At 71.1% G+C, this 115343-nt stretch carries 99 protein-coding genes and 1 pseudogene (2 of these 100 only partly in view); 86 read left to right on the forward strand and 14 right to left on the reverse strand.

Going from position 1 to position 115343, the window contains the following annotated elements; genetic code table 11:
- From J2X60_RS06000 to J2X60_RS06015, 4 genes are all read left to right on the forward strand, one after another.
- Positions 1 to 471: the end of an iron chelate uptake ABC transporter family permease subunit gene (locus J2X60_RS06000; RefSeq protein WP_309886810.1), read on the forward strand. The gene continues 510 nt to the left of window position 1, outside the view; 471 of the gene's 981 nt are visible here — the last part of the coding sequence; its start codon lies beyond the left edge, outside the window; it ends in the stop codon at positions 469 to 471.
- Between the two features lie 123 nt (positions 472 to 594).
- Positions 595 to 1074 carry an FHA domain-containing protein gene (locus tag J2X60_RS06005; protein WP_071294956.1) on the forward strand — a complete coding sequence of 160 codons (480 nt, stop codon included), beginning with the start codon at positions 595 to 597 and terminating at the stop codon, positions 1072 to 1074.
- Entirely contained in the window at positions 1074 to 1778 is a 705-nt protein-coding gene (locus J2X60_RS06010; protein ID WP_071301860.1) for a MerR family transcriptional regulator, read from the forward strand. The genes J2X60_RS06005 and J2X60_RS06010 overlap by 1 nt, the downstream gene beginning before the upstream one ends.
- 193 nt (positions 1779 to 1971) lie before the next feature.
- A complete protein-coding gene (locus J2X60_RS06015) occupies positions 1972 to 2532 on the forward strand; it encodes a MerR family transcriptional regulator (RefSeq protein WP_070418635.1) in 561 nt (186 codons plus the stop codon).
- Positions 2533 to 3058: 526 nt separating this feature from the next.
- Here the strand turns inward: J2X60_RS06015 and J2X60_RS06020 are convergent.
- A complete protein-coding gene (locus J2X60_RS06020; protein WP_070418636.1) occupies positions 3059 to 3871 on the reverse strand; it encodes a ParA family protein in 813 nt (270 codons plus the stop codon).
- Positions 3872 to 3931: 60 nt separating this feature from the next.
- Here J2X60_RS06020 and J2X60_RS06025 point away from each other — a divergent pair, with 60 nt between their 5' ends.
- The 4 genes from J2X60_RS06025 (at position 3932) to J2X60_RS06040 (ending at position 10064) form a co-directional block, all read left to right on the forward strand.
- Positions 3932 to 7342: a pyruvate carboxylase gene (locus J2X60_RS06025; RefSeq protein WP_309886811.1), complete on the forward strand. Its 3411-nt coding sequence runs from the start codon at positions 3932 to 3934 to the stop codon at positions 7340 to 7342.
- A gap of 1 nt (position 7343) precedes the next feature.
- Positions 7344 to 7847: a peptide deformylase gene (locus J2X60_RS06030; protein WP_070418638.1), complete on the forward strand. Its 504-nt coding sequence runs from the start codon at positions 7344 to 7346 to the stop codon at positions 7845 to 7847.
- A gap of 100 nt (positions 7848 to 7947) precedes the next feature.
- Entirely contained in the window at positions 7948 to 9822 is a 1875-nt protein-coding gene (locus J2X60_RS06035; RefSeq protein ID WP_309886812.1) for a hypothetical protein, read from the forward strand.
- 110 nt (positions 9823 to 9932) lie between these two features.
- On the forward strand, positions 9933 to 10064 hold the full coding sequence (locus J2X60_RS06040) for a hypothetical protein (RefSeq protein ID WP_309886813.1): 132 nt from the start codon (positions 9933 to 9935) through the stop codon (positions 10062 to 10064).
- 228 nt (positions 10065 to 10292) lie between these two features.
- On the opposite strand, the gene J2X60_RS06045 is transcribed toward J2X60_RS06040, so the two are convergent.
- Positions 10293 to 12179, reverse strand: coding sequence for an AMP-dependent synthetase/ligase (locus J2X60_RS06045; protein ID WP_396127779.1), 1887 nt, complete (start codon positions 12177 to 12179; stop codon positions 10293 to 10295).
- Between the two features lie 79 nt (positions 12180 to 12258).
- Between J2X60_RS06045 and J2X60_RS06050 the strand changes: the two genes are divergently transcribed.
- From J2X60_RS06050 to J2X60_RS06060, 3 genes are all read left to right on the forward strand, one after another.
- Complete coding sequence (locus J2X60_RS06050; RefSeq protein ID WP_070418641.1) at positions 12259 to 13212, forward strand: ROK family glucokinase; 954 nt, start codon at positions 12259 to 12261, stop codon at positions 13210 to 13212.
- Between the two features lie 32 nt (positions 13213 to 13244).
- Complete coding sequence (locus tag J2X60_RS06055) at positions 13245 to 13985, forward strand: 1-acyl-sn-glycerol-3-phosphate acyltransferase (protein WP_070418642.1); 741 nt, start codon at positions 13245 to 13247, stop codon at positions 13983 to 13985.
- A gap of 97 nt (positions 13986 to 14082) precedes the next feature.
- On the forward strand, positions 14083 to 15426 hold the full coding sequence (locus J2X60_RS06060; protein WP_092387865.1) for a class II 3-deoxy-7-phosphoheptulonate synthase: 1344 nt from the start codon (positions 14083 to 14085) through the stop codon (positions 15424 to 15426).
- Between the two features lie 289 nt (positions 15427 to 15715).
- Here the strand turns inward: J2X60_RS06060 and pknB are convergent, their stop codons facing one another.
- Both pknB and J2X60_RS06070 read right to left on the reverse strand, forming a co-directional pair.
- On the reverse strand, positions 15716 to 17740 hold the full coding sequence (gene pknB, locus J2X60_RS06065) for a Stk1 family PASTA domain-containing Ser/Thr kinase (protein ID WP_309886815.1): 2025 nt from the start codon (positions 17738 to 17740) through the stop codon (positions 15716 to 15718).
- A gap of 169 nt (positions 17741 to 17909) precedes the next feature.
- Positions 17910 to 19142, reverse strand: a complete 1233-nt coding sequence (locus J2X60_RS06070; RefSeq protein WP_309886816.1) for a LysM peptidoglycan-binding domain-containing protein — start codon at positions 19140 to 19142, stop codon at positions 17910 to 17912.
- Positions 19143 to 19305: 163 nt separating this feature from the next.
- On the opposite strand from J2X60_RS06070, the gene J2X60_RS06075 reads away from it, so the two are divergent.
- Positions 19306 to 19671 carry an Rv2175c family DNA-binding protein gene (locus J2X60_RS06075; RefSeq protein WP_229087087.1) on the forward strand — a complete coding sequence of 122 codons (366 nt, stop codon included), beginning with the start codon at positions 19306 to 19308 and terminating at the stop codon, positions 19669 to 19671.
- Positions 19672 to 19743: 72 nt separating this feature from the next.
- Here J2X60_RS06075 and J2X60_RS06080 read toward each other — a convergent pair whose 3' ends face one another.
- Positions 19744 to 20862 carry a polyprenyl synthetase family protein gene (locus tag J2X60_RS06080; protein WP_309886817.1) on the reverse strand — a complete coding sequence of 373 codons (1119 nt, stop codon included), beginning with the start codon at positions 20860 to 20862 and terminating at the stop codon, positions 19744 to 19746.
- A gap of 83 nt (positions 20863 to 20945) precedes the next feature.
- Between J2X60_RS06080 and J2X60_RS06085 the strand changes: the two genes are divergently transcribed.
- The 26 genes from J2X60_RS06085 (at position 20946) to J2X60_RS06210 (ending at position 51027) form a co-directional block, all read left to right on the forward strand.
- Complete coding sequence (locus J2X60_RS06085; RefSeq protein ID WP_070418646.1) at positions 20946 to 21341, forward strand: DUF3040 domain-containing protein; 396 nt, start codon at positions 20946 to 20948, stop codon at positions 21339 to 21341.
- A gap of 843 nt (positions 21342 to 22184) precedes the next feature.
- Positions 22185 to 22616: a division/cell wall cluster transcriptional repressor MraZ gene (gene mraZ, locus J2X60_RS06090; protein WP_022906684.1), complete on the forward strand. Its 432-nt coding sequence runs from the start codon at positions 22185 to 22187 to the stop codon at positions 22614 to 22616.
- Positions 22617 to 22722: 106 nt separating this feature from the next.
- A complete protein-coding gene (gene rsmH, locus J2X60_RS06095; protein WP_175473627.1) occupies positions 22723 to 23688 on the forward strand; it encodes a 16S rRNA (cytosine(1402)-N(4))-methyltransferase RsmH in 966 nt (321 codons plus the stop codon).
- Between the two features lies 1 nt (position 23689).
- Complete coding sequence (locus J2X60_RS06100; protein ID WP_309886818.1) at positions 23690 to 24343, forward strand: hypothetical protein; 654 nt, start codon at positions 23690 to 23692, stop codon at positions 24341 to 24343.
- 58 nt (positions 24344 to 24401) lie between these two features.
- The gene (locus J2X60_RS06105) at positions 24402 to 26171 is read left to right on the forward strand and encodes a penicillin-binding protein 2 (protein WP_309886819.1); all 1770 of its coding nucleotides are present in this window, start codon (positions 24402 to 24404) and stop codon (positions 26169 to 26171) included.
- Positions 26172 to 26185: 14 nt separating this feature from the next.
- Positions 26186 to 27823, forward strand: coding sequence for a Mur ligase family protein (locus J2X60_RS06110; RefSeq protein WP_071294968.1), 1638 nt, complete (start codon positions 26186 to 26188; stop codon positions 27821 to 27823).
- Positions 27820 to 29325 carry a UDP-N-acetylmuramoyl-tripeptide--D-alanyl-D-alanine ligase gene (gene murF, locus J2X60_RS06115; RefSeq protein WP_309886820.1) on the forward strand — a complete coding sequence of 502 codons (1506 nt, stop codon included), beginning with the start codon at positions 27820 to 27822 and terminating at the stop codon, positions 29323 to 29325. Before J2X60_RS06110 ends, murF begins: the two co-directional genes overlap by 4 nt.
- Positions 29322 to 30425 (forward strand): phospho-N-acetylmuramoyl-pentapeptide-transferase, encoded by a 1104-nt coding sequence (gene mraY, locus J2X60_RS06120; protein WP_070418650.1) that lies wholly within the window; start codon positions 29322 to 29324, stop codon positions 30423 to 30425. The genes murF and mraY overlap by 4 nt, the downstream gene beginning before the upstream one ends.
- 4 nt (positions 30426 to 30429) lie before the next feature.
- The gene (murD, locus tag J2X60_RS06125; protein ID WP_309886821.1) at positions 30430 to 31956 is read left to right on the forward strand and encodes a UDP-N-acetylmuramoyl-L-alanine--D-glutamate ligase; all 1527 of its coding nucleotides are present in this window, start codon (positions 30430 to 30432) and stop codon (positions 31954 to 31956) included.
- Positions 31925 to 33199, forward strand: a complete 1275-nt coding sequence (ftsW, locus tag J2X60_RS06130) for a putative lipid II flippase FtsW (RefSeq protein WP_309886822.1) — start codon at positions 31925 to 31927, stop codon at positions 33197 to 33199. The genes murD and ftsW overlap by 32 nt, the downstream gene beginning before the upstream one ends.
- Positions 33196 to 34350: an undecaprenyldiphospho-muramoylpentapeptide beta-N-acetylglucosaminyltransferase gene (gene murG, locus J2X60_RS06135; protein ID WP_309886823.1), complete on the forward strand. Its 1155-nt coding sequence runs from the start codon at positions 33196 to 33198 to the stop codon at positions 34348 to 34350. The genes ftsW and murG overlap by 4 nt, the downstream gene beginning before the upstream one ends.
- On the forward strand, positions 34347 to 35768 hold the full coding sequence (gene murC, locus J2X60_RS06140) for a UDP-N-acetylmuramate--L-alanine ligase (RefSeq protein ID WP_309886824.1): 1422 nt from the start codon (positions 34347 to 34349) through the stop codon (positions 35766 to 35768). The genes murG and murC overlap by 4 nt, the downstream gene beginning before the upstream one ends.
- A complete protein-coding gene (locus tag J2X60_RS06145) occupies positions 35765 to 37012 on the forward strand; it encodes an FtsQ-type POTRA domain-containing protein (RefSeq protein WP_309886825.1) in 1248 nt (415 codons plus the stop codon). The genes murC and J2X60_RS06145 overlap by 4 nt, the downstream gene beginning before the upstream one ends.
- Before the next feature lie 150 nt (positions 37013 to 37162).
- On the forward strand, positions 37163 to 38332 hold the full coding sequence (gene ftsZ / locus J2X60_RS06150) for a cell division protein FtsZ (protein ID WP_309779278.1): 1170 nt from the start codon (positions 37163 to 37165) through the stop codon (positions 38330 to 38332).
- 7 nt (positions 38333 to 38339) lie between these two features.
- Positions 38340 to 39065 carry a YggS family pyridoxal phosphate-dependent enzyme gene (locus J2X60_RS06155; protein ID WP_309779279.1) on the forward strand — a complete coding sequence of 242 codons (726 nt, stop codon included), beginning with the start codon at positions 38340 to 38342 and terminating at the stop codon, positions 39063 to 39065.
- Between the two features lie 44 nt (positions 39066 to 39109).
- Positions 39110 to 39673: a cell division protein SepF gene (locus J2X60_RS06160; RefSeq protein WP_309779280.1), complete on the forward strand. Its 564-nt coding sequence runs from the start codon at positions 39110 to 39112 to the stop codon at positions 39671 to 39673.
- Positions 39674 to 39744: 71 nt separating this feature from the next.
- Positions 39745 to 40047, forward strand: coding sequence for a YggT family protein (locus tag J2X60_RS06165; protein WP_083295315.1), 303 nt, complete (start codon positions 39745 to 39747; stop codon positions 40045 to 40047).
- Between the two features lie 178 nt (positions 40048 to 40225).
- On the forward strand, positions 40226 to 40909 hold the full coding sequence (locus J2X60_RS06170) for a DivIVA domain-containing protein (protein ID WP_309779281.1): 684 nt from the start codon (positions 40226 to 40228) through the stop codon (positions 40907 to 40909).
- Positions 40910 to 40911: 2 nt separating this feature from the next.
- Positions 40912 to 41574 carry a signal peptidase II gene (gene lspA, locus J2X60_RS06175; RefSeq protein ID WP_309886826.1) on the forward strand — a complete coding sequence of 221 codons (663 nt, stop codon included), beginning with the start codon at positions 40912 to 40914 and terminating at the stop codon, positions 41572 to 41574.
- Entirely contained in the window at positions 41571 to 42494 is a 924-nt protein-coding gene (locus J2X60_RS06180) for an RluA family pseudouridine synthase (RefSeq protein WP_070418659.1), read from the forward strand. Before lspA ends, J2X60_RS06180 begins: the two co-directional genes overlap by 4 nt.
- Before the next feature lie 875 nt (positions 42495 to 43369).
- Positions 43370 to 46852: a DNA polymerase III subunit alpha gene (dnaE, locus tag J2X60_RS06185; protein WP_396127763.1), complete on the forward strand. Its 3483-nt coding sequence runs from the start codon at positions 43370 to 43372 to the stop codon at positions 46850 to 46852.
- A 2-nt stretch (positions 46853 to 46854) separates the two neighbouring features.
- A complete protein-coding gene (locus tag J2X60_RS06190; RefSeq protein WP_309886827.1) occupies positions 46855 to 47205 on the forward strand; it encodes a DUF2200 domain-containing protein in 351 nt (116 codons plus the stop codon).
- On the forward strand, positions 47202 to 48041 hold the full coding sequence (locus J2X60_RS06195; RefSeq protein ID WP_309886828.1) for a phosphotransferase: 840 nt from the start codon (positions 47202 to 47204) through the stop codon (positions 48039 to 48041). The genes J2X60_RS06190 and J2X60_RS06195 overlap by 4 nt, the downstream gene beginning before the upstream one ends.
- A gap of 95 nt (positions 48042 to 48136) precedes the next feature.
- A complete protein-coding gene (gene hisD / locus J2X60_RS06200) occupies positions 48137 to 49444 on the forward strand; it encodes a histidinol dehydrogenase (RefSeq protein WP_309886829.1) in 1308 nt (435 codons plus the stop codon).
- Positions 49445 to 49456: 12 nt separating this feature from the next.
- Complete coding sequence (gene nrdR, locus J2X60_RS06205) at positions 49457 to 49954, forward strand: transcriptional regulator NrdR (RefSeq protein WP_070418661.1); 498 nt, start codon at positions 49457 to 49459, stop codon at positions 49952 to 49954.
- Positions 49951 to 51027, forward strand: a complete 1077-nt coding sequence (locus J2X60_RS06210) for a quinone-dependent dihydroorotate dehydrogenase (protein WP_309886830.1) — start codon at positions 49951 to 49953, stop codon at positions 51025 to 51027. Before nrdR ends, J2X60_RS06210 begins: the two co-directional genes overlap by 4 nt.
- A 579-nt stretch (positions 51028 to 51606) precedes the next feature.
- On the opposite strand, the gene J2X60_RS06215 is transcribed toward J2X60_RS06210, so the two are convergent.
- Complete coding sequence (locus J2X60_RS06215; protein WP_071294805.1) at positions 51607 to 52182, reverse strand: DUF3043 domain-containing protein; 576 nt, start codon at positions 52180 to 52182, stop codon at positions 51607 to 51609.
- A gap of 53 nt (positions 52183 to 52235) precedes the next feature.
- Between J2X60_RS06215 and J2X60_RS06220 the strand changes: the two genes are divergently transcribed.
- The 6 genes from J2X60_RS06220 (at position 52236) to J2X60_RS06245 (ending at position 59026) form a co-directional block, all read left to right on the forward strand.
- Positions 52236 to 53681: a dipeptidase gene (locus J2X60_RS06220; protein WP_309779286.1), complete on the forward strand. Its 1446-nt coding sequence runs from the start codon at positions 52236 to 52238 to the stop codon at positions 53679 to 53681.
- Between the two features lie 58 nt (positions 53682 to 53739).
- Entirely contained in the window at positions 53740 to 54114 is a 375-nt protein-coding gene (locus tag J2X60_RS06225; RefSeq protein WP_092387612.1) for an iron-sulfur cluster assembly accessory protein, read from the forward strand.
- A 257-nt stretch (positions 54115 to 54371) separates the two neighbouring features.
- Positions 54372 to 55274, forward strand: coding sequence for a cytochrome c oxidase subunit II (coxB, locus tag J2X60_RS06230; protein WP_071294807.1), 903 nt, complete (start codon positions 54372 to 54374; stop codon positions 55272 to 55274).
- A 12-nt stretch (positions 55275 to 55286) separates the two neighbouring features.
- On the forward strand, positions 55287 to 57026 hold the full coding sequence (gene ctaD / locus J2X60_RS06235; RefSeq protein WP_309886831.1) for a cytochrome c oxidase subunit I: 1740 nt from the start codon (positions 55287 to 55289) through the stop codon (positions 57024 to 57026).
- Positions 57027 to 57030: 4 nt separating this feature from the next.
- Positions 57031 to 57447 (forward strand): cytochrome c oxidase subunit 4, encoded by a 417-nt coding sequence (locus J2X60_RS06240; protein WP_070418666.1) that lies wholly within the window; start codon positions 57031 to 57033, stop codon positions 57445 to 57447.
- A 199-nt stretch (positions 57448 to 57646) separates the two neighbouring features.
- The gene (locus J2X60_RS06245; protein WP_070418667.1) at positions 57647 to 59026 is read left to right on the forward strand and encodes a glucose-6-phosphate dehydrogenase; all 1380 of its coding nucleotides are present in this window, start codon (positions 57647 to 57649) and stop codon (positions 59024 to 59026) included.
- A gap of 102 nt (positions 59027 to 59128) precedes the next feature.
- Here J2X60_RS06245 and J2X60_RS06250 read toward each other — a convergent pair whose 3' ends face one another.
- Together J2X60_RS06250 and J2X60_RS06255 are read right to left on the reverse strand one after the other, a co-directional pair.
- Positions 59129 to 61018, reverse strand: a complete 1890-nt coding sequence (locus J2X60_RS06250) for a glycoside hydrolase family 15 protein (protein WP_309779288.1) — start codon at positions 61016 to 61018, stop codon at positions 59129 to 59131.
- 55 nt (positions 61019 to 61073) lie between these two features.
- A complete protein-coding gene (locus tag J2X60_RS06255; RefSeq protein WP_309886832.1) occupies positions 61074 to 62138 on the reverse strand; it encodes a phosphatase domain-containing protein in 1065 nt (354 codons plus the stop codon).
- 145 nt (positions 62139 to 62283) lie between these two features.
- Here J2X60_RS06255 and J2X60_RS06260 point away from each other — a divergent pair, with 145 nt between their 5' ends.
- The 13 genes and pseudogenes from J2X60_RS06260 to holA all read left to right on the forward strand — a co-directional run bounded on the left by J2X60_RS06260 (position 62284) and on the right by holA (position 79440).
- Complete coding sequence (locus J2X60_RS06260) at positions 62284 to 62931, forward strand: TetR/AcrR family transcriptional regulator (protein ID WP_175496097.1); 648 nt, start codon at positions 62284 to 62286, stop codon at positions 62929 to 62931.
- A gap of 179 nt (positions 62932 to 63110) precedes the next feature.
- Complete coding sequence (locus J2X60_RS06265; RefSeq protein WP_070418671.1) at positions 63111 to 63980, forward strand: ABC transporter ATP-binding protein; 870 nt, start codon at positions 63111 to 63113, stop codon at positions 63978 to 63980.
- On the forward strand, positions 63977 to 64699 hold the full coding sequence (locus J2X60_RS06270; RefSeq protein ID WP_309779290.1) for an ABC transporter permease subunit: 723 nt from the start codon (positions 63977 to 63979) through the stop codon (positions 64697 to 64699). Before J2X60_RS06265 ends, J2X60_RS06270 begins: the two co-directional genes overlap by 4 nt.
- Positions 64696 to 65436 carry an ABC transporter permease gene (locus J2X60_RS06275; protein ID WP_071301875.1) on the forward strand — a complete coding sequence of 247 codons (741 nt, stop codon included), beginning with the start codon at positions 64696 to 64698 and terminating at the stop codon, positions 65434 to 65436. The genes J2X60_RS06270 and J2X60_RS06275 overlap by 4 nt, the downstream gene beginning before the upstream one ends.
- Positions 65433 to 66368, forward strand: coding sequence for an ABC transporter substrate-binding protein (locus J2X60_RS06280; RefSeq protein ID WP_309886833.1), 936 nt, complete (start codon positions 65433 to 65435; stop codon positions 66366 to 66368). Before J2X60_RS06275 ends, J2X60_RS06280 begins: the two co-directional genes overlap by 4 nt.
- Before the next feature lie 268 nt (positions 66369 to 66636).
- Positions 66637 to 68049, forward strand: a complete 1413-nt coding sequence (locus J2X60_RS06285) for a cytochrome ubiquinol oxidase subunit I (protein WP_070418675.1) — start codon at positions 66637 to 66639, stop codon at positions 68047 to 68049.
- Positions 68049 to 69053, forward strand: a complete 1005-nt coding sequence (gene cydB / locus J2X60_RS06290) for a cytochrome d ubiquinol oxidase subunit II (protein ID WP_309886834.1) — start codon at positions 68049 to 68051, stop codon at positions 69051 to 69053. Before J2X60_RS06285 ends, cydB begins: the two co-directional genes overlap by 1 nt.
- Positions 69054 to 69062: 9 nt before the next feature.
- Positions 69063 to 70751, forward strand: a complete 1689-nt coding sequence (cydD, locus tag J2X60_RS06295; protein ID WP_309886835.1) for a thiol reductant ABC exporter subunit CydD — start codon at positions 69063 to 69065, stop codon at positions 70749 to 70751.
- On the forward strand, positions 70748 to 72496 hold the full coding sequence (cydC, locus tag J2X60_RS06300) for a thiol reductant ABC exporter subunit CydC (protein WP_309886836.1): 1749 nt from the start codon (positions 70748 to 70750) through the stop codon (positions 72494 to 72496). Before cydD ends, cydC begins: the two co-directional genes overlap by 4 nt.
- Positions 72497 to 72563: 67 nt before the next feature.
- Positions 72564 to 75176, forward strand: coding sequence for a leucine--tRNA ligase (leuS, locus tag J2X60_RS06305; protein ID WP_267484097.1), 2613 nt, complete (start codon positions 72564 to 72566; stop codon positions 75174 to 75176).
- Between the two features lie 401 nt (positions 75177 to 75577).
- Positions 75578 to 76051, forward strand: coding sequence for a ComEA family DNA-binding protein (locus J2X60_RS06310; protein WP_309886837.1), 474 nt, complete (start codon positions 75578 to 75580; stop codon positions 76049 to 76051).
- 603 nt (positions 76052 to 76654) lie between these two features.
- Positions 76655 to 78043: pseudogene (locus J2X60_RS19030) on the forward strand (ComEC/Rec2 family competence protein); the annotation flags it as partial.
- A 377-nt stretch (positions 78044 to 78420) separates the two neighbouring features.
- Complete coding sequence (holA, locus tag J2X60_RS06315; RefSeq protein WP_071294815.1) at positions 78421 to 79440, forward strand: DNA polymerase III subunit delta; 1020 nt, start codon at positions 78421 to 78423, stop codon at positions 79438 to 79440.
- A 279-nt stretch (positions 79441 to 79719) separates the two neighbouring features.
- On the opposite strand, the gene rpsT is transcribed toward holA, so the two are convergent.
- Positions 79720 to 79980 (reverse strand): 30S ribosomal protein S20, encoded by a 261-nt coding sequence (gene rpsT, locus J2X60_RS06320; RefSeq protein ID WP_070418682.1) that lies wholly within the window; start codon positions 79978 to 79980, stop codon positions 79720 to 79722.
- A 191-nt stretch (positions 79981 to 80171) separates the two neighbouring features.
- Between rpsT and J2X60_RS06325 the strand changes: the two genes are divergently transcribed.
- Together J2X60_RS06325 and lepA are read left to right on the forward strand one after the other, a co-directional pair.
- Positions 80172 to 81356, forward strand: a complete 1185-nt coding sequence (locus tag J2X60_RS06325) for a pyridoxal phosphate-dependent aminotransferase (RefSeq protein WP_071294874.1) — start codon at positions 80172 to 80174, stop codon at positions 81354 to 81356.
- Positions 81357 to 81426: 70 nt separating this feature from the next.
- Entirely contained in the window at positions 81427 to 83274 is a 1848-nt protein-coding gene (gene lepA / locus J2X60_RS06330; protein ID WP_071294816.1) for a translation elongation factor 4, read from the forward strand.
- Between the two features lie 9 nt (positions 83275 to 83283).
- Here lepA and J2X60_RS06335 read toward each other — a convergent pair whose 3' ends face one another.
- Positions 83284 to 83772, reverse strand: a complete 489-nt coding sequence (locus J2X60_RS06335; protein ID WP_309886838.1) for a hypothetical protein — start codon at positions 83770 to 83772, stop codon at positions 83284 to 83286.
- 133 nt (positions 83773 to 83905) lie between these two features.
- Here J2X60_RS06335 and J2X60_RS06340 point away from each other — a divergent pair, with 133 nt between their 5' ends.
- A complete protein-coding gene (locus J2X60_RS06340) occupies positions 83906 to 84553 on the forward strand; it encodes a DUF1990 domain-containing protein (protein WP_309886839.1) in 648 nt (215 codons plus the stop codon).
- A gap of 10 nt (positions 84554 to 84563) precedes the next feature.
- Here the strand turns inward: J2X60_RS06340 and J2X60_RS06345 are convergent, their stop codons facing one another.
- Positions 84564 to 85274 (reverse strand): HAD family hydrolase, encoded by a 711-nt coding sequence (locus J2X60_RS06345; RefSeq protein WP_309886840.1) that lies wholly within the window; start codon positions 85272 to 85274, stop codon positions 84564 to 84566.
- A 28-nt stretch (positions 85275 to 85302) separates the two neighbouring features.
- On the opposite strand from J2X60_RS06345, the gene hemW reads away from it, so the two are divergent.
- A complete protein-coding gene (hemW, locus tag J2X60_RS06350) occupies positions 85303 to 86520 on the forward strand; it encodes a radical SAM family heme chaperone HemW (protein WP_309886841.1) in 1218 nt (405 codons plus the stop codon).
- Between the two features lies 1 nt (position 86521).
- Here hemW and J2X60_RS06355 read toward each other — a convergent pair whose 3' ends face one another.
- Positions 86522 to 86911 (reverse strand): DUF4870 domain-containing protein, encoded by a 390-nt coding sequence (locus J2X60_RS06355; protein ID WP_070418687.1) that lies wholly within the window; start codon positions 86909 to 86911, stop codon positions 86522 to 86524.
- A gap of 108 nt (positions 86912 to 87019) precedes the next feature.
- Here J2X60_RS06355 and hrcA point away from each other — a divergent pair, with 108 nt between their 5' ends.
- From hrcA to J2X60_RS06440, 17 genes are all read left to right on the forward strand, one after another.
- Positions 87020 to 88036 carry a heat-inducible transcriptional repressor HrcA gene (gene hrcA, locus J2X60_RS06360; protein ID WP_070418688.1) on the forward strand — a complete coding sequence of 339 codons (1017 nt, stop codon included), beginning with the start codon at positions 87020 to 87022 and terminating at the stop codon, positions 88034 to 88036.
- A 128-nt stretch (positions 88037 to 88164) separates the two neighbouring features.
- Positions 88165 to 89277 carry a molecular chaperone DnaJ gene (dnaJ, locus tag J2X60_RS06365; protein ID WP_071294821.1) on the forward strand — a complete coding sequence of 371 codons (1113 nt, stop codon included), beginning with the start codon at positions 88165 to 88167 and terminating at the stop codon, positions 89275 to 89277.
- Positions 89277 to 90026 (forward strand): 16S rRNA (uracil(1498)-N(3))-methyltransferase, encoded by a 750-nt coding sequence (locus J2X60_RS06370; protein WP_309886842.1) that lies wholly within the window; start codon positions 89277 to 89279, stop codon positions 90024 to 90026. Before dnaJ ends, J2X60_RS06370 begins: the two co-directional genes overlap by 1 nt.
- Before the next feature lie 50 nt (positions 90027 to 90076).
- Positions 90077 to 90430 (forward strand): histidine triad nucleotide-binding protein, encoded by a 354-nt coding sequence (locus J2X60_RS06375; RefSeq protein ID WP_070418691.1) that lies wholly within the window; start codon positions 90077 to 90079, stop codon positions 90428 to 90430.
- Positions 90420 to 91559, forward strand: a complete 1140-nt coding sequence (locus J2X60_RS06380) for a PhoH family protein (protein ID WP_396127780.1) — start codon at positions 90420 to 90422, stop codon at positions 91557 to 91559. The genes J2X60_RS06375 and J2X60_RS06380 overlap by 11 nt, the downstream gene beginning before the upstream one ends.
- Positions 91556 to 92017: an rRNA maturation RNase YbeY gene (gene ybeY / locus J2X60_RS06385; protein WP_070418693.1), complete on the forward strand. Its 462-nt coding sequence runs from the start codon at positions 91556 to 91558 to the stop codon at positions 92015 to 92017. Before J2X60_RS06380 ends, ybeY begins: the two co-directional genes overlap by 4 nt.
- Before the next feature lie 4 nt (positions 92018 to 92021).
- On the forward strand, positions 92022 to 93344 hold the full coding sequence (locus tag J2X60_RS06390; protein WP_070418694.1) for a hemolysin family protein: 1323 nt from the start codon (positions 92022 to 92024) through the stop codon (positions 93342 to 93344).
- Positions 93341 to 94279, forward strand: coding sequence for a GTPase Era (gene era / locus J2X60_RS06395; protein ID WP_309886843.1), 939 nt, complete (start codon positions 93341 to 93343; stop codon positions 94277 to 94279). The genes J2X60_RS06390 and era overlap by 4 nt, the downstream gene beginning before the upstream one ends.
- Before the next feature lie 68 nt (positions 94280 to 94347).
- Positions 94348 to 95595: a histidine kinase gene (locus tag J2X60_RS06400; RefSeq protein ID WP_309886844.1), complete on the forward strand. Its 1248-nt coding sequence runs from the start codon at positions 94348 to 94350 to the stop codon at positions 95593 to 95595.
- The gene (locus J2X60_RS06405) at positions 95592 to 96266 is read left to right on the forward strand and encodes a response regulator transcription factor (RefSeq protein WP_309886845.1); all 675 of its coding nucleotides are present in this window, start codon (positions 95592 to 95594) and stop codon (positions 96264 to 96266) included. Before J2X60_RS06400 ends, J2X60_RS06405 begins: the two co-directional genes overlap by 4 nt.
- Positions 96267 to 96418: 152 nt before the next feature.
- Complete coding sequence (locus tag J2X60_RS06410) at positions 96419 to 97171, forward strand: ABC transporter ATP-binding protein (RefSeq protein WP_309886846.1); 753 nt, start codon at positions 96419 to 96421, stop codon at positions 97169 to 97171.
- Complete coding sequence (locus J2X60_RS06415; RefSeq protein ID WP_309886847.1) at positions 97168 to 98568, forward strand: ABC transporter permease; 1401 nt, start codon at positions 97168 to 97170, stop codon at positions 98566 to 98568. Before J2X60_RS06410 ends, J2X60_RS06415 begins: the two co-directional genes overlap by 4 nt.
- Before the next feature lie 74 nt (positions 98569 to 98642).
- A complete protein-coding gene (locus J2X60_RS06420) occupies positions 98643 to 99383 on the forward strand; it encodes an ABC transporter ATP-binding protein (protein ID WP_309780427.1) in 741 nt (246 codons plus the stop codon).
- On the forward strand, positions 99380 to 100810 hold the full coding sequence (locus tag J2X60_RS06425; protein ID WP_309779313.1) for an ABC transporter permease: 1431 nt from the start codon (positions 99380 to 99382) through the stop codon (positions 100808 to 100810). The genes J2X60_RS06420 and J2X60_RS06425 overlap by 4 nt, the downstream gene beginning before the upstream one ends.
- Before the next feature lie 435 nt (positions 100811 to 101245).
- Positions 101246 to 103015 carry a 2-isopropylmalate synthase gene (gene leuA / locus J2X60_RS06430; protein ID WP_309886848.1) on the forward strand — a complete coding sequence of 590 codons (1770 nt, stop codon included), beginning with the start codon at positions 101246 to 101248 and terminating at the stop codon, positions 103013 to 103015.
- A gap of 302 nt (positions 103016 to 103317) precedes the next feature.
- Positions 103318 to 104220 (forward strand): DNA repair protein RecO, encoded by a 903-nt coding sequence (gene recO / locus J2X60_RS06435; RefSeq protein WP_396127781.1) that lies wholly within the window; start codon positions 103318 to 103320, stop codon positions 104218 to 104220.
- Positions 104217 to 105014, forward strand: a complete 798-nt coding sequence (locus tag J2X60_RS06440; RefSeq protein ID WP_309886849.1) for an isoprenyl transferase — start codon at positions 104217 to 104219, stop codon at positions 105012 to 105014. Before recO ends, J2X60_RS06440 begins: the two co-directional genes overlap by 4 nt.
- A 75-nt stretch (positions 105015 to 105089) precedes the next feature.
- Here J2X60_RS06440 and J2X60_RS06445 read toward each other — a convergent pair whose 3' ends face one another.
- Positions 105090 to 106016, reverse strand: a complete 927-nt coding sequence (locus J2X60_RS06445) for a LysR family transcriptional regulator (RefSeq protein ID WP_309886850.1) — start codon at positions 106014 to 106016, stop codon at positions 105090 to 105092.
- A gap of 70 nt (positions 106017 to 106086) precedes the next feature.
- Between J2X60_RS06445 and J2X60_RS06450 the strand changes: the two genes are divergently transcribed.
- The 4 genes from J2X60_RS06450 (at position 106087) to J2X60_RS06465 (ending at position 109677) form a co-directional block, all read left to right on the forward strand.
- A complete protein-coding gene (locus J2X60_RS06450; protein WP_309779315.1) occupies positions 106087 to 107136 on the forward strand; it encodes an aminotransferase class V-fold PLP-dependent enzyme in 1050 nt (349 codons plus the stop codon).
- Positions 107137 to 107250: 114 nt separating this feature from the next.
- Entirely contained in the window at positions 107251 to 108636 is a 1386-nt protein-coding gene (locus J2X60_RS06455) for a glycine--tRNA ligase (protein WP_071294830.1), read from the forward strand.
- A 139-nt stretch (positions 108637 to 108775) separates the two neighbouring features.
- On the forward strand, positions 108776 to 109510 hold the full coding sequence (locus J2X60_RS06460; protein WP_070418705.1) for a DsbA family protein: 735 nt from the start codon (positions 108776 to 108778) through the stop codon (positions 109508 to 109510).
- Complete coding sequence (locus J2X60_RS06465; protein WP_309779317.1) at positions 109507 to 109677, forward strand: hypothetical protein; 171 nt, start codon at positions 109507 to 109509, stop codon at positions 109675 to 109677. Before J2X60_RS06460 ends, J2X60_RS06465 begins: the two co-directional genes overlap by 4 nt.
- Before the next feature lie 7 nt (positions 109678 to 109684).
- Here the strand turns inward: J2X60_RS06465 and J2X60_RS06470 are convergent, their stop codons facing one another.
- A complete protein-coding gene (locus J2X60_RS06470) occupies positions 109685 to 110167 on the reverse strand; it encodes a YbaK/EbsC family protein (RefSeq protein ID WP_309779318.1) in 483 nt (160 codons plus the stop codon).
- 47 nt (positions 110168 to 110214) lie between these two features.
- Between J2X60_RS06470 and dusB the strand changes: the two genes are divergently transcribed.
- The 4 genes from dusB to J2X60_RS06490 all read left to right on the forward strand — a co-directional run.
- On the forward strand, positions 110215 to 111387 hold the full coding sequence (gene dusB / locus J2X60_RS06475) for a tRNA dihydrouridine synthase DusB (protein ID WP_309779319.1): 1173 nt from the start codon (positions 110215 to 110217) through the stop codon (positions 111385 to 111387).
- Entirely contained in the window at positions 111384 to 112673 is a 1290-nt protein-coding gene (locus J2X60_RS06480; protein ID WP_309779320.1) for a deoxyguanosinetriphosphate triphosphohydrolase, read from the forward strand. Before dusB ends, J2X60_RS06480 begins: the two co-directional genes overlap by 4 nt.
- Before the next feature lie 151 nt (positions 112674 to 112824).
- Positions 112825 to 114753 (forward strand): DNA primase, encoded by a 1929-nt coding sequence (gene dnaG / locus J2X60_RS06485; RefSeq protein ID WP_309886851.1) that lies wholly within the window; start codon positions 112825 to 112827, stop codon positions 114751 to 114753.
- A gap of 458 nt (positions 114754 to 115211) precedes the next feature.
- On the forward strand, positions 115212 to 115343 hold the start of the coding sequence (locus J2X60_RS06490) for an ABC transporter substrate-binding protein (protein ID WP_309886852.1). The gene runs 1485 nt beyond the window's last position; the window shows 132 of its 1617 coding nt (coding positions 1–132); it begins with the start codon at positions 115212 to 115214; the stop codon falls past the right edge of the window.

The following is a 115343-nucleotide window of genomic DNA, read 5'->3' on the forward strand; positions in this document are numbered from 1 at the left end:
ACCCAGGCCGGCACCGCGCTGCTCTGGCTCTCCGGCAGCCTGAACGCCGTCGACCGGAACCTCGTCGGGGTCCTCGCCGTCGTCTTCGTGGTGTTCACGGCGCTCGCCCTCCTGCAGTCCTCGCGGCTCACCGTGCTGACCCTCGGCGACGAGGTGGCCTCGGCGCTCGGGCTCCGGCCGAACCGCGCGAAGGTGCTGCTCCTGCTGACCGCCGTGTGCCTGACCGCCGCCGCCGTGGCCACCGCGGGACCGGTGTCGTTCGTCGCGCTGATGGCGGCCCCCATCGCCCGGAGGCTCGTCGGGGGTGGACGGGTCGCCCTCGGGTCGACCGCCGCCGTCGGTGCCGCGATCACGCTGGCGAGCGACCTCATCGCGCAGTTCGCGATCCCGGGGAACGCGCTGCCGGTCGGTGTGGTGACGGGGGTCATCGGGGCGCCCTACCTGCTGTGGCTGCTCGCGCGCGGGCGGTGACGCATCCGTGTTCCCGGTACGTTCGCTGTACGCGTTCTGCCGAGTTGTCCCGAGCCCCGTTCGGGGCTCCCGTTCGGCCGCTCGTTTCCGATACGCTGGTGCGCCAAGAGGAGGAGGTCCACGATGCCAGAACCAGTGGTCCCGCAGCCGGACGGTCAAAAGACCCCTGAGCAGCGGCTGGTCGACACCACACTGACCTTCAGCATGGACATGGGGGCGGCGCTCACTGCCGAGTCCGGTGTGTCCGCCGAAGAACGTGAAGCGATCAACGCGCTGCCCTCCGGGTCGGCGCTGCTCGTGGTCCGTCGCGGGCCGAACGTCGGTGCTCGGTTCCTCCTCGACTCGGACGTCACCACGGCGGGGCGCCACCCCGACGCCGACATCTTCCTCGACGACGTCACCGTGTCGCGCAAGCACGCCCAGTTCCTCCGCCACGGCACGAGCTTCAGCGTGAAGGACAACGGGTCGCTCAACGGCACGTACTTCGACGGCGTCCGCATCGACGAAGCACTCCTCACCGACGGGTCCGAAGTGCAGGTCGGCAAGTTCCGCCTGACCTTCTACGCCTCCCGGGTCGACCTGGCGCGCCTGGCGACCGCGTAGTGGCCGCACGGTCCGCCGCGGCCCGGGCGGGGTCCGCGGTCCCGGACCTGCTCACGATCGGGCAGGTCCTCGCACGCCTCAAGCCGGAGTTCCCGGACCTGTCGAGCTCGAAGCTCCGGTTCCTCGAAGAGCGCGAGCTGGTCACCCCGATCCGTACCGCGAGCGGCTACCGGAAGTTCTCTGCGGCCGACGTCGAGCGGCTCCGGGTCGTCCTCGGGCTGCAGCGCGACCACTACCTCCCGCTCAAGGTCATCAAGGACTACCTGGCCGACCTCGACGCCGGGCGTGAACCGGTCCTCCCCGGGGGCGGCGACGCGCCGAAGCCGTCCATCCTCGGGCGTGAGCGGCGCTACACCCGCGACGAGACGGTCCGGGCTGCCGGTGCCTCGCCGATGCTCCTCGCCGACGCGGTCTCGGCGTCGCTGCTGCCCGCCGCCGACACGTACGGCGACGACGGGGTCTCGGTGCTCAAGGCCCTCGTCGAACTCCAGCGCACCGGGATCGAACCGCGGCACCTCCGCACGATGCGCAGCGTCGCCGAGCGCGAGGTCGGGCTCATCGAGTCCGCGCTCATGCCGGTGTCCCGCCGCGGTGACGCCACGTCCCGGGCGAAGGCGACCGAGCTCGCGCGCGAGATCGCCGGCCACCTCGAGGTGATCCGGTCGAACCTCATCCGCACGGCGATCGGGCGTCTCGACGCATGACGCGCGTCGTGGCTCGTCCCTCGTCGACCGCTGGTGCGCGTCGGTGGGTGGGGCGTATCCTCGACACGCCGGACGCGCCGAGTCGGATGTCCCGCGCCGGAGCGGTCCGAGTCGCTACCGTGGACCTCGGAACAACTCTCAACCCGTCATTGAACGTTCAGTTGGGAGCTCGATCGTCGTGGAAGGCAGCCTGATGAGTGGGAACGACACCCCCGGCACCGAGTCGGAGATGACCCGGTACGACCTCGGGCTGCTCTTCACCGACGGCCTGCCCGAGCACGACGAGCAGAACGGGTACCGCGGTACCGTCGCTGCCCGTGCTGCCGGCATCTCCTACCGCCAGCTCGACTACTGGGCCCGCACCGAGCTCGTCGAGCCGACGATCCGCGGGGCCGCGGGCTCCGGGTCGCAGCGGCTGTACGGCTTCCGCGACATCCTCGTGCTCAAGCTCGTGAAGCGCCTGCTCGACACGGGCATCTCCCTCCAGCAGATCCGCACCGCCGTGAACCAGCTGCGCGAGTCCGGCGTCTCGGACCTGGCGCAGACGACGCTCATGTCGGACGGTGCCTCGGTGTACCTGTGCACCTCCGACGACGAGGTCATCGACCTGGTCTCGCGGGGTCAGGGCGTGTTCGGCATCGCAGTGGGCAAGGTCCTGCGCGAGGTCGAGTCCTCGCTGGTCGAGCTCGACGCGACGCCGGCGGCCGACCCCGACGACGAGCTCGCCGCCCGCCGGGCTTCCCGCGCGTCCTAGTCCCGCGCGGCCGGGGCCTGCCCGGGTCCGGGCCCGTGTCCGTGTGCGCTTGAGTCGCGAGGTCGCACGTTCTGCCGCTCGCGCCCATTCCGTGCGACACGTTGTGCGACCTCGGCACGGACGCCGTGGCGTGTCGTGCGACCTCGGCGCGCGGCGCGCGTCGGGCGTCGTGCGACCGCGAGCGAGCCTCCCCGGGTGCCACACCGCCCCGACCACGAGGTCGCACGATCTGCCGTGCGAGCCCGTTCCAGGCGGCCGTTCGTGCGACCTCGGCGAACGCGAGCCGCATGTCGAGCGACCTCGCGGGGTGAACCCGAGCGTGTTGCCCGGCGGCGGTGCGACGGAGGCGAGGCGCGCCTCCCGGTCGATGTCGTGCGCGCCATGCCGGAGGCGAGGTCGCACGTTCTGCCGTTCGGGCCAGCTCCCGGCGGCGTTTCGCGCGACCTCGGCGAACGCGAGCGGCGTGTTGCGCGACCTCGGCGAAGCCTAGCGGGCCCACGCCCCACGCCAGCGGGCGCGACGCGCCCTAGGCCGCGCCGCCCTCGGCGTATGGGCCGATCTTGCCCGTGCGCATGATGCGCTCGAGCAGCTGGTCGAAGTTCTTCGCCATCTCCTGCGCCGACTCACCCGGCCACACGTGCAGGGGCTTCGCCGCACCCTGCGCCTGCTGCAGCGAGGTCCGCTCGGGCAGCTGCGGCGAGAGCACGAGCGGGCCGAACATGTCGCGGAGCTCCTTGATGCGGAACTGGTGCTCGAGCGACTGCACGCGGGCACGGTTCACGATGATGCCGAGCGGCTGCAGGCGGGGGGAGAGCCCGCGACGGATCTCCTCGATCGCGCGGAGGGCCCGGTCGGCAGCGGCCACCGAGAAGAGTCCGGGCTCGGTGACGACGGTCACGCGGTCGGACGCTGCCCAGGCGGTGCGGGTGAGGGCGTTCAGCGACGGCGCGCAGTCGATGAGGACGAGGTCGTAGTCCTGCTCGACGTTGGCGAGGGCCTCTTCGAGCTTCCAGATGTCGCGGATGGACGGGTGCGGCCCGTCGAAGTTGATGGCCGAGGGCGATCCGACCATGACGTCGATCTTGCCCTGGGAGCCCTTCGTCCACCCCGAGGGGGCGATCGCCTGACGGACGATCTTCTCCTTCGGGTTCTCGAGCACGTCCGCCACGTTGAGGTGGCCGGAGATGTTGATGTCGAGGCCGGTCGAGACGTCCGACTGCGGGTCGAGATCCACCACCAGCGTGCGCAGTCCCTTGGCGAACGCGGCCGAAGTCAGGCCGAGCGTCACCGTCGTCTTGCCGACACCACCCTTGAGGGAGCTCACGCTGAGTACATGCACGGTGAGCAACGTTACCGCCAGTAGGGTTGTCTCACCTCAACCCGGGCTGAAAGGGACCTCGTGTTCAGCAAGATCCTGGTCGCCAATCGTGGCGAGATCGCCATCCGTGCCTTCCGGGCCGCGTACGAGCTGGGGGCGAAGACCGTCGCCGTCTACCCGTACGAGGACCGCAACTCCCTGCACCGCCTCAAGGCGGACGAGGCCTACCTGATCGGGGAGCGCGGACATCCCGTCCGTGCCTACCTGGACGTCTCCGAGATCGTGCGTGTCGCACGCGAGTCGGGTGCCGACGCGATCTACCCGGGCTACGGCTTCCTGTCCGAGAACCCGGAGCTCGCCGCCGCTGCCGCCGCCGCGGGCATCACGTTCATCGGCCCGGGCGAGCACGTGCTCGAGATGGCGGGCAACAAGGTCACCGCGAAGGAGCACGCGGTCGCGGCCGGTGTCCCGGTCCTCGCGAGCACCCCGGCGAGCCGCGACATCGAGGAACTCCTCGCCGGCGCGGACGCCATCGGGTTCCCGGTGTTCGCGAAGGCCGTCGCCGGTGGCGGTGGCCGCGGCATGCGCCGGGTGGAGACGAAGCCCGAGCTGCGTGCGGCCCTCGAAGAGGCGATGCGCGAGGCCGACAGCGCCTTCGGCGACCCGACGATGTTCCTGGAGCAGGCCGTCATCCGCCCGCGCCACATCGAGGTGCAGATCCTCGCCGACGCCACCGGCACCGACGCCGGCACGATCCACCTCTTCGAGCGCGACTGCTCGGTCCAGCGCCGGAACCAGAAGGTCGTCGAGATCGCACCGGCGCCGAACCTCGACCCGGCGATCGCGCAGGCGCTGCACCGCGACGCCGTCGCCTTCGCCCGGTCGATCGGGTACGTGAACGCCGGCACGGTGGAGTTCCTGCTCGACACCGAGGGCGAGCGTGCGGGCCAGCACGTCTTCATCGAGATGAACCCGCGCATCCAGGTCGAGCACACCGTCACCGAAGAGGTCACGGACGTCGACCTCGTCCAGTCGCAGATGCGCATCGCCGCCGGGCAGACCCTCGGCGACCTCGGCCTGTCGCAGGACAGCGTCCGGGTGCACGGCGCAGCACTGCAGACACGCATCACCACCGAGGACCCGACGCAGGGCTTCCGCCCGGACACCGGTCGCATCACGACCTACCGCAGCCCGGGCGGCGCGGGCGTCCGCCTCGACGGCGGCACGGTCGCCACCGGCGCGCAGATCAGCCCGCACTTCGACTCAATGCTCGCGAAGATGACCTGCCGCGGGCGGGACTTCCCGGCGGCGGTGGCCCGGGCGAAGCGCGCCCTCGCGGAGTTCCGCATCCGGGGCGTCTCCACGAACATCCCGTTCCTGCAGGCCGTGCTCGAGGACCCCGACTTCGACCGCGGCGACATCTCGACGAAGTTCATCGAGGAGCGCCCGCAGCTGTTCGGCGGCCACGTCTCGAAGGACCGCGGCACGAAGGTGCTGAACTGGCTCGCCGACGTCACGGTGAACAAGCCGAACGGCGAGCGTCGCCCGCAGACCGTCGAGCCGAGCGAGAAGCTGCCGACGATCGACCTCGGCGCCCCGGTCCCCGAGGGGCAGCGCGACCGCCTCCGCCTGCTGGGTCCGGCCGAGTGGGCGAAAGCGCTCCGCGGCCAGACCGAGCTCGCCGTCACCGAGACGACGATGCGCGACGCCCACCAGTCGCTCCTCGCGACCCGTGTGCGCACGAAGGACCTCGTCGCGGTCGCCCCGTACGTCGCCCGACTCACGCCGCAGCTGCTCAGCGTCGAGGCCTGGGGCGGTGCCACCTACGACGTGGCGCTCCGCTTCCTCGGCGAGGACCCGTGGGAGCGGCTCGCCTCGCTGCGCGAGGCGATGCCGAACATCCCGATCCAGATGCTGCTCCGCGGACGCAACACCGTCGGCTACACGCCGTACCCGACCGAGGTGACGGACGCGTTCGTGGCCGAGGCGGCCGCGACGGGTGTCGACGTGTTCCGCGTGTTCGACGCGCTCAACGACGTCAGCCAGTTGCGTCCGGCCCTGGAGGCGGTGCTCGCCACCGACACGGCCGTCGCCGAAGCGGCGCTCTGCTACACCGCCGACCTCCTCGACCCGTCCGAGGACCTCTACACGCTCGACTACTACCTCCGCCTCGCGGAGCAGATGGTCGAGGCCGGTGCGCACGTCATCGGCATCAAGGACATGGCCGGCCTGCTCCGCGCCGGTGCGGCCGAGCAGCTCGTCACCGCCCTGCGCGAGCGCTTCGACCAGCCGGTGCACGTGCACACGCACGACACCGCGGGCGGACAGCTCGCGACGCTCCTCGCCGCGGCCCGTGCCGGTGCCGACGCGGTGGACGTCGCCGCCGCGCCGATGGCCGGCACGACCAGCCAGCCGAGCATGTCCGCGCTCGTCGCCGCCCTGGCGCACACCGAGCGCGACACGGGGCTCTCCCTCGACGCCGTCGGCGACCTCGAGCCGTACTGGGAAGAGGTGCGGCGTGCGTACGCGCCGTTCGAGTCGGGCCTGCCGGGTCCGACGGGCCGCGTGTACAAGCACGAGATCCCCGGCGGTCAGCTGTCGAACCTCCGGCAGCAGGCCATCGCCCTCGGGCTCGGCGACCGCTTCGAGCAGGTCGAGGACTGGTACGCCGAAGCGAACCGGATCCTCGGCCGCCCCACGAAGGTCACGCCGTCGTCGAAGGTCGTCGGGGACCTCGCGCTGCAGCTGGCCGCGGTGGACGCCGACCCGGTCGACTTCGAGCAGAACCCGCAGAAGTACGACATCCCGGACTCCGTCGTCGGCTTCATGGCCGGCGAACTCGGCGACCTGCCCGGTGGCTGGCCCGAGCCCTTCCGGTCGAAGGTCCTCGCGGGCCGCGACGTCCGGCTCGAGATCACGCCGGTGCCGGACGCCGAGCGCGCACACCTGGACACCCCCGGCCCCGAACGGCGACAGGCCCTCAACCGCCTGCTCTTCCCGCAGCCGACGCAGCAGTTCGAGCGCGTCCGCGAGCAGTACGGCGACCTGTCCGTCGTGCCGACCGTCGACTACCTGTACGGCCTGCGCCCCGAGCAGGAGCACGTCGTGCCGCTCGGCAAGGGCGTGGACCTGTTCGTCGGGCTCGAGGCGATCGGCGAGGCCGACGCGCGCGGCGTCCGCACGGTCATGGCGACGATGAACGGGCAGCTCCGCCCGGTGTACGTCCTCGACCGCTCGATCGAGGTCGAGACCAAGGCCGCCGAGCAGGCGGACAAGACCGACCCGAAGCACGTCGCGGCACCGTTCTCCGGTGTCGTGACGCTCAAGGTCGCCGTCGGTGACGTCGTCGAAGCCGGACAGGCCGTGGCGAGCATCGAGGCGATGAAGATGGAAGCGGCCATCACGGCACCCGTCGCGGGGACCGTCGGCCGACTCGCGATCCCGGTGACCCAGCAGGTGGACGCCGGCGACCTCCTGGTGGTGCTGCAGTAAATTGACCGTCCGTCCCATCCGCCTGTTCGGCGACCCCGTCCTCCGGTCCCCGGCCGACCCGATCCGTCCAGACGCCCTCGGCAGCGCGGGCATCCGCGACCTCGTGCAGGACCTGGTCGACACGGTCAAGGAGCCCGGCCGTGCCGGCGTCGCCGCTCCCCAGATCGGTGTCGGTCTGCGCGCCTTCTCGTACAACGTCGACGGCGAGGTCGGCTACGTGCTCAACCCCGAGATCGTCGAGGTGTCGGGGGAGCCGGAGCTCATGGACGAGGGCTGCCTCTCCGTCCCCGGCCTGTCGTACCCCACGCGCCGGTACCCGTACGCGAAGGTCCGCGGCGTCGACGTCGACGGGGCCGAGGTCGTGCTCGAGGGCACCGGGCTCATGGCCGAGGCGCTCCAGCACGAGGTGGACCACCTCGACGGCACCGTCTACGTGATGACGCTCGACCCGGAGATCCGCCGCCAGGCGCTCCGCGACATCCGCGCCCAGGACTGGTTCCACTAGTCCTCCGAAGTGCCCACCCTCGGTCGGGCGGCACCCTGACTCGGGGGCGATGTGCGTGCGCACTCCTGGGTACGGTGGCCGCGTCGACCAGGGGAGCACCATGACACAGGGACCAGCCCGCCGCGCCGTCGTCGCCGTCCTGGGCGTCCTCGCCGTCGCCGCGGCCACCGCCGTCGGCCCGGCCACCACCGCGCCGGCCGAAGCCGCCACGGCCGCGACCGTGCCGACCTACACCGAGTCGCCGGACTACGCCACCGAGACCTTCGGCGACCCCTGGGACTACAGCAACACCGCCGACCAGAACACCGACCGCGTCGGCTACGGCCGCTACTCGATCAGCAAGGGCCACCTGGTCGGCACCCTCGAGCGCTCCACCTACTTCTCCCCGGTCGAGACCATGCCCGGCACGCTGCCCTACGGCCGCGACGGCGCCCTCCACCCGATCGACACGAAGCGCTACACGCATCTCTCCGTCTCGATGGACCAGCCGTACGCCGGCCGGCAGATCGCGATCAGCTGGTTCACCTGCGCGGCACGATCGCTCAGCTGCATGGGCGGCGTGACCGCGAAGGTCGAGAAGGGGAACCACGTCGTGGACGTCGACCTCACCGGGAAGTCCGTCATGGGCGGGCACGTCCCCTGGACCGGTTCGAAGCCCACGCTGCTCCGCGTGCAGCCGATCGTCGTCCACACCGGCGAGAGCCCGAGCGGGAAGGTCAGCATCGACTGGACCCGGCTCCACGGCGGCTCCGCTCCGCAGGACGCCCTGCCGGCGGGCGACTACGGCACCTTCCGGGTCGTCGCCCGACCGATCGCGGTCGTGGACAGCCCGAACCCCGACCAGGGCAAGGACCTCGCCGCCGTCCAGCGCGGGCGCTCCTGGGTCCTGACGAACGGCGTCGCCGGACGCGGCGTCACGCTGAAGAACGCCCGGTTCCGCAGCTGGAGCTCCGTCGGCCTCACCGCGCAGAACGCCGGACCGATCGTGCGCGACCCCGAGGTCGTCTTCCCGGTGTCGGCCTTCGACGGCAAGCAGTACCACTGGCTGTCCTGGTCGATGTCGTACGACGGCGCCTACGACCTCCGCAACGCCCCCGGCGGCGGGAAGATGGCGCGCCTGGTGTGGTCGGTGCGCGGCGCGAAGGGCCTGCAGGTCAGCAACGACGTCCTGACCTTCTCCGGCGCCAACGCCACCCCGGTCGGCCCGAACGAGTCCGGCGAGAACCGCATCGACCTCGCGGCGACGAACCCCCTCGACGAGACGATGCCGAAGGGCAGCCCCGGTTGGAAGCAGGTCGTCACGAGCCTCCGCTGGGACCCGAACGAGGACCGCGGCGCCGCCGTCTGGCACCTGAAGTCGTTCCACCTCCGCGCGGACCCGGCAGCCAACGGGTGGACGCGAATCGGGTTCCACGACGCCGCCTGGACCGCCGGGACGACCGCGAAGGTCACCGTGACGCGCGACGGCACGACGACGAAGCGCGTGCTGGTGGACGGCGTGGCCGTGACGAAGGGTGCGAACAGCGTGCCGTTCGTCCTCGGCTCACTGCCGGCGGGCAGCTACCACGCGACCGTCACGCTCCGGCACCCGGACGGCTCGACCGCGACGAGCACCTCCGCGGCGCCCGTCCGGATGTCGGCGGCCCCGGTGGGCGCCCACGATCCGCGCGGGCACGACCAGGCACCGGCGGCCACCGTGACGGGGGTCACGGTCGCGGGCTGGGCCTACGACCCGGACACGACCCGGCCGCTGACGATCCGCGTCGCCGAGGCCGGGCGGGTCCTCGTGACCGGCACGACCGGCCTCACCCGGAACGACGTCCGGAAGGTGCACCCGGACGCGCCGGTCGGCTCCGGCTACCGCTTCGCGGTCCCGCTGGCGAGCGGGTCGCACACCCTCTGCACGACCGCCGTCGGCGCCGGCTCGGGCATGCCCGAGACCGACCTCGGATGCCGGACCGTCCGCGTTCCGTGAACGACGTCATGACACCCCAACGCGGGATTGTTCCTTTGTCCTGACGAAGAGGTACCGTATCGCCGTCGGCTTCCCACCGACACCGTTTCCCACACCCCCAGGACATCCCCATGACCGCACAGAACGACGAGCTCAGCTCGCACCGCACCCGCACCAACCGTCGCCCCACCGAGGTCCAGGTCACGACCTCCTCGACGGCCGTCCTCGACGCCCCGGAGCCGCAGCAACCGCAGGAGCGCTGAGCGCGCGGGCGGACGCGACCACGGGTCGCGCCCCGCGCGCAGGGTGACGCACAGGAGGCGGGGGGGGGGGGGCCCGCCCCCCCCCCGGGGGGGGGGGGGGGGGGGGGGGGGGGGGGGGGGGGGGCGCCCCCCCCCCGGGGGCCCCCCCCCGGGGGGGGGGGCCCCCCCGGGGGGGGGCGCCCCGCCCCCGCCCCCCCCCCCCCCCGCCTCCTGGCACGCGTCGTGGACCTAGCCCCGGCGGCGGCGACCCTCGACGACGGGCGTCGCGGTGGTCTGCACCTTCGACCCCGAGTAGATGTGCTCGACGTCGGCGGCGAAGTCCTTCAGGACGACCGCGCGCTTGATCGTCAGCTTCGGCGTGAGGTGCCCCGACGCCTCGGTGAGGTCGGTGTCGAGCACCGTGAACGACCGGACCGACTCGGCACGTGACACGCGCTGGTTGGCTGCGTCGATCGCCTCCTGCACGGCCTGGTGGACCCGCTCGTCGTAGGCGGCCTCGTGCGCGGAGAGCGCCGGGGTGATCCCGCGCGTCTCGCACCAGCCGGCGAGCATGTCCCGGTCGAGCGTGACGAGGGCGGCGACGAAGGGCTTGCCCTCGCCGACGACGACGACCTGTCCGATGAGCGGGTGCTCGCGGATGCCGTCCTCGAGCGGTGCCGGTGCGACGTTCTTGCCGCTGGCGGTGACGATGAGCTCCTTGGCGCGGCCGGTCACGGTGAGGACGCCGTCGGTGTCGAGCCGGCCGAGGTCGCCGGTCCGGAACCAGCCGTCGACGAGGGCCTTCGCGGTGGCCTCGTCGTTCCGCCAGTAGCGGTCGAAGACGTCGACGCCGCGGATGAGGATCTCGTCGTCCTCGGCGATCCGGATCTCGACGCCCGGGAGCGCGCGGCCGACACTGCCGATCCGGAGCTCCCCGGCTCGGTTCACGGTCGCGGGAGCGGTCGTCTCGGTGAGGCCGTACCCCTCGAGGATGAGCACCCCGATCGACCGGAAGAAGTGCGACAGCCGCGGGGAGAGCGGTGCCGATCCGCTCACGGCGTAGCGGACGCGGCCGCCCATCGCGTCGCGGAGCTTGGCGTAGACGAGCCGGTCGAAGAGCTTGAACCGGAGGGCGAGTCCGAGCGGGACCTTCCCGCTCGCGAGGGCCTCGGAGTGCGCGACCGCGGTCTTCGCTGCGGCGCGGAAGATCCGCCCCTTGCCGCCGAGGTCGGCCTTCTGCTCGGCGGAGTTGTAGATCTTCTCGAACACGCGCGGGACGGCGAGCAGGAACGACGGCCTGAACGTCGACACCGCGTGCATGAGGTCCTTCGTGTCCGGCTCGTGGCCGACGAGGACGCCCGCGGAGACGGACATCACCGCGATGAACCGGGCGAAGACGTGGGCCATCGGGATGAACAGCAGCGTCGAGGCGTCGTCGGCGACGACCTCGGGCATCGCCTCCGACGCGCCCTCCACGGTCGCGGTGAAGTTGTCGTGCCGGAGCACGCAGCCCTTCGGCCGGCCCGTCGTCCCCGACGTGTAGATGATCGTGGCGTCGTCGTGGCCGTGCACGTCGACGGTGCGGGCGTCGAGCTCGGCGTCGGTGACGTCCTCGCCGAGGCGGACGAGGTCGTCGAGCCCGCCGCCGTCGATCGTCCAGTGCTGGCCGAGGTGCGGCAGGTCCGGTGCGATCGACGCGACACGGCGAGCGTGCTCCTCCTGCTCGACGACGATCGCGACGGCCTCGGAGTCGGAGAGGATCCAGCGCACCTGGTCGGGGGAGCTGGTCTCGTAGACCGGGATCGACACGAGGCCGGCGGTCCACACGGCGAAGTCGACGAGCGTCCACTCGAGGCGGGTGCGCGACAGGATCGCCACGTGCGCGCCGGGCTCGAGGCCTGCGGCGACGAAGCCCTTCGCGATCCCGCGGACCCGACGTTCGACGTCGGCCGCGCTGATCGGGCTCCAGGTGTCGCCGCGGCGCTCGGCGAGGATCGGACGGTCCGGTGTCGCCCGCGCCCGCTCGGAGAGCAGTCGGGCAGCCGAGCCGTGGTCGGGTGCGGTGATCGGTGTTGGGTGCCGCTGATCGTTCACGGTGACTCCCTTGTCGGCCGGTTCGATTCGAGTGTGCCTCATCGTCGAGGCGACACCGCCAGCATAGGGCGCGGTGTCGAGCGTTCCGTGTGGACGCAGGGAACCGGTAGGCTCGTTCCTCGTGCACGCCATCGGAATCGACATCGGGGGCACCAAGATCGCGGGAGCGGTCGTCACGGAGCTGGGCGAGATCGTCGCCGAGGACCGGGTGGCCACCAACGCTGCGGACCCGGACGCCATGCTCGACGACGTGGTCGCGATGGTCTCGCGACTGCGCGCCGCGAACGAGGTCAGCGCGGTCGGCGTCGCCGCGCCGGGCTTCATCGACGCCTCGCAGTCGATCGTCTACTACACGCCGAACATCCGGTGGCGGAACGAGCCGCTGCGCCAGAAGCTGCAGCAGCGCATCGGTGACCTGCACATCACCGTCGACAACGACGCCAACGCGGCGGGCTGGGCGGAGTTCCGCTTCGGTGCCGGTCGGCTCGTGTCCGACATGACCATGCTCACGATCGGGACCGGCGTCGGCGGTGCGATCGTCACCGAGGACCGCCTCTTCCGCGGGGGCTTCGGCACGGGTGGCGAGATCGGCCACCTCCGGATCGTGCCGAACGGCCTCCCGTGCGGCTGCGGCGCCCGCGGCTGCATCGAGCAGTACGGCTCCGGTCGTGCCCTGCAGCGCATGGCGAACGACGTCGCGGACGCCGGCGGCATCGGTTCCGCCCTCGCCGACGCGCGTGCGGCCAACGGCGGCGAGCTCGACGGGCACATCGTCGGCGACCTGATCCTGGCCGACGACCCGGGTGCCCTCGCGGCCCTGCGGCGGCTCGGTCGGCACCTCGGCGAGGCCTGCGCCTCGCTGTCCGCCGTGCTCGACCCGCAGCTCTTCGTCTTCGGCGGCGGCGTCGCGAGCGCGGGGGACCGGCTGCTCGACCCGATCAAGCAGGCCTACCTCAACAACCTGCCGGCCCGGGGCTACCACCCGGAGCCGGACTTCGTGATCGCCGAGCTCGTCAACGACGCCGGTGTCGTCGGCGCGGCCGACCTCGCTCGGATCCACGCCCGCACGGCGTAGGGTCGCACCACCCCACCGTCTCGGAGTCGACGATGACCTACTGGCTGCTGAAGAACTTCCTGCTCGGGCCGCTCATCCTCACGCTCTTCCGGCCGTGGGTCGTCGGTCGTGAGCACGTCCCCGCGAAGGGGCCGGTGATCTTCGCGTCCAACCACATCTCGTTCATCGACTCGGTGATCCTGCCGGCGGTGCTCGACCGCCGGCTGTCGTTCCTGGCGAAGAGCGACTACTTCACGGGTCGCGGCCTCAAGGGCTGGGCGACGAAGACGTTCTTCAACGCCATCGGCCAGCTGCCCATCGACCGCTCCGGCGGCAAGGCGTCCGAGGCGTCGCTCCGGACCGGCCTGCAGGTCCTCGCCCGGGGTGAGCAGCTCGGCATCTACCCCGAGGGCACCCGCAGCCCGGACGGCAAGCTCTACCGGGGCCGGACCGGCATCGCCCGCATGATCCTCGAGGGGCGCGTCACCGTCGTCCCGGTCGCCATGGTCGGCACGCGCGAGGTGCAGCAGATCGGGCAGCGCTTCCCGAAGTTCAAGCGCGTGGGCGTCGTCTTCGGCAAGCCCCTCGACTTCTCCCGCTTCGAGGGCTTCGAGACCGACCGCTTCATCCTCCGCAGCGTCACCGACGAGGTCATGCACGAGCTCGCCGGGCTGAGCCGCCAGGAGTACGTCGACGTCTACGCGACGAGTGTCAAGGAGCGTGCGAGCACGGCGCGCGAGCAGGTCCTCCGCGGCAAGGTCACGCGGAATGGGCGGGGCACCTCGGCACGTTAGGATTCGATGGTTCCGGCATCCGCCCGGACGGCCATCCCTTCGAGAGGTACCACCCTTGTTCGAGTCGACCGACTTCGTCGCCCTGCAGGATCCGGACGTGATCGAGGGCCTCGACTATTGGCGGACGCTCCCGATCAAGCAGCAGCCCACGTGGCCGGACGCCAGCGCGGCCGAGGCCGCCTCGGCCGAGATCGCCACGCTGCCCCCGCTCGTCTTCGCGGGCGAGGTCGACAAGCTGCGTGAACGGCTCGCGTCGGCGGCCCAGGGCAAGGCGTTCCTGCTGCAGGGCGGCGACTGCGCCGAGACGTTCGCCGGTGCCACGGCGGACTCGATCCGCGACCGTGTGAAGACCATCCTCCAGATGGCCGTCGTGCTCACCTACGGTGCGTCGATGCCCGTCATCAAGATGGGCCGCATGGCCGGGCAGTTCGCCAAGCCGCGCTCGAGCGACTTCGAGACCCGCGGCGACGTCACGCTGCCCGCCTACCGCGGCGACATCGTGAACGGCTACGACTTCACCCCGGAGAGCCGCCAGGCCGACCCCCGTCGCCTCGTGCAGGGCTACCACACGGCTGCGTCGACCCTGAACCTCGTCCGTGCCTTCACGCAGGGCGGCTTCGCCGACCTGCGCCAGGTGCACTCGTGGAACAAGGGCTTCGCGTCGAACCCGGCGAACGCCCGGTACGAGCACCTCGCGAAGGAGATCGACCGCGCGATCCGCTTCATGGACGCCTGCGGTGCGGACTTCGACGAGCTGAAGCACGTCGAGTTCTACGCCTCGCACGAGGGGCTGCTCATGGACTACGAGCGCCCGATGACCCGGATCGACTCGCGGTCCGGGCTCGCCTACGACACCTCCGGACACTTCATCTGGATCGGTGAGCGCACCCGCGACCTCGACGGCGCCCACGTGGACTTCCTGTCCCGCGTGCGGAACCCGATCGGGGTCAAGCTCGGCCCGACGACCTCGGTCGACGACATGAAGGCCCTGGTCGACAAGCTCGACCCGAACCGCGAGCCGGGGCGCCTGACGTTCATCACCCGCATGGGCGCCGGCAAGATCCGCGACGAGCTGCCGAAGCTGCTCGAGGCGATCAAGGGCATGGACGCCAACCCGCTGTGGGTGACGGACCCGATGCACGGCAACGGCCTGACGACGCCGACCGGGTACAAGACCCGCCGGTTCGACGACGTCGTGGACGAGGTCCTCGGCTTCTTCGAGGCCCACCGCGAGGTCGGCACGTACCCGGGCGGCATGCACGTCGAGCTCACCGGTGACGACGTCACGGAGTGCCTGGGCGGCTCGGAGCAGATCGACGAGGCCACCCTCGCGACCCGCTACGAGTCCCTGTGCGACCCGCGGCTGAACCACATGCAGTCGCTCGAGCTCGCGTTCCTGGTCGCCGAGGAGCTCGGCGCCCACCCGCACGTGCGCGCGTAGCGCGTAGCGCGTAGCGCGCCAGCGATTCGCGAGAGCGACAGGGTCCTGCGGAGTGTCCGCGGGACCCTGTCGCCTCGGCGGCACGGGCCGCATCGCGTCGCGCGCGTCTGTCGCTTTCGCGCCGTGGTCGCCACAACCGACGGACGGGAGGCGCGGTGCCAGCCCGCACCGCGCCTCCCGTCCGTCACGCGCTTGCGGCCTGGCCCGAGACTCGGCCCGGCGGGCAGTGCGGGCCGCAGGAGGGCGCGGAACTGTCCGCGGGGTCGAGACTCGCCGACGCGCGGTGCGCCTACTGCTTGTAGGCGAGCGTGATCGTGTCGCCGCGGTGCACCGTCGTGCCCGCCGCCGGGTCCGTGGACTCGACGGGGAGCGAGGCCTTCCAGTCGTAGAAGCCGCACAGGATGTTCGTGCAGTCCGGCACCGAGACCTTGAGCCCGAGCGCGTCGAGCGTCGAGGTGGCGTCGTTGATCGTCTTCCCGTGCACGTCCGGCAGCGTGATGGGTGCCGGACCCTTGGACACGACGACGTCGATCGCGGAGCCCCGCACGACGGGGTCGTCCTGGGCCTTCGCAGACATGATCTGCCCCTCGGGCACGTCGTCGCTGAACTGGCCGTCCTGCGAGCCGAGGGTGAGCCCCACCGTGTCGAGCGTCGCCGTGGCGTCGCTCACGGACTTGCCGACCACGTCCGGGACCGCGCCGAGGGAGACCGTGAGGGTCACCGGGCCGCGTTCGCCGTAGGTCTCGACCGTCGAGAGGTCGATCGTCTGGCCGTCGGTGCCGAGGCCCGTCGCGGCGATGACGGTGTCCTTCGGGGCGTCGGCGGAGAACTGGTACTGGTCGTCCTGCAGCTGGAAGTCGTCGTCGAGCGCCGCGGTGACGGTGGAGAGCGGCTGCCCCACGATGGCCGGCAGGGTGATCATCTTCGGGCCGTTCGACACGACGATCTGCACCGAGGTGCCCTTGCGGACCTCGCGCTCGGCGGCGGGCTTGGTCGTGGACACCTGGCCCTTCGCGACGACGGCGTCGAAGCGGGTCGCGGTCGACGACGCCGTGTGGAGGCCCTGCGCCTCGAGCAGCTGTCGTGCCTGCGAGACGGACTTGCCCGTGACCTCGGGGATGCGGACGTTGCCCCACGGTCCGGGTCCGAGCGCCCAGCCGATCGAGCCTCCGATCGCCATGAGCACGAGGACGACGACGAGGACGATCCACCCGCGCTTGCGACGCTTGGTCGACTTGTCGGCGAGCCGCTGTCCGGCGGGGGAGAGGGCTCCTGGCTGCGACCCGGTCCGGCGGGGACCCGGAGCGTTCCGACCACCGCGGCCGCCGGCTTGCTGGGCCGATGAACGCTGGGCCGGTTCGAGGATGGTGGTCGCGTCGCCCGAGTCCGCCGAGGTCGGCGTCGCGGACCCGGCGGGGATGATCGCGGTCGCGTTCTCGGGGCGCAGCACGGCGGTGCGGTACTGACCGGTGGCGCGCTGCTGGTCGCCCGACATGTGGTCGAGCATCTCGCGGGCGTCGCGCGGCCGGTCGTCCGGGTTGCGGGCGGTGGACCAGGCGACGAGGTCGTCGAGCTCCGGCGGGACCCCGGCGACGGCGGCGCTCGGCGCGGGGACGGAATCGTTGGCGTGCTGGTAGGCGATCTGCATCGGCTGCTCGCCCTTGTAGGGCTGCTCGCCGGTGAGCATCTCGTAGAGCATGATGCCGAGCGCGTAGATGTCGCTGCGGGAGTCGGCGGCGCCGCGCGTGACGAGCTCGGGGGAGAGGTACGCGATCGTCCCGAGCAGGGCCGCCCCGGTCGCGGTGTTCGCCGTGGTCGCACGGGCGAGACCGAAGTCGCCGAGCTTGATGCGGCCGTCGTCGGCGAGGAGGACGTTCTCCGGCTTGAGGTCGCGGTGCACGATGCCGGCGCGGTGGGCCGAGGCGAGCCCGGCGAGGACGGCCCGGAGGATGTCGGTCGCCTGCTCCGGCGTCAGCGCGTGGTGTTCCTGCAGGAGGTCGCGGAGCGTGATGCCCGGGATGTACTCCATGACGATGTACGCCGTGTCGTCCTCGGCGCCCTGGTCGTACACGCCGACGAGGTTCGGGTGGGAGAGCCGGGCGGCTGACCGGGCCTCTTGGATGAAGCGCTCCCGGAAGGCCTGGTCGTCCGCCAGGTGGCCGTGCATGATCTTGATCGCGACGCGCCGCTCGAGCCGCACGTCGGTTGCCAGGTACACGGTCGCCATGCCCCCGCGCGCGATGCGGGAGCGTACGCGGTACCGGTGATCGATCATGCGACCGATCATCGGATCCGTGGCGGCGTTGGTGGTCATCGGCGGCATTCTACGAATCGGGACTGCACGGACCCGCACTGACGCTCCGGTCGTGACCGAATCTCGATCTTGCGGATGACTCGGTTCCGCCGAGCGGCCAGGCGCGCGAGCGCGCGTGACGGCCCGACGGACGGGCGTGCGAGCGCGCGCGACGGCCCGGCGGCCAGGCTCAGAGCGACGCCAGCAGGCTCTGCGCGGTCTTCTCCCACTGCGCGTACGCCTTCGGGTACGCCGACACCTGCACGGCCTGCGCCGCGGTCGTGACGTTCATCGACGACCAGCCGGCGATGTCGAGCAGCCCGCGGGTGTGCCCGGGGTTGCCCGTGAAGAACCGCTTCGTCGCCGTCGCCGGGTCCTGCAGGGCCGCGGCGGACCCCCAGCCCTGGCTCGGCCGCTGCTGGAACAGCCCGACCGAGTCGCGGTCCCCGTGGGAGAGGTTGCGCAGGCTCGACTCCTGCATCGCCGCGGCGAGGGCGATGACGATCCCGTGGTCGGACACCCCGAGGGAGCGGCCGACCGCCACGATCGTCGCCGCGTTGCCCCGCTGCTCGGCGGAGAGCGAGGGGCCCGACGACGGCAGGACGAGCGTCTTGCCGGCGTAGATCGTGCTCGTGTAGGTGAGCCCGTTCGCCGAGAGGAGCGCCGAGACCGTCACGCCGTGCGAGGCCGCGATCGAGGCGATGGTGTCACCCGTCCCGATCTTCACGCTGCCGGCCCGGGCCGACGACGCACTGCCGGACGCGGATGCCGGAGCGGACGCGACCGCGGCCACCGGCGCTGCCGTCGCACCCGCGGTCGGCACCCGCAGCGTCTGCCCGGGGTAGATCACCGAGCGCTGGGAGAGCTTGTTCGCACTGAGGAGTGCCGTGGTCGACACGCCGACGCGCGAGGCGATGCCGGACACCGTGTCGCCCTGCTTGACGTGGTAGCTGCCCGTGGCCGAGGTCGTCGCCGACGCCGTGCTGACCGCCGGCGTCGAGGAGAGGTGCAGCGTCTGCCCGGGGTGGATGATCGTGTTCCAGCCGAGGCCGTTGCGCACGAGGACCTCCTGCGCGGACAGGCCGTAGCGGGCGGCGATGCCCGACACGGTGTCGCCCTGACGGACGGTGTAGTTCGTGGGCACAGCCGTGGTGGGCGCCTTCGTCGAGACGGCGGCGACCGTGGTCACGGTGGTCTGCGACGGACGGGCGACCGCGGTCTCGAAGACCGGTCGATCGGTCACCGTGCGGTCCTCGTCGACGTGCCGCTTGTTGCGGTTGTCGTCGTCGTGGCGCGGTTCGGCGTGGGCGACCGGGCCGGTGAGTCCGGCGGTCACCGCGATCGTCCCCGCGAGGACGATGGGCATGGTCGCGAACCGGGCGGATCGTGCGCGCCGGGCGTCTTCGTCTGCAGCGTTGTCCACGGTGTCTCCTGTTCGAGCGGTGAGCCGTTGCACGTGCGTGCGCACTCACAGGTGTTCCCACGCTGGCATGGCGTGATTCCCAAGTCAACCAGAGAGTCGGATGTTGCGTGTGTGACGAATGTGACGAACGAGTCGGTGTGACGCCCCGTCCCACTCTGGCAACATGGGGCCTGTGAGTGCTGCACCCATCGACGACACGACCCTTTCCGAGCGATGGCTGACCGTCCCCGACCTGGTGGACCTGCTCGGGGTGAGCCCCGGACGCGTCCACCGGCTCTTCGAGCAGAAGACGCTGCTGGCCGCGCGCATCGACGGCGTCCTGCGTGTGCCGAGCGAGTTCCTCGACGACACCGAGCCCCTGCCGGAACTCCGCGGGACGCTCATCGTCCTGTCCGACAACGGCTTCACCGACGACGAGGCCGTCCGCTGGATGCTCTCCGTCGACGACGCGATGGGCACCTCGCCGATCGCCGCGCTGCGCGCCGGCCGCAAGGCCGAGGTGCGTCGCATCGCCCAGTCGCTGCTCTAGCGGTTCCCACGTCGGGTCCAGGAGGCGCGGTGCCAGCCCGCACTGTGCCTCCTGGCATGCAGGTGGGGGCGTCTACGCGGAGCGGCGGCTGACCGTGTCGGCCAGAGCGACGAGCTGCTCGCGCGCCGACGGGGTCAGCGGAGCCGCGTCGATGGCGGCCTTCGCACGCTGCACGTGCCGCTCGATCGACCGCTCGACGGCAGCGACCGCGCCGGACTCGGTGAGCGTCGCGCGGAGCATCTGGACCTGCGCCTCGTCGAGGTCCGGGTCGCCCAGGAGCTCGTCGAGCAGCTGCCGGGGACCACTCGGCAACGCCTTGCGGGCCGAGGCGATGAGGACGGTGCGCTTGCCCTCGCGCAGGTCGTCGCCGGCGGGCTTGCCGGTGACCTCGGGGTCGCCGAAGACGCCGAGCATGTCGTCGCGGAGCTGGTACGCCACGCCGAGGGGGAGGCCGAACGCCCGGAGCCCCTCGAGCTGCGCGTCCGACGCCCCGGCCACGAGGGCACCGATCACGAGCGGCGCCTCGATCGAGTACTTCGCGGACTTGAAGACGATGACGCGCTGGGCCCGGACGAGGTGCTCGTCCTCGTCGATGGTCGGCCAGGCGGTCTCCTCGTGCACGTCGAGGTACTGCCCCGCCGTGACGTCGAGGCGCATGGTGTGGAACTCCTGGCGGACGATGCGGCCCCGCGCGGGGTCGAGCAGGGCGAGCCCCTCGTCGAAGACCGCATCGCTCAGGGAGAGCAGGAGGTCGCCGAGCAGCAGGGCCGAGTTCGTGCCGTACAGCGCCCGGTCGCCGACCCAGCCCGACTCCTCGTGGAGGGACTCGAACCGGCGGTGCGCTGCCGGACGCCCGCGGCGGGTGTCCGAGCGGTCCATGATGTCGTCGTGGACGAGCGCCGCGGCGTGGAAGATCTCGAGCGCGGCCGCGACCGTGACGATCGCCTCGGCCGTGGTCTGCCGGGACCCTTCGCCGAGCGGGTCGAACGAGCCCGACCGACCCGCGACGGACTGCCAGCCCCAGTAGCAGAACAGGGCCCGGAACCGCTTGCCGCCGGAGAGCAGATCCCGCGCGTACTGGTCGAACGGAGCGAGGTCCGGACTGATCGCGGCGAGCCGTTCCCGTTGGTCGTCCAGCGCCCGATCGATCCGCGCCGACACGAGGTCCACTAATCGCGTACTCTCAGCCACACTCCCTACCCTAGTGGAGCGGTCGAGTCGTAGACTCGGTCCACCTCAACCACGCGTCGATCCCAGGAACAGAGGGAACAAAGATGCCACTCTCGGAGCAAGAGCAGCGCCTCCTCGAAGAGATGGAGCGCAGCCTCTACCAGAATGACTCCGACTTCGTCGCGCGTGTCACGCGTCGCCAGGGTCGTCCGACGTACACGTCGATCACGCTCGGGGTGCTCGGAGCACTCGCCGGCGTCGCCATCGTCATCGTCGGGTTGGTCATGCGTCAGCCGCTCATCGGGATCCTCGGCTTCGTCGTGATGCTGGCCGGAGTCCTCTTCGCGCTGCGTCCCGGTATGCGAGCCCCCAAGGCGAAGGCGCCTCGGGCCGGCAAGCCGTCGACGGGCGGAGCCTCGCGGCCGAGTCAGGGCGGCGGCGGGTCCTTCATGGACCGGATGAACGACCGCTGGGACAAGCGGAACGACAACCAGGGCTAGCGGCCCTCCACACTCCTCCACGGGGTCGGTCCTTCGGGGCCGGCCCCGTTCCGTGCGTCCGGGGGGTGGGCCGGGCGTCGGCTTGGGTGGGCGGGCGCCGGGGCGGTCGCGGCTGGCGAGGTTCCACGATCGTGGCATCTCGGCCGCCCGGAGCGGCAGTTCCCGGGACCTCGGCGTCGAACGTTCGGCGAGTCGTGGAACCCCGCCCGGTGCTCGGGATCCGGCACGGCCGTCCGGAGGTGCCGAGCGGGCGAAACACGACCCGTTCGAGGCCGCGCGGCGGCGGATCGTGCCCGCTCGGCGACCGGGCGAAATTGGTCCCGTTCGAGGCCGCGCGGCGGCCGATCGCGCTCGCTCGGCGGTCCGCGCGCGGCGGGTCGTGACCGCGGGGGTGGGCGGTGCGTGCCATCGGACGGGAGGCGCGGGTCGGCGCCACACCGCGCCTCCCGTCCCGCAGGTGCCCGCTGAACGGGCGCAACACGCCGCCGGCCGGTCGCCGAGCGGGCGCGATACGGCCCGCTCGGCGCCGCTGAGCGAACGATTCCGCCCGCTCGGCGAGTGGCACGAGCGGCACGAGCGGCGCGAGCCGCCGCCGCGCCGCGGGAGCGCGCGCTCGAGCTGTGGAAGTCCTCCACTTCCCTCCACGCGCTCCACATCCCTCCACCGGGTCTCCGATCCCCGAGGATTCGGGCTTCTCCGCGCTCGAGCGCGCCGGAACTGAGCCTCCATCGACCCCAAAACAGGGCACGACGGCGATTTCGGGAATGATTTCCGCACCCTGGGGAGGGGAGTGGAGTAAAGTGGGGGACACAACGGTCCGGTGGAGCGGAGGGGAGGCCCGACGTGCTGCTCGGTACCCATGCCCCGAAGCTCGACGAGAAGGGTCGCGTGATCCTCCCCGCCAAGTTCCGGGACGAACTGTCCGGGGGCCTCGTGATGACCCGCGGGCAGGAGCGCTGCGTCGTCGTCTTCAGCGCGGACACGTTCGAGCAACTGCACGAGCGCATCCGCACCGCACCGATGACCTCGAAGCGCACCCGGGACTACATGCGTCTGTTCCTCTCCGGAGCGAGCGCGGAACAGCCCGACAAGCAGAACCGCGTCACCATCCCGCAGAACCTCCGCGAGTACGCGGGGCTCGAGCGGGACCTGACGGTCATCGGCTCCGGTGACCGTGCCGAGATCTGGTCGACCCCCGCGTGGGAGGCCTACTACGCAGAAGTCGAAGAGGGCTTCGCCGACAACGACGAGGAGGTGATCCCGGGGATCTTCTGATCCGTGGATCGGGACTCCCAGCCGTGCATCCCTGACACCCCTTCCCCGGTGTCAGGTCGCATGGATGGGGATCCGGACCCGCGGCCCGGAGGACGAGGGGCTGCACATGGCCGAGAACGAGACGGGCGCACAGCGCTTCCCCCACACCCCGGTGATGCTCGAGCGCATCGTCGACCTCTTCACGCCCACCCTCGAGGGGCCGGGCAAGGTCGTGGTCGACGCGACGCTCGGCATGGGCGGTCACTCCGAGGGGCTGCTCGAGCGCTTCCCGGAGCTGACACTCATCGGCCTCGACCGCGACACCGACGCGCTCGGCATCGCGGGGGAGCGGCTCGCCCGCTTCGGTGACCGCGTCCGCCTGGTGCACACGGTCTACGACGGCATCGTCGACGCGATCGAGGGCGAGGGCTTCGACGAGGTCGACGGCGTCCTGTTCGACCTCGGCGTCAGCTCCCTGCAGCTCGACCGTGCCGAGCGTGGCTTCGCGTACAGCCAGGACGCACCGCTCGACATGCGGATGGACCGGACCGAGGGACAGACCGCCGCCGACGTCCTCGCCACCTACGACGAGGGCGAGCTGCGCCGGATCTTCCAGCGCTACGGCGAGGAGAAGCTCGCAGGACGCTACGCCCGGGCGATCGTCGAGCGACGGGCGACCGCCCCGTTCGAGATGTCCGGCGACCTCGTCCAGGTCCTGCACGACGCGACGCCCGTGGCGATCCAGCGCCAGGGACACCCCGCGAAGCGCGTGTTCCAGGCGCTGCGCATCGAGGTGAACGCCGAACTGAGTGTCCTCGAACGGGCGATCCCGGCAGCGCTCGACGCCATCGCGGTCGGTGGCCGCATCGTCGTCGAGTCGTACCAGTCGCTCGAGGACCGCATCGTCAAGCGGGCGCTGACCGCACGGACGAAGTCGAGCGCACCCGCTGGCCTGCCGGTCGAACTGCCCGAGCACCGGCCGACGTACGAACTGGTCGTCAAGGGCGCCGAGCTGGCCGACGAGGCCGAACGCGCCGCCAACCCACGAGCAACCCCCGTGCGCCTGCGCGCGGCCGAGCGGATCCGGAAGTGACATGAGCACGAACCTCGCACTCGTCGACCCCGCCGTCGTCCCGTCCCGCGCCCCGCGTCCGACGCGGCAGAACCGGCCGGAGCTCGTCGAGGTCACCCCGACGAAGGCCCAGCGCCGTGCCCGCCCGCGCATCGCGTACGCCGTGGTGGCGGTGGCCGCCCTCGGCATCCTGCTCCTCGCGCAGCTCGGCATCAGCATGGTGCTCAGCCAGGGCGCGTACACCCTGAACTCCCTCAGCGCGGAGCAGACGAACCTCTCCCGCACGCAGCAGTCGCTGTCCGAGGAGCTACGGGTCCTCGACTCGCCGCAGAACCTGGCCCGCAACGCGCAGGCACTCGGCATGATCGCGAACTCGACGCCGGTGTACCTCGACCCGAAGACCGGCCGCGTGTACGGCACGCCGACCCCGGCGGTCGCGGACCAAGCCACGGCGGCGACCTCGAACCAGGTCCCGAACTCGCTGCTGGACGAGGTGCCGCTCGCCGCGAAGCAGGGCGACACCTCCACCAGCAAGGAGACCGGGCCCACGGCGGGCAGCGACGCCGCCGCGGCGGACGCTGGGAAGACCGCAGGCGCCAGCGCGTCGGCCGGGGCTTCCTCGACGGCCGACGTAGAGTCCGACCCGAACCAGCTCCAGGCCCCGTCCACCCGGTGACCTGCGGGCCGGGGGCTCCTGCCGCACGACCGCTCCACCCCGGGAAGGACCGCACCGCGTGACGAAGACGATCCGCAGCCGACGACTCCGCTACAGCGTCGTGATGATCGCCGTGATCGCCCTCGTGGCGGTCTTCGTGATCCGCCTCGTCGACATCCAGGTGGTCCAGGCCGCCGCGCTCAACGAGCTGTCGAAGGAGAAGCGGAGCATCCCCGTCACGATCTACGGCACCCGCGGGTCGATCGTCGACCGCAACGGGACCGAGCTCGCCGACAGCGTCACCCGGTACAACATCACGACCGCGCCACGCCTGGTCAAGAAGTTCGAGGGCAAGCTCGGCGGCACCCGGGTGAAGGACGTCTCGGTCGACCAGGCACTGACGGCATTGGCGAAGGCGTCGGGCGGTGACGTCGCCACCATGCAGAAGAACATCGCGGCCAACCCGCGGTCCGACTTCGCCTACCTGGTCAAGGGCCTCGACGTGAAGCACTACGAGGCGGTGACCGCGCTCGACATCCCCTGGATCTACAAGGAGCAGCAGGCGTCACGGGTGTACCCGACGGGTGCGACGGCCGGCAACATCACCGGCTTCATGGGCACCGACGGCGCCCAGGCCGGCCTCGAGTACGCCTACGACAAGTGCCTGGCCGGGTCGAACGGCTCCGAGACGTACGAGCGCGGGTCCGACGGTGTCCAGCTCCCGGGCAGCACCGTGACCACGAAGGAAGCCAAGGACGGCGGGACCGTCGAGACCACGATCGACGGCGACCTGCAGTACATGGCCGAGCAGACGATCGCGTCCGCCGCGAAGTCCCTGCAGGCCGAGTCGGCGACGGCGACCGTCACGAGCGTGAAGACCGGCGAACTCCTGGCCGTCGCGGACTACCCGACGGTCGACCCGAACAACGTCGACGGCACGACCGACAAGGGCGCGTTCGGCTCCCGGGCCCTCACGGCCACGTACGAGCCCGGCTCCACCATCAAGGCCGCCATCGCCGCGGCCCTCATCGACCAGGGCAAGTCGAGTCCGACCGACCAGGCCGTCGTGCCGTACACGCGCTCGTTCCCGTGGGGCGGGTCGATCCACGACTCCGAGTTCCACGACACCGAGAACCTCACGCTCACGGGCATCCTGCAGAACTCCTCGAACGTCGGGATCACCGAGCTCGGGGAACGCCTGACTGCCCAGCAGCGGTACGACTACATGCAGAAGTTCGGCCTGTTCGAGCCCGAGTCGGCGATCGACTACCCGGGCCAGCCGTCGATGGACTACGGCACGAGCCCGAACTGGGACCAGCAGACGAACATCAACTCGATGTTCGGTCAGGGCATCTCGACGACCGCGATCCAGGTCGCGAGCATCTTCCAGACCCTGGCGAACGACGGTGTCCGGATCCCGCTGCACCTCGTGAAGGGGTGCCAGACAGCCGACGGCAAGACGATCGACGCGCCCGACGTGCAGCCGACGCGCGTCGTGTCCGCGAACGCCGCGACGCAGGTCACGGACATGCTGCAGAGCGTGGTCACCGGCGGCACCCTCGTGGGGATGAAGCCGATCTCCGGCTACAACATCGCCGCGAAGACCGGTACCGCCGAGGTCGCCGAGGGGTCGAAGGGCTACGGCGGCCAGCGCATCACCTCGGTGGCCGGAATGGCACCCGCCGAGGACCCCCAGTATGTTGTCACGGTGACGTTCACGAAGCCGCAGGCCAACAAGTGGTCCAGCGGAGCGGCTCCGGCGTTCCGAACTCTCATGTCCCAGGTGCTCGAGAAGTACCGAGTAGCCCCCTCCACGACGCCGGCGAAGACCTACCCGACCACGTGGTGAGGAAGAAGGAGCACTTGTCCGCACGGATCCCCCCGGTCCTCCGACCCGAACACCCGACCCCGAGGGCCGTGGCCGAACTCGCGAACGCGTTCGGTCTGCGAGTCGTCGGCTCGGTCGACGCCGTCGAGACGACCGGCGTCACCCTGAGCGCCGCCGAGGTGCAGCCGGGTGACCTCTTCGTCGGCGTGCACGGTGCGAACCGGCACGGCGCGGAGTTCTCCGCCGAGGCCGCCGAGCGCGGCGCGGTCGCGGTCCTGACCGACGACGCCGGCGTGGAGCACGCCCAGGCGGCCGGTCTGCCGGTGCTCGTCGTCGACGACCCCCGTGCGGCCCTCGGCGACGTGTCGGCGTGGGTGTACCGCACCCACCCGGACGAGGCCACCGACCTGCCGCAGCTGTTCGCCGTCACCGGCACGAACGGCAAGACGAGCACGTCCTACATCCTCGAGGGGATCCTCAAGCAGCTCGGCCTCGTCACGGGCCTCAGCTCCACCGCCGAGCGGCACATCGGCGCGCTCAGCGTCACGAGCCGCCTCACCACGCCCGAGGCGAGCGAGATGCACGCCCTGCTCGCCCGGATGCGCGAGAGCGAGGTCCGCGCGGTCGCCGTCGAGGTGAGCGCCCAGGCCCTCAGCCGCCACCGCGTCGACGGCATCGTCTTCGACGTCGCGGCCTTCACGAACCTGTCGCACGACCACCTCGACGACTACGCCGACATGGAGGAGTACTACCAGGCGAAGCTCCCGCTGTTCCAGCCCGAACACGCCCGTCGCGGTGTCGTCTCGCTGGACACGGACTGGGGTCACCGCGTGGTGCAGGACTCCCGGATCCCGGTCACGACCATCACGGTCCACCCCGACGTCGAGGCCGAGTGGCACGTCGACATCGTCGAGGCGCACGCCGCCTACACGGAGTTCCGCCTGACCGGTCCCGAGGGCCGTGCGCTCACCACCCGTGTGCCGCTGATCGGCTGGCACATGGCCGCGAACGCCGCGCTCGCGATCGTGATGCTGGTCGAGGGCGGGTTCGAGCTCGGCGCCATCGCGCACGCGCTCGAGACGAACCACCGCCGCTACCCGGACGAGGACGAGCGCGAGCAGCGCGGCGAGCGGACGAGCGCCATCGAGTGCTACCTGCCCGGCCGGACCGAGCGCGTCTCGGGCGACCGCGGCCCGAGCGTCTACGTCGACTTCGGCCACAGCGCCGACGCCTTCGAGAACACCCTCGCGGCCGTCCGGCAGTTCACCCCCGGCAAGGTCCTCATGCTCTTCGGCGCCGACGGCGACCGCGACAAGACCAAGCGCGGTGACATGGCCCGCGTGGCTGCTGCGGGGAGCGACATCCTCGTCGTCACCGACCACCACCCGCGCTTCGAGGACGCCGCATCGATCCGGAAGACCCTCGTCGACGCCGCGCGCGAGGCGTTCCCGGAGCACGAGCTCCACGAGGTCAGCCCGCCCGAGGCCGCGATCCGCACCGCGGTGGGCCTCGTCGGAGAGGGGGACTCGATCCTCTGGGCCGGCCCCGGCCACCAGGACTACCGCGACATCCAGGGCGTCCGCACGCCGTACTCGGCCCGCGACGAAGCCCGCCAGGCCCTCCGCGAGGCCGGTTGGGAACCGAACTCCGGCCCCACCGAGGAACTCCGATGATCGCCATGACCCTCGCCGAGATCGCGACAGCGGTCGACGGCGAGCTGATCCCGGGTGCCCAGGCGACCGACGTCGCCGACCAGGGCGACCTGGTCGTCGACGGCACGGTCGAGACCGACTCCCGCCTCGTGACGCCGGGCAGCGTGTTCTTCGCGCTCCCGGGCGAGGTCACCGACGGGCGACGCTTCGTCCCCGCGGCGACCGAGGCCGGCGCCGCGCTCGTCATCACGCCCGAGCGCGTCGAGACCACGGCACCGCAGATCGTCGTGGCGGACGGCTACGACGCCCTCGCCGCGCTCGCACACGAGGTCGTCACGCGCGTCCGGATGGCGACCGCCGACCGCGTCGACGTCGACGGACGCCCGGCGCCGCTCAAGGTCGTCGGGATCACCGGCTCGAACGGCAAGACGAGCACGAAGAACATGCTCCGCACGATCCTCGAGCAGCACGGCGAGACCGTCGCGCCGCAGGGGTCGTTCAACAACCACGTCGGTGCGCCGATCTCGATGCTCCGCATCACCGAGGACACCCGGTACCTGGTCGTCGAGATGGGCGCGAGCGGCATCGGCCACATCGCCAAGCTCGTCGCGATCGCCGAGCCGGACGTCGGCGTCGTCCTCAAGGTCGGCCTCGCGCATGCCGGCGAGTTCGGCGGGATCGAGGCGACCCAGCGCGCCAAGTCCGAGATGGTCACCGACCTGCCCGGGAGCGCGACCGCGCTCCTCAACGTCGACGACGACCGTGTCGCGTCGATGCGCGACCTGACGGCCGCCCACGTCGTCGGCTTCGGCACGTCCGACGACGCCGACTACCGCATCACCGGCATCGAGACGGACCGCAACGGCACCCGTTTCACGCTCACCGCGCCTCCCGTCCGCCAGGAAGGCGACCCGTCTGCGGACGGACGGCCAGGAGGCACGGATCACGTCGACGTGCAGCTCGCGATCCTGGGTGAGCACCACGCCATGAACGCGTCCGCCGCGCTCACGGTCGCCCACCTGTGGGGCGTCCCGCTCGCCGCCGGCGCAGCCGCGCTCGCGTCGATGACGCGCGCCGAGCGCTGGCGCATGGAGCTCCTCCCCGGCGGCCCCGACGGCGTCACCGTGATCAACGACGCCTACAACGCGTCGCCCGACTCGACCGCAGCGGCGCTGCGGACCCTGGCGCAGATCGTGCGCCCGGGGGAGCGGACCGTCGCCGTGCTCGGCGAGATGGCCGAGCTCGGCGAGTTCTCGACGGAGGAGCACGACCGCATCGGTCGGCTGGTCGTCCGTCTCGGCATCGGACAGCTCGTGGTCGTCGGCCGCGGCGCGATGCCCATCCACCAGGCCGCCACCCTCGAGGGATCGTGGGACGGCGAGTCCGTGTTCATCGAGGACGTCGACGACGCCGTCCACTCACTGCAGGACATGCTCCGCCCCGGCGACGTCGTCCTCGTCAAGTCCTCGAAGTCCGCCGAACTGCGATTCCTCGGCGACCGCCTCGGAGGTGTCACCGAATGATCGCCCTCCTGATCGCCGGCGCAGTGTCGCTGGTGTTCACACTGCTGCTCACGCCGCTGTTCATCAAGCTGTTCCACCGCCTCGGCTGGGGACAGTTCATCCGCGACGACGGCCCGCAGTCGCACCACACGAAGCGCGGCACGGCGACGATGGGCGGCATCGTCCTCATCATCGGCGCGGTGCTCGGCTACTTCGTCGGACACCTGGTCGGCCGTGACTCGGTCACGCTGTCCGGCCTGCTCGTCCTGTTCCTCATGGTCGGCCTCGGGTTCGTCGGGTTCATCGACGACTTCCTCAAGGTCCGTCGTCAGCGCAGTCTCGGGCTCGGCGGCTGGGCGAAGGTCCTCGGGCAGGTCATCGTCGGCGTCATCTTCGCGACCGTGGCGCTCGTCGTCCCGTCCGGCAACGGCAAGCCGCCGGCGTCGACGATGGTGTCGGCCATCCGGGACATCCCGTGGCTCGACTTCATGGCGCTCGGCACCGTGATCGGCACCGTGCTGTTCCTGGCGTGGATCGTCCTGCTGACGGTCTCGACGTCGAACGGCGTGAACGTGGCGGACGGGCTCGACGGTCTCGCGACCGGCTCGAGCATCCTGGCCATCGGCTCGTACGTGATCATCGGCTTCTGGCAGTCGAACCAGATCTGCGGCGGTGCCCGGCTCGACGCGAACACCGAGCACGCCTGCTACACCGTGACCAACCCGCTGGACCTCGCGGTCGTGGCGGCAGCGGTCTGCGGTGGCCTGATCGGCTTCCTCTGGTACAACACGTCGCCGGCGCAGATCTTCCTCGGCGACACCGGGTCGCTCGGGCTCGGCGGCGCGCTGGCCGGCCTGGCGATCCTCAGCCGCACGGAGCTCCTGCTCATCCTCATCGGTGGCCTCTTCTTCATCGTCACCGGCTCGGTCATCCTGCAGCGGGCGTACTTCAAGATCACGCACGGCAAGCGCATCTTCCGGATGAGTCCGCTGCACCACCACTTCGAGTTGAAGGGGTGGGCCGAGGTGACCGTCGTCGTCCGGTTCTGGATCATCGCGGGACTCTGCGTCGCCGCGGGAGTCGGACTCTTCTACCTCGAATGGATCGCACGAGTTGGTTGACGCCGTGTCCTCGTCCCGCCTGGAGTCCCTGGACAGCTGGTACGCCGAGGGCTGGAAGGGGCTGAACGTCGCCGTGCTCGGCCTCGGGGCCACCGGGTTCTCGGTCGCCGACACCCTGGTCGAGCTCGGCAGCGCGGTGACGGTCTACTCGACCGACGCCCCGTCGGACAGCGTGGAGCTGCTCGACGTGATCGGTGCGCAGTTCGTGCAGGTGCCCCTCGACTCGGTTCCCGCCGCCCTCGAGGCCCAGGCGCCGGACGTCGTCGTCGTGTCACCGGGCCTGCCGCCGCACAACGCGACCGTGCAGTGGGCCGTCGCGAACAGCGTCGTGTGGGGTGACATCGAGCTGGCCTGGCGCGTCCGCGACAAGGTCGTGCGCGGCCCCGTCGCTGCGCCCTGGGTGACCATCACGGGCACGAACGGCAAGACCACCACGACGCAGCTCGCGACCGCGATGTTCGAGGCCGGCGGGCTCCGCGCGGTGGCGTGCGGCAACATCGGCGTGCCCGTCCTCGACGTCGTGCGCGATCCTGACGGCTACGACGTCCTCGTCGTCGAGCTCTCCAGCCACCAGCTGCACTACATGCCGACGACCGGCGACGGTGCCGTGGTGCCCCTCGCCAGCGCCTGTCTGAACATCGCCGACGACCACCTCGAGTGGCACGGCTCCGCCGAGGCCTACCGGGCCGCGAAGGCCAAGGTCTACGAGCGCACGGTCCTCGCCTGCGTGTACAACACCACGGACGACGTCACCCGGCACATGGTCGAGGACGCCGACGTCGTCGAGGGGTGCCGTGCCGTGGGCTTCGGCCCGGGGATCCCCGCGCCCGGCGACGTCGGGGTGGTCGAGGACGTCCTCTGCGACCGGGCCTTCACCGACGACCGACGGAACAGCGCGCTCGAGCTCGCGACCGTCGCCGACCTCGAGGCCGCCGGGCTCGCCAGCCCGCACATGACGATGAACGTGCTCGCCGCGGCCGCGCTCGCCCGTGCGGCCTCCGTGCAGCCGAGCGCGATCCGCACCGCCGTGCAGGGCTTCCGCGCCGACCACCACCGCACCGAGCTGGTGGCCTCCGCCGAGGGCGTCACCTGGGTGGACGACTCGAAGGCGACGAACCCGCACGCGGCCACGGCGTCGCTCGCGGCGTTCGACAAGGTGGTGTGGATCGTCGGTGGTCTGTTCAAGGGCGTCGACATCGACGGACTCGTCGAGCGCTTCGGGCCGGACGTCCGTGGCGTCGTCGTGATCGGGGCCGATCGCGGCCCCGTGCTCGAGGCATTCGCGCGACACGCGCCCGGGGTGCCGGTGCTGCAGGTCGAGGCAGCGGACACTGATCAGGTCATGCCCGAGGCGGTCCGGCATGCCGCATCGGTCGCGAGGCCGGGCGACACGGTCCTCCTCGCCCCGGCTGCGGCGTCGTTCGACCAGTTCGGCTCCTACGCGGACCGGGGGCGTCGATTCGCGGCGGCGGTCCACGAGCACCTGGGAGGAAACGCCGATGGCGACGACGGATCTCCCGAGCGGCCGTAGCGGCGGAGCGGCCCCCGGCCGACCGCACGCACCCGCACGACGCCACAACGGGGCGGTCGTCGCCGTCAAGAACGTCTTCGTCGCCGAGTCGAGCACCTTCTACACGATCCTGGGCGTCACGCTCTTCCTCGTCGTCTTCGGCGTCGTCATGGTGCTGTCCTCGTCGAGCGTGGAGCAGTACGCCGCGACGCACGACTTCTTCGGCGCGGCCTCCCGCCAGGGCCTCTACGCCGTGCTCGGCGTCCCGCTCATGCTCATCGCCTCCCGCCTGCCCGCGCGGTTCTGGCGGAAGTGGGCGATGTGGATCGTCGGCGTCGGCCTGGTCGTGCAGGCGCTCGTCGTCCTGACCCCGCTCGGCTACTCGATCCAGGGCAACCGGAACTGGATCCGCCTCGGCTCGTTCACCGCGCAGCCGTCCGAGATCCTCAAGCTCGCGCTCGTGCTGGGCATCGGCGCGATCATGTACGTCAAGCGGGAGAAGCTCGACGACTGGAAAGAGGTCTTCATCCCGATCGGCATCGCGTCGCTCGGGTCGATCGGCCTCGTCCTCGTCGGCGGCGACCAGGGCACCGCGATGATCATGCTCATCCTGGTGTTCGGCGCGCTCTACGTCGGCGGCGCCCGGGCGAAGCACCTGCTCGTCGGGGTGCTCGGCCTCGCCGTGCTGCTGCCGTTCGTCACGATGGCGTCGAGCTCCCGGTCGCACCGCATCAGCGCCTGGCTCTCCGGCTGCACCGACACGAGCCAGTACCAGGACCTCTGCTGGCAGCCGACCCACGGCATGTGGGCGCTGGCCTCCGGCGGCGTCTTCGGGGTGGGCCTCGGCAACTCCAAGGCGAAGTGGTCGTGGCTCCCCGAGGCGGACAACGACTACATCTTCGCGATCATCGGCGAGGAGCTCGGGCTCGTCGGCGCCGTCGTCGTGCTCGCCCTGTTCGTGGTCCTGGCGGTCGGCATGATCAAGATCATCCGCCAGTCGAACGACCCCTTCGTGAAGACCGTCACCGGTGGCGTGCTCGCGTGGATCATCGGCCAGGCGCTCGTCAACATCGCCGTGGTCCTCGGCCTCCTGCCGGTCCTCGGCGTCCCCCTCCCACTCATCTCGGCCGGTGGCTCCGCGCTGATCATGACCCTCGTCGCCATCGGCGTCGTCCTGTCCTTCGCGCGCGACCTCCCGGGCAAGAGCGACCTCCCGGGCAGGAACAGGGTCGGCCGCACCACCACGAACGGAACCCTCCGGTGAACACGTACCTCTTCGCGGGCGGCGGCACCGCCGGCCACGTCAACCCGCTGCTCGCGGTCGCCGACCGGCTGACCGAGCGCGAGCCCGACCCCGAGGTCCTCGTCCTCGGCACCGCCGAGGGGCTCGAGTCCCGGCTCGTCCCGATGCGCGGCTACGAACTGCTGACGATCCCGCGCCTGCCGTTCCCGCGCAAGCCGAACGCCGCCGCGCTCCGCTTCCCCGGCGGGTTCCTCGGCGCCGTCCGTCGGGTCGAACAGATCATCCGCGAGCGCGAGGTCGACGTCGTCCTCGGGGTCGGGGGCTACGCGGCCGCACCGGCGTACATCGCCGCACGCCGTACCGGCACCCCGATCGTCGTGCACGAGCAGAACGCCAAGCCCGGCCTGGCGAACCGCCTGGCAGCGTTCCTCACCGACCACGTGGGCGTGACCTTCTCGAACACCCGTCTCCGTCACGGCCGGGTCGTCGGCATGCCGCTCCGGCGCGAGATCGAGTCGCTCGACCGTCGCGCGAGCCGCGCCGAGGGGCTCGCTGAGTTCGGCCTCGACCCCGCCCGACCGGTCCTCCTCGTCACGGGCGGGTCCTCCGGCGCGCGGAGCATCAACCGCACCGTCAACCGGAGCGCCGCGACGATCGTCGGTGCCGGCTGGCAGGTCCTGCACGTCGTCGGCGGGAAGTCCGACATCGGCCCGAGCGACCTCGACGGCTACCACGTGCTGCCCTACTGCGACCGGATGGACCTGGCGTACGCCGCGAGCGACTTCGTGGTCTCGCGCGCCGGCGCCGGCATGGTCTGCGAGCTGACCGCCGTCGGGCTGCCGAGCGTCCTCGTGCCGTACCCTGTCGGCAACGGCGAGCAGCGGCACAACGCGAAGGACGTCGTCGACGCCGGGGGAGCGGTCCTCGTGGCCGACGCGGAATTCGACGAGGACTGGGTGACGTTCCAGCTGCTGAACACCCTGCAGGACCGGGCCCGCATCGCCGACATGACCGTCCGTGCCGGCAGCGTCGGACACCGCGACGGCGCCGACCGCATGACGGACCTCGTCCTCGACGCCGCGAAGCGCGCGACCGATGCGAAGCGCGACGCGCACGGCACGCAGCACGACGCGCAGCACGGCACGCACGACAGCACCACGGAGGAACGATGACCATCAAGCCGGACCTGACGCAGCCGATCCCCGACGACCTCGGCACGGTCCACTTCGTCGGCATCGGCGGCTCCGGCATGAGCGGCATCGCCCGGCTCTTCCTCGCCGCCGGCCACCGCGTGACCGGCAGCGACTCCCGCGAGACCGCCACCACGGGCACCATGCGCGACCTCGGCGCCGAGGTGCACATCGGCCACGACGCCGCGAACGTCGGCGACGCGGACACCATCGTCGTCACGAGCGCGCTCTGGCCGGACAACCCGGAACTCCTCGAGGCCCAGCGCCGCGGCCTGCCGGTCCTGCACCGGTCGCAGGCCCTCGCCGCCCTCATCGCCGAGCACCGCCTCGTCGCGGTCGCCGGCGCGCACGGCAAGACCACCTCGACCGGCATGATCGTCACCGCGCTCGTCGAGCTCGGCCTGGACCCGAGCTTCGTCAACGGCGGGGTCATCCAGTCCCTCGGCACGAGCTCGGCGCCCGGCTCGAGCGACCTGTTCGTCGTCGAGGCCGACGAGTCCGACGGCTCCTTCCTGCTCTACGACGTCGCGGTCGCCCTCATCACGAACGTCGACGCCGACCACCTCGACCACTACGGCAGCGAGGAGGCCTTCACCGAGGCCTTCGTCGAGTTCGCCGCGAAGGCGAGCGAGCGCGTCGTGATCTCGAGCGACGACGCCGGCGCGAAGGCGGTCACGGCCGGGATCCGCGCCCGCGAGGACGCGCCCGGGATCGTCACCTTCGGCGAGGCGGTCGACGCCGACGTCCGGATCGAGGGCATCACCGAGTCCGCCGGGGTCGAGGTCGACTTCCGCGCCGCGGGCGAGGCGCACCACCTGACGCTCCGGGTCCCCGGCCGCCACAACGCGATCAACGCCGTCGGCGCCTTCGCCGTCCTGACCGGGCTCGGCGTCGCCGCCGCGGACGCGATCCGTGGCATCGAGGCATTCGGCGGGACCCAGCGACGCTTCGAGCTGCACGGCGTCGAGCGCGGCGTCTCGGTCTACGACGACTACGCGCACCACCCGACCGAGGTGGCGGCGGCGCTCAAGGCCGCACGGAACGTCGTGGGCGACGGCCGGATCATCGCGATCCACCAGCCGCACCTGTACTCGCGGACGCGCCTGATGGCCGGTGACTTCGCCAAGGTCTACGAGGAGCTCGCCGACCACACCGTCGTCCTCGACGTCTACGGCGCCCGCGAGGACCCGGAGCCCGGCGTCACCGGCGCCCTCGTGCAGGAGCGCTTCGCCGACCAGTCCCGCGTCGAGTTCCTGCCCGACTGGGACGAGGCCTCGGCGCGCGCGGCCGCGGTCGCGCGCGACGGCGACATCATCATGACCCTGAGCTGCGGCGACGTGTACCGCATCATCCCGCAGGTGCTCAGCGCCCTCCACGACGACGGGGCGCTGTCCCGGTGAAGCGTCCCGAGGGGTTCGACGAGCGGCCGGCCCGTCCGGACGCACCTGCCGACGGCGCGGGCGCGCCCCGGCAGCGTCGTGCCCCGCTGATCCCGCGGCGTCCGTCCCGCGAGCCCGAGCCGGTGGTCCAGGAGGCGCGGCTCGCGCCCGCCACCGAGGAACCGGTCGTCGAGACGGCCGACCCCACCGCCGCCGACTCGTCGAGCGGGTCGGCTCGCGACCGCGCCGGTGCCCTCGCCGGCGCCGCCGGCCGTCGCCTCGGCGCCGGACTGTCGTCCGTCGCCGGCCGACTGCGCGAGTACACGCCCGACGAGGACCACCACGACCCCGAGGCCGAGCGCCTCGCCCGGGAGCGGCAGGAGACCGAGCGCCGCGACGCCGAGCGGCTCGCCCACCTCACCGACCTGCACGGCCCGGACGAGGACGGTCACGAGCGCCCGATCGGTGCCGGCGTCCGCGCTGCCGAGACCGCGCGGGAGGCCCGGGTGGCCAAGCGCCGTCGTCGCCTCCTCGAGCGCGCCGAGGTCCGTCGCTTCACCCGTCGCAGCCGGCACCGCCGCGCCGCCTGGATCACCGCCGCGAGCATCGTCCTCGTGTTCGGGATCTCGATCCTCGTCGCGGTGTTCTCGCCGTTGATGGCGCTCCAGACCATCGAGGTCAAGGGGACGAACCGCGTCGACGAGACCCAGCTCCGCCAGGCGCTCTCCGACCAGATCGGCACCCCGCTCGCCCGGCTCGACTTCGACGCCATCAAGAAGGACATCGCCGGCTTCCCGCTCATCGAGAGCTACGTGACGGAGGAAGCCCCGCCGCACACCCTCGTGGTCACCGTGACCGAGCGCACCCCGGTCGTCGCGGTGCGGTCGGGGAAGTCCTTCGACCTGGTCGACCCTGCAGGCATCGTCGTGCAGTCGTCGCCGAAGCAGCCCGCGAACATGCCCGTCGCCGACATCGGCAACGCGAAGCTCGGCTCGTCCGAGTTCCGCACGATGACCGAGGTCGTGCTCGCGCTCCCGTCGACCGTGCGTCAGCAGGTGACGAGTGTGAAGGGCTCGACCGCCGACGACGTGACCCTCACCCTCAAGGACGGCTCGAGCGTCGTCTGGGGGAACCCGGAGCAGTCCGACGCGAAGGCGGCCCTCCTCGCGGCCCTCGTGAAGGACCACGCGGCGCGGAACCCCGGCGTCGTCGTCGAGTACGACGTCAGCGCTCCGGACAACGGCATCATCCGCGCGAAGAAGTAGCGGAAGTCGTCGCGGAATCGCGCGACACGCGGCGTGGCGGGGCGACAGTGCCCGGAGCGCACCCGTAGCGTCGAAGCCAGCACCACATCTACCAGCAATGCCCCTGAACTTCAAGTAGAGGTTGAGGGTTCGACCGGAGGCCTGACTGACGTGACCACGAACCACAACTACCTCGCCGTCATCAAGGTCGTCGGCGTCGGCGGCGGCGGCGTGAACGCCGTCAACCGGATGATCGAGCTCGGCCTCCGCGGGGTGGAGTTCATCGCGATCAACACCGACGCGCAGGCCCTGCTCCTGAGCGACGCCGACGTCAAGCTCGACGTGGGCCGCGAGATCACCCGCGGCCTCGGCGCCGGAGCGGACCCCGAGGTCGGCCGTCGTGCCGCCGAGGACCACGCGGAGGAGATCGAAGAGGCCCTCGCCGGTGCCGACATGGTCTTCGTCACCGCCGGTGAGGGTGGTGGGACAGGCACGGGTGGTGCGCCCGTGGTCGCCCGCATCGCGAAGTCGATCGGCGCGCTCACCATCGGCGTCGTCACGAAGCCGTTCAGCTTCGAGGGCAAGCGTCGTCAGTCGCAGGCCGAGAACGGTGTCGCCGGCCTCAAGGACGAGGTCGACACGCTCATCGTCGTGCCGAACGACCGCCTGCTCGAGATCAGCGACCGCGGCATCTCGATGGTCGAGGCCTTCGCCACGGCCGACCAGGTGCTCCTCGCCGGCGTCCAGGGCATCACCGACCTCATCACCACGCCCGGCCTGATCAACCTCGACTTCGCCGACGTGAAGTCTGTCATGCAGGGTGCGGGTTCCGCGCTCATGGGCATCGGTTCCTCGCGGGGCGCCGACCGGGCGATCAAGGCGGCCGAACTGGCCGTCGCGAGCCCGCTGCTCGAAGCCTCGATCGACGGTGCGCACGGCGTGCTGCTCTCGATCCAGGGTGGTTCGAACCTCGGCATCTTCGAGATCAACGACGCGGCCCGTTTGGTGCAGGAGGCAGTCCACCCCGAGGCGAACATCATCTTCGGTGCCGTCATCGACGACACGCTCGGCGACGAGGTCCGCGTGACCGTCATCGCCGCGGGCTTCGACGGCGGCGAGCCCACCTCGCAGCAGAAGGAGCGCCGCTCCAGCTGGGTCGACCCCGAGGCCGGCGCGACCGTCCCGGTGACCTCCGCCGGTGCGACCGGTGCGATCGAGGACTCGTCCTCGTCCGCCCCGTCGTGGGCGTCGCAGGAGCACGAGGCGCCCGCTCAGCGTGCCGCCGACCCGGCGTTCGACGACGATGACGACGAGCTCGACGTCCCCGACTTCCTGAAGTAATCCCTCCTTGGTAGCCGACACGCGCCTCCCGTCCGCCCCGTCAGCAGACGACGGACTGGAGGCGCGTCTCGCGTCCGTCAGGAGCGGCATCTCCGACGCGGCGCGCGCCGCAGGGCGCTCGGCCGACGAGCTCACGCTCGTCGTCGTCACGAAGTTCCACCCGGCGTCGCTCGTCCGCGACCTCGCCGCGCTCGGCGTCACCGACGTGGGGGAGAACCGGCACCAGGAGGCGCAGGCGAAGGCCGCCGAGCTCGCCGACCTCCCGCTGGTCTGGCACTTCGTCGGACAGCTGCAGTCGAAGAAGGCCCGGCAGGTCCGGCGGTACGCGCACGTCGTGCAGTCGCTCGACCGCGAGTCCGTCGTGGACGCGTTCGCGCCGACCGAGGCGGAACCCGAGCCGCCGGTGATCGACGGGTTCGTGCAGGTCAACCTGACCGACGACCCCGACCGCGGTGGCGTCCGACCCGACGCCGTCGAGGCCATGGTGTCGCGGGTGCTCGCGACGGGCACGATCCGGCTCCGTGGGGTGATGGCCGTCGCACCGCTCGACGAGGAGCCGCGCGCGGCCTTCGCCCGGCTCCGTGGGGTCTCCGAGCGCGTGGTGTCCCTCGCCCCCACCGCGACGGACATCTCGGCCGGGATGAGCGGTGACTACGCCGACGCCGTGCTCGAGGGCGCGACACACCTGCGGATCGGGACCGCAATCACGGGAAATCGGCCGGTCGCGCCCTAGCCTCGTTGCAAGGGCATCCACGAGCACCGACCTCCGGAGGAACCATGGCCAACCCGCTGAAGAAGACGATGGTCTACCTGGGCCTCGCCGACGAGGAACTCGAGTACGAGGACGAGCAGCCGCAGCAGCCCGCGCGGCAGCAGTCCGCTCCGGCCCCTGCCCCCGCGCCCGCTCCGGTCGCCGACGAGACCCCCGCGCCCGCCGCGGCACCGGTGGCGCCCGTCGCCGCCGAGCCCAAGGCGCACACCCACCAGCGCGGCGCCCAGGTCACCCCGCTCCGCCGCTCGCACACGTCCGCACAGAAGGCAGCACCGGTCCAGGAAATGAACGAGATCCTCACCGTCCACCCCCGCGAGTACAAGGACGCCCAGTCCATCGCCGAGAGCTTCCGCGACGGCATCCCCGTCATCATCAACCTCTCGCAGATGACCGAGGCCGACGCCCGCCGCATGATCGACTTCGCCTCCGGGCTGTCGCTCGGCCTCTACGGCAAGATCGAGCGCGTCACCAACAAGGTGTTCCTGCTGTCGCCGGCGCACGTCGCGGTGAGCGGTGAGGCGCCTGAGGTAGAGTCCGACATCGAGGCGTCCTTCTTCGCCCAGTCCTGAGTCCCTCAGGCCCACCCGCCCCGTGCGGCTCGTCGCATGACGGTCCGCACCCGAGCTGAGCGAGCCCCATCGTGACCGCGATCCTCACGATCCTGTACTACCTCCTTCTGCTGTACATCCTCGTGCTGTGGGGGCGGTTCGTCCTCGACATCGTCCAGCAGTTCAACCGGTCCTGGCGGCCGCGCGGAGCACTCCTCGTCGTCGCCGACGTGGTCTACACCGTGACGGACCCGCCGATCCGGGCGGTCCGCCGGGTCCTCCCGCCGATGCGCATGGGCCCCGTGGCGCTCGACTTCGGCTGGACGATCGTGCTCCTCCTGGCGATCATCATCCGGTTCGTGATCGCCCTGCTCATCCCCGTGTTCGCGAACTAAGAGGACACGACACGCGCCACGCCCAGTGCGTGGTCACGGTTCACGGCCACCATCGGTGTACGGTGGTCGGGATCCGATGCTCGCCCCGGCGTGGCATCCGCACCGTTCGGCGCGACTGGTAGATTCGGTCGCACCGAGACGGTTCCACACGTTCAGCAGTTCTATTGAGGTGACGGCAATGGCTTTGACGCCGGAAGACGTAGTCAACAAGCGGTTCCAGCCGACGAAGTTCCGCGAGGGCTACGACCAGGACGAGGTCGACGACTTCCTCGACGAGGTCGTCGTCGAGCTCCGTCGCCTGACGGCCGAGAACGACGAGCTCCGTCAGCGCCTGCAGTCGGCCGAGTCCGCGCCGAAGCCGGCCGAGGCCGAGCAGTCCGCTCCGACCCCCGAGCCCGAGCCGGAGCCCGCCCCCGTGGCAGCCGCGCCGGAGCCCGCTCCGGTCGCCGCCGCCGCGCCGGCCACCACGGTCCCGGCCGACGAGGACACCGAGGGCACCACGAACCTCCTGACGCTCGCCCGTCGTCTCCACGAGGAGCACGTCCGCGAAGGCGTCGAGAAGCGCGACGCGCTCATCGCCGAGGGCACCGCGCAGGCCGCCCGTCTCGTCTCCGAGGCCGAGGCCAAGCAGCGCCAGATCATCGCCGACACCGAGAACACGAACCGTCAGCGTGTCGCGGTGCTCGAGCAGGAGCAGCGCCAGCTCGAGGGCAAGATCGACGAGCTCCGCACGTTCGAGCGTGACTACCGTGCACAGCTCAAGAGCTACATCCAGGGTCAGCTCAACGAGCTGGACGGCTCGGGCACCGAGCAGTCCGGGCTCACCCCGGCGCCGGCATCGGCGCAGGGCTTCGGCAACTGACGTTGTCGCGACAAGCATCACGAGCGAAGGTCAGTGTCCGCGCGATCGCGGCACTGGCCTTCGCCGCTGTCGTCGTGGTGGCGCTCGACCAGGGCGTGAAGGCGCTCGTCGTCGCCAACCTGCCGTACGGCACCGCTGTCCCGGTCCTCGGGAACGCCCTGCAGCTGCTCTACGTCCGGAACCCCGGCGCCGCGTTCTCGTTCGCGGTGAACATGACGTGGGTGTTCTCGATCGTCTCGACCGCCGTCGTGGTCGCGATCATCGTGTTCGCCCGGCGGATCCGGTCGATGTGGTGGGCACTCGTGCTCGGCATGCTCCTCGGCGGGGCGCTCGGCAACCTGCTCGACCGGCTCTTCCGTGAGCCCGGCTTCGGTCGCGGCCACGTGGTGGACTTCATCTCGACCCCGTGGATGATGCCCGCGATCTACAACATCGCCGACTCGTTCATCTGCATCAGCATGGTGGTCTTCGTCCTGCTGGTGATCCTCGGGGTGAACCTCGACGGCACCCGTGCCCTCTCCGCGAAGCAGCAGCGCGCAGTGGACGCGGCGCGTGCGCAGTCGGACGCCTCCGAGGCGGACGAGCACCGCGCCTCCCGGCCCCTCGTCGAGGACCCGCGCGCGCCGCGTGACGGGCGGGACACCCTCGGGCACGACGCGACGTGACCGAGAGCCGTTCCCTTCCGGTGCCGGACGGGCTCGCCGGTGAGCGTGTCGATGCCGCCATCGCGAAGCTCCTCGGGTTCAGCCGTTCCTTCGCTGCCGAGGTCGTCTCGGCCGGCGGCGTGACCGTCGACGGGGTCACGGTGGACAAGTCCGACCGGTTGCACGCCGACTCCTGGCTGCAGGTCGAGTGGACGCCGAAGGAAGCCCCCCGGATCATCCCGGTCGAGGTCCCCGGCATGACGGTCGTGCACGACGACGACGACATCGTCGTGGTGGACAAGCCGATCGGCGTCGCCGCACACCCCTCGCCCGGCTGGGACGGGCCCACGGTCCCCGGTGGCCTCGCCGCCGCCGGCTTCACGATCGCGACCTCCGGTGCCGCCGAACGCGCGGGCATCGTGCACCGGCTCGACGTCGGCACCTCGGGGTTGATGGTCGTGGCGAAGACCGAGCTCGCGTACACGCACCTCAAGCGCGCGTTCAAGGAGCGCACGGTCGAGAAGGTCTACCACGCGCTCGCGCAGGGGCACCCTGACCCGACCTCCGGCACGATCGACGCGCCCATCGGCCGGCACCCCTCGAGCGACTGGAAGTTCGCGGTCACGGCCGACGGCAAGCCGAGCGTGACGCACTACGAGACCCTCGAGGCGTTCCGCTCCGCGACCCTGCTCGAGGTGCACCTCGAGACCGGTCGGACGCACCAGATCCGGGTGCACATGGCGGCGACCCGGCACCCGCTCGTGGGCGACACGATGTACGGGGCCGACCCGGTGCTCGCCGAGGAGCTCGGGCTCACGCGGCAGTGGCTCGACGCCGTCCGGCTCGGCTTCGAGCACCCGCGCACGGGGTCGTGGGTGTCGTACTCGGCGGAGTACCCCGACGACCTGCAGCGGGCGCTGGACCGCATCCGCGCCGCGTAGGCCGCGCGCCGGGGTCGCGCCTGGCGGGCGCGGCCGGCCGAGGTCGCACGAAGTGCCGCTCGCCGCGCCGCGGAGCGGCACTTCGTGCGCTCTCGATGGGACGCGCGCGGCGTGTTGCGCGCCCTCGGCGGCGCGCCCCCCTGACGGACGGGAGGTGCGGGTCGGGCCCGCACCGCGCCTCCCGTCCGCCTCGACGCGCCCGGCCGCGCCCGCCGAGGTCGTGAAATCGGTCGCTGTCGGCGCCGAGGAGCGGCACTTCGTGCGCTCTCGGCGGGACGCGCGCGGCGTGTTGTGCGCCCTCGGCGGCGCGCCCCGCGCGTGGCGCGACGCCCTGACGGACGGGAGGCGCGGGTCGGGCCCGGACCGCGCCTCCCGTCCGTCTCGACGCGCCCGGCCGCGCCCGCCGAGGTCGCGAAATCGGTCGCTGTCGGCGCTGCGGAGCGGCACTTCGTGCGCTCTCGGCGGGACGCGCGCGGCGTGTTGCGCGCCCTCGGCGGCGCGACGCCCTGACGGACGGGAGGTGCGGGTCGGGCCCGCACCGCGCCTCCCGTCCGCCTCGCCGCGCCCGGCCAAGCCCGCCGAGGTCGTGAAATCGGTCGCTGTCGGCGCTGCGGAGCGGCACTTCGTGCGCTCTCGGCGGGACGCGCGCGGCGCGTTGCGCGCTCTCGGCGGCGCGCGCCGCGCGTGGCGCGACGCCCTGACGGACGGGAGGCGCGGGTCGGCCCCGCACCGCGCCTCCCGTCCGTCTCGACGCGCCCGGGTTTGTCCCCGGTCGCGGTTAGGCTGTTCCCAGACCGCAGCAGCTCCCGCGAACCGGAGGTTCCGTGTCGGATTCCGACTCCTTCGTCCACCTGCACGTGCACAGCGAGTACTCGATGCTCGACGGCGCCGCCAGGCTCGGCGACCTCGTGGCCGAGACCGCCGCGCAGGGCATGCCCGCCGTTGCCGTGACCGACCACGGCAACATGTTCGGCGCGTTCGAGTTCTGGAAGGCCGCCAAGGCCGGCGGCGTCAAGCCGATCATCGGGACCGAGGCGTACATCACGCCGCGCACCCACCGGACCGACAAGACCCGTGTGCGCTGGGGCGACGGCGGCGGCGACGACGTGTCGGGCTCCGGCGCGTACACGCACATGACGATGTTCGCCGAGAACACGACGGGCATGCACAACCTGTTCCGGCTGTCGAGCAAGGCGTCGATCGAGGGGTACTACTTCAAGCCCCGCATGGACATCGAGCTGCTCGAGGAGTACCACGAGGGCATCATCGCCACGACGGGCTGCCCCTCGGGGGAGATCCAGACCCGGCTGCGGCTCGGCCAGTACGACGAAGCCGTCAAGGCCGCGGCGGACTACCGCGACATCTTCGGCAAGGAGAACTACTTCGCCGAGGTCATGGACCACGGGCTCGAGATCGAACGTCGGATCATGAGCGACCTGATCCGGCTGGCGAAGGACCTCGACATCCCGCTGGTCGGCACGAACGACCTGCACTACACGCACTCGCACGACGCCAAGTCGCACGCGGCCCTGCTCTGCGTCCAGTCCGGCTCGACCCTGAACGACCCGAACCGCTTCAAGTTCGACGCCGACGAGTTCTACCTGAAGACCCCGCAGCAGATGCGGCACCTCTTCCGCGACAACCCCGAGGCCTGCGACAACACGCTGCTCATCGCCGAGCGGTGCAACGTCGAGTTCGACACCGCGGCCAACTACATGCCGAAGTTCCCCGTGCCCGAGGGGGAGACCGAGCACTCGTGGTTCGAGAAAGAGGTGGCGAAGGGCCTCGAGTACCGGTACCCCGACGGCATCACGCGCGAGGTCCAGGAACGCGCCGACTACGAGGTCGGCATCATCAACCAGATGGGCTTCCCGGGGTACTTCCTCGTGGTCGCCGACTTCATCAACTGGTCGAAGAACAACGGCATCCGCGTCGGTCCCGGCCGTGGTTCCGGTGCCGGCTCGATGGTGGCGTACGCGATGCGCATCACCGACCTCGACCCGATCCGGCACGGCCTGATCTTCGAGCGCTTCCTCAACCCGGACCGCGTCTCGATGCCCGACTTCGACGTCGACTTCGACGACCGGCGCCGCGGTGAGGCGATCAAGTACGTCACCGAGAAGTACGGGTCGGCGCGTGTCGCGCAGATCGTCACGTACGGCACGATCAAGGCGAAGCAGGCGCTCAAGGACTCCTCGCGCGTGCTGGGCTTCCCGTTCGGCATGGGCGAGAAGCTCACCAAGGCGATGCCGCCGCCCGTGATGGGCAAGGACATCCCGCTCACCGGGATCTTCGACAAGGACCACCCGCGCTACAAGGAAGCCGTGGACGTCCGCACGGTCGTCGAGACCGACCCCGAGGCGAAGACGGTGTTCGACACCGCCCTCGGGCTCGAGGGGCTGAAGCGCCAGTGGGGCGTGCACGCCGCCGGCGTCATCATGTCGAGCGATCCGCTGATCGACATCATCCCCGTGATGAAGCGCGAGCAGGACGGCCAGATCGTCACGCAGTTCGACTACCCGGCAGCGGAGTCGCTCGGCCTGATCAAGATGGACTTCCTGGGGCTCCGCAACCTCACGATCATCAGTGACGCCCTCGACAACATCAAGACGAACCGTGGGATCGAGCTCGACCTCGAGACCATGGGGCTCGAGGACCCCGAGGCGTACGCGCTCCTGCAGCGTGGTGACACCCTCGGCGTGTTCCAGCTCGACGGCGGACCGATGCGTGGGCTGCTGCGTCTGATGAAGCCCGACAACTTCGAGGACATCTCGGCGCTCATCGCCCTGTACCGTCCGGGCCCCATGGGTGCGAACTCGCACACGAACTACGCGCTCCGCAAGAACGGCGAGCAGCCGATCACTCCGATCCACCCGGAGCTCGAGGAGCCCCTGCAGGACATCATCGGCACGACCTACGGCCTGATCATCTACCAGGAGCAGGTCATGGCCATCGCGCAGAAGGTCGCCGGGTTCTCCCTCGGCCAAGCGGACATCCTCCGCCGCGCGATGGGCAAGAAGAAGAAGTCCGAGCTGGACAAGCAGTACGCAGGCTTCGAGAAGGGCATGCAGGACAACGGCTACTCGGCCGCTGCCATCAAGACCCTGTGGGACATCCTGCTGCCGTTCTCCGACTACGCGTTCAACAAGGCGCACTCGGCGGCGTACGGCGTGGTGTCCTTCTGGACCGCGTACCTCAAGGCGCACTACCCGGCCGAGTACATGGCGGCCCTGCTGACGAGCGTCGGCGACGCCCGCGACAAGCTCGCGCTGTACCTCAACGAGTGCCGCCGGATGGGCATCAAGGTCATGCCGCCGGACGTCAACGAGTCGATCGGCTTCTTCGCGGCCGTCGGCGAGGACATCCGCTTCGGCATGGGCGCGATCCGCAACGTCGGCTTCAACGTCGTCGACGACATCGTCCAGGCCCGCACCGAGAAGGGCGCGTTCGAGTCCTTCCACGACTTCCTCCGCAAGATCCCGATCTCGTCGGCGAACAAGCGGACGGTCGAGTCGCTCATCAAGGCCGGTGCGTTCGACGAGTTCGGCGACTCCCGGCGGGCACTCGTCGAGATCCACGAGGGCGCCGTCGAGGGTGCAGTGAAGGTCAAGCGCGACGAGGCCCACGGCAACGTCGGGTTCGACTTCGACTCCCTCTTCGCCGAGGTCGCCGAGGAACAGCCGTCGGCAGCCGTCGTGTCCCAGGTGCCCGACCGCCCAGAGTGGTCCAAGCGCGACAAGCTCGCGTTCGAACGGGACATGCTCGGCCTGTACGTATCCGACCACCCGCTCGCCGGGCTCGAGATCGAGCTGGCGAAGCACCAGTCGATCACCATCGCCGACCTCATCGCGGCCGACGACTCGGTCGAGGGTGAGACGGTCACCGTCGCGGGGCTCTTGACGAGCGTGCAGCACCGGGTGGCGAAGTCCAGCGGCAACCCGTACGGCATCGTCGACATCGAGGACTTCGGCGGCCAGATCGGCGTGATGTTCCTGGGCAAGACCTACCAGGAGTTCGGGCCGTCGCTCGTCGCCGACTCGATCGTGGTCCTGCGCGGTCGTGTCAACGTGCGCGACGACGGCAAGGCCCTGCACGCGGTGAGCATGTTCCAGCCGAACGTCGGCGACGCCATGGGGTCCGGCCCGCTCACGCTGAGCCTGCCCGAGCGGCAGGCGACGACCACGACGGTGACCGAACTCGCCGCCGTCCTCGGTCGGCACAGCGGCGAGACCGAGGTCCGGTTGAAGCTCATCAAGGACGACGTCGCCCGCACGTTCGAGCTGCCGTTCCCGGTGAACCTGACACCCGACCTCTTCGGCGAGCTGAAGAGCCTGCTCGGGCCGCGCTGCCTGGTCTGACGATGGCCGGGCACCGCATCTTCGGCACGCCGTTCGCCGCGGTGTACCCGCACTACCTCGCGAAGGTGGAGCGCAAGGGGTACACCAAGGCCGAGCTCGACGCGGTGATCGAGTGGCTCACGGGGTTCGACGACGCCGCGCTCGAGCAGCACCTCGCCGACGAGACGACGTTCGAGGGCTTCTTCGCGGCCGCGCACCTCCATCCGAACGCACCGCTCATCACCGGCGTGATCTGCGGCGTCCGGATCGAGGAACTCGACGACCCGCTCATGCGGCAGATCCGGTACCTGGACAAGCTCGTCGACGAGGTCGCGACGGGCCGTCCGATGTCGAAGGTGCTCCGGACCGCGTGAACACCGTGGCGGGCGCTCCGGATGCCGGCACCCTGCGTGCCTTCGGCGTGGGCGACCAGCGGCTCGAACGGCTCGCGGGCGGGCGCGGGCTGACCTGGCGCGCCGGCGACGTCGTCCTCCGACCGCACGACGGCGCAACGGTGACGGACTGGCGGGCGGGCGTCCTCGCCGAGCTGGCGCACACCTCGACGTTCCGCACACCTCGACCCGTCCGAACAGTCGAGGGCCCCTGGCGCGCCGGCGCCCGGCGGGACGGACCCTGGCGCGCCGGCGCATGGGAGGCCTGGGAGTGGCTGCCCGGCCGCGCCGACGAGACCCGGGTCGCCGACGTCATCCGCGTCGGGAACGCCTTCCACCGAGCGATCGCACACCTCGACCGCCCCGCGTTCCTCGCACCGTCCACGCCGCGCCCCGAGGACCCGTGGGGCCGCGCCGACCGGATGGCCTGGGGAGCAGCGCGCCTGCCGGACGACCCCACGCTCGACCGCCTCGCCGCGGCGTTCCGGCCCGTCCGAGCGCCGTCGCAGCTCGTCCACGGCGACCTGCTCGGCAACGTCCTCTTCGCCGATGCCGCCGTCCCCGCCGTCCCCGCCGTCATCGACTGGCCGCCGTCCTGGCGACCTGCCGGGTTCGGCGTGGCCGTCGCCGCGGTGGACGCCGTGTGCTGGCACGGCGTCCCGGTCGCGCAGCTCGGCGCGCTCGGCGCCGACGTCGCGGAGTGGGACCAACTGCTCGTCCGCGCGCTCGCGTTCCGCATCGCGACGCTCCACCTGCTCGGCGCCTGGGACGCGGCAGCCGACGCCCGACACCGCCCCGTCGTCGACGCGCTCGCCTGACGACGCGAGCCCCGGGCCCCGTCACCGCGGGCCAGGAGGTGCGGTGCCGGTCCGCCACCGACCTCCAGTCCGCGCTCGGTAGGCTTGACCACCTGATGATGCAGCGAATCGACCTCCGTGGCGGCCTCCCCGCCCGTGCCGAACTCCTCCGACTCATGCCGCGCGCCGCCGGTGACGTCTCGCACGCGGTGGACGCCGCCCGTGAGCTCGTCGACGCCGTCCGTGAGCACGGGGCGTCGGCGCTGCACGACCAGGCCGAACGGTTCGACGGGGGAGCGCCCGAGCACTTGCGGGTCCCCGCTGCCGAGATCGCCGCGGCCGTCGCCGGCCTCACGCCCGAGCTCCGGGAAGCGCTCGACGAGGCCATCCGCCGGGTCCGGGCGGCGAGTGCGGCCCAGGTGCCCGCCGCGTCCGTGACCACCCTGGCCGACGGCGCCGAGGTGCACCAGCGCTGGCAGCCGATGCGCCGCGTGGGCCTCTACGTACCCGGTGGCAAGGCGGTGTACCCGTCGAGCGTCGTCATGAACGTCGTCCCCGCCCAGGTCGCCGGCGTACGGTCGATCGCGCTCGTGTCGCCCCCGCAGCGTGACCACGGGGGAGCGGTGCACCCGACGATCCTCGCGGCGGCCGGCCTGCTCGGAATCGACGAGGTCTACGCCATGGGCGGCGCCGGAGCCGTCGGTGCGCTGGCGTACGGCGTCCCGTCGATCGGCCTCGAGCCCGTCGACCTCGTCACGGGTCCCGGCAACAACTACGTCGCAGCGGCCAAGCGCCTCGTGCGCGGTGTCGTCGGCATCGACGCCGAGGCCGGCGCGACGGAGATCCTCGTGATCGCCGACGACACCGCGGACCCCGGGTACGTGGCCGCCGACCTCATCAGCCAGGCCGAGCACGACGAGCAGGCCGGCAGCGTGCTGGTGACGACGTCGGCGGCGTTCGCCGACGCGGTGGAGGCGGCCATCCCGGAACGTGCTGCGCGTGTCGGGACCGCGTCGCGCCTCCAGGTCGCCCTGGACGGACCGCAGTCCGCGATCGTGCTCGTGGACTCGCTCGCGGACGCGGCGACCGTGAGCAACGCCTACGGGCCGGAGCACCTCGAGATCCAGACCGTCGACGACGACGCGGTCCTCGCCGACATCGACGCCGCGGGCGCGGTGTTCGTTGGCCCGAGCACGCCGGTCAGCCTCGGCGACTACCTGGCCGGGTCGAACCACGTCCTGCCGACCGGCGGGCAGGCGCGCTTCGGCTCCGGGCTGTCCGCGTCGACGTTCCTCCGCCCGCAGCAGGTCATCCGCTACTCGCCCGAGGCCCTCGCCGAGGTCGCGCCGCACATCGTCGCCCTCGCGACCGAGGAGCAGCTCCCCGCGCACGGCGCCGCCGTGACGGAGCGCACGAACCGGTAGCCTGGGGTCGACATGTTCTGCCCCTTCTGCCGCCACCCGGACTCCCGCGTCGTCGACTCCCGGACGAGCGACGACGGAACCTCCATCCGTCGCCGTCGTCAGTGCCCGAACTGCGGCCGCCGTTTCTCGACCACCGAGACCGCTTCGCTCAACGTGGTGAAGCGCAACGGGGTGACCGAGCCGTTCAGCCGTGACAAGATCGTGTCCGGCGTGCGCAAGGCCTGCCAGGGACGCCCGGTGACCGACGGCGACCTGGCGATCCTCGCGCAGCGCGTCGAGGAGACCGTGCGGTCCTCGGGGTCGAGCCAGATCGACGCGAACGACATCGGGCTCGCGATCCTCGCGCCGCTCCGCGAACTCGACGAGGTCGCCTACCTCCGGTTCGCGAGCGTCTACCAGGCCTTCGACTCGCTCGAGGACTTCGAGGACGCCATCGGCCAACTCCGCCGCGACCACCACGGCGCGGCCGACCCGGTCGCCGGCTCGTCCCCGGCCGGGGCCGGCGCGTGAGCGGCATCGCGGAACGGATCGTCCGCGGCGGGTACTCCGTCGTGTTCCGCTCGGTGTTCGCCAACATGGACCCCGAGCGCGCGCACCACATCGCGTTCGCGGTGATCAAGTGGCTGCCGCACGTGCCCGTCGTCGGACGGCTCGTCGAGCGCTACTCGCGGCCCTCCGCCGCCGACGGCGTGACGACCATGGGGATCCACTTCCCGTCCCGCTTCGGCCTGGCCGCCGGGTTCGACAAGGACGCCCGGGGGATCGCCGGACTCGGTGTCCTCGGGTTCGGGCACGTCGAGGTCGGCACCATCACCGCCAAGCCGCAGCCCGGCAACGAGCGCCCGCGGCTCTTCCGGCTCATCCCCGACCGCGCCCTCATCAACCGCATGGGCTTCAACAACCACGGTGCCGCCGCAGCAGCACGTCGGTTGGAGCGTGCCCGGCGCAACCCCGGGCGGCCCGTCATCGGCGTGAACATCGGCAAGAGCCGGGTCGTCGCCGTCGAGGACGCCGTCGACGACTACCTCGAGTCGACGCGCAGGCTCGCGCCGTTCGCGGACTACCTCGCGGTCAACGTCAGCTCGCCGAACACGCCCGGGCTGCGCGGTCTGCAGGAGCTCGACCAGCTCCGACCGCTGCTCACCGCCGTGCGCGACGCCGCCGGCAAGGTGCCGGTGCTGGTGAAGATCGCGCCGGACCTCACGGACGAGCAGATCGACGCGATCGCCGGGCTCGCCGTCTCCCTCGGGATGGCCGGTGTCATCGCGAACAACACCACGATCTCCCGCTCGGGACTCCGCACGCCGGCTGCGGACGTCGAGGCGATGGGCGCCGGGGGACTCTCCGGCGCACCGGTCGCGGCTCGGTCGCTCGAGGTCCTGCGGCGGGTCCGCGCCGCGGTGCCGTCGGACTTCTGCGTCATCGCGGTCGGCGGCGTCACGACCGAGCAGGACGTGCAGGACCGCATCGACGCCGGGGCGACCCTGGTGCAGGGCTACACGGCGTTCCTCTACGAGGGGCCGACCTGGGCAACGCGGATCAACCGGCTCCGGCGGCGGCGGTTGGGGCGCGCGGCACGCTGACGTCGCGTGCGCGTCGTCGAGCGGGCGAAGTACGTCACGCTCGACGCGTCGTGGCGGTGCGTTCTGCCCGCTCGGGGAGTCGTGGGCGGCGAGTCGTGACCGGTCGGGGTCGCGGGTCCGGGTCCGGGTCTGCGTGTCCGTCGTCGGGTCCCGGTGTCCGTCGTCGAGGTCGCACGACACGCCGCGTGTGCTGTGGCGAGGTCGCGCAATGCGCCGTCGCGCGCGCCGCGGAGCGGCACTTCCCGCGACCTCGGCGAAGTGCGCCGGGCGGGTCGCACGCCCGCGTCGAGCACCTGACGGACGGGAGGCGCGGGGCGGGGCCGCACCGCGCCTCCCGTCCGGTGGGTGGTCGGCGGGCAGGCCGCCGAGTGGGCGCGACGCGCCGCTCGCATTCGGCGAGTGGGCGGAATGTGCCGTGCGGAGCCCGCGAGCGTGACGGATACTGCCCGCTCGGCGGGGGACGACGGGGGACGACGGGGGACGGCGCGGGACGGTGAGGGATGGTGGGGCCGCCGGGCCGCGCGCCGGGAACGACGCAGCGCCGCCCGGCGGACCGGACGGCGCTGCGATGGGGAACGATCAGACGGTGGGGTACTGCCCGCGGCGGACCTGCGGCTTCGGCAGGCGCAGGAAGCGCAGCTGCCACGCCCGCGTGAGGATGTAGAGGAACGTCCCGCGCTGCATCGAGCCGAACTTGGCCGTCAGCTTCTTGCGGAACGACAGCCAGAGCACGATGCAGTCGAGCACGAAGAGCGCCACGAACGCCCACACGAGCAGCAGCGAGTACGACGCGATCACGGTCTGCGACGCGGCGAACCCGACGATGAGGAACAGCACGAGCACCGGCATCATGATCTCGCCGACGTTCCAGCGGGCGTCGATCCAGTCGCGCACGAACTTTCGCTGCTCGCCCTTGTCCTTCGCGGGGAGGTAGCGCTCCTCGCCGTTGGCCATGCCGACGCGGGCCTTCTCGCGCTCGTTCGTGAGCCGTGCACGAGCCGCCTTCTTGTCCTCGGCGGAGCCGCCGACGATGGGACGACGGTTCGCCGCCTCACGCTCGCGACGGGTCGGCGTCGGACGGCCCTTCCCCTGTTCGAGGAGCTCGGCCTCGGACGGGTTGACGGTCGTGTTGGTCTTGGGGGCTGCCTTCGCCACGATGCGTTCCTGACTGCGGTCTGCGTGCTGGATCGTCCTCTAGATTACGGGACATGACCGACACCGACCAGCACGCCGCCGCCACCGACCCCGCACTCCTCGACGCCCTCCGCGAACACGTGCAGGGATCGCTGCCCTCGACGATCGCCGACCTGTCCGACCTGGTGCGGTTGCCCTCGGTGTCCTGGTCGGCGTTCGACCCGGCGAACGTGCGGGCCAGCGCCGAGGCCGTCGCGGACCTGGCGCGGTCGACGGGCGTGTTCGGCGCGGACGACGTGCGCATCGTCCGGTCGGCGGTGGACGGCGACACCGCAGCGGTCGAGGCCGCCGGCGGGGAGCTCGGTCAGCCCGCGGTCCTCGCGGTCCGCCCGGCCCGCAACGGCAAGCCGACCGTGATGCTGTACGCCCACCACGACGTCCAGCCGCAGGGCGACGACGCGCTCTGGGAGACCCCGCCGTTCGAGCCGACGCTGCGTGGCGACCGCCTGTACGGCCGCGGTGCCTCGGACGACAAGGCCGGCGTGATGACCCACATCGCATCGCTGCGGGCGCTGCACGCGCAGTTCGGAGACGACCTGGAGCTCGGCGTCGTCCTGTTCATCGAGGGCGAGGAGGAGTTCGGCTCGCGGTCGTTCCGCACGTTCCTCCGCGAGCAGCAGGAGCACCTCGCCGCCGACGTCATCGTCGTCGCGGACAGCGACAACTGGTCGACCGAGGTCCCGTCGATCACCGTCTCCCTGCGCGGCAACGTCACCTTCAAGCTGACCCTGACGACCCTCGAGCACGCGAGCCACAGCGGCATGTTCGGGGGAGCGGCGCCGGACGCCATGATCCCGATGGTCCGCCTGCTCGCCTCGCTGCACGACGACGACGGCGCCGTCGCGGTCGAGGGCCTCTCCTCGTACGAGGCCGACGTGCCCGAGCGCACCGAGGAGCAGCTCGCCGCCGACGCGGCACTGCTCCCGGGTGTCCGTCCGGTCGGCCGTGGCGACGTGCTGTCGCGGATGTGGTTCCAGCCGTCGATCACCGTGACGGGCATGGACGTCCCGAGCGTCGCGAACGCCTCGAACACCCTGCTGCCGACGGTCTCCGCCCGGGTCTCGGTGCGGGTCGCGCCGGGGCAGGCCGCGACGGACGCGTACGCCGCGGTCGAGCGGCACCTGCGGGCGCACGTGCCGTTCGGCGCCCGGATGGAGATCAGCGAGCCGGACGCCGGCGACGGGTTCCTCGTGGACACCGCCGGTTGGGCCGTCCAGGAAGCGCGGACCGCGATGTCCGAGGGCTGGGGCGAGTCGCCCGTCGAGCAGGGCATCGGCGGCTCGATCCCGTTCGTCTCGGACCTCGCCGCCCAGTTCCCGGACGCGCAGATCCTCGTGACCGGCGTCGAGGACCCGGACACCCGCGCGCACAGCCCGAACGAGTCGCAGCACCTCGGCGTCCTGCACCGCGCCATCGCATCGGAGACGATCCTGCTCGCGCGTCTCGCGACTCGCGGCTGACGGTGCTTACAATCGGTCCAAGCGCGGTGAACGACACCGCACGGAGGGAGACGCGCGGATGAGCGACACCATCACCGACCACGCACCGACGACCGAGGCGCCGTCGCACGGCGTCCTGCTCAGCGACGCGGCCGCGGCGAAGGTGGCGAGCCTCCTCGAACAGGAAGGCCGCGACGACCTCCGCCTGCGCCTCGCCGTCCAGCCCGGCGGGTGCTCCGGCCTGATCTACCAGCTCTACTTCGACGAGCGCCTGCTCGACGGCGACGCCACGGCCGAGTTCGGCGACGGCGTCGAGGTCGTCGTCGACAAGATGAGCGTCCCGTACCTCGACGGCGCCTCGATCGATTTCGAGGACACCATCCAGAAGCAGGGCTTCACGATCGACAACCCCAACGCGCAGGGCAGCTGCGCGTGCGGTGACAGCTTCCACTGATCTCCGTCGACCCGACACGAGCGGGGAGTGACCGACACGGTCGCTCCCCGCTCGTTCGTTCCCGGGCGTGGCATCCCGCACGACCAGGGAAAACCCGCCCGGACGGAGTGCGGATCGCGGCCCGAGGTGTGTCGCGTGTGCGCGAGCGGTCCCGAGCTGCGAGTAAGCTAGGAGTGTTCCAACCAAGCTGGGAGCGAGCCATGCGCGACCTTCACGTCGCGGCCTGCTCCGGTTTCACGTTCTTCCGAGAGGTAACAGTGCGTTCGAATCGCCGTATACGTTGGGCGGCCGTCCCGGTGGCCGTCGGTCTGGTCATCGCACTGGCTGGTTGCACGCAGCAGCAGCTGAACGGATGGCTCCCCGGCACGGAGGAGACGAAGGACGTCACCAACCACACGAGCCGCATCGTCGGCCTGTGGACCACCAGCTGGGTCGTGCTGCTCGCGGTCGGTCTGATCGTGTGGGGCCTCATCATCTGGGCAGCGATCGTCTACCGCCGCCGCAAGGGCCAGACCGGCCTGCCGGTGCAGATGCGCTACAACATGCCGCTCGAGATCTTCTACACGATCGTGCCGCTGATCCTCGTGCTCGGCTTCTTCGCCTTCACCGCAAAGGACCAGGCCGCGATCGAGCAGCCGTTCAAGAACGCCGACGCGACGATCCACGTCTACGGCAAGCGCTGGGCGTGGGACTTCAACTACATCAACGAGGACGACAAGTCCAAGAGCGTCTACTACCAGGGCATCCAGGCCCAGGAAGAAGAGAACGCCAACGGCGCGATCGACGAGTCGCAGCTCCCGACCCTCTACCTGCCCAAGGGCAAGAAGGTCCACATCGAGCTCTCGTCCCGCGACGTCGACCACTCGTTCTGGATCATCGACTTCCTCTATAAGAAGGACATGCTCCCGGGCAAGCAGAACGACGAGTACTTCATCCCGCAGAAGCTCGGTACCTACCAGGGCAAGTGCGCGGAGCTGTGCGGTGAGTACCACTCGCTCATGCTCTTCCAGGTGAAGGTCGTCACTCCGGCTGAGTACCAGAAGTACCTCGACTCGCTCGAGGAGCAGGGCAAGGTCGGTCTGCTCGGCAACGAGTACAACACCAACACGAACGAACCCAACGACAAGACGCCCGTCACGGCGTCGAGCGACAACAAGTAGGGGCTCCGTCAGATGACCACGTCACTCGTCGGCCAGCCGGCTGCAGGGACCACGACACTGGACTTCCAGGCGTCGAAGGTCGGCCGGAAGGGCAACATCATCGTCCGGTGGATCACCTCCACGGACCACAAGACCATCGGGTACATGTACCTGATCGCCTCGTTCATCTTCTTCCTGCTCGCGGGTGTGATGGCGCTCGTCATCCGTGCCCAGCTCTTCGAGCCCGGCCTGCACGTGGTCGCGACGAAGGAGCAGTACAACCAGCTCTTCACGATGCACGGCACGATCATGCTGCTGATGTTCGCGACCCCGCTCTTCTCGGGCTTCGCGAACGCGATCATGCCGCTGCAGATCGGTGCGCCGGACGTCGCCTTCCCGCGTCTGAACGGGTTCGCCTTCTGGCTCTACCTGTTCGGCTCGCTCATCGCCGTCGGTGGCTTCCTCACCCCGCAGGGCGCCGCGTCGTTCGGCTGGTTCGCCTACGCACCACTGAGTGACACGACGTTCACACCAGGGCTCGGCGGCACCCTCTGGGTCTTCGGCCTCGGTATGACCGGCTTCTCGACGATCCTCGGTGCGGTGAACTTCATCACCACGATCATCACGATGCGTGCCCCGGGTCTGACCATGTTCCGCATGTCGATCTTCACGTGGAACACCCTCGTGACGGCCCTGCTCGTGCTCATGGCCTTCCCGGTGCTCGCCGCCGCGCTGTTCGGCCTCGGGCTCGACCGCGTGTTCAACGCCCAGATCTTCAACCCGGCCAACGGCGGTGCACTGCTCTGGCAGCACCTGTTCTGGTTCTTCGGCCACCCCGAGGTCTACATCATCGCGCTGCCGTTCTTCGGCATCGTCTCCGAGGTCTTCCCGGTCTTCAGCCGCAAGCCGATCTTCGGCTACAAGACCCTCGTCTACGCGACCATCTCGATCGCCGCGCTGTCGGTCACGGTCTGGGCGCACCACATGTACGTCACCGGTGGCGTCCTGCTCCCGTGGTTCTCGCTCATGACGATGCTCATCGCGGTCCCGACCGGCGTGAAGATCTTCAACTGGGTCGGCACGATGTGGCGCGGTTCGGTCACGTTCGAGACGCCGCTCCTGTGGGCGGTCGGCTTCCTCATCACCTTCACGTTCGGTGGCCTCACCGGAGTGATCCTGGCGTCGCCGCCGCTCGACTTCCACGTGTCCGACTCGTACTTCGTCGTCGCGCACTTCCACTACGTCGTCTTCGGCACCGTCGTGTTCGCGATGTTCTCCGGCTTCTACTTCTGGTGGCCGAAGTGGACGGGCAAGATGCTCAACGAGCGCCTCGGCAAGATCCACTTCTGGCTCCTGTTCATCGGCTTCCACACGACGTTCCTCATCCAGCACTGGCTCGGCGTCATCGGCATGCCGCGTCGCTACGCGACCTACCTGCCGAACGACGGGTTCACCTGGATGAACCAGCTGTCGACGATCGGCTCGATGATCCTCGCGATCTCGTTCCTGCCGTTCATCTTCAACGTCTACGTGACCGCCCGGAACGCGCCGAAGGTCGCCGTGAACGACCCGTGGGGCTACGGCCGCTCGCTCGAGTGGGCGACCAGCTGCCCGCCGCCGCGGCACAACTTCACGTCGATCCCGCGCATCCGTTCGGAGTCGCCGGCGTTCGACCTCAACCACCCCGAAGCGGGTGTGCCGATCGGTGTGGGTCCGGCCAAGGACGCCCCCGACGCTCCGACCTACGACGCCGCGAAGGGCGAGGTGAAGTAAGGCGATGCGCGCCAACACCAACCTGTTCTGGATCCTCTTCGGGTTCTTCATCCTCGCGGACGCCGCGTACACCATCTGGTCGCTGCTCTACTACGGTCACCCGGAGTGGGTCGGCACGGTGGCCATCGGCCTCACCGGGATCATGTCCGCGTTCATCGCGTTCTACCTCGGCAAGGTGATGTCCTCGCAGGGCGGCGTCCTCCCCGAGGACCGCCCCGACGCCAACATCGAGGACGGCGACGCCGAGCTCGGGCACTTCAGCCCGTGGTCGTGGTGGCCCATCCTGCTCGCGGGTGCCACGGCGCTCTGCTTCCTCGGTGTCGCAGCCGGGCTGTGGATCGTCCCGATCGGGCTCGCCTGCGTGGCGATCACCCTCGTCGGATGGGTCTACGAGTACTACCGCGGCAACTTCGGTCACTGACCTGGACCTCCAGCGCACCTGACTTCGGGCGGCACCACACCGGTGCCGCCCGAAGTGCGTCCAGCACCACACCGGAACCGCAGCACGACCTCCGGAACGCAGGCACACCAACGAACCTGCTCGTCCGGGAATCAACCGGTCCGCCCACGGCTTGGCCTCAAGCGGACCACCCCCACCACAGCGAAAGGAGTCACCTCCGGTGACCGACAAGCGCACTCTCATCATCTTCGGCGCGACGGGCGACCTCGCCTCCCGCCTGCTGCTGCCGGGCCTCGGCACGTTCCTGCAGAGCGGTCGAGCGGTGCCCGTCCAGCTCATCGGCACGGGCCGCAGCGCCCGCAGCGAGGAGCAGTGGAAGGACGTCGTCACGAAGTCCTTCGCGTCGCAGGACGTGAAGGGCCCGGAGGTCGATGCCACCCTCGCGTCGACGCAGTTCATCCAGGGTGACCCGACCGACCCCGAGCACCTCAAGGCGCTGTTCGCCGCGGCCGACGCCGACGCCGAGCCGATCCTCTACTTCGCGCTCCCGCCGCAGATCGCCTCCGACATCTGCGAGGCGCTCCAGCAGGTCGAGCTGCCCGAGGGCACGACCCTCGCGTTCGAGAAGCCCTTCGGCACGGACGTCGCCAGCGCGAAGGCCCTCAACGAGACGGTCCTCAAGCTCGTCCCCGAGGAGCGCGTGCACCGCACTGACCACTTCCTCGGTCGCACCACGGTCCTGAACATCATCGGTCTGCGCTTCGCGAACCGCCTGTTCGAGCCGATCTGGAACGCCGACAACATCGAGAAGGTCGACATCTTCTACGACGAGACCCTCGGTCTCGAGAACCGCGCCCAGTACTACGACGAGGCCGGTGCGATGGTCGACATGATCCAGTCGCACCTGCTGCAGATCCTCGGCATCGTGACGATGGACGCCCCGGCGGACATCGACGCCGTCGAGTTCCGCTCGTCCCTGGCCCGGGTGCTCCGTTCGACCGAGCTCAAGGGCGGCGACCCGAAGATCGCGTCGCGTCGTGCGGTCTACACGGCCGGCACCATCGACGGCAAGGAACTGCCGTCGTACCAGGACGAGGACGGCGTCGACAAGTCGCGCGGCACCGAGACGCTCGCCGAGATCTCGGTCGAGGTGGACACCGCCCGCTGGAAGGGCGTGCCGTTCACGCTCCGTTCCGGCAAGGCACTCGGCAACAGCCGGAAGGAGGTGCTGATCACCTTCAAGCCCGTGACGCGCCTGCCCTCCGGCCTGTCCGGTCGGCCGAAGACGGACACGCTCCGCATCGTGCTCAACCCCGACGAGATCGAGCTGACGGTGTCGGCCAACGGCGGCGGCAACCCGTTCGAGATGGGCCAGGTCACCCTGTCGTCCTCCTTCGCGGACGGCGAGCTCACCCCCTACGGCGAGGTCCTCAACGGGATCTTCCACGACGACCCGCTGCTCTCGATCCGCGGTGACGTGGCCGAGCGCTGCTGGGAGATCGTCGAGCCGGTCGTCGACGCCTGGAAGGCGGACGAGGTCCCGCTCGAGGAGTACCGCGCGGGGTCGCGCGGCCCGGCGGACTGGGAGTCCTCGTCCTGACGGACGTGACGGTGACGCCCTGATCGGGCGGTGACGACGGACGGGAGGCACGGTGCCAGCTGGCACCGTGCCTCCCGTCCGTCTGCGGTCACGACCACCGCGTCAGGCGGGTGTGCCGGCCCGCTCGCCCTCTCCGGTCCACGAGCGGGTGCCGCCGTCGTGCACGGCGAGTCGCGTCCGGTGGCCGGCCGCCGTGCCGCGCGCCCGCGCGATCGCGTCCGCGGCGGACACGAGCGTGAGGTGCGACAACGCCTGCGGGGTGTTCCCGATGTGGTGGCCGGTCGCGACGTCGATCTCCTCGGAGAGCATGCCGACGTCGTTCGCGTAGCCGACGAGCACGTCCATCAGCCGCTCGGCGTCCTCGACGCGCCCGGACGCGGCGTACTGCTCGACGAGCCAGAAGGAGCACGCGAGGAACGGGTGCTCGCTGCCGGAGAGCCCGTCGAAGCCGGACGAGGTGCGGTACCGGAGCACGAGGCCGTCGTCGCCGGTCCGGAGGTCCTGCTCGATCGCGGCGACGGTCCCGACCATCCGCGGGTCACCGGGCTTCACGTAGCCGATCTGCGGCAGGACGAGCAGGCTCGCGTCGACCTCGTCGGTGTCGTAGTGCTGGCGGTAGCTGCCGCGCTCGGCGTTCCACCCGTGCTCCTCGATCTCGGCGCGCACTTCGGCGCGGAGGGTCCGCCAGCGGTCGACGGGGCCCTCGAGGCCGAACTCCTCGACGGCTGCGACGCCGCGGTCGAATGCGGCCCAGATCATCGCGCGCGAGTGCGTGAAGTGCCGACGGGGCCCGCGCATCTCCCAGATGCCGTTGTCGGGCTCCTGCCAGTGCTCCTCGACGTACCCGAGCAGGGCGCGCTGGAGTGCCCACGAGTCGGCGTTCTCCTCGACGCCGAGTTCGCGGGCGTCGTGGAGCGCGGCGAGGACCTCGCCGAAGACGTCCCCCTGGTACTGCGTGTAGGCGCCGTTGCCGATCCGGACCGGCGTGGAGCCCGCGTACCCGGGCAGGTTCGGCAGTTCGCGTTCGGGGAGTTCGCGCTCCCCGGCGATGCCGTACATGATCTGCACGTCGGCGGGGTCGCCGGCGATCGCGCGGAGGAGCCAGCCGCGCCAGTGCATCGCCTCGTCGCGGTACCCGTGCGCGATGAGGGACGCGAGGGCGAGCGAGGCGTCGCGGAGCCAGACGTAGCGGTAGTCCCAGTTGCGTTCGCCGCCGGGGTCCTCGGGCAGGCTGGTCGTCGCGGCCGCCACGACGCCGCCGGTCTCGGCGTGGGTCATCGCACGGAGCAGGAGGAGCGACCGGCGGGCCGCCTCGGCGTACCGGCCCTCGGTCCGGGCGGTGGCCATCCAGTCCCGCCACCAGCGCACGGTGCGGTGCAGGGCCTCGTCGACGTCGAGGGGCTCCGGCGGCTCGCGGTGCGACGGGTACCAGGTGAGGACGGTGTCGAGCACGTCGCCGTCGTGCACGGTGGTGGTGGCGGTGTGTCGGTGGTCGTCGGCGCGGAAGCGGACCCCGCGGACGATCACGGACCCGGGTCCCGCCGTGGCCAGCAGTGCGGGGTCCTCGTCGCCGCCGATCTGCCGGACCCAGGGGAGTGCGAGGGCGTAGTCGAACCGGATGCGCAGCGTCTGTCGGAGCTCCACGCTGCCGCGGAGCCCGCGCACCCGCCGGACGATCGTCGCCCGGTGCGCACCGATCGGCATGAACTCGGTGACCTCGACCACGCCGGTGCTCGTCGTCCACACGGTCGCGAGCACGAGCGTGTCGTGGTCGTACCGGCGGGTGGCGGTCGCGTCCGGGTCCGTGGGGCGGAGGGTCCAGTGCCCGTGGTCCTCGGTGCCCAGGATCGAGGCGAAGGTCGACGGGCTGTCGAAGCGGGGCAGGCACGCCCAGTCGACGGTGCCGTCGCGCCCGACGAGCGCGGCGGTGTAGGTGTCGCCGATCAGCGCGTGGTCCTCGATGCGGTTGGTCGGTGTGTCAGCCGGGCTCATGGGCCGATCCAACCACCGCCGCCTCGGGAGGCCGGGGTGGTTGCTGAGGGATGGCTCAGGCCGGGTCGTCCGGGTCGGCGCGGGTGATGCCGACCCGTGCCAGCTCGGACCAGATGCCGGCGCCGTCCGGGGCGTAGACCCAGGGCGCCGAGGACTCGCGCGAGCGTTCCTGGGCGCGGGACCGCCCACCGGCGAGGACGGCCTCACTCGTGGAGAGCTGGCGGATGGCGACGCCCGCGACGTTCTCGGGGTGGGCCCGGGCGAACTCGCCGTAGAGCGACTCGTCGTGCTGCCCGTCGTCGCCGACGAGGAGCCACTGCACGTGCGGGAAGTCCTGGGCGAGTCGTTCGAGGTTCTGCTGCTTGTGGAGCTGGCCGCTGCGGAAGAACCGGTCGTGCGTGGGACCCCAGTCGGTGAGCAGCAGGGTGCCGGACGGGTAGAGGTTCCGGCTGAGGAAGCGCTGCAGCGTCGGCGCGACGTTCCAGGCGCCGGTGGAGAGGTAGACCGTCGGGGCGCCGGGGTGCTGCGCGAGGACGCGTTCGTACAGCACCGACATGCCCGGGACGGGCCGGCGCCCGTGCTCCGTGAGCACGAAGGAGTTCCAGGCCGCGAGCATCGGGCGCGGGAGCGAGGTCACCATGACGGTGTCGTCGATGTCCGACAGCAGCCCGAACCGCGTGTCCGGGTGGACGATGAAGACGTCGGCCTCGACGTCGCGCATGCCCCCGGCGGACAGCTTGATGGTGCGCCAGCCCGGCTCGAGGTCGATCGGCACGATGGTGTCGACCACGCCGCCGCGGTCGGACTGCACCACGTGCGAGGTCCCGCCGGCGGTGATCGTGACCTCGGCGTCGTCGACCGCGACGCTCGTGAAGCTCCGCCAGCCGCGCACACCGTAGAAGGAGGCGTCTGATGCGAGGCCCCGACGCGTGAGGAGGACCCGGCAGAGGACGCGGACCCACCCGGGTGCGCCGTAGCCGGTGTACGGGATGACGGTCGGCACCAGCCCCCGGCGGCGAGCCCGGTGCTCGCGGAACTCCTGGACGGCGTCCTCGATGCGGGCCGCCCGGTGGAGGATCGGCTCGGCCAACGACGGCTCGTGGGGCGTCGGGTCGGGCATCGCCCCATCATTCCACGTCCGACCTGGCACACGTACGACCTCACACGTGTACTGGGAGAGTCGCAGCGATATTCCAGCCGGTCTCTGCGACAGTTGTGACCGTCACACCCACATGAGTCGCGCTGTCGGCGCAAGAGGAGAACACGTGCTCGTCACCGAGGTATCGAACGCACTGCCGGGGGGATCATCACTGCTCAGGAACGAGCCGGTCCAAGCCCGCAGTTCGGCGCGCCTCGCCGGCCTCCTCGACGCCGCAGCCGCGGTGATCGACGAGATCGGGTTCGAGCGCCTGACCACCGCGATGGTGGCCGAGCGGGCGGGGGCGTCCATCGGCACCGTCTACCGCTACTTCCCGGACCGCATCGCCGTGGTCGAGGCACTCGCGATCCGGAGCACCCAGCGCCTGGCCGAGCGGTTCATCACCGCCCTCGACACCAGCGAGGCGACGACCTGGCAGGCCGCGTGCGACGCGCTGATCGACGTCACCGCCGAGATGTACCGCACCGAGCCGGGCTTCCGGGCGATCCGCTTCGGCGACGCGGCGGACACCGGCACGGGCGACGCCGAGGACCGGATGGCGGCGCTGGGGAGCGCCGTCGCCCACATCATGCACGAGCGGTTCGGCGTGCCGACGGGGGAGCGCATCGAGCGGACCTGGGTGGTCCTCGCCGAGTCGTCGCACGCCGTCCTCGCGCGGGCGCACCGTGACCCGGCGAACCCCGAGACCGCGCTGATCGAGGAGTACCGGGCGATGAGCCGCGGGCACCTCGAAGCGGTGATCGCGGCCTCCTGACACGCCGAGCGGCAATCCGACGACGCCCGTCCTCCGAACAGGAGAGACGGGCGTCGTCGCGTCCGGACGCTGCGCACGCGCTGTCCGGGACACGACACACGTCGTCACGGCTGAACGGGTGTCACACCCGACGGGTACTCTCACTCGGAGTCGGGCTACCTCCGAACAGAAGGGCACCCATGATCGAGTTCCGCTCGGTGCGCAAGACCTACCCGGACGGCACCAACGCGGTCGACGACTTCAGCCTCGTCATCCCCTCGAGGACCACGACGGTCTTCGTCGGGTCGAGCGGCTGCGGCAAGACCACGCTGCTCCGGATGATCAACCGCATGGTCGACCCCAGCGCAGGTGCCGTCGAGATCGACGGGGAGGACGTCGCGGGCGTCGACCCGGTCAAGCTCCGCCGCAGCATCGGCTACGTGATGCAGAACGCCGGGCTGCTGCCGCACCGCAAGGTCGTCGACAACATCGCCACGGTGCCGCTGCTGACGGGGGTCCCGAAGGCCGATGCGCGCCAGCGTGCCCTCGAACTCATGGACACGGTCGGGCTCGACCGTGCCTTCGCGAACCGGTACCCCTCGCAGCTCTCCGGCGGACAGCAGCAGCGCGTCGGCGTCGCCCGCGGACTCGCGGTCGACCCGAACATCCTGCTCATGGACGAGCCCTTCGGTGCCGTCGACCCGCTCGTGCGGAACGACCTGCAGGACGAGCTCATCCGGCTGCAGCGCGAGCTCGGCAAGACCGTGGTCTTCGTCACGCACGACATCGACGAGGCCTTCAAGCTCGGCGACCAGGTCGTCATCCTCAAGAAGGGCGGCGAGATCGCCCAGCTCGGCACCCCCGCCGAGATCCTCGCCGAGCCCGCGGACGACTTCGTCGCGAACTTCATCGGCGCCGGTCGCGGCCGGCGCGCGCTCCGCGTCGAGCAGACGCCGACGGGGCCGATCGTCGTCGACGGCGAGGGGCGCGCCGCCGGTGTGCTCACCGGTCCGGTGCAGGTCGTGGACGCGGCCGAGGCAGTTCCCCAGGAGCAGCGGGGCGACGCGTGAACTGGGTCCTCGGCAACACGGACACGATCAGCGACAACCTGATCGCGCACGTCTGGCTGGCGATCCCGCCGATCGTCATCAGCTTCCTGCTGTCCGTCCCGATCGGCCTGCTCGTGTCGCGCCTGCGGAAGCGCAACGGCGTGGCCCGGGGGACGGCCTCGACGATCGTCGTCGTCGCGAGCCTCTTCTACACGATCCCGGCGCTGCCCCTCTTCCTGGTGCTGCCCGCGATCATCGGCACGAGCACCCTCGACCCGGTGAACGTCGTGATCGCGATGACCATCTTCGGCGTGGCCCTGATGGCCCGGTCCGCCGCCGACGCCATCGACGCGGTCGACCAGGACGTCGTGGGGGCGTCCGAGGCGCTCGGGTACTCGCCCGCACAGCGGTTCTTCAAGGTGGAGCTGCCGCTCGCCGGTCCGGTCCTCCTCGCGGGCATCCGGGTGGTGTCGGTGTCCACGATCAGCCTCATCACGGTCGGCGCGCTCATCGGTGTGCCGAACCTCGGGTTCCTGCTCACCGACGGCCTCAAGCGCGGCATCAGCGCCGAGATCCTCACCGGCATCGTCCTCACCATCGTGCTCGCGCTCGTGTTCGACGCGCTGCTCGTGGCCGTGGGTCGGCTCGCGATGCCGTGGACACGGGGGAGCGGCCGCAACGCCCGTGACGTCCGACGCCGCGCCGCTGACGACGTCCGAGCGAACGAGGTCTCCGCATGAACCTCTTCGCCCAGGGCATCGCCTGGATCTTCGACCCGGCGAACAACGTCGGGTCCGACGCCGTCGGAATCCGACTCTGGGAGCACGTGTGGATCACGTTGCTCACGGTCGCCATCGCCGTCGCGATCGCCGTGCCGGTCGGCCTGCTGATCGGGCACACCGGCAAGGGACGCTCGATCGCGGTGGGCGTCTCGGGTGGCATCCGTGCGCTGCCGACGCTCGGCGTCCTGACGCTGCTCGCACTCTCGATCGGCCTCGGACTCGGGGCGCCGCTCATCGCACTCGTCATCCTCGCGATCCCGTCGGTGCTCGCCGGCGCGTACTCCGGCGTCGAGGCGATCGACCGCGTCGTGATCGACGCCGCCAAGGCGCAGGGCATGACCGGGTGGCAGATCCTCGGCAAGGTCGAGATCCCGCTCGCCCTGCCGCTCATCGTCGGCGGCATCCGTGCCGCCGTGCTGCAGGTCGTCGCCACCGCGACCCTCGTCGGCTACATCAACGCCGGCGGACTCGGCGGCTACGCCTTCTCCGGCATCGCCAACTCGGACTACGCGGAGGTGCTCGGCGGTTCCCTCCTGGTGATCGCCCTCGCCATCGCGTTCGAGATCGTCTTCGCCGCGCTGCAGCGGCTCGCCGTCCCCGCGGGTGTCTCCGCCGGGTCGGCGCGTCTGTCGCGTCGGAGCACCCGCAGCTCAGCACCACGAGCATCAACCCCTGTGGAAGGAACCCACCCGTGATCACAGCAACGACCCGGCGTCTCGCCGCGACGATCGCCGTCGCGTCCGCGGCCGCCATCGCCCTCGCGGGCTGCTCCTCGAGCGACCCGCTCTCCTCCGGCTCCGGCGGCGGGGACTCCAAGACCATCGTCGTCGGCTCGCAGGCGTACCCGTCGAACGAGATCATCGCCGAGCTCTACGCGCAGGAGCTCGAGCACGAGGGCTTCACCGTCACCAAGAAGCTCAACATCGGTCAGCGCAAGGCGTACTGGCCCGAGGTCGCGAAGGGGAGCATCAACGTCTTCCCGGAGTACAACGGCAACCTGCTCAACTACCTCCTGCAGGAGGACGGCAAGTCCACCACGACCGAGACGACGACGGACGGCATCAACACCGCGCTGAAGTCGGCCCTGCCGTCGGACGTCAAGGCGCTGCCGTCGGCCGACGCCTCGGACGCCGACACCTACACGGTGACCCAGGCGACGGCGGACAAGTACGGCTTGAAGTCGATCGCCGACCTCTCGAAGATCGGCGGGACGATCTCGATCGCCGCCAACCCGGAGTTCGCCACCGCCGCCTACGGTCCGAAGGGCCTCAAGGAGAAGTACGGCATCACCGGCGAGGTCAACCAGCAGAACGACTCCGGCGGCCCGCTCACGATCAAGGCGATCCAGGACGGTGACTCGCAGGTCGCGGACATCTACTCCGCCAGCGCCTCGATCAAGACCGACAAGCTCGTCACGCTCGAGGACCCGGAGCACCTCGTGCCGGCGAACAACGTGACCCCGATCGTGTCGAAGGACCTCGACTCGAAGGCCGCGGACGCCATCGAGAAGGTGAACAAGCTCCTCACGACCGACGCGCTCATCGAGCTCAACCGTCAGAACTCGGTCGACCAGAAGTCGGCGGCCTCGGTCGCCAAGGCGTTCCTGCAGGACAACGACCTGCTGTAGCACTCAGTCAGCACAAAACGACAGGTGTCGGGCAACTGCCCGGCACCTGTCGTCGTTCCGGGATCGGGTACCCGCACCGTTGTTCCGCACGGTTGTGCCGTGCAACCTCGCTGCACATCCGTGCACTGAGGGTTCTACAACTTGTCGAACCATGTGTCCGCGAGGTAACGTGTTCGTGTCCCAACGGTTGTGACAGCAGAAGTTCCCCTCCACAGGAAGCAACTGACGTGCACCAACAGCGCGCGGCGAACCGGCTCGGAAACGCCGCATGAACGACATCCTCGATCCGCTCCTCCTGTCGCGGTGGCAGTTCGGTCTGACGACGATCTACCACTTCCTCTTCGTCCCGTTGACGATCGGCATGGCCGTCGTCGTGGCCGTGTTCCAGACGGCCTGGTACCGGACGGGGCGCGCGCATTACCTCCAGCTGACCCGGTTCTTCGGGCGCATCTTCCTCATCAACTTCGCGATGGGCGTCGTGACGGGGATCGTGCAGGAGTTCCAGTTCGGCATGAACTGGTCGAACTACTCCCGGTTCGTCGGTGACGTGTTCGGCGCCCCGCTCGCGCTCGAGGGCATCCTCGCGTTCTTCTTCGAGGCGGCGTTCATCGGCATCTGGATCTTCGGGTGGGACCGCCTGCCGAAGGGGCTGCACCTCGCGAGCATCTGGTGTGTCAGCGCCGGCACGATCATGTCGGCGTACTTCATCATCGCCGCGAACGCGTTCATGCAGCACCCGGTCGGCTTCTCCATGAACGAGGCCAAGGGGCGTGCGGAGCTCACGGACATCTGGGCCGTGCTCGGCAACAAGGTCGCGCTGGCCGCCTTCCCGCACACCCTGTTCGCGTGCTTCATGGTCGCCGCCGCGGTGATCATCTCGGTCGCCGCGTACCACCTGGCGCGCAACCAGAACCTCGAGACGATGATGCCGGCGCTGAAGTTCGGCATGTGGACGATGCTGGCCGCCGGGGCGCTCACGGTGCTCACCGGCGACCAGCTCGGCCTCACGATGGTCGACACCCAGCCGATGAAGATGGCCGCTGCCGAGGCGCTGTACAACACCGCCACCGGCAAGGACGCCTCGTTCTCGATCTTCACGCTCGGCACCCCGGACGGCGTGCACGAGCTGTTCTCGATCCGTGTGCCCTACCTGCTCTCGTTCCTGTCGACGCACACCTTCAACGGCACGGTCGAGGGCATCAACGACCTGCAGGCGCAGTACTCGCAGGTCTACGGCCCCGGCGACTACAAGCCGATCATCTGGGTGACCTACTGGTCGTTCCGCTGGATGATCGCGCTCGGTGTCGGCGCGGTGCTGGTCTCGCTCGTCGGGCTCTGGCTGACCCGCAAGGGCCGGTTCCCGACCCAGCGGTGGGTCTGGCGCATCGCCACCTGGACCGTCCCGCTGCCGATGGCCGCGATGATCGTCGGCTGGATCTTCACCGAGATGGGCCGCCAGCCGTGGCTCGTGTTCGGGTTGCTCAAGACGAGCGACGGCGTCTCGCCCAACGTCACCGGGGTCGAGGTCCTCATCTCGCTCATCGTCTTCACGCTCATCTACGGCTCCCTGGCGGTGGTCGAGTTCCGGCTCATCAAGAAGGTCGCGCAAGAGGGCCCCGCCGCCCCGGCGGAGGTCGACGAGGAGACCGGTGAGGTCAAGCACGAAGTGACGGTCTACTGATGGATCTCCCCGTTCTCTGGTTCGCGATCGTCGGCGTCTTCTTCGTCGGCTACTTCGTCCTCGACGGCTTCGACTTCGGTGTCGGCATGTCCCTGCCGTTCCTCGGCAAGGACGACACCGACCGTCGTGTCCTGATCAACACGATCGGCCCGGTGTGGGACCTCAACGAGACCTGGGTCATCGTCGCGGGTGCGTGCCTGTTCGCGGCGTTCCCCGAGTGGTACGCCACGATGTTCTCCGGGTTCTACCTGGCGCTCCTGCTCATCCTCGCGGCGCTCATCGCCCGCGGCGTCTCGTTCGAGTACCGGCACCAGAACAAGCACCTCGAGTGGAAGCGCCGGTTCGACCTGATGATCATCGTCGGCAGCGCGGTGCCGTCGTTCCTCTGGGGCGTCGCGTTCGGCAACGTGGTCCGGGGCATCCCGATGGACGCCGGCCACAACTACACCGGTACGGTGTTCGACCTGCTCAACCCCTTCGCGCTGCTCACCGGCGTGGCGACGCTGCTGGTGTTCTTCACGCACGGCGTCGTCTTCGTCGCGCTGAAGACCGAGGGTGCGATCCGTGCGCGTGCGAAGCGCCTCGCGACCCGGGCGGGCGTGCTGACGATCGTCGTCGGCGCAGCGTTCCTGGTCTGGATGGCCTTCGTGCGGTCCACCCCGACGTCGATCGTCCTGTCGGTCGTCGCCGCGCTCGCCCTGGTCCTCGCGGTGCTCTGCAACGCCTGGGGCAAGGAGGGCCGGGCGTTCACGCTCATGGCGGTCACCATCGCGGCGATCGTCCTGGCGATGTTCACCGCGATCTTCCCGGACGTCATGCCGGCGACGAACGACCCGGCGAACAGCCTGAACGTCTACAACGCGTCGAGCGGCTCGTACACGCTCACGGTGATGAGCTGGGTGGCGCTGATCTTCGTGCCCCTCGTGTTCGCCTACCAGGCGTGGACGTACTGGATCTTCCGCAAGCGCGTGTCCCGGGCCCACGTGACCCAGGCCGCGCACTAGGCGGCGACGGTGAAGCCGCTCGACCCGCGCCTGCTGCGGCTGTCGCGGACGGCCCGTGGCTTCATCGTCGCGGCCGCCGGCACCGGTGTCCTCCGCACGCTCGCGACCATCGCGATCGCGTGGGGGATCGCCGCGGCGGTGACCCTCGGTGTGGACGCCGTCCGTGACGGCAGCGTCCCGGACGCGTTCACCCCGGCGCTCGCGCTCCTCGGTGCGGCGTTCGTCGTCCGGGCCGTGGCCGCCTGGGCCACCGACGACCTCGCCGCACGTGCGGCGGCGAAGGTGAAGAGCGAGCTGCGCGCGACCGTCCTCGCCCGGGCGGCCGAGCGCGGACCGTCGTGGCTCGCCGAGCGTTCGAGTGCGGCCTTCGCGACCACGCTCGGGCCTGGGCTCGACGCCCTCGACGCCTACTTCGGCCGGTACCTGCCGCAGTTGGCCCTCACCGCGATCGCCACGCCGATGCTCGTCGTCGCGATCGGGATCGGCGACCTGACCAGCGGCCTGATCGTCCTCTGCGCCCTGCCGGTGATCCCGGTGTTCATGATCCTCATCGGGCTCGCGACGCAGGCGCTCCAGCGGAAGCAGTCGGACGCGCTCGCGAAGCTCGGCGGAGCCTTCACCGAGGCGGTCGAGGGGCTGGCGACGCTCAAGGTCTTCGGCCGTGCCCGGCGCCAGGTCGGACGCATCGGCACCGTCACCGACGAGTACCGCCGTGGCACCGTCGGGGTCCTGCGGCTGTCGTTCGTGAGCGGGTTCGCGCTCGAGCTCGCCGCGAGCCTGTCCGTCGCGCTCGTCGCGGTGTCGATCGGCATCCGACTCGTCGACGGCTCGCTCGGGCTCGGCGCCGCGATGTTCGTGCTCGTCCTCGCTCCGGAGGCCTTCGCCCCGATCCGCCAGGTCGGCGCCGACTTCCACGCGGCACAGGACGGCGTCGAGGCCTCGACCGCCGTGCTCGACGTCCTCGACGACACCACGGCGCCCGCGGCACGTCCCGGAGCCGTCCCCGCCGCCGACCACCTGTCGCTGGACCGACTCACCGTGCGCCGTCCCGACGTCGTGATCGGTCCGCTCGACCTCCGCGCCGGACCGGGCACGATCGTCGTCCTGGCCGGCCCGAGCGGCTCCGGCAAGTCCAGTCTCATCGCCGCGGTCCGCGGTGCCCTGCCCCACGACGGCACGGTGACCGTCCCGGGCCCCGACGGCAGCACGGTCGCCGAGCGCACGACCTGGGCCGACCAGCGCCCACGACTCGTCCGCGGCACGATCGCCGAGAACGTCGCGCTCAGCGCGACCCCCGACGAGCCAGCGGTCCGCACCGCCCTGGGCGAGGCAGGGCTGGGACTCGACCCGCGCCTCCAGGTCGGTTCCGGCGGCAGCGGCCTGTCCGGCGGCCAGGCGCAGCGCGTCGCGGTGGCGCGCGCCCTGTACCGCGCGCGGCGGACGGGGACGCAGCTCGTGCTGCTCGACGAGCCGACCTCCGCGCTGGACGCCGACGCCGAGGCACACGTCGTCCGCACGCTCCGTCGCCTCGCCGACGACGGGGCCGTCGTCGTGGTCGCGAGCCACCGGCCCGCGGTCGTCGCGGCGGCGGACGTCCGCGTCGACGTGCGGCCGGACGGCGCGGTCGCGGTCACCCGTGTCGACGGGCGACCTGGTGGCGCGGTCGCGGTCACCAGCACGGACGGGGTGCGGGCATGACTCGGGAGGCGCGAGGGGCCCACGACGCCGGTTCCGGTCCGACGCGCCACCGGCGGGGCGGCCGTGCCGGCGGGGACGCCTCCGTCCTGCGGCTCGCGATGCCGCACGGAGCCGGTTGGGCGAAGGCGGTCACGGCCGGTGCGCTCAGTGCCGTCTGCGCCGTGGCGCTCCTCGCCGCGAGCGGGTACCTCATCACGCGTGCGGCCGAGCACCCGCCGATCCTCTACCTGACGCTCGTGATGGTGGGCGTGCGCGCGTTCGCGCTCGGCCGTGCGGCGCTCCGGTACGTTGACCGCCTCGCCGGACACGACGCCTCGTTCCGGCAGCTCGCGGTCGTGCGCACCGAGATGTACCGCCGACTGTCGTCGATCGCTCCGGCGGGACTCGGCTCCACCGGTCGCGGAGACCTCCTCACGCGGCTCGTCACGGACACCGACCGGCTGCAGGACCTGCCCATCCGCGTCGTCGGCCCGCTCGTGTCCGCCGGCGTGGCCGCGCTGCTCTCCGTCGTCGCGGTCGCGTTCGTGTCGGTGCCGGCGGCGCTCGTGCTGCTCGTCGCCCTCGCCGTGGCCGCGCTGCTCGGGTCGGTCGTCACCCTCTCGATCGCACGGCGCTCCGACGAGCAGACGGCCGCGGAACGCGGGCACGTCGCCGACCTCGTGCTCGACACCGTGCGGACGCTCGACGTCTTCGCCGCCTACGGCACGCTCGACGAACGGCTCGACCACATCGCCCGGCTCGACGCCCGGGTGACCGCAGCCGTGCGGCGCCGGGGGACGGTCGAGTCGCTCGTCGGGGCCCTGGTCGGCCTCGTCGGCGGTGGCGCGGTCATCGGGATCCTGGCCGTCGGCGCCCCCGCGGTCGTCACCGGCGCGCTCGACGGACCGCTCTGGGCCCTCGCCGTGTTCGTGCCGCTCGCCCTGTTCGAGGTCGTCGGCGGGGTCCCGCTCGCGGTGCTGACGCTGCGCCGGGTCCGAGCCGCGGCCGACCGGGTGGAGCGGGTCGTCCCGGCGGAGGTGCCGGCCGGCATCGTCCCGGAGCCGGACGCGGACGCCGATCCCGCCTCGCTCGTGGTCGACGGGCCCGTCGCCGTCTCGCTGCGCGATGTGACGGTGCGCTGGCCCGGTGCCGCGGCGGCCGCCGTCGACCGGGTGTCGTTGGACCTCCGACCCGGCGAAGTCGTCGTGCTCGAGGGACCGAGCGGCGCGGGCAAGTCGACGCTCGTGGACGCGCTCGTCCGGTTCGTCGACCACGAGGGCTCGTACACGCTCGACGGGGTCGAGGCGAAGGACATGCACCCCGACGCCGTCCGCGCCCGCGTCGGGCTGATCGAGCAGGACCCGTTCGTGTTCGACCAGTCCGTGCGGCAGAACCTGCTGTTCGCCCGCGACACCGCGACCGACGAGGACCTGCTCGCCGTGCTCGACCGGGTCGGGCTCGGGGCGTGGGTGCAACGACGCGGTGGACTCGACGCGGGCGTGGGGGAGCGCGGTGCCCTGGTGTCCGGCGGGCAGGCGCACCGGCTCGCGCTCGCCCGGGCGCTCCTGCACGCGTTCCCGGTGCTCGTGCTCGACGAGCCGACGGCCGACATCGACCCCGACCTCGGCGACACCGTGCTGCGCGACCTCGTCGGGGCCGCGCGGCAGGACGGCAGGACGGTCGTCGTCGTGTCGCACGTGCCGGTGGCGGCGGACCTCGTCGACCGGACGCTGCGGATGCGCGACGGGCGGCTCGCGGCGGTGTGAGCCGAGCACCTGCCGGCGGTGGGTCGGCTCCGGTGCGGTGATCCGTTCCTCCAGGCTTATATCCTTGATGACCGGAGCGCGTCCGACGGACGTGATCCGTGCCTCCAGACTGAATGAGAGTTCCGTGACCACCGAGCCGTACCCCGAGGACCCGAACGCCTACGACTTCCGTCGTCTGCAGGAGAAGTGGCAGCCGCGCTGGGAGGAGCTCGGGCTCTTCACGACCGACCTCGACGACACGCGTCCGCGGAAGTACATCCTCGAGATGTTCCCGTACCCGTCCGGCGACCTGCACATGGGGCACGCCGAGAACTGGGCGCTCGGCGACTTCGTGGCGCGGTACTGGCGGCAGCAGGGCTTCAACGTGCTGCACCCGATCGGCTGGGACTCGTTCGGGCTGCCGGCCGAGAACGCGGCGATCAAGCGCGGGGTCGACCCGAAGGACTGGACCTACGCGAACATCGAGCAGCAGAAGGCGTCGTTCAAGCGCTACGCGCCGTCGTTCGACTGGACCACCGAGATCCACACCTCGGACCCCGAGTACTACAAGTGGAACCAGTGGCTGTTCCTGAAGATGTACGAGAAGGGGCTGGCCTACCGCAAGGACAGCTGGGTCAACTGGGACCCGGTGGACCAGACCGTCCTCGCGAACGAGCAGGTGCTGCCGGACGGCACCTCGGACCGCTCCGGTGCCGTCGTCGTCAAGAAGAAGCTGACGCAGTGGTACTTCAAGATCACCGAGTACGCGGACCGGCTGCTCGACGACCTCAACCAGCTCGAGGGCCGGTGGCCGGCGAAGGTCATCGCGCAGCAGCGGAACTGGATCGGCCGCTCGGTCGGCGCGGACGTCGACTTCGTGATCGAGGGCCGCGACGAGCCCGTCACGGTGTTCACCACGCGGCCGGACACGATCCACGGGGTGACGTTCCTCGTGGTGGCGCCGGATTCGGACCTGGCTGCTGCGCTGGTGGCTGACGCATCCGTGTCGGACGACGTCCGGGCTGCGTTCGACGCATACCTCGTCGCCACGCAGAAGACGTCGGAGATCGACCGGCAGAACGCGGACCGCCCGAAGACCGGTGTGCCGCTCGGTCGTTCCGCGATCCACCCGCTGACGGGGGAGCGCCTGCCGATCTGGGCCGCCGACTACGTGCTGGCCGACTACGGTCACGGCGCGGTCATGGCCGTCCCGGCGCACGACCAGCGCGATCTCGACTTCGCGCGGGCGTTCGACCTGCCGGTGAAGGTCGTCGTCGACACGAACGCCGCGGTGACCGGGGCGATCCCGGTGATCCCCGAGGGCGCCTCGCTCGAGGACCTGCCCGCGCTCGACCCGGTGTCCACGGGTGAGGCCCTGACCGGCACCGGTCGGATGATCAACTCCGGCCCGCTCGACGGCATGTCCAAGCAGCACGCGATCACCGCGGCGATCTCCCTGCTCGAGGAGCGCGGCACCGGCCGTGCAGCCAAGACCTACCGCCTGCGCGACTGGCTCATCTCGCGCCAGCGCTTCTGGGGCACCCCGATCCCGATCATCCACGGGGCCGACGGCACCGAGCACCCGGTGCCGATGGACCAGCTGCCCGTCCGGCTGCCCGACACCGAGGGACTCGACCTCAAGCCGAAGGGCACCTCGCCGCTCGGTGGCGCGACCGACTGGGTGAACGTGCCGAACCCGGTGGACGGCACCCCCGCGCTCCGCGACACCGACACGATGGACACCTTCGTCGACTCCTCGTGGTACTTCCTGCGTTTCCTGGCGGCGAACGACGACACGCAGGCGTTCGACCCCGCCGTCGCACGCAAGTGGGCCCCGGTCGATCAGTACATCGGCGGCATCGAGCACGCGATCCTGCACCTGCTGTACGCGCGCTTCGTGACCAAGGTGCTGTTCGACCTCGGCTACCTCGACTTCACCGAGCCGTTCTCGGCGCTGCTCAACCAGGGCATGGTGCTGTCCGGCGGCTCGAAGATGTCGAAGTCGAAGGGTGGCGTCTCGCTCGGTGACGAGCTCGACGCGAACGGTGTCGACGCGATCCGCTTGGTGATGGGCTTCGCCGGGCCTCCAGAAGACGACATCAACTGGGAGGACGTCTCCCCGTCCGCCTCGGCCCGCTTCCTCGCCCGTGCCTACCGGCTGGCGCTCGACGTCACGTCGTCGCCGGACGTCGTGTGGGCGGACGGCGACCGGGCCCTGCGGCAGGTCACGCACCGGTTCCTGGCCGATGCGCCGGGGATGATGGAGTCGTTCAAGTTCAACGTCGTGATCGCGCGGCTCATGGACCTGGTGAACGTCACCCGCAAGGCGATCGACAACGGTCCGGGCGCGGCTGACCCCGCCGTCCGCGAGGCCGTCGAGACCATCGCGCTCGGCCTGAGCGTCTTCGCGCCGTACACCGGCGAGGAGATGTGGGAGAAGCTGGGTTACGAGGCCACCGTCGCCACGTACGGCTGGCGGAAGGCCGACCCGACGCTGCTCGTGCAGGAGTCGCTGACCGCGGTCGTGCAGGTCAACGGCAAGGTGCGGGACTCGTTCGAGGTGTCGAAGTCGATCGAGCCGTCGGAGCTGGAGGCGCTCGCTCGGGCGTCGGCGAACGTCCAGCGGTACATCGGGGACCGCGAGATCGTGAAGGTGATCGTGCGGGCGCCGAAGCTCGTGAACATCGCGATCAAGGGGTAGCGCGCCGTTCGTCCTCCACAGGTTGGGCTGGAGGACGGTCGTCCACCGATCGTCGTTGCGGGGTCCGACCGGGTGGTCGGGCTCCGTAGCGTGCGGGCATGTCGTCTGGTGATGGTGGAGCCACGGGGCCGTCCGGCGGAGCTGGGGCGGCGTCGGCGGGTGGGTCTGCGCGGTCGTTGGCCGCTGGGCTGGCGTTGTCGCCGCGGACGGCGGTCCTGCTGGCGGGGCTCGTCGTCCTGGTCGCCGGGGTCGTGGTGGCGGTCGGGTCGTGGTCGGGTTCGTCATCGTCTGCGGGCGGTGGGGGTGACGGTCCGCTGTCGGTGGCGGGTGCTCCGTCAGCGGTACCGTCCGGTTCTCCGGGTGGGGGTCCTCCGTCCTCGTCGGCGGCCCCGCTCGTGGTCGTGCACGTCGTCGGGGCGGTGGCACGTCCAGGCATCGTGACGCTGCCCGGGGGCAGCCGTGTGTCCGGCGCGGTCGAGCGGGCCGGGGGCGCTCGTGACGACGCGGACCTGGCTCGGCTGAACCTCGCGCGGGTGCTGGTGGACGGCGAGCGGTTGTACGTGCCGAAGGTGGGGGAGACGGACATACCGGCAGCGCTCGACGGTTCGAGCAGCTCGGTCGGTGGTGGTGGGGGCGGTGCCGGGTCGGATGGTGCCGGTGGTGGTGCCGGGTCTGCCGTCGATGCCGCCGTTGACCTCAACACGGCCGATCAGACCCTGCTCGAGACCCTGCCCGGGATCGGGCCGTCGCTCGCCGGCCGGATCCTCGCGTGGCGCGACGAGCACGGACGGTTCGCCGCCGTCGAGGACCTGCTCGACGTCAGCGGCATCGGTGACGTCCGGTTCGCGGAGCTCCGCGACCGCGTGCGGGTCTGATCGGGGTCGGCGGTGGCGGTCGACCTCGCTCCCGGCGTTAGGGACCTGCGAGTGGCCGGTCCGGCGTCGGCCGCGTGGGTGTGCGCGGCGGTGCTGGTCGGGGTGCCGGGCAGCGCGGGGTGGTTCGTCCTCGCGTGCGCGGCCGTCGCGTGTGGCGGCATCGCGTGGCTGCTGGTGGGGTGCCCGCGGCGGGCTCTGGGCGTCGTGGGACTCGTGGTGGCGTCGGCCGCGTTCTGCACCACGGTGGCGGTCGCCGTGGTGGTCGGCGACGACCGGCGGAGCCCTGCCGTCCTCGACGGTGTCCGGACGGCCGCCGTCGAGGTCGTGCTCGACCGGGACCTCGCGCCGGGTGACCGGTCGGTCGTCGGGACCCTGGTGGTTGCGGAGGACGTCGACGGACTGCGCGTGCCGGTGCGGGTCGTCCCCGCAGCGCAGGGCGCGCCCGAGGCCGTCGCTGCGGGGAGTCGGGTGCACGGGGTGGCGACGCTCCAAGCGGACGAGCCGGGGAACACGACGTCGTTCGTGGCGTTCCTGCGCGGCGGGGTCCGGACCGAGCCGCCGACGGGACTCCTCGCGGCCACCGATCGGGCGCGCCGGGCGTTCGTGTCCGCGAGCGCGACCCTGCCGGAACCCGGAGCCTCGTTGTTGCGCGGTCTGGCGATCGGCGACCGGAGCGGACTCGACCCCGCGACCGAGGCCGCGATGGAGACCTCGGCGCTCACCCACCTGACCGCTGTGTCCGGCGCGAACTGTGCGGTGATCGTGGGACTCGTGGTCGTGCTGGGGCGGGTCGTCGGCCTCCCGCGAGCGGGTCGGGCGGTGGTCGCCATCGTGCTCCTGCTGGCGTTCGTCGTCCTGGTCCGTCCGGACCCCTCGATCGTGCGGGCGACCGTGATGGCGGTGGTCGTGCTCGTGGTGCACCTCGCAGGACGTCCGGTGCGTGGGGTCCCGCTGATCGCCCTCGCCGTGGTCGGGATGCTCGTCGTCGACCCCTGGTACGCCCGGTCGTTCGCGTTCGCCCTGTCGGTGCTCGCGACGAGTGGGATCGTGGTCCTCGGTCCGCCGCTGACGGCGCTGTTCGCACGGCGGATGTGGACGCCGGTGGCGGCAGCGCTCGCCATCCCCGTCGCGGCGCAGCTCGCCTGCTGGCCGGTCACCATCCCGTTGTCTGCCACGTTCCCGACCTACGCGGTCCCGGCGAACCTGCTGACCGAGCCGCTCGCGCCGATCGTGACGGTGGTCGGGCTCGCCGCGTGCCTGACCGCGCCGCTGTGGCCGTGGGGCGGTTCGGTGCTCGCTGCGGTGGCGTGGGCGCCCGCCAGCGCGATCGGAGGCATCGCGCACGGAGCGGCTGCGCTCCCGTACGCCGCAGCGCCCTGGCCAGCCGGCGTGCTCGGGGTGGTCGGCGCCGCCGTCGTGAGCGCTTCGGTCGCGGTGGCGGTCCTCGCGCCCCGAGCGGTCCGCTTCCGCCTGCTCCTCGCCGCGTGCACGGTCGCAGCGGTCGGGATCGTGTTCGTCGCCGTGCCACGACTCGTCGTGCGCGCGGGGCTGCCGCGCGACTGGGCCGTCGCCGCGTGCGACATGGGACAGGGGGACGCGGTGCTCGTCCGCGGCGGGAGCGGCACCGCACTGGTGGACGTCGGCGACGATCCGGAGCGACTCGGCGCCTGCCTGGACCTCCTGGGCGTCGACCGGGTCGACCTGCTCGTGCTGACGCACTTCGACCGGGACCACGTCGGTGCGGTCGCGTCGGTCGCGGACCGTGTGACGACCGCGCTCGTCGGGCCGACCGGTCGGGTCGAGGACGAGCGCATCCTCGGGTCACTCGTCGACGCGGGCATCGACGTCCTGACGGCCGACGACACGACGTCGGGCACGCTCGGGCCGCTCCGGTGGCGGGTGGTGTGGCCGCGGTCGGGTGCGCGGGACGCCGGCAACGACGCGAGTCTGGTCCTCCGCACGGAACCCGGGCCGGGCTGCACGTCGTGCGTCGCCGGGCTGTTCCTCGGAGACCTGGGGGAGGCCGCGCAGCGCCGGCTCCGGGGCGTCCTGGCGAACCGGGCCGACACCGGAGCGCAGGCCCGGCCCGGGACCACGATCGAGGTCGTGAAGGTGGCGCACCACGGTTCGGCCGACCAGGACCCGGTGCTCTACCGCGAGACCGCGGCCGCGGTGGGGCTCATCGGCGTCGGTGCGGACAACACGTACGGCCACCCGACCCGCTCGGCGCTGGACATGCTCGAGGCCGCGGGCACCCGCGCCTACCGGACCGACCAGCAGGGGACCGTGGTCGTCGGACGGGACGGACCCGACACCCTCCGGGTGTGGACGGAGCGTTCGGCGTCAGCGGTCGCCCGTAGGATCGAGGCATGGCCGCCAAGAAGCCCGTCCGCGCCGCAGCGAAGATCGACCAGGTGCCCTGGTCGGGCATCCGCCCTGCGCCGGTGGTGCTCGTCACGGGGCCCGAGACCTTCCTCGCCGAGCGAGCGAGCAGCGTCCTGCGCGACCTGCTCCTGGGCGAGGACCCCGCGCTCGAGGTGCACGATCTCGAAGCCGACCAGTACGCTCCCGGCCTCCTCGCCACCCTCGCGAGCCCGTCCCTGTTCGGCGAGCCCCGACTGGTCCGGGTCACCAACGTCGAGAAGTGTACCGATGCGTTCATCACCGAGACGATCTCGTACCTCGGTGCCCCGGCGGACGACGTCACGCTCGTGCTGCGCCACGGCGGGGGAGTGCGCGGCAAGAAGCTGCTCGACACGATCCGCAGCGGTGTCGGCGGCGGCGTCGAGGTGCAGTGCGACGAGCTCAAGCGCGAGACCGACCGGATCGACTTCGTCACGGCGGAGTTCCGCGCTGCCCGACGGAAGATCGCGCCCTCGGCGGTGCGTACCCTCGTCGCGGCGTTCGCGGACGACCTGGCCGAGCTCGCGGCCGCGTGCCGGCAGCTCCTCGCGGACGAGGCCGCCGAGATCACGGACAAGGTGGTCGACAAGTACTACGGCGGCCGCGTCGAGACGAACGCGTTCAAGGTCGCCGACATCGCACTCGCCGGCCGTTCGGCCCCGGCGATCGTCGAGTTGCGGCACGCGCTCTCCACGGGCGAGGCTCCGGTGCCGATCGTGGCGGCGTTCGCGTCGAAGATCCGCACGATGGCGAAGGTCAGTGCCTTCCGCGGGCCGAGCGGGCAGGCCGCCTCGGCGCTCGGCATGGCGCCGTGGCAGGTGCAGCGGGCACAGCGTGACGTCGCGGGGTGGAGCGAGTCCGGGCTCGCGAACGCGATCATCAGCATCGCCGAGGCCGACACCGCCGTGAAGGGTGGCTCGCGCGACGCGCACTACGCGCTCGAGGTCATGGTCCGCACCATCGCCCGGCGCGGCGAGGCGCGCTGAGGCGAGCCGCGCCTCCAGAGCCGCAGCCGCTCGCCCGCAAGCCGAGCCCGCCCGCCGGACCGCGCCGAACCCGGCCGCCCGCCGGGCCGAGCTGAGCCCGCCCGCCGGGCCCACGATGTCGCACGGCACTGCGCGCGTCGTGCGACATCCCGCTTGTCGATCGACGCGCACTTCCTCGAAAGCCGCGTGGTTCCCCGCACGCGCCCGCACGCGCCCCGCACACGCAAACAGGCCCCGCACCGAACGGTGCGGGGCCTGTTTACCAGAAGGGTCAGTGCGTCAGAGCGACGCGACCTTCTTCGCGATGGCCGACTTGCGGTTCGCGGCCTGGTTCTTGTGGATGACGCCCTTGCTCACGGCCTTGTCGAGCTTCTTCGACGCGAGGGTCAGGGCCGCGACGGCCTTGTCCTTGTCGCCGGCGACGACGGCCTCGTTCGTGTGACGGATGACCGTCTTGAGCTCCGAACGGTAGGCCTTGTTGCGCTCCTGGGCCTTGAGGTTGGTCTTGATGCGCTTCATCTGCGACTTGATGTTCGCCATGCGTGTTGCTCCTTGATCGTCTCTACGGGTGGTCGCGACCGCTGGGTAGAGGGGCCCTTGGTCGCATCGCGTTCCACCCGTGGGCGGGGAACGCGGAAGCCAGCCACCAACATTACCAGGCCGAAGCGTCTGGACCAAAGCACCGAAACGCCGAAACCGTGCCGCAACAACCGTTCGCTACCGTGACGAGCATGCCATCGCTCGCGCCCCGCATCGAGACCGTCCCCGCCTCCGGCATCCGCCGCGTGTTCGAGCAAGCCGCGCGCATGCAGGCCGAGCAGACGGACCAGGCGACCGGCACGGACATCGCGATGCTCGTCATCGGCGAGCCCGACGTGCCCGTCGCGGCGCACATCGGCGAGGCCGCCCGGCGCGCCTGGACCGAGGACCGCACCGACTACACCCCGAACGGTGGCATCGCCCCGCTGCGGGAGGCCATCCGCGACAAGCTCCGCCGCGAGAACCGGATCGAGGTCGACGTCGAGCAGATCTGGATGACGATCGGCGCGACGCAGGCGCTCTTCCAGGCGATGACCCTCGTGCTGAGCCCCGGTGACGAGGTCCTCGTGCCGGACCCCGGCTACACGACCTTCACGATGAACGCCCACATCATCGGAGCGACCCCGGTGCCGTACCGGCTCGAGCCGCAGCACGGGTTCGAGCCGGACCTGCAGGCCCTCGAGGCGAGCATCACCGAGCGGACCCGCGCCCTCGTCGTGAACTCGCCGTCGAACCCGCTCGGCTCGGTGTTCGGCGAGCAGACCCTCCGCGACCTGCTCGCCCTGGCGAAGCGGCACGACCTCTGGGTGATCAGCGACGAGGTCTACGAGTACTTCACCTACGGCACGCGCCACGTCAGCCTGGCGAGCCTCGACGAGGACGACCGCGTCTTCACCGCCTTCTCGCTGAGCAAGACCTACGCGATGACGGGTGTCCGTGTCGGGTACCTCGTCACGCCGAAGGGACTCGGCCCGACGATGCGGACGACCCAGGAGGCGATGATCAGCTGCGTCGCCGAACCCGACCAGTGGGCGGCGCTCGCGGCGATCGTGGGGGACCACTCCGCCGTGCAGGACGCCCGCGAGCACTACCGCGCCAACCTCGGCGTCGCGAAGGAGGTGCTCGACGCCGCCGGCATCCACTACCTCGACCCGCGGGGCGCCTTCTACCTGTGGATCGACATGTCCCACGCCTCGCAGGGCGACGTCGCGGAGTGGGCGCTCGGGTTCCTCCAGCGGGAGCGGGTCGCCGTGGCGCCGGGGAGCGCGTTCGGGCGGACCGGCGAGGGCTGGATCCGTGTCTGCCTCGCGGCGACGCCGGCGGACCTGCGCCGCGGACTGGGTGCGCTGCCGGCGCCGGAGCACGCCGTCGTCTGACGGGACGTGCGCGCCGCCGCCGCGCGGACGTGGGACAATCGTTCGACCGTCCGACCCACCCCGAGGAACCGTGAGCCCACAAGCATCCGCGCCGCTCGAGCCCGCCTCGACCCCGGCCGACGCGATCCGCAACTTCTGCATCATCGCGCACATCGACCACGGCAAGTCCACGCTGGCCGACCGCATGCTGCAGATCACCGGCATCGTCGAGGACCGCGCCATGCGTGCGCAGTACCTCGACCGCATGGACATCGAGCGCGAGCGCGGCATCACGATCAAGTCCCAGGCGGTGCGCATGCCGTGGGAGCTCGACGGGCAGACGTACGCCCTCAACATGATCGACACGCCCGGTCACGTGGACTTCTCGTACGAGGTGTCCCGGTCGCTCGCGGCGTGCGAGGGAGCGATCCTCCTGGTCGACGCCGCGCAGGGCATCGAGGCCCAGACGCTCGCCAACCTCTACCTGGCGCTCGAGAACGACCTCGAGATCATCCCGGTCCTGAACAAGATCGACCTGCCGGCGGCCGAGCCGGAGAAGTACGCGGCCGAGCTCGCGCAGCTCATCGGCGGCTCGCCCGACGACGTCCTGCGCGTGTCCGGCAAGACCGGCGTGGGCGTGGCTGAACTGCTCGACCGGGTCGTCGGCTCCGTGCCGGCCCCCGTCGGCGACGTGGACGCTCCGCCGCGCGCGATGATCTTCGACTCGGTCTACGACAGCTACCGCGGCGTCGTGACCTACGTGCGGATGGTGGACGGCACGATCCACCCGCGCGAGAAGGTCCAGATGATGTCGACCAAGTCGACGCACGAGATCCTCGAGATCGGCGTGTCCGCGCCCGAGCCGAAGCCGACGAAGGGCCTCTCCGTCGGCGAGGTCGGTTACCTCATCACCGGGGTGAAGGACGTCCGCCAGTCGAAGGTCGGCGACACGGTCACGACGGCGCAGAAGCCCGCGACCGAGGCGCTGGCCGGGTACACCGACCCGAAGCCGATGGTGTTCTCGGGCCTGTACCCGATCGACGGCTCCGACTACCCCGACCTCCGCGAGGCGCTCGACAAGCTCAAGCTGTCCGACGCCGCCCTCGTGTACGAGCCGGAGACGTCGGTGGCGCTCGGCTTCGGCTTCCGCTGCGGCTTCCTCGGTCTGCTCCACCTCGAGATCATCACCGAGCGCCTCAGCCGCGAGTTCGGGCTCGACCTCATCACCACGGCTCCGAGCGTGATCTACGAGGTCACGAACGAGGACAACACCGTGACCGAGGTCACGAACCCGTCCGAGTTCCCGGGCGGCCGCATCGTCGAGGTCCGCGAGCCGATGGTCCGTGCGGCCATCCTCGCGCCGAAGGACTACGTGGGCGCGATCATGGAGCTGTGCCAGTCGCGCCGCGGATCGCTGCTCGGCATGGAGTACCTCGGCGAGGACCGCGTCGAGATCCGGTACGAGATGCCCCTCGGCGAGATCGTCTTCGACTTCTTCGACCAGCTGAAGAGCAAGACCCAGGGCTACGCGTCGCTCGACTACGAGCCCACGGGTGACCAGGCGGCCGACCTCGTGAAGGTCGACATCCTGCTCCAGGGCGAGCAGGTCGACGCGTTCAGCGCGATCGTGCACCGCGACAAGGCGTACGCCTACGGCACGCTGATGACCGAGCGTCTGCGCAAGCTCATCCCGCGCCAGCAGTTCGAGGTCCCGATCCAGGCCGCCATCGGTGCCCGGATCATCGCCCGCGAGAGCATCCGGGCGATGCGCAAGGACGTCCTCGCGAAGTGCTACGGCGGTGACATCACCCGCAAGCGCAAGCTCCTCGAGAAGCAGAAGGAGGGCAAGAAGCGCATGAAGATGGTGGGTCGTGTCGAGGTCCCGCAGGAAGCCTTCATCGCGGCGCTCTCCGGCGACGTCGAAGAGAAGAAGAAGTAGCGGAGCGCGTCAGACGCGGCGGGCGCGAGCCCGCAACGCTGCCAGGCCCAGTGCCGGGAGGCTCGCCGCAGCCAGTCCCGCGAGTGCGGTCCGCAGGATGACGAGTCCGGCAGCCGTGTCGTAGTCGACCTGCGCCGCCGCGGCGAACCCGGCCACCACCGACCCGACCACCATCGCCAGCGTGCAGAACCCGAGCACGTAGGGCAGCCGGCGTGCCGAGTGTCGGCGCACCGCGAGCACGAGCGTCACCCCGAACAGGAGCACTCCCGCTCCGGCGCTGCACGCCCCGAACGCGGCGATGGCGTTCGCGGTGTCGAACACGTCGACGTCTCCCGGCGGCGTCGTGACGTACCGGGAGGGAGCGCCGAGGCCGGCCGTCGCCCACTCGACCGCGGCCCGTGCCGTCGCCGCCAGTCCGAACGCCGCGAGCGTCAGGACGGCGAACGCGGCCGTCGTGCGGTCGACGGACCGCGCGTGAGCGAGGGGGGAGCGGGGCACGCACCCACGATAGGGGCGTGTCGGACGGGTGTCGGGCCTCCAGTTCGGGGCGCGCGGAAAGCGGACCGCCGGTTGCGCACCCGAGGACGACTCGGTTCGATCCGGGGGACGAGTCCCCAGTACAGTGGGCCGCATGAGTACCCGCGGGAGCTACCGGACCGCCCTGACGTACGGAGCCGTGGGTGCGACCCAGGCGCCGGACCTCATGACGTACCCGCCGGAGGGGTTCGCCCCGTCCGAGTCGCGCTCCCGGATCGGCCACGGCGACCAGCGCTTCGAGACCGCGGTGACCCAGGCCCTGACCTGGCAGATCCAGGAGCGCAGCGGGATCCGCGTGCACGTCGAGGAACAGCCCGACGACGACGAGGTCCGCTACAACCCGGTGACCTTCGACGAGGACGGCGTGCCGATCGCCCCGGCTTCGATCGGGACGCCCCGGGTGGAGAAGTTCGCCCCGGACGGTACGCCGCTCGTGACGGCGGGGACGAGCGCGACGCTGACGATGCACGCGTTCGGCCAGACGGTGCAGGCGCCGGTCCGGGTCGTCTCGATCATCGACGAGACCGACCGCAAGGGCTTCGCGTACGGCACGCTCGAGGGGCACCCGCTCTCGGGTGAGGAGTCCTTCGTCGTCGAGCGGACCCCGGACGGCTCGGTGTGGTTGCAGATCCGGCAGTTCTCACAGCCGTCCAGCCGCAAGTGGCAGTTCGTGGCCCCGTTGCTCCGTCGGCAGCAGCGCGTGATGGCGCAGAAGTACCTCGTAGCGCTCCGCGGCGACTAGGTCCGCTCGGCTAGGAGTCCTCGCCGACCGGGCGGAGCGGCGGCAGCGCCGCGATGGCGTCCTCGATGAGCGACGCGTCGTCGACACAGTTCCGAGCGATCGTCACGGCACCGGTGGCGCGGAGCGCGTCGACGTCGAACACTCCGGTCGCCACCGCGAGGAACGGGATCCCGACGGCCTCGGCTGCCTCGCCGTCCCGCGGGGTGTCCCCGACGATGACGGCCCGGGTGCCCGCGAGGGCCTCGGCAGCACGTGCGGTCACCCCGCTGCGCTCGACCTCGGCATCCCCGAAGTACGAGTGCTCCCAGTCGAACGCGTCGACGTCGAACCCGGCGCCCTGCAGCTTGACGCGGGCGCGGTAGGGGGAGTTGCCGGTCAGCAGGCCGTTGCGCCAGCGGAGCTCGGCGAACCGTCGGACGAGGGCGATCGCGCCCGGAGCCGGACTCCGGTGGTCGCCGGACACGTGCCGTTCCTCGGTCAGGTCGTGCAGGTGGCGGCTCACGGTGGGGATGAGCGAGTCGTCCAGGTCGTGGGCCCGGACGTGCTCGGCGATGAGCCCGGCGTCGGTGCGGCCGTGCTGGTGTCCGACGCGGAGGACGAGGTCGCGACCCACCGCCCGCTCGAGCGCGAGGTGGTAGAGGTTGCCCGGCGAAGAGGCGTTCATCACGAGGGTGCCGTCGATGTCCCACAGCACCGTGGTGGGGACGGGGTGGTGCTCCATGCCTCCATCATGACGGACAATGGGGTCCATGCCGAGTGCTCTCCCGATCGCCGATCCCGCACCAGCGGACGGGCTGCTCTCGCCCGCGGCGTCCGCGGGTGACGTCCCGTTCGGCGTCTACGTGCACGTGCCGTTCTGCCGCGTGCGGTGCGGCTACTGCGACTTCAACACCTACACGGCGTCCGAGCTGCGCGGGGTCCGGCGGGACGACTACGCCGGGCACGCCGTGCAGGAGATCCGCTTCGCGGCGGACGTCCTCGACCGCTCCGGCGTCCCGCGGCGACCGGCGTCGACGGTGTTCTTCGGCGGGGGGACGCCGACGATGCTGCCGGCGTCCGACCTCGTGATGATCCTGCGGGCGATCGACGACACCTGGGGCATCCTGCCCGGGGCCGAGGTGACGACCGAGGCGAACCCGGACTCCGTCGACGAGTCGTCCCTGGCGACGCTGCGCGCCGGTGGGTTCACCCGTGTGAGCTACGGCATGCAGTCCGCGGTGCCGCACGTGCTCGCGACGCTCGACCGGACGCACGACCCCGAGCGCGTGCCGCTCGTCGTGGACGCCGCGAAGCAGCAGGGGCTCGACGTCTCGCTCGACCTCATCTACTCGACGCCGGGCGAGTCCCTCGACGACTGGCGCACCTCGCTGGACGCGGCCCTGGCGTGTGCGCCCGACCACGTCTCGGCGTACTCGCTCATCGTCGAGGACGGCACCGCGATGGGTCGGATGGTCGCACGCGGCGAGCTGCCGGCGCCGGACGACGACCTCGCTGCGGACATGTACGAGCTGGCCGACCAGGTCCTCGGCGACGCCGGGTACTCCTGGTACGAGGTCTCGAACTGGTCCCGCGGCGACCACCACGCGAGCCGGCACAACCTGTCCTACTGGAAGGGCCACGACTGGTGGGGCGTCGGCCCGGGCGCGCACTCCGCGGTCGCCGGGACCCGCTGGTGGAACGTGAAGCACCCGGCCGCGTACGCGAACCGGGTGCTGCAGGGCGAGTCGCCCGCGGCGGGCCGCGAGACCCTCGACGACGAGACCCGGTACGTCGAGCGCGTGCTGCTCGCGGCGCGGGTCCGCGGTGAGCTGGCGACGAGCGAGCTGGGCCAGGAGGCACGGGGCCGCGTCGCCGGCCTCATCGCACGTGGTCTCGTGGACGGGTCGGCCGCGGTGCGGGGACGGATCGAGTTGACCCTGCGGGGTCGCCTGCTCGCGGACGCGGTGGTCCGCGAGCTGCTCGACTGAGCTACTGCTTGATGAACTCGATCGAGAGCGGGTAGCGGTAGAACTGCCCGCGGTTGGCGGCGACGGCGGCCATGATCCCGAAGATGATCGTCAGGATCCCGATCACCGGCAGGAGCACCGCGCCGATCAGCACGATGGTCAAGAGGCCCGCGGCGACGTAGGCGATCGCCATCGTGATGTGGAAGTTCAGCGCCACGCGCGTGTGCTCGCGGATGAAGCCGCCGCGATCGCGCAGGACGAGGTAGGCCACGAGCGGCGCGACGAAGTTGAAGAAGATCCCGCCGATGTGCGTGAGCGTGGCCCAGAGGCGCTGGTCCTCGGGCGACATCGGCTGGGGCGGCTGGTACCCGCCCGGGAACTGGGGGCCACCGGGCTGCTGTCCGTAGGTCATGCCGGAAGCGTACTGGCAGGCGTGTGGAGAAGTCCCGGTCCGTCGGTGGTCGGGCGTAGGATCAGCAGTCGACACGTCCGAGTGCCAGATCGAGTGGAAGGGGTCCGGGTGGTCAGCGAACGCAGCCTCGAGGTCCTCAAGGCCATCGTGCGGGACTACGTCGCGTCGCGCGAGCCGGTCGGTTCGAAGACGATCGTCGAGCGGCACGCCTTCGGGGTCAGCGCCGCCACGATCCGGAACGACATGGCCCAGCTCGAGGACGAGCAGCTCATCGCGGCACCGCACACCTCGTCCGGTCGCGTCCCCACCGACAAGGGGTACCGCGTCTTCGTCGACCACCTCGCCGGCGCGCGGCCGCTGTCCAGCGCCCAGCGGCACGCGATCGAGACGTTCCTCGGGGCGCCGAACGACCTCGACGAGGTCCTCGGCCGCACGGTCCGGCTGCTCAGCCAGCTCACGAACCAGGTCGCCCTCGTGCAGTACCCCTCGATGGTGCGCGCGCGTGTGCAGCACATCGAGCTCGTCCGCCTCGGCGACAACCGCCTGATGGTCGTGCTCATCACCGACACCGCCCGGGTCGAGCAGCGCGTCGTCGAGACCGACGTGGCGCTCGACGAGGGCTCGCTCACCGAGCTCCGCACGGTGGTGAACGGCGCCGGCGTCGGGCTGCTGCTGCAGGACGTCTCGACGGCGCTCCGCGCGGTGCCGCAGCAGATCCGCCCCGACGCCCAACCGCTCGCCGGGGTCGTCGTCGCGACGCTCATCGAGCAGGTCGCCGCCAACCGGCAGGACCGCCTGGTGATGGCCGGTGCGGCGAACCTCGCCAAGAGCGAGCAGGACTTCTCGGGCGGGCTCTTCCCCGTGCTCGAGGCGATCGAGGAACAGGTGACCCTGCTCCGCCTGTTCGGTGAGATGCAGATCGACGACGGCGTCGCGGCGCGCATCGGCGTGGAGAACGCCGAGTACGGGCTCGACGCGACGAGCATCGTCGCCGGCGGGTACCTGGCCGGCGGCGAACTCGCCCGGCTCGGCGTGCTCGGGCCGACGCGGATGGACTACGGCACGAACATGGCCGCCGTGCGCGCCGTCGCACGGTACCTGTCCAAACTCCTGGGTGAACATTGACCAGGTGCCCACGCGCCTGAGCGAGCCGGTCCCGACGGGGCGACCCGCGCCTCCAGGCCCACCGACGACCACCAGAACCGCGGCGACCGCCGCACCCGACCGACCGAACCGAACCGACTGAGGGATACGTGGCAGACCACTACGACGTCCTCGGCGTCCAGAAGGACGCCTCCGATGCCGACATCAAGAAGGCGTACCGCCGTCTGGCGCGCGAACTGCACCCGGACGTGAACCCGAGCCCCGACGCGGCCGAGCGTTTCAAGGACGTCACGCACGCGTACGACGTGCTGAGCGACCCCGAGCAGCGCCGCCGGTACGACGCCGGGCCCCAGGCCGACAGCCCCTTCGGTGGCGGAGCCGGCGGGTTCAGCGACATCTTCGACGCGTTCTTCGGTGGCGGTGGTGGCGGCGGTCGTGGCAACGGCCCGCGCAGCCGTGCCGAGCGCGGACAGGACGCCCTGCTCCGCATCGACGTCGACCTCGACGAGGTCGTCTTCGGCACCCACAAGGACGTCGAGGTCGACACCGCGGTGCTGTGCGAGACGTGCGGCGGTTCCTGCTGTGCGCCGGGCACGAGCCCGCAGACGTGCGACATCTGCGGCGGCACCGGCCACATCCAGCGCCAGGTCCGCTCGCTCCTCGGCAACGTCGTGACGAGCGCACCCTGCGGCACCTGCCGCGGGTACGGCACCGTCATCCCGAACCCGTGCCCCACGTGCCAGGGCCAGGGACGCGTCCGCGCCCGCCGCACGGTGCCGGTCGACGTCCCCGCCGGCGTCGACTCCGGGCTCCGCCTGCAGATGCCCGGCCAGGGCGAGGTCGGCCCGGCCGGCGGCCCCTCCGGTGACCTCTACCTCGAGATCCGGGTGCGCCACCACGACGTGTTCAGCCGCGACGGGGACGACCTGCTCGCCACGCTCGAGGTCGCGATGACCGACGCCGTGCTCGGGACGACCGCGACGATCGACGGGCTCGACGGCCCGGTCGAGCTCGAGGTCCGGCCGGGTGTGCAGAGCGCCGACGTCCTCGTGATCAAGGACCGCGGCATCACGAAGCTCCGGGGCAACGGTCGCGGCGACCTCCGGGTCGGTGTGCAGGTCGTGACGCCGACGAAGCTCTCGCACAAGGAACGGCAGCTCGTCGAGCAGCTCGCGAAGTCGCACAAGGCCGCGAAGCCGCAGCTCGCCCGCTTCCAGCAGGGCATGTTCGGCAAGCTCCGCGACCGGTTCTTCAACTTCTGATGGCGTCGCTCTACCTCGTCGGGTCGCTCGACGGCGTCACGGTCGGCGACACCGTCCCGCTCGACGGGGCGGAGGGACGCCACGCCGTCACGGTCGCCCGGGTCCGGGTGGGGGAGACGGTGCGCCTGTCCGACGGTCGTGGCACCGTCGTGACCGGGGCCGTGGCCGCGCTCGGGCGGGACACGCTCTCCTTGGCGGTGTCCACGGTCGCCGTCGACGACGCACCCACACCGACGCTCACGCTCGTGCAGGCGCTCGCGAAGGGCGGTCGCGACGAGATGGCGGTGCAGGCGGCGACCGAGATCGGTGTCGACCGGATCGTGCCGTGGTCGGCGGCCCGCAGCGTCTCCCGCTGGGACGGCGCGAAGGTCGAGAAGGGCCGCGCACGCTGGACGGCGATCGCGCACGAGGCGTCGAAGCAGGCGATCCGTTCCCGGGTGCCCGTCGTCGACGCGCCGGTGACGACCGGGCAGCTCGCGGCTCCGGCTCCCGGTGCGGCCGACGGTGCTCGCGCCGTCCTCGTGCTGGACCCGGTCGGCGACGTCCGGCTCTCCGAGTGGGAACCGCCGAGCGACGTCGCCGAGATCGTGCTCGTCGTCGGACCCGAGGGCGGCATCGACGGTTCCGAGTTCGACCGGCTGGTGGCCGCCGGCGCCGTCCGGGTCCGCCTCGGCGACACGGTGCTCCGGACGTCCACCGCCGGCCCGGCCGCGCTCGCGGTCCTCCAGACGCGGCTCGGTCGCTGGTAGCGCCCGGATCGGGAAGGCGTGGCGTCGGTACCGCGTTCTACGATGGAGCCATGAGCACCAGCACGCCCAGCATCTTCTCCCGGATCATCGCGCGCGAGATCCCGGCGACCGTCGTCGCCGAGGACGACCGCGTGATCGCCATCGAGGACATCGCGCCGAAGGCACCCGTCCACGTGCTCGTCATCCCCAAGACCGAGCAGTACCGGAACGTCACCGAGCTCGCAGCCGGTGACCCGGACCTCCTCGCCCACCTGGTCGCCACCGCGCAGCGAATCGCCGACGAGCGCGCCGGCGGCCAGTACCGACTCGTCTTCAACACCGGCGAAGCCGCCGGTCAGACCGTGTTCCACGTGCACGCGCACGTACTCGCAGGTGAACTGCAGGAAGGCACCCTTGCCGGCTAACGAACCAGCACCCACCCCGGCCGACCCGACGGAAGTGTCGGCCTCGATCCAGGTCGACGGCATCGCCATGGTGCAGCTGCTCGGCCCACAGGACCGGCTGCTCAAGACCGTCGAACGCCAGTACCCCGGCGTCCGCGTGCTCGTGCGCGGCAACGAGGTCACGCTGACCGGTCCCGAACGCGACGTCACGCGCGCGCACGCCCTCGTCGACGAGCTCGTCGGCATGGTGAAGCGCGGGCAGGACATCGGGCCCTCCGACATCCCCGTCTCCGCGAAGCTCCTCGACGAGGACCGCAAGCCGTCCGACACCTTCGGCACGCCGATCGTGTCGAGCCGCGGCAAGTCCGTGCGGCCGAAGACCGACGGGCAGCGGGCCTACGTCGACGCCATCGACGAGCACACGATCACGTTCGGCATCGGCCCCGCCGGTACCGGCAAGACGTACCTGGCGATGGCGAAGGCCGTCCAGGCGCTCCAGCGGCGCGAGGTCACCCGGATCATCCTGACGCGCCCCGCGGTCGAGGCCGGCGAGCGGCTCGGCTTCCTGCCGGGCACCCTCACCGACAAGATCGACCCGTACCTGCGCCCGCTCTACGACGCGCTCAACGAGATGATGGACCCCGAGCTGGTCCCGAAGCTCCTGGCCGCCGGCACGGTCGAGGTGGCCCCGCTGGCGTACATGCGCGGACGCACGCTGAACGACTCGTTCGTGGTCCTCGACGAGGCGCAGAACACGACGCCCGAGCAGATGAAGATGTTCCTGACGCGGCTCGGGTTCGGCTCGAAGATGGTCGTCACGGGTGACATCACCCAGGTCGACCTGCCGGGCAACCTGTCCGGGCTCCGACTCGTCACGCGCATCCTCGGCGAGGTCGACGACATCCACTTCGCCCGCCTCGGCAGCGAGGACGTCGTCCGCCACACGCTCGTCGGACGGATCGTGGACGCCTACACCGTCTACGACGAGGAACGCCTCGCCGAGCAGTCCGGGTACCGCCCGGGCGGGCGGGGCAGCGCCGCCACGCCGAACCCCGCCGGTGCGAACCGCGCCGAGCGACGGGGGCGTCCGCCGCAGGACCGCCAGCGCTCCCCGTACCCCCAGAACGACTCCCGAGGAGGGAACCGGTGAGCATCGAGCTCAACAACGAGTCCGGCGTCGAGGTCGACGAGGCAGCCATCCAGCGCCTCGCCGCCTTCGCGCTCGACGCGCTCCACGTCCACGCCGATGCGGAGCTCGCGATCGTGCTCGTCGACGAGGGCGCGATGGAGCAGCTGCACGTCCGGTGGATGGACGAACCCGGGCCGACCGACGTCCTGAGCTTCCCGATGGACGAACTCCGTCCGGGCACCGAGGACGACCCGACACCCGCAGGCCTGCTCGGCGACATCGTGCTCTGCCCGCAGGTGGCCGAGGAACAGGCGAAGACCGCCGGGCACTCGAGCACCGACGAGATGCTCCTGCTGACCTGCCACGGCATCCTGCACCTGCTCGGGTTCGACCACGCCGAGCCGGACGAGAAGGCGGAGATGTTCGGGCTGCAGGGCGAGATCCTCACGGCCTTCGCCGCCCAGCGTCGCGGGCGGTGAGCTGATGCTGCTCGTCGTCGGCCTGCTGGCGGTGGCGTTCGTGCTGGTCGTCGTCGGTGGCCTGCTCGCCGCGTCCGACGCCGCGCTCTCCGTCCTGTCCCGCGCCGACCTCGACGAGATCGCGCGGGAGAGCAAGCACCGCCGCGCCATCGAGGCGGTCGGCGACGACGTCGGGGCGCACGTCAACGCGCTCAACTTCTTCCGGGTGCTCGCCGAGACCGCCGCCGCCGTGCTCGTCACGATCGCGCTCGTGATGGTCTTCGACACGTGGTGGGTCGCGCTCATCGTGGCCGCCGCGATCATGACCGCGGTGTCGTTCGTGCTCGTCGGGTCCAGCCCGCGCAGCGTCGGTCGCGCGCACGCCGAACGGCTCATCGCGACCACGGGCGGGCTCGTCCGGGCCGTGCGCATCGTGCTCGGTCCGCTCGCCGGCCTGCTCGTGGCGATCGGCGACCGCGTCACGCCCGGGCGCGGGGGCAGTGCGTCGACGGTGTCGAGCGAGGAACAGCTGCTGTCGCTCGTCGACGAGGCCACCGAGAGCAACGTCCTCGAGCAGGACGACCGCGAGCTCATCCACTCGGTCTTCGAGTTCAGCGACACCCTCGTGCGCGAGGTGATGGTGCCGCGCACCGACATGCTCACCGTCGACGGGTCGGACACCCTCGCGAGCGGCATGGAGCAGTTCCTCGCCGCGGGCGTCTCCCGCATGCCCGTCACCGGCAAGGGCAGCGACGACGTGCTCGGGGTCCTCTACCTGCGCGACGTGGCGCGCGCCCTGTACGAGCGCCCGGGGTCCGGTACCAAGCGGGTCACGACGCTCCTCCGCCCGGCAGAGTTCGTGCCGGAGTCGAAGGCCGCCGACGACACCCTGCGCCACATGCAGGTCGCGAAGAACCACCTCGTGCTCGTCGTCGACGAGTACGGCGGCGTCGCCGGGCTCGTCACGATGGAAGACCTCATCGAGGAGCTCGTCGGGGACATCTCGGACGAGTACGACCGCGCCGTGGTCGACCGGGTCGAGGTCGAGCCGGGCGTCTGGCGGATCTCCGCCCGACTGCCGATCGACGACCTCGGCGACCTGTTCGGCATCGAGCTCGAGGACGACGACGTCGACACCGCCGGCGGCCTGCTCACCAAGGAGCTCGGCCACCTGGCGATCAGCGGCGACAGCGTCACCGTGTCCGGCGTCGTGCTCACGGCCGACCGGGTCGAGGGCAAGCGCCGCCACCTCATCACCGTGCTCGCCGAGCGCACGCCCGGACTCGCGGACGTCGAGGACGCCTTCGACGACGCAGCATCCACCACGACGGGAACCACGCACGCATGACCGACACCACGCCAGCCACCGCCGGACCGACCGAGCCGTACCGTGCCGGGTTCGTCTCGTTCGTGGGGCGCCCGAACGTCGGGAAGTCCACGCTGACGAACGCACTCGTCGGCGAGAAGGTCGCGATCACCTCGTCGAAGCCGCAGACCACCCGCCGCGCCATCCGCGGGATCGTGCACCGGCCGAACGGGCAGGTCATCATCGTCGACACCCCCGGCGTGCACCGACCGCGCACCCTGCTCGGCGAGCGGCTGAACGACCTCGTGCAGTCCACCCTCGGGGACGTCGACGTCATCGGGCTCTGCGTCCCGGCGAACGAGCCGATCGGCCCCGGCGACCGGTTCATCAACGACACGCTGGACCAGTACCCGCGTGCGAAGAAGGTCGCCATCGTCACGAAGATCGACCGGGCCGCCAAGGACAAGGTCGGGGAGCAACTGCTCGCGGTGTCGAAGCTGCGCGAGTGGGACGCCATCGTGCCGACCTCGGGCACGAGGGGACTGCAGCTCGAGGACCTGCTCGGCGTGATCACGTCGCTGCTGCCCGAGTCGCCCCAGCTCTACGACGACGCTGCGGTGACCGAGGAGACCGACGAGGAGCGGATCGGCGAACTCATCCGCGAAGCCGCGCTCGAGGGCGTGCGCGACGAGCTGCCGCACTCGCTCGCCGTCGTGATCGAGGACCTCGTCGAGCCCGACGAAGACGACGAACCGGACGGCCCGCTGCGCATCTTCGCGAACCTCTTCGTCGAGCGGGACAGCCAGAAGGCGATCGTCATCGGTCGCAAGGGGGAGCGCCTCAAGGACGTCGGGTCGCGGGCCCGTACCGAGATCGAGGCGCTGCTCGGCGGCCGCCACGTGTACCTCAACATCCGGGTGAAGGTCGCGAAGGAGTGGCAGCGCGACCCGAAGCAGCTCGGGCGACTGGGCTTCTGACCCGACCGTCTGCTGACGTCAACCTGGAGGCGGACGCGCACCGCGCCTCGTGGACGTACCGTGGGGTGGTGTTCCGTCCCATGCTGCGCGCGCAGGTGATCACCGACGTCGTGATCGCGGTCCTGCTGGGCGCGCTCGTGCTCGTCGTGACCGCTCGGGGATTGGACTCGCCGTTCGCGCTCCTGACGGTCCTCGGCATGACGGCCGCGCTGGCGCTCCGGCGCCTGTCGCCGGGGCTCGCGCTCGGTGTGGCGTGGGTGTTCGCCGTCCTCGAGATGGTCACCATGCAGATGCCCGACCTGTCGAACGCGTTCATCGCCGGGGTGGTGTACTCGACGAGCCGCTACGGCAGCCGGCGCGTCCGGCTGGCGGGCCTGGTGTCGTCGATCGTCGGTCCGGTGACGGCGGCCGTCTACCTCGGTCTCGACGACTACCGGCAGCGGCAGGGCATCGTGACGGCGACGACGCCCGAGCAGGAGTCGCTCAAGGTCGCGATCGCGTACTTCGCGATCGTGCTGCTGCTGCTCCTCCTGCCGTGGCTCGCCGGTCTCGTGCTCCGCACCCGGCGGTCGGCGAGCATGAGCCGAGAGGCCCAGCTCCTCGCCGAGCGCGACGCCGCACGGGCCGATCGCGCCGTCGCCGTGGAGCAGGAACGCGTCCGGATCGCCCGGGACATGCACGACATCGTCGCGCACTCGCTGGCGGTCGTGATCGCCCAGGCGGACGGCGCCCGGTACGCACTGAAGGCGGACCCGGCCATCGCCGACGAAGCGCTCGGGACGATCTCGAGCACCGCCCGCCGTGCCCTCGGCGACGTGCGCGAACTGCTCGGTGCGCTACGGCACGAGCAGGGCACCGCACCGACCCCGGAGATCGACGACATCGACCGGCTGATCGGCGAGATGCGTGGCGTCGGCCTCGACGTGCGGGTCGAGCGCGAGGGCGATTCGTCGGGCCTGCCGACCACGACGCAGCTCGCCGTCTACCGGATCGTCCAGGAAAGCCTGACGAACGCGTGGAAGCACGGCGAGCCGAACACCCCGGTGTGCGCGAACCTCACGTACCGGCCGGACACCGTCGAGATCACGGTCGTCAACCGGCGCGCCGACGACGGCACGCGCGGGCCCGGTACCGGACACGGGCTGGTGGGCATGCGCGAACGTGCCACCATGACCGGGGGGACGATGACCGCGGGACCGCGGGGCGACGACTTCGCGGTCGCGGTCCGGATGCCGTCCGTCCCCGCGAGCGGCCAGGTGCCGCGCGGGCTCGTCCCGACCACCCCCTCGACCCTCCAGGAGCGCACCGGCCGATGAACGACACCCCGATCCGCGTCGCGCTCGTCGACGACCAGGCCCTGTTCCGCACCGGCATCCGGATGCTCATCGACTCGCAGGCCGACCTGCAGTTCGTCGGCGAGGCCGGCGACGGTGCCGAGGGCGTGGAGCTCGTGCGGCGCGGGCGTCCCGACGTCGTGCTCATGGACGTCCGCATGCCGGTGATGGACGGCATCACCGCCACCGCCCGGATCGTCGAGGACAGCGGGACCGACGGCGCGAAGGTGCTCGTGCTCACCACGTTCGACTTCGACGAGGCAGCGGCGAAGGCCATCCGAGCCGGTGCCAGCGGGTTCGTGCTGAAGGACGCCGACCCGGAGTTCCTGCTCGCGGCGATCCGCACGGTGCACGCCGGCACCGCGGTGTTCGCGGCGTCGGCGACCCGTGAGCTCCTCCGCCGATACGAGGACACGAGCGAGCAGGTGGCGTCGGTGCCGGCCGCGTTCGCCGACCTGACGCCGCGGGAACGGGAGATCTTCGACCTGGCGGCGCGGGGCTTCAGCAACAGCGAGATCGCGCAGCACGAGTACGTGAGTGAGGCGACCGTGAAGACGCACATCTCGCGCGTCCTGACCAAGCTCGAGCTGCGGGACCGGGTGCGGCTCGTGGTGTTCGCGCACGAGCACGGTCTGGTCGCGAAGGCCGACTGACCGCGGGATGTCCGGCTGCGCGCTGCGCGCTGCGCGCTGACGGTCCGTCATCCGCCAGGATGACTTCTCCCCAGGCAGCGGAGCCGAGCGGACGATCCACAGGAGCCGCTGGGTCGACGCGGGGCGTGCCTCCTGGCCGTCATCGTGGAGTCATGACCACGAGCAGCACACCGATCATCCGTCTTGACCGCGTTTCGAAGCACTACGGCGATGCCGTGCGGCGGGTGACGGCGTTGGACGATGTGAGCGTCGACATCGGTGCGGGGGAGTTCACGGCGGTGATGGGTCCGTCGGGTTCGGGGAAGTCGACGTTGATGCACGTCGCGGCGGGGCTCGACCAGGTGTCGTCGGGTCGGATCTGGATCGACGGGGTGGACGTCACGGGGTTGGGTGACAGGGAGTTGACGGAGTTGCGGCGTCGTCGGTTGGGGTTCGTGTTCCAGTCGTTCAACCTGGTGCCGACGTTGGACGTGGGGGAGAACATCCGGTTGCCGTTCCTGCTGGGTGGGCACAAGGTGTCGCGTGAGGAGTCGGCGTGGATCGATCGTCTCGTGGAGATGCTGGGGTTGGGGGATCGGTTGTCGCATCGTCCGCACCAGTTGTCGGGTGGGCAGCAGCAGCGGGTGGCGATCGCGCGGGCGTTGGCGTCGCGGCCGGCGGTGGTGGTCGCGGACGAGCCGACGGGGGCGTTGGATTCGCGGACGGGTCGTGATGTGTTGCAGATCTTGCGGGGTGCGGTGTCGGAGTGGGGGCAGAGCGTGGTGATGGTGACGCATGATCCGGTGGCTGCGGCGAATGCTGATCGGATCCTGTTCCTGGCGGATGGTCGTGTGGTGGGGGATCGTCCGGCGATGGATGCTGCGGCGATCTCGACCACGATGCTCGGCATGGAGACCGCAGCGTGAACGGCGTCCGCGCGTTCGCCCCGACCGTCCTCGTCGCGGCGCTCGGCACCACCTTCGGGTCGGCACTGGTCATCGCGCCGGGGATCGTCACCGAGGCCCTGGCGGTCTCCGGTCTCTCCGAGCTCGGCCCGGTGAAGGCGATCCTCTCGGTCGTCGGGTGGCTCTTCCTCGGCATCGCCCTCTACGTCGGTGCGATCGTCACGGCGAACACCTGCGCCACGCTCATCGCCGGGCAGACCCGCACCATCGCGCTGCAGCGGCTCGTCGGGGCGACCGGCGCCTCGTTGCGTGCACGGATCACCCGGACCGGCCTCGTCGTCGGGGTACTCGGCGGTCTGATCGGGGCGGTCGTCGGCACGGGGCTCAGTGCGCTCTTCGTCGTCGTGCTGCGGGGCAACGGGTTCCTGCCGGACACCGCGTACACGATCGTGCCGTGGGAGCTCGTGCTCCCGGTCGTGGCGGTCGTCCTCGCGACCTGGGGTGCGTTCGCAGCCGGTTCGCGGCGGGTGCTCACCGTGACCCCGCTCGAGGCGCTCTCGGCGAGCGTCGAACCGAGTCACGACGACGTCCGCTCAGGGACCGCTCGGAAGGTCTGGGCGATCGTGCTGATGGTGGCGGGCGGCCTGCTCCTGCTCGTCGGGCTGCTCGCCAGCGGGCTCTCGCCCATCGCGGTCCTGCCGGCAGCGCTCGGGGGCTTCGTCTCCTTCGCCGGGGTGGCCGTCGGTGCGACGATCGTGATGCCGCCCGTGCTGCAGCTCATCGGACGCATCGGGGCCCGTGACCCCGTCGTGCTGCTCGCCGGCCGCAACGCCATGCGCGCACCCGGCCGGTCCGCACGGGCGACCATCGGGCTCGTCATCGGCGTCACCCTGCTCGTCACCTTCGCCGTGGCGCTCGGGATCATGCAGCACGTGCTCGGTGCCCAGCTGCAGGCCATGGACCAGGGGCAGATGACGAAGGAGATGCTCGAGGGGCAGCGTGACTTCTTCGTCCAGCTGAACGCCGTCGTGAGCGTCATCGTCGGGTTCTCCGCCGTGATCGCCGCGGTGGGGGTCGTGAACGCGCTCGCCCTCGGGGTGCTGCAGCGCCGCCGGGAGCTCGGGCTGCTGCGGGTGCTCGGGCTGACCGGGGCGCAGGTCCGACGGATGATCGTCACCGAGGCCGTCCAGATGGTCGTCGCAGCCGTCGTCACCGGGCTCGTGCTCGGCACCTTCTACGGGTGGGTCGGTGGGCAGACGTTGCTCGGTTCGCTCGGCTTCGCGACGACGCCGGTGCTGCCGCCGCTGACGGTGGGGATCGTGGTCGTGGGGGCGTTGGTCCTCGCGGTGGTCGCGACGATCGCGCCGGTGCGGCGTGCGATGCGGGTGCCGCCGACGGAGGCGCTGGCGGTCGACTGAGACGTCGCACGCTCCTGATCAACCGATCGGATGACGCGGCGTCTGCCCGATATTGAAATACTGGACGCATGGACATGCAACCGATCATCCGTCTTGACCGCGTTTCGAAGCACTACGGCGATGCCGTGCGGCGGGTGACGGCGTTGGACGATGTGAGCGTCGACATCGGTGCGGGGGAGTTCACGGCGGTGATGGGTCCGTCGGGTTCGGGGAAGTCGACGTTGATGCACGTCGCGGCGGGGCTCGACCAGGTGTCGTCGGGTCGGATCTGGATCGACGGGGTGGACGTCACGGGGTTGGGTGACAGGGAGTTGACGGAGTTGCGGCGTCGTCGGTTGGGGTTCGTGTTCCAGTCGTTCAACCTGGTGCCGACGTTGGACGTGGGGGAGAACATCCGGTTGCCGTTCCTGCTGGGTGGGCACAAGGTGTCGCGTGAGGAGTCGGCGTGGATCGATCGTCTCGTGGAGATGCTGGGGTTGGGGGATCGGTTGTCGCATCGTCCGCACCAGTTGTCGGGTGGGCAGCAGCAGCGGGTGGCGATCGCGCGGGCGTTGGCGTCGCGGCCGGCGGTGGTGGTCGCGGACGAGCCGACGGGGGCGTTGGATTCGCGGACGGGTCGTGATGTGTTGCAGATCTTGCGGGGTGCGGTGTCGGAGTGGGGGCAGAGCGTGGTGATGGTGACGCATGATCCGGTGGCTGCGGCGAATGCTGATCGGATCCTGTTCCTGGCGGATGGTCGTGTGGTGGGGGATCGTCCGGCGATGGATGCTGCGGCGATCTCGACCACGATGCTCGGCATGGAGACCGCAGCGTGAACGGGCAGCACCGTGCGCGCCGCTCCCGCCGGTGGTCCGTCCCGACACGAGCGCTCGCGGACAACGGCGGTTCGGTCGTCGTCGCCGTCCTCGCCGGGACCTTCGGTGGAGTGGTCGTCGCGGCTGCCGAGCTCGCAGGGCGGATCCTCGACGCGGGAGCGCGCACCGGCCAGAGCGGCACCGTCGCAGTCCTCCTCCCGCTGGCGGCGTGGGTCTTCTTCGGCGTCGCACTCTCCGTCGCGTCGGTCGTCACGGTGAACACGTGCGGGACCGCGATGGCAGGTCGGACCCGGGTGCTCGCACTCGAGCGACTGCTGGGCGCTTCGGCGTCCCTGCTCCGCCGACGGCTGACCCGCGACGGCGCGGTCGTCGGGATCGTCGGGGCGTTGGCCGGGGTGCTCCTTGCGCTCGCCCTGGCGAACGTGGGGGTCGTCGTGGCGGCGTCGACCGGCATCGTCGAGGACTCGAGTCCGATGGTGCCCCTGCAGTCCCTCGTCGTGTGGGTGACGGTCGCGGGCGCCGTGGTCATTGCGTTCCGGATCGGGTCCCGTCGGGTGCTCTCGCTCGCGCCCCTGCAGGCGCTGGGGTCGACGGTCGAGTCCGAGGTCTCAGCACGCACGAGTCCGTGGCGCACGGCGGTCGCGGTGGTCCTCTTCCTCGGGGGCTGGATCGGTGTCGCCGGCTCGATCGTCCTCGGAGCGACGTCGTACCTCGCCGTGCTGCTCGCCGTCGCGGCGGGGGCGGTCTCGTTCTCCGGGCTGGTGCTCGGGTCGCCGGTCGTCCTGCCGCCCGTCCTCCGACTCGTGGCCGCGGTCGGCCGGTTCCCGATGGCGATGCTCGCGGGCCGCAACGCCCTGCGGTCGCCGGCGCGCGCCTCCCGGGCCGCCGTCGGGCTCCTCATCGCGGTCACCCTCGTCGTGACGTTCTCGGTCGGGCTCGCCACCTACGAGGCCATGCTCGTCCGACAGGTCGACGGGGACCCGGTCTACTACCGCGGCATCCACGATCAGTTCGTCGCGCTCTCGACGATGTTCACCGTGCTGATCGGTGGTGCCGGCGTGATCGCGGCGGCGGGTGTGGTGAACGTTTCGTCGATGACCGTCGCACAACGCAGGCAGGAGTTCGGACTGCTTCGAACGCTCGGTGCGACCCGGCGTCAGGTGGCCGTGATGGTCACGGTCGAGACGGTGGTCATGGTGACGGTGGCGCTGGTCCTCGGCGTGCTCCTCGGTGTCGGCTACGGCTGGGCCGGCGCGTACTCGATCCTCGGGACGACACAGGGAGCAGCGCTGATCGCGCCCGTTTTCCCACTCTCGGCCGTCGCGGTGGTCGTGATCGGGACGCTCGCGGTCGCGCTCTGGTCGGTGCTCGGTCCGGTGCGGCGTGCGATGCGGGTGCCGCCGACGGAGGCGCTGGCGGTCGACTGACCCGTCGCTCGCGGTCGTTCGGGTCGCTCGGGTCGCACGTTCGGTCGCTCGGGTCGGCCGAGGTCGCACGTTCGGTCGTTCGGGTCGGCCGAGGTCGCACGAAGTGTCGCTCGCGGCGCCTGCGGGCGACGGTTCGTGCGACCTCGTCGCGCGGGCCGCGGCATGTCGTGCGACCTCGGCGCCCCGTTCGCCGGGTGCGGGTCGTGCGACCGCGGCGTCCGTGCGACCTCGACGCCCTGGCCGCGGCACCCGTGCGACCTCAATGCCCCGCGGCGGCTCGGTCTGTCACACGGACCGCCGCCGGTGCTACCGTGGACCCGATGTACTCGGCGCTCCTCCTCCTTCGCTGCCGCGACGAGGCCTGACACAACGGCCCACCTCGTCGCGGAGTCCGTCGTGGCCTGACCCACACCTGACGACGAAAGCGACGAAACGATGCAGAACACCCAGCGCCCCTCCGGGATGCCGATCCACAAGTACGTCCCGTTCCACGAGCAGATCCGTGTCGACCTCCCGGACCGCACCTGGCCGACGAAGCGCATCGACGAGGCGCCGCGGTGGTGCGCGGTCGACCTGCGCGACGGCAACCAGGCCCTGATCGACCCGATGGACTCCGAGCGCAAGCGCGCCATGTTCGACCTGCTCGTCCGGATGGGCTACAAGGAGATCGAGGTCGGGTTCCCGAGCGCCTCGCAGACCGACTTCGACTTCGTCCGCTCGCTCATCGACGAGGGCGCCATCCCCGACGACGTCACGATCCAGGTGCTGACCCAGGCGCGCGAGCACCTCATCAACCGCACGTACGAGGCGATCGACGGCGCGAAGCAGGCCATCGTGCACCTGTACAACTCGACGTCGATCGTCCAGCGCGAGGTCGTGTTCCGCACCGACGTGCAGGGCGTCGTCGACATCGCGGTGTCCGGTGCGAAGCTGTGCCGTGCGGCCGAGGCGACCCTGCAGCACGACACGAAGGTGTTCTACGAGTACTCGCCCGAGTCGTACACGGGCACCGAGCTCGAGGTCGCGGTCCAGATCTGCAACGCCGTGCTCGAGGTCTTCGAGCCGACGCCCGACCGCAAGGTGATCATCAACCTGCCGGCGACCGTCGAGATGGCGACGCCGAACGTCTACGCCGACTCCATCGAGTGGATGTCCCGCAACCTGGCCCACCGCGAGGACGTCATCCTCTCCCTGCACCCCCACAACGACCGTGGCACCGCCGTCGCGGCCGCGGAGCTCGGGTACATGGCCGGCGCCGACCGCATCGAGGGCTGCCTGTTCGGCAACGGTGAGCGCACCGGCAACGTCGACCTGGTCGCACTCGGCATGAACCTGTTCACGCAGGGGATCGACCCCGAGATCGACTTCTCGGACATCGACCAGATCAAGCGCACGGTCGAGTACTGCAACCAGCTGCCGGTGCCGGAGCGCCAGCCGTGGGCGGGCGACCTCGTGTACACGGCGTTCAGCGGCTCGCACCAGGACGCCATCAACAAGGGCTTCGAGGCCATGAAGGCCAAGGCTGCGGCCGCTGGCAAGGACATCGACGAGATCGAGTGGGCGGTGCCGTACCTGCCCGTCGACCCGAAGGACATCGGCCGCTCGTACGAGGCAGTCATCCGCGTCAACTCCCAGTCCGGCAAGGGCGGCGTCGCCTACCTGCTCAAGACGGACCACTCGATCGACCTGCCCCGCAAGCTGCAGATCGAGTTCTCCGGTGTCGTGCAGCAGCGCACCGACGCCGAGGGCGGCGAGTTCTCGTCCGAGCGCATCTGGGACCTCTTCCGCGACGAGTACCTGCCCGCGGCCGACGAGTCCGACAAGTGGGGCCGCTACGAAATCACGAAGACGGCGACGTCGAGCGACTTCGACGGCACGACGAAGCTCTCGGTCGCACTGCGCGTCGACGACGGTTCGATCACGTCCGACGCCGTCGGGACGGGCCCGATCGACGCGTTCCTCACGGTCATGCGGGAACAGGGCGTCGATGTGACGCTCTACGACTACTCGGAGCACACGATGAGCGCCTCCGGTGACGCGCAGGCCGCGTCCTACGTCGAGCTCGACGTCGACGGCGTCCGACTGTGGGGCGTCGGGATCGACGCCGACATCGCCACCGCGTCGCTCAAGGCGATCGTCTCGGCGGTCAACCGCGCGGTGCGCGCGGGGGCTGCGTCCGGCGCGTCGGAGCTGGTCTCGGCGTAACGCGTTCCGTCCAGGAGGCGCGGTGCGGGTCCGACCCGCACCGCGCCTCCTGTGCGTGGTCGCGCTGGTGCGTGCGTGCTTACGTGCGTGCGTGCGTGCGTGCGTGCGCGCCGCGGGCGGGACGTTTCTGTCCCGCTCGGCGGTGGCGAGCGCCGCCTTCCGCCCGCTCGGCGGACGTGAGCGGCGTGTCGCGCCCGCTCGACCCCCGCGCGCTCGACGCCCGCCTGATCGCGCGCCGCGAACGCTCGCGCGCCGCGAGCCGCGCGGCGCGCAGCGTCGGTGGCGCGGGGGATACTGGACCAATGCCGCTGTACCGGGACGAGTGCGTCGTGTTGCGCACCCACAAGCTCGGTGAAGCCGACCGCATCGTCACGATGCTGAGCCGGCAGCACGGCAAGATCCGGGCGGTGGCGAAGGGCGTCCGGCGGACCGCGTCGAAGTTCGGGTCCCGGCTCGAGCCGTTCATGGTCGTCGACGCCCAGTTCTACGAGGGCCGCTCGCTCGACATCGTCACCCAGGCCGAGTCGCTCGGTTCGTACGGCGCGCAGATCGTCGCCGACTACGGGGCCTACACCGCCGCCAGCGCGATGGTCGAGACCGCCGACCGCCTGAGCGAGGCCGACGCCGGACTGCAGCAGTACCTGCTCCTCGTCGGGGCCCTCCGGTCGCTGGCGCGGGGCGAGCACGTGACGAGTGCGACGCTCGACTCGTACCTGTTGCGCGCGATGAGCATCGCGGGCTGGGCGCCGTCGTTCCGCGACTGCGCGGTCACCGGCGAGCCCGGGCCGCACTCGGCGTTCGTCGTGCAGCTCGGCGGCGTGGTGGCGGACCACGCGGCTCCGCCGGGGACACCGCGGCTCGACCCGGACACCCTGCAGCTCCTGGGCTCACTGCTCGCCGGCGACTGGCGCACGGTGGACGCGTCGGACGAGCGCACGCGCTCCCGGGCGTCCGGCGTGGTGGCGGCGTACGCCCAGTGGCACCTGGAACGATCGCTCCGGTCGCTGCCGCACGTCGACCGCACCGAGCACCCGTCCCCGGTCGCGCCGACACCGGGTGGTGTGCCCGCCGCGGTCGCCGCCACCCCGGCACCCACGCTGCCGGAGCCGCCGGACCCGTCCGGCAACGCGACCGGCAACGCGCCGGGCAACGTAACCGACCACGCGCCCGACCAGCCGTCCGACCACGGAGGAACCCCTGCATGAGCCCTCGCCGGTACGCCGAGTCCGAGCCGCTGAAGCCCGTCGACTGGACGGGTGAGCGCCCTCCGGCGATCCCGCTGCAGTTCGTCCCCGAGCACGTCGCGATCGTGATGGACGGCAACGGCCGCTGGGCGAACCAGCGCGGCCTCACCCGGGTCGAGGGGCACCGTGCGGGTGAGGCATCGCTCCTCGACGTTGTCGCCGGCGCCGTGCAGATCGGTGTCAAGCACGTCTCGGCGTACGCGTTCTCGACCGAGAACTGGAAGCGCTCACCCGACGAGGTCCGCTTCCTGATGGGCTTCAACCGCGAGGTCCTGCACCGCCGCCGCGACCAACTGAACGCGTGGGGCGTCCGGATCCGGTGGGCGGGACGGCGGCCGCGGCTCTGGCGCAGCGTGATCGACGAGCTGCAGACCGCCGAGCGCATGACCGCCGACAACGACGTCTGCACGCTGACGATGTGCGTCAACTACGGCGGTCGGAACGAGATCGTCGACGCGGTGCGGGGCATGGCCGAGGACGTCGCGGCCGGGCGCCTCAAGCCGAGCCAGGTCACCGAGAAGGCCCTCGCGAAGCGGCTGTACGTGCCGGAGCTGCCGGACGTCGACCTCTTCCTGCGGAGCTCGGGGGAGCAGCGGACGTCCAACTTCATGCTGTGGCAGTCGGCGTACGCCGAGATGGTGTTCCTCGACCGGCTGTGGCCGGACTTCCGTCGCACCGACCTGTGGGGAGCGATCGAGCAGTACGCGCGCCGCGATCGACGGTTCGGCGGGGCGGTGGACGCGCCGACGGCCTGACAGGAGGCGCGGGGCGGCGCCGACCCGCGCCTCCCGTCCGACGGTTCCCGGCTCGACCGAGCGCGCGCCTCCGGCTCAGCCGAGCAGGTGCGCCGCGCCGCGGACCGCGTCGAGCGCGGCGCGGACGCTCGGCACCCGGTCCGCACCCCGTGCCACCACCACCTCGACGCGCCGCGCGAGCTCGTCGCTCGCCGGCGTGATCGAGACGCCGGGCGGCACCACGGTGGTCGTGAGCGCGAGGCGGGGGAGCAGGGCCACACCGAGGCCCGCCGCGACCAACCCGACGACCGCCGCGGCGTTGTCCGTCTCGAGGACGATGTCCGGAGTGAAGCCGGAGGCGGCGCACGACGCGAGCAGGTGCCCTCGGCAGCGCGGGCACCCGCCGATCCATCGCGCCTCGCGGAAGGCGGCGAGGTCCGCCACCGCGTCGGCACCGTGCGCGGACCCGCTCAGTGCCGGGGCAGGCGTCACGAAGGCGAGCGGGTCGCGACCGAGCACCCGGGTCGTGAGCGTCGGGTCGGCGCCGACGTCGTCGCCCTGCAACGCGTGCGAGAACGTCAGCGCCACGTCGACCTCGCCGCGGCGGAGCAACTCGACGGCCTCCGGCGGTTCGGCCTCGACGTACGAGGTCACCACGCCCGGACTCGTGGCCGACATCGCGGCGAGCACCGGCGGCACGAGGGTCGACGACGCGCTCGGGAACCCGGCGATCCGCACCCGTCCGCGGGCGAGGCCGCCGACGGCGTCGAGGTCCTCCCGCGCGGCCGCGAGGGCCGCCTGCACGGCGAGGGCGTGGTCAGCGAGGACCCGTCCCGACTCGGTGAGCGTGACGCCGCGCGCTCCGCGGAGCACGAGCTCGTGGCCGGTCCGGCGTTCGGCGCGGGCGAGCAGCTGGCTCACCGCGGGCTGGCTGTACCCGAGGGCGGCGGCCGCGCGGCTGATCGAGCCGGCGTCACGGACGGCGCGCAGCACACGGAGGAGTTGGGGATCGAGGTCGTCCACAACGTCATGTTATGGGGGATCGAAGAAGCCTGCCCTGGTGTGATGGGCGACCCCGCGCCACCGTGGAGGCATGGACTCCTTCGTCGACGGCTCCGGCTACCTCGCTGCCTGCACCGCCGGACTCCCCACGCGCGGCACGCTCGCCGCCATGCGCGCCGACCTCGACGAGTGGGAGCACGCCGCGTCCACGCCGGTCGCGTACGGCGCGCTCGTCGAGGAGGGCCGCTCGCTCTTCGCGCGCATCGTCGGCGTCGACCGGGCCCGGGTCGCCACGGGGTCGCAGACCTCCGCCATGGTCGCGGTCGTCGCCGCTGCGCTGCCGGACGGCGCCGAGGTGGTCGTCCCCGACGGCGACTTCAGTTCGCTCGTGTTCCCGTTCCTCGCCCAGGCGCACCGGGGCGTCCGGGTCCGGAGCGTCCCGCTCGCCTCCCTCGTCGACGCGGTGCGGCCCGGGACGTCCCTCGTCGCCTGGTCCGCGGTGCAGTCGTCGAGCGGTGTCGTCACCGATCCGGAGCCGGTGCTCGAGGCGGCTCGGACCGTCGGCGCGCTCACGCTGTGCGACCTCACGCAGGCCGCCGGTGTGCTCCCGGTGGACGCGGCCCCGTTCGACGTGACCGTCACGCACGCGTACAAGTGGCTGTGTGCGCCGCGCGGGGTCGCCTTCTCGACGTTCTCGGACGCCGCGCTCGAACGGCTCCGCCCCGTGCAGGCCGGGTGGTACGCGGGCGCCGACGTGTGGGCGTCCTGCTACGGCCCCGCGATGCGGCTCGCCGACGACGCGCGTCGGTTCGACGTCTCGCCTGCGTGGCAGGCATGGCCGGGCGCGGTGGCTGCGCTCCGGCACGTCGCCGCGCTCGACGCGACGTCGTCCTGGAGGCACGCCACGCGTCTCACGGACCGGCTCGCCGACACGCTCGGGTCGCCTCGGAGCGGTCAGGCGATCACGACGTTCGCGGACGCGGACGGCGCGGCCCTCCGGGCCCTCGCGGCAGCCGGGATCACCGCGAGCGGGCGGGCCGGTCGGCTCCGGCTGGCGTTCCACCTCTGGAACGACGAGGACGACGTGACGCGCGTGGCGGACGCGCTGGGCGCGGTGGACGGCTTCAGACCGGAGGGGTGAGGCCCGTTCTCCACAGGCACCGCGCCTCCCGTCCGCCGAGGCCCGTGGGGCCGGTACGCTTGCCCGGTACGTTTCCGAACCGGGCACCCAGCTCGGCGACCTCTGGAGCATCCCGTGGCACAGTCCTCCCGTCTCGACAGCGTCATCGCCCTGGCCAAGGGCCGTGGCTTCGTCTTCCAGTCGGGGGAGATCTACGGCGGATCGCGCTCCGCGTGGGACTACGGGCCCCTCGGCGTCGAGCTGAAGGAGAACATCAAGCGGCAGTGGTGGCAGCGATTCGTCCGCGGCCGCGGTGACATGGTCGGCCTCGACTCGGCCGTGATCCTGCCGCGCAAGGTGTGGGAGGCGTCCGGGCACGTCGCGACGTTCACCGACCCGCTCGTCGAGTGCCTGCACTGCCACCACCGGTTCCGCGAAGACCACCTCATCGAGGCGTTCGTGGCGAAGAAGGACCGGCAGCCCGAGGGCGGCATGGCCGAGATCGCGTGCCCGAACTGCGGTACCCGCGGGCAGTGGACCGAGCCGCGCGAGTTCTCCGGCATGCTCAAGACCTACCTCGGCCCGGTCGAGTCGGAAGAGGGCCTGAACTTCCTCCGCCCCGAGACCGCGCAGGGCATCTTCGTGGACTTCGCGCAGGTCGTGACGACCAGCCGCATGAAGCCCCCGTTCGGCATCGGCCAGGTCGGCAAGGCCTTCCGCAACGAGATCACGCCCGGCAACTTCATCTTCCGGACGCGCGAGTTCGAGCAGATGGAGATCGAGTACTTCGTCCCGCCGGCCTCCGCGCAGGAGCACTACGAGCAGTGGATCGCCGACTCGGTCGCGTTCTTCACCGACCTCGGCATCGACCCGGAGAACCTGCGGCGCTTCGACGTCCCGGACGGGGAACGCGCGCACTACTCCGACGCCACCGCCGACATCGAGTATCGCTTCGGATTCGCGGGCACCGAGTGGGGCGAGCTCATGGGCGTCGCGAACCGCACGGACTTCGACCTCAACAACCACATCGAGTCCTCCGGCAAGGACCTCCGGTACTTCGACCAGGCCGCGAACGAGAAGTACGTGCCGTACGTCATCGAGCCGTCGTTCGGTCTCACCCGCGCGCTCATGGCGTTCCTGCTCGACGCCTACCACGAGGACGAGGCGCCGAACGCGAAGGGCGGCGTCGACAAGCGCACGGTCCTGCGGCTCGACCCGCGGCTCGCTCCGGTCAAGGCCGCCGTCCTGCCGCTGTCCCGCAACGAGCAGCTGTCGCCGGTGGCGCGTGGCCTCGCGGACGACCTGCGCAAGTACTGGAACGTGGACTTCGACGACGCGGGGGCGATCGGCCGTCGCTACCGTCGCCACGACGAGATCGGCACGCCGTTCTGCATCACGGTGGACTTCGACACGCTCGAGGACAAGGCCGTGACGGTGCGCGAGCGCGACACGATGTCGCAGGAGCGGGTGGCGCTCGACCAGCTGCAGGGGTACCTCGCGGCGCGGTTGCTCGGCGCGTAGGCACGGCGCGGTCGGCGCGGCCGTTCGCACAACCAAAGTCACCCCGAACCACACTGATGCGCGGCGCGGGGTGCTTTTGGTTGTGCGCCGCTCCCGGCAGCGCGGGAATGCGGCTGCGGCGGCCCCGGTTGCGCCCAGCATGAACGACTCTGTGAAGGTCGATGTCTGGTCGGACATCGCCTGCCCCTGGTGCTACATCGGCAAGCGGAAGTTCGAGGCCGGCGTCGCCGCCTTCGCCTCGACCCCGAACGGCGCCCCGGTCGAGGTCGAGTACCACTCCTTCGAGCTCAGCCCCGACACCCCCGTGGACTTCGAGGGCACCGAGGCCGAGTTCCTCTCCGGCCACAAGGGCATGCCCGTCGAGCAAGCGCAGCAGATGCTCGACCAGGTCTCCGGCATCGCCGCGAGCGTCGGCCTCGACTACGACTTCGAGTCGATGCACCACACCAACACGGTGAAGGCACACCAGGTCATCCACCTGGCGAAGGAGCAGGGCAAGCAGCTCGAGATGGTCGAGCGCCTCTTCGCCGCCTACTTCGAGCGTGGTGAGCACGTCGGTCAGGACGAGTCGCTGGCGTCCCTCGCGGCCGAGGTCGGTCTCGACCCGGACGAGGTCCGCGCCACGCTCCGCGACGACTCGCAGCTCGCGGCCGTCCGCGCCGACCAGGCGCAGGCGCAGTCGTACGGCATCAACGGCGTCCCGTTCTTCGTCATCGACGGCAAGTACGGCGTCTCCGGCGCGCAGGACCCGGCTGCGTTCGAGCAGGTGCTGACGCAGGTCGTCGCCCTCCGCGGGACGACCCCGTCGGACGTCGCCGAGGCCGAGCAGCGGTCCGCCGAGGACGCGGCAGCAGACGCGGAGGCGACCCGATGACGGACGTCCGCGTCGACGGCTCGACCGAGCCGCGCCTCCAGTCCGACGGCCAGGAGGCGCGACCCGCCCTGCTCACGCTCGTCACGCCCGGCGGTGCGCCGGTCTGCGAGGGCGACTCGTGCTTCGTGCCCGGCGCCGAGGGCGTCTGGACCGAGGTCCCCGACTGAGCGGGTGCTAGCGGACGGGTTCCTCGTCGGTGATGTCGGCGACCGTCGCGTCGTACGCCGCGATCAGGTCGTCGGCGTCGACGAAGGCGCTCGCGCCGTGCCGACCCGCGCCGAGGGCGACCCGGCGTCCGAGGATCCGTTCGTCGGCGTAGACCGGCAGGTCGCCCGTCGCGCCGATGGGCGTGATGGTGCCGCGTTCGTAGCCGGAGGCCTCGAGCGCGGTGGCGGCGTCGGGCATCGAGAGCTTGTTGACGCCGACGACGGTGCGGAGCTTCTTCCAGGCGATGGCACGGCCACCGGGCACGAGGGCGAGCAGGAAGCCGCCGTCGTGCCGCTTGACGACGAGGGTCTTCACGATGTCGCCGGGCTCGATGCCGAGCAGCGCTGCTGCCCCGTGCAGGGAGTCCGCGGCGGGGCGTTCGACCACGTCGACCCGGAGGCCCCGGGCCCGTGCGTCGGCGTCGAACCTGGTGATGGCGTCGGTCGTCATGTGGAGAACGCTACCGGCGCGCACCGACGTGGGAGAATGGACGACGTATGACGATCACTGACGCACCCGGGACGGCGACCCGTCCGGCGAAGCCCCTGCGCATCGGCCCCATCGAGGTCGACGTGCCGGTCGTGCTCGCGCCGATGGCGGGCATCACGAACATGGCCTACCGCCGGCTCTGCCGCGAGTACGGCGCCGGCTTGTACGTGTGCGAGATGATCACCTCGCGCGCGCTCGTCGAACGGACCCCCGTGTCGATGCAGCTCATCCAGCACCACGAGTCCGAGACCCCGCGGTCGATCCAGCTGTACGGCGTCGAGCCGAACACGGTGGCCGAGGCGGCGACGATCCTCGTGGGCGAGGACCGCGCTGACCACATCGACCTCAACTTCGGGTGCCCCGTGCCGAAGGTCACGCGCAAGGGCGGGGGAGCGGCCCTGCCCTGGAAGCTCGACCTGTTCAAGGAACTCGTCACGAAGACGGTCCGTGCCGCCGGGGACGTCCCCGTCACCGTGAAGATGCGCAAGGGCATCGACGGCGACCACCTCACGTACCTCGACGCCGCCCGCATCGCGCGGGACGCCGGCGTCGCGGCCGTCTCCCTGCACGCCCGCACCGCCAACGAGCACTACTCGGGCCACGCGGACTGGTCGGCGATCGCGACGCTGAAGGAGACCATCACCGACATCCCGGTGCTCGGCAACGGCGACATCTGGTCCGCTGCCGACGCACTCCGCATGGTCGACGAGACCGGGGCGGACGGCGTCGTCGTCGGGCGCGGGTGCCTCGGTCGGCCGTGGCTGTTCGGCGACCTCGCGGCGGCGTTCCGCGGCGAGGGGCTGCGCTACATGCCGTCCCTCGGCGAGGTGGCGGTGGCGTTCAAGCGGCACGCCGAACTGCTCGTCGAGTTCTTCGGCAGCGAGGAGCACGGCTGCCGCGACGTCCGGAAGCACGTCGCCTGGTACTTCAAGGGGTACCCGATCGGCGGCGACGTCCGGTCCGGGCTCGCGATGGCGTCCAGCCTGCAGGAGATCGACGACCTGCTCGGGGAGCTCGACCACGACGCTCCCTACCCCGGTGCCGACGCCGAGGGGCCCCGGGGTCGTGCGGGCCACCCGAAGCGCACCGCCCTGCCCGACCGCTGGCTCGAGTCGCGCGACGTCGACAGCGAGTTCCGCAAGGTCCTCGCCGCCGCCGAGCTGCACCACAGCGGCGGATGAGCGCCACGAGTTCGTACGGGCCGGCCGACGCCGAACGCTGGCTGCCCGAGACCCACGGCAACCGTCGGTCCGACTTCGCCCGTGACCGCGCCCGGCTCCTGCACTCGAGCGCGCTCCGACGGCTCGCCGCGAAGACCCAGGTGCTCAGTCCGACGACCGGGCTCGACTTCGCCCGGAACCGTCTGACACACTCGCTCGAGGTCGCCCAGGTCGGCCGCGAGCTCGCCGACTCGCTCGGCCTCGACCCCGACGTCGTGGACACCGCCTGCCTCGCGCACGACATCGGGCACCCGCCGTTCGGCCACAACGGCGAGACGGCCGTGAACGCGTGGGCAGCGGGCATCGGCGGGTTCGAGGGGAACGCGCAGACGCTGCGGCTCCTCACCCGGCTCGAGCCGAAGGTGTACGGCGTCGAGCCCGAGGACCACCGTCCGTACGGGCTGAACCTCACGCGGGCATCGCTCGACGCCAGCTGCAAGTACCCGTGGCCGGCGGCCCAGGGCGTGTCCGAGGCGTCGTCCGGCCGCACCAAGTTCGGCTTCTACGACGACGACCACGACGCGTTCGAGTGGCTCCGTGCCGGTGCTCCCCGTCGGCAGCGCTGCATCGAGGCGCAGGTCATGGACCTGTCGGACGACATCGCGTACTCGGTGCACGACTTCGAGGACGCCGTCGTCGCTGGCTTCATCGACGTCGCTGCACTGGGCGACCGCGTCGGCGAGAACGACATCGTGTCGGCCATGCACGCCTGGGTCGGCTCGGACCTCAGCCGCGACGAGCTGCTCGAGGCGTTCGACCGGCTCCGCGCGCTGCCGCTGTGGATGACCTCCTACGACGGGTCGCGACGAGACCTGGCGCGGCTGAAGAACCTCACCTCGCAGCTGATCGGTCGGTTCGCGCGGACGGCGACCGCGGCGACGCGGGAGTCCTACGCCTCGGGCTCCCTCGTGCGCTTCGCGGCGTCGGTCGTGACCCCGCCCGAGATCATCGGCGAGATCGCCGTGCTGAAGGGCATCGTCGCGGCGTTCGTCATGACGCAGGGCGATCGACAGCCCGTGTACGAGGACCAGCGGCGGATCCTGACCGAGCTCCTCGACGCCCTCGCGGCGAGCGGCAGCGCCGACCTCGAGCCGGGCTTCGCGGCGGACTGGCGTGCTGCGTCCGACGACGCCGGGCGGTTGCGGGCCGTGGTCGACCAGGTGGCGAGCCTGACCGACCAGGGTGCGCTGGCGTGGCACAAGCGGCTCGTGGTGGGAGACCGCGAGACGGTGCACATCCCGGTCTGACGGTCGCGCGCACGGCCACGTGCGCCGCGCCCTGGATGCGACCCGCGGCGGGGTGGCGCCGGCGGGGCGGGGCCGAGCCGCGCCTCCTGGCCGTTGTCCACAGGTCTCGTGACGGTCGGCCGACGTCGGTCGCACGAACTAGGATCGAGGGGTGGCTGGGAGGATCGCGCGGAACGACATCGACGAGGTCCGCTCGCGTGTCAACATCGCCGACGTCGTCGGCGACTACGTGACCCTGAAGTCCGCCGGGGTGGGGTCGTTGAAGGGCCTCTGCCCCTTCCACGACGAACGCTCCCCGTCGTTCCACGTCCGTCCCCAGGTCGGGCGGTACCACTGCTTCGGCTGCGGCGAGGACGGCGACGTCTTCGACTTCGTCATCAAGCAGGACCACACGACCTTCCAGGAAGCCGTCGAGCGGATGGCCGCGAAGATCGGCTTCACGCTCCACTACGAAGAGGGCGACGGCCCCCGCACCGACTACAACGCCCGCGCGCGGCTCATCGCCGCGAACGAGGCGGCGCAGCAGTTCTACACCGCGCAGCTCACGACGGCGGCGGCCGAGCCGGCCCGGCAGTTCCTCGGTGAGCGCGGGTTCGACCCCGCGGCGGCACAGCACTTCGGTGTCGGCTTCGCCCCGAAGTCCTACGACGCGCTGCGGGACCACCTGCGCGGTCGCGGGTTCACGCTCGAGGAGATCGTCTCCGCCGGACTCGTCAGCCAGGGCGACCGGTCGCCGTACGACCGGTTCCGCGGGCGCCTCATGTGGCCGATCCGCGACGTCACCGGGGCGACGATCGGCTTCGGTGCGCGGCGGCTGCTCGAGGACGACAAGGGCCCCAAGTACCTCAACACGCCCGAGACCCCGATCTACCACAAGAGCCAGGTGCTCTACGGGCTCGACCTCGCCCGGCGGGACATCTCGAAGCAGAAGCAGGTCGTGATCGTCGAGGGGTACACCGACGTCATGGCGTGCCACCTCGCCGGCATCACCACCGCGGTCGCCACCTGTGGCACGTCGTTCGGCGTCGACCACATCAAGGTGCTCCGGCCGATGCTCGGCGACTCGGCGAGCCGCGACCTCTCGCAGCTCGGCAACATCGTCTTCACGTTCGACCCGGACGAGGCCGGGCAGCGCGCTGCCTCGCGGGCGTTCGCGGAAGAGAGCCGCTTCGCCTCGCAGACCTACGTCGCGGTCGCGCCGGGCGGGCTCGACCCGTGCGACCTCCGGCTGGCGCGGGGTGACGCCGCGGTCACGCGCCTCATCGAGACGAAGCGCCCGATGTTCGAGTTCATCATCCGTCGCCGGCTCGCCGCGCACGACATCGAGACGGCCGAGGGGCGCGTCGCCGGCCTCCGCGACGCCGCACCGGTCGTCGCGGGCATCCGCGACCGGACGCTCGCGACGGCGTACACGCGCGAGACCGCCAAGTGGCTCGGCCTCGACATACCCGAGGTGCGTCGCGCGGTCGAGAACGCCCGGCAGCGCGCGGGCGCGTCGACGACCGACCACCGCTCAGGAGGCGCGGCTCCAGCCACGCACGCCGGCTCCGGTGGCGAGGCGGTCGCCGTTCCGGACGAGCCCGTGGCCGGGCTCCGACTCCTGCCGAGCGACCCGATCACCCGTATGGAGCGCGACGCCGTGATGGCGATGGTGCAGCAGCCCGGGCACGTCGGGGCACCGCTCCTCGGGTTGGCGGCGGCCGCGACCTTCTCGGCGCCGATGCTGTCCGTCGTGCGGGACGCCGTCGTGGCGAACGTCGACGCGATCGGCGCGGGGGACTGGCTCGAACGGTTGCTGCAGGACGTGCCGGGACCGTTCCGTGGCCTCGTGCAGGAGCTCGCGCTCGCACCGATCCCGGCCCGCACCGACGAGGACCTGGCCATCTACGCGCGGAGCATCGTCGTCGCGCTGGTGGAGCGGGACCTGCTCGCCCGGAAGGCATCGCTGCTCGGGCAGTTGCAGCGGGCGGACCCGAACGAGCAGGCCGATCGGCGGGCGGAGATCCAGCGGCAGCTCGTGGACATCGACGCGCAGCGGATGCGGTTGCGCGCGGACGCCGAGGCGGCGGCGAACTCGTAGGCGGGCCGCGGCGCCCACCTGGCTGCCGTGCGGTCGTTCGCCCGTGGTCGCCCGCACGGGGTCGCTCGCCGGGGTCGCTCGCGCGGGGTCGTTCGCCCCGGGGTCGTTCGCCGGGGTCGTTCGCCGAGGTCCCACGACGCGCCGCGTGCGTGTTGCCGAGGTCGCACGAACGGCCGGTCGGTAGCGCTCGGGGCGGCACTTCGTGCGACCTCGGCGCTCCCGAACCCCGGCACAGCCCCAGGTTGCAGCGCGCAACAATCCTGCGCGACGCGCCGCCCGGACACGCACGGATGATGCAGCACGCGACGCGACCGTGCATTACAGCGGTGTAAACAAATCTCCCTCGGTTCGTGGAGTTCCGTGACAGGGTGATAGCAATGAGCGTTCCTGGCCGGGCACACAGTCGATCCACCTCCGGCCCAGGACCCTTGCATTCATCACCAAGAGAGGCATCGGACATGGCATCCGTGACCAAGTGGGGCAAGCGCGGCATCGCGCTCGGCGCCGGAGTGGCAGCGACGGCGCTGGTGCTCAGCGGCTGCGCGAGCAGCAGCGTGAGCGACACCGCCCTGAACGGCATCAGCATCGGG

Origin of the sequence: Curtobacterium sp. 320, assembly GCF_031455235.1 — a bacterium.
Classification (GTDB): Bacteria; Actinomycetota; Actinomycetes; order Actinomycetales; family Microbacteriaceae; genus Curtobacterium.

Coding starts and splice junctions, on each gene's coding strand:
- J2X60_RS06370 (WP_309886842.1), top strand. CDS start 89,277: ATGGCGTCGCTCTACCTCGTCGGGTCGCTCGACGGCGTCACGGTCGGC.
- J2X60_RS06470 (WP_309779318.1), bottom strand. CDS start 110,167: ATGACGACCGACGCCATCACCAGGTTCGACGCCGACGCACGGGCCCGG.
- rpsT (WP_070418682.1), bottom strand. CDS start 79,980: ATGGCGAACATCAAGTCGCAGATGAAGCGCATCAAGACCAACCTCAAG.
- J2X60_RS06450 (WP_309779315.1), top strand. CDS start 106,087: ATGGACTCCTTCGTCGACGGCTCCGGCTACCTCGCTGCCTGCACCGCC.
- J2X60_RS06045 (WP_396127779.1), bottom strand. CDS start 12,179: ATGAGGCACACTCGAATCGAACCGGCCGACAAGGGAGTCACCGTGAAC.
- ftsW (WP_309886822.1), top strand. CDS start 31,925: ATGGCGACGACGGATCTCCCGAGCGGCCGTAGCGGCGGAGCGGCCCCC.
- leuS (WP_267484097.1), top strand. CDS start 72,564: ATGACCGGAGCGCGTCCGACGGACGTGATCCGTGCCTCCAGACTGAAT.
- J2X60_RS06075 (WP_229087087.1), top strand. CDS start 19,306: ATGGGGCCTGTGAGTGCTGCACCCATCGACGACACGACCCTTTCCGAG.
- J2X60_RS06170 (WP_309779281.1), top strand. CDS start 40,226: ATGGCTTTGACGCCGGAAGACGTAGTCAACAAGCGGTTCCAGCCGACG.
- J2X60_RS06460 (WP_070418705.1), top strand. CDS start 108,776: ATGAACGACTCTGTGAAGGTCGATGTCTGGTCGGACATCGCCTGCCCC.
- J2X60_RS06035 (WP_309886812.1), top strand. CDS start 7,948: ATGACACAGGGACCAGCCCGCCGCGCCGTCGTCGCCGTCCTGGGCGTC.
- ctaD (WP_309886831.1), top strand. CDS start 55,287: ATGACCACGTCACTCGTCGGCCAGCCGGCTGCAGGGACCACGACACTG.
- recO (WP_396127781.1), top strand. CDS start 103,318: ATGCCGCTGTACCGGGACGAGTGCGTCGTGTTGCGCACCCACAAGCTC.
- dnaE (WP_396127763.1), top strand. CDS start 43,370: ATGCTCGACGGCGCCGCCAGGCTCGGCGACCTCGTGGCCGAGACCGCC.
- murC (WP_309886824.1), top strand. CDS start 34,347: ATGACCATCAAGCCGGACCTGACGCAGCCGATCCCCGACGACCTCGGC.
- J2X60_RS06220 (WP_309779286.1), top strand. CDS start 52,236: ATGACCGACACCGACCAGCACGCCGCCGCCACCGACCCCGCACTCCTC.
- J2X60_RS06040 (WP_309886813.1), top strand. CDS start 9,933: ATGACCGCACAGAACGACGAGCTCAGCTCGCACCGCACCCGCACCAAC.
- J2X60_RS06085 (WP_070418646.1), top strand. CDS start 20,946: ATGCCACTCTCGGAGCAAGAGCAGCGCCTCCTCGAAGAGATGGAGCGC.
- pknB (WP_309886815.1), bottom strand. CDS start 17,740: ATGACCACCAACGCCGCCACGGATCCGATGATCGGTCGCATGATCGAT.
- J2X60_RS06225 (WP_092387612.1), top strand. CDS start 53,740: ATGAGCGACACCATCACCGACCACGCACCGACGACCGAGGCGCCGTCG.
- holA (WP_071294815.1), top strand. CDS start 78,421: ATGGCCGCCAAGAAGCCCGTCCGCGCCGCAGCGAAGATCGACCAGGTG.
- rsmH (WP_175473627.1), top strand. CDS start 22,723: ATGGCCGAGAACGAGACGGGCGCACAGCGCTTCCCCCACACCCCGGTG.
- J2X60_RS06405 (WP_309886845.1), top strand. CDS start 95,592: ATGAACGACACCCCGATCCGCGTCGCGCTCGTCGACGACCAGGCCCTG.
- hemW (WP_309886841.1), top strand. CDS start 85,303: ATGCCGAGTGCTCTCCCGATCGCCGATCCCGCACCAGCGGACGGGCTG.
- era (WP_309886843.1), top strand. CDS start 93,341: ATGACCGACACCACGCCAGCCACCGCCGGACCGACCGAGCCGTACCGT.
- dusB (WP_309779319.1), top strand. CDS start 110,215: ATGACGATCACTGACGCACCCGGGACGGCGACCCGTCCGGCGAAGCCC.
- J2X60_RS06160 (WP_309779280.1), top strand. CDS start 39,110: ATGGCCAACCCGCTGAAGAAGACGATGGTCTACCTGGGCCTCGCCGAC.
- J2X60_RS06015 (WP_070418635.1), top strand. CDS start 1,972: ATGAGTGGGAACGACACCCCCGGCACCGAGTCGGAGATGACCCGGTAC.
- J2X60_RS06255 (WP_309886832.1), bottom strand. CDS start 62,138: ATGCCCGACCCGACGCCCCACGAGCCGTCGTTGGCCGAGCCGATCCTC.
- J2X60_RS06355 (WP_070418687.1), bottom strand. CDS start 86,911: ATGACCTACGGACAGCAGCCCGGTGGCCCCCAGTTCCCGGGCGGGTAC.
- J2X60_RS06325 (WP_071294874.1), top strand. CDS start 80,172: ATGCCATCGCTCGCGCCCCGCATCGAGACCGTCCCCGCCTCCGGCATC.
- J2X60_RS06345 (WP_309886840.1), bottom strand. CDS start 85,274: ATGGAGCACCACCCCGTCCCCACCACGGTGCTGTGGGACATCGACGGC.
- J2X60_RS06005 (WP_071294956.1), top strand. CDS start 595: ATGCCAGAACCAGTGGTCCCGCAGCCGGACGGTCAAAAGACCCCTGAG.
- J2X60_RS06250 (WP_309779288.1), bottom strand. CDS start 61,018: ATGAGCCCGGCTGACACACCGACCAACCGCATCGAGGACCACGCGCTG.
- J2X60_RS06100 (WP_309886818.1), top strand. CDS start 23,690: ATGAGCACGAACCTCGCACTCGTCGACCCCGCCGTCGTCCCGTCCCGC.
- J2X60_RS06340 (WP_309886839.1), top strand. CDS start 83,906: ATGAGTACCCGCGGGAGCTACCGGACCGCCCTGACGTACGGAGCCGTG.
- J2X60_RS06375 (WP_070418691.1), top strand. CDS start 90,077: ATGAGCACCAGCACGCCCAGCATCTTCTCCCGGATCATCGCGCGCGAG.
- J2X60_RS06275 (WP_071301875.1), top strand. CDS start 64,696: ATGAACCTCTTCGCCCAGGGCATCGCCTGGATCTTCGACCCGGCGAAC.
- nrdR (WP_070418661.1), top strand. CDS start 49,457: ATGTTCTGCCCCTTCTGCCGCCACCCGGACTCCCGCGTCGTCGACTCC.
- cydC (WP_309886836.1), top strand. CDS start 70,748: ATGACTCGGGAGGCGCGAGGGGCCCACGACGCCGGTTCCGGTCCGACG.
- J2X60_RS06420 (WP_309780427.1), top strand. CDS start 98,643: ATGCAACCGATCATCCGTCTTGACCGCGTTTCGAAGCACTACGGCGAT.
- J2X60_RS06440 (WP_309886849.1), top strand. CDS start 104,217: ATGAGCCCTCGCCGGTACGCCGAGTCCGAGCCGCTGAAGCCCGTCGAC.
- cydB (WP_309886834.1), top strand. CDS start 68,049: ATGGATCTCCCCGTTCTCTGGTTCGCGATCGTCGGCGTCTTCTTCGTC.
- J2X60_RS06410 (WP_309886846.1), top strand. CDS start 96,419: ATGACCACGAGCAGCACACCGATCATCCGTCTTGACCGCGTTTCGAAG.
- J2X60_RS06465 (WP_309779317.1), top strand. CDS start 109,507: ATGACGGACGTCCGCGTCGACGGCTCGACCGAGCCGCGCCTCCAGTCC.
- J2X60_RS06265 (WP_070418671.1), top strand. CDS start 63,111: ATGATCGAGTTCCGCTCGGTGCGCAAGACCTACCCGGACGGCACCAAC.
- J2X60_RS06480 (WP_309779320.1), top strand. CDS start 111,384: ATGAGCGCCACGAGTTCGTACGGGCCGGCCGACGCCGAACGCTGGCTG.
- hisD (WP_309886829.1), top strand. CDS start 48,137: ATGATGCAGCGAATCGACCTCCGTGGCGGCCTCCCCGCCCGTGCCGAA.
- J2X60_RS06190 (WP_309886827.1), top strand. CDS start 46,855: ATGGCCGGGCACCGCATCTTCGGCACGCCGTTCGCCGCGGTGTACCCG.
- murF (WP_309886820.1), top strand. CDS start 27,820: ATGATCGCCATGACCCTCGCCGAGATCGCGACAGCGGTCGACGGCGAG.
- mraY (WP_070418650.1), top strand. CDS start 29,322: ATGATCGCCCTCCTGATCGCCGGCGCAGTGTCGCTGGTGTTCACACTG.
- leuA (WP_309886848.1), top strand. CDS start 101,246: ATGCAGAACACCCAGCGCCCCTCCGGGATGCCGATCCACAAGTACGTC.
- J2X60_RS06055 (WP_070418642.1), top strand. CDS start 13,245: ATGACCTACTGGCTGCTGAAGAACTTCCTGCTCGGGCCGCTCATCCTC.
- J2X60_RS06285 (WP_070418675.1), top strand. CDS start 66,637: ATGAACGACATCCTCGATCCGCTCCTCCTGTCGCGGTGGCAGTTCGGT.
- J2X60_RS06390 (WP_070418694.1), top strand. CDS start 92,022: ATGCTGCTCGTCGTCGGCCTGCTGGCGGTGGCGTTCGTGCTGGTCGTC.
- J2X60_RS06240 (WP_070418666.1), top strand. CDS start 57,031: ATGCGCGCCAACACCAACCTGTTCTGGATCCTCTTCGGGTTCTTCATC.